General features: G+C 69.4%; 100 protein-coding genes, 5 tRNA genes and 5 pseudogenes (2 of these 110 cut by a window edge). 29 read left to right on the plus strand and 81 right to left on the minus strand.

The window, feature by feature from the left end; genetic code table 11:
• From ACWD0Y_RS00255 to rpsB, 7 genes are all read right to left on the minus strand, one after another.
• Positions 1-885, minus strand: the 5' portion of a protein-coding gene (locus ACWD0Y_RS00255) for a thiamine ABC transporter substrate-binding protein (RefSeq protein WP_450258246.1). It extends 219 nt beyond the left edge of the window; only the first 885 of its 1,104 coding nucleotides appear in the window; it begins with the start codon at positions 883-885; its stop codon lies off the left edge, out of view.
• 217 nt (positions 886-1,102) lie between these two features.
• A complete protein-coding gene (gene rlmN / locus ACWD0Y_RS00260; RefSeq protein ID WP_093803280.1) occupies positions 1,103-2,209 on the minus strand; it encodes a 23S rRNA (adenine(2503)-C(2))-methyltransferase RlmN in 1,107 nt (368 codons plus the stop codon).
• Between the two features lie 79 nt (positions 2,210-2,288).
• Positions 2,289-3,287 carry a phosphatidate cytidylyltransferase gene (locus ACWD0Y_RS00265; RefSeq protein ID WP_450258247.1) on the minus strand — a complete coding sequence of 333 codons (999 nt, stop codon included), beginning with the start codon at positions 3,285-3,287 and terminating at the stop codon, positions 2,289-2,291.
• Positions 3,287-3,844, minus strand: a complete 558-nt coding sequence (gene frr, locus ACWD0Y_RS00270; protein WP_093798792.1) for a ribosome recycling factor — start codon at positions 3,842-3,844, stop codon at positions 3,287-3,289. The genes ACWD0Y_RS00265 and frr overlap by 1 nt, the downstream gene beginning before the upstream one ends.
• Before the next feature lie 126 nt (positions 3,845-3,970).
• Positions 3,971-4,726: a UMP kinase gene (gene pyrH, locus ACWD0Y_RS00275; RefSeq protein ID WP_093798793.1), complete on the minus strand. Its 756-nt coding sequence runs from the start codon at positions 4,724-4,726 to the stop codon at positions 3,971-3,973.
• Between the two features lie 156 nt (positions 4,727-4,882).
• Positions 4,883-5,719 (minus strand): translation elongation factor Ts, encoded by an 837-nt coding sequence (gene tsf, locus ACWD0Y_RS00280; RefSeq protein WP_093798794.1) that lies wholly within the window; start codon positions 5,717-5,719, stop codon positions 4,883-4,885.
• Positions 5,720-5,820: 101 nt separating this feature from the next.
• Entirely contained in the window at positions 5,821-6,741 is a 921-nt protein-coding gene (gene rpsB, locus ACWD0Y_RS00285) for a 30S ribosomal protein S2 (RefSeq protein WP_450258248.1), read from the minus strand.
• Between the two features lie 287 nt (positions 6,742-7,028).
• Here rpsB and ACWD0Y_RS00290 point away from each other — a divergent pair.
• Positions 7,029-7,433, plus strand: a pseudogene (locus ACWD0Y_RS00290) (murein hydrolase activator EnvC family protein); the annotation flags it as partial.
• A gap of 235 nt (positions 7,434-7,668) precedes the next feature.
• On the opposite strand, the gene ACWD0Y_RS00295 reads toward ACWD0Y_RS00290, so the two are convergent.
• The 4 genes and pseudogenes from ACWD0Y_RS00295 to ACWD0Y_RS00310 form a co-directional block, all read right to left on the minus strand.
• Complete coding sequence (locus ACWD0Y_RS00295) at positions 7,669-8,229, minus strand: TetR/AcrR family transcriptional regulator (protein WP_450258336.1); 561 nt, start codon at positions 8,227-8,229, stop codon at positions 7,669-7,671.
• Between the two features lie 95 nt (positions 8,230-8,324).
• The gene (whiG, locus tag ACWD0Y_RS00300; protein ID WP_450258249.1) at positions 8,325-9,161 is read right to left on the minus strand and encodes an RNA polymerase sigma factor WhiG; all 837 of its coding nucleotides are present in this window, start codon (positions 9,159-9,161) and stop codon (positions 8,325-8,327) included.
• Positions 9,162-9,402: 241 nt separating this feature from the next.
• Positions 9,403-10,647, minus strand: a complete 1,245-nt coding sequence (gene dprA / locus ACWD0Y_RS00305) for a DNA-processing protein DprA (RefSeq protein ID WP_450258250.1) — start codon at positions 10,645-10,647, stop codon at positions 9,403-9,405.
• Positions 10,644-12,110, minus strand: a pseudogene (locus tag ACWD0Y_RS00310) (YifB family Mg chelatase-like AAA ATPase); the annotation flags it as partial. The gene dprA and the pseudogene ACWD0Y_RS00310, both read right to left, overlap by 4 nt.
• Positions 12,111-12,160: 50 nt before the next feature.
• Here ACWD0Y_RS00310 and ACWD0Y_RS00315 point away from each other — a divergent pair.
• The 4 genes from ACWD0Y_RS00315 to ACWD0Y_RS00330 all read left to right on the plus strand — a co-directional run bounded on the left by ACWD0Y_RS00315 (position 12,161) and on the right by ACWD0Y_RS00330 (position 17,983).
• Positions 12,161-13,690 carry an integrase gene (locus tag ACWD0Y_RS00315; RefSeq protein ID WP_450258337.1) on the plus strand — a complete coding sequence of 510 codons (1,530 nt, stop codon included), beginning with the start codon at positions 12,161-12,163 and terminating at the stop codon, positions 13,688-13,690.
• A gap of 77 nt (positions 13,691-13,767) precedes the next feature.
• Positions 13,768-15,429, plus strand: coding sequence for a hypothetical protein (locus ACWD0Y_RS00320; protein WP_450258251.1), 1,662 nt, complete (start codon positions 13,768-13,770; stop codon positions 15,427-15,429).
• Positions 15,430-15,467: 38 nt separating this feature from the next.
• Positions 15,468-17,573, plus strand: a complete 2,106-nt coding sequence (locus ACWD0Y_RS00325; protein WP_450258338.1) for an integrase — start codon at positions 15,468-15,470, stop codon at positions 17,571-17,573.
• A complete protein-coding gene (locus ACWD0Y_RS00330; RefSeq protein WP_450258252.1) occupies positions 17,570-17,983 on the plus strand; it encodes a hypothetical protein in 414 nt (137 codons plus the stop codon). The genes ACWD0Y_RS00325 and ACWD0Y_RS00330 overlap by 4 nt, the downstream gene beginning before the upstream one ends.
• 50 nt (positions 17,984-18,033) lie before the next feature.
• On the opposite strand, the gene ACWD0Y_RS00335 is transcribed toward ACWD0Y_RS00330, so the two are convergent.
• The 4 genes from ACWD0Y_RS00335 to ACWD0Y_RS00350 all read right to left on the minus strand — a co-directional run bounded on the left by ACWD0Y_RS00335 (position 18,034) and on the right by ACWD0Y_RS00350 (position 25,109).
• Positions 18,034-19,725, minus strand: coding sequence for a hypothetical protein (locus ACWD0Y_RS00335; RefSeq protein WP_450258253.1), 1,692 nt, complete (start codon positions 19,723-19,725; stop codon positions 18,034-18,036).
• 827 nt (positions 19,726-20,552) lie between these two features.
• Entirely contained in the window at positions 20,553-21,755 is a 1,203-nt protein-coding gene (locus ACWD0Y_RS00340) for a hypothetical protein (RefSeq protein WP_450258254.1), read from the minus strand.
• 218 nt (positions 21,756-21,973) lie between these two features.
• Positions 21,974-24,016, minus strand: a complete 2,043-nt coding sequence (locus tag ACWD0Y_RS00345; RefSeq protein ID WP_450258255.1) for an ATP-binding protein — start codon at positions 24,014-24,016, stop codon at positions 21,974-21,976.
• A 205-nt stretch (positions 24,017-24,221) separates the two neighbouring features.
• A complete protein-coding gene (locus ACWD0Y_RS00350) occupies positions 24,222-25,109 on the minus strand; it encodes a hypothetical protein (RefSeq protein WP_450258256.1) in 888 nt (295 codons plus the stop codon).
• 190 nt (positions 25,110-25,299) lie between these two features.
• Between ACWD0Y_RS00350 and ACWD0Y_RS00355 the strand changes: the two genes are divergently transcribed.
• Positions 25,300-26,157, plus strand: a complete 858-nt coding sequence (locus ACWD0Y_RS00355; RefSeq protein WP_450258257.1) for a hypothetical protein — start codon at positions 25,300-25,302, stop codon at positions 26,155-26,157.
• Positions 26,158-26,212: 55 nt separating this feature from the next.
• Here the strand turns inward: ACWD0Y_RS00355 and ACWD0Y_RS00360 are convergent.
• The 3 genes and pseudogenes from ACWD0Y_RS00360 to ACWD0Y_RS00370 all read right to left on the minus strand — a co-directional run.
• Positions 26,213-26,314, minus strand: a pseudogene (locus tag ACWD0Y_RS00360) (IS5/IS1182 family transposase); the annotation flags it as partial.
• Between the two features lie 23 nt (positions 26,315-26,337).
• Positions 26,338-26,586 carry a hypothetical protein gene (locus ACWD0Y_RS00365; protein WP_450258258.1) on the minus strand — a complete coding sequence of 83 codons (249 nt, stop codon included), beginning with the start codon at positions 26,584-26,586 and terminating at the stop codon, positions 26,338-26,340.
• Between the two features lie 233 nt (positions 26,587-26,819).
• Positions 26,820-27,053, minus strand: coding sequence for a helix-turn-helix domain-containing protein (locus tag ACWD0Y_RS00370; protein ID WP_450258259.1), 234 nt, complete (start codon positions 27,051-27,053; stop codon positions 26,820-26,822).
• Between the two features lie 180 nt (positions 27,054-27,233).
• Here ACWD0Y_RS00370 and ACWD0Y_RS00375 point away from each other — a divergent pair, with 180 nt between their 5' ends.
• Both ACWD0Y_RS00375 and ACWD0Y_RS00380 read left to right on the plus strand, forming a co-directional pair.
• The gene (locus ACWD0Y_RS00375) at positions 27,234-27,551 is read left to right on the plus strand and encodes a transposase (protein ID WP_450258260.1); all 318 of its coding nucleotides are present in this window, start codon (positions 27,234-27,236) and stop codon (positions 27,549-27,551) included.
• Positions 27,552-27,758: 207 nt separating this feature from the next.
• Positions 27,759-28,760 carry a DNA-processing protein DprA gene (locus ACWD0Y_RS00380; protein ID WP_450258261.1) on the plus strand — a complete coding sequence of 334 codons (1,002 nt, stop codon included), beginning with the start codon at positions 27,759-27,761 and terminating at the stop codon, positions 28,758-28,760.
• A gap of 113 nt (positions 28,761-28,873) precedes the next feature.
• Here ACWD0Y_RS00380 and ACWD0Y_RS00385 read toward each other — a convergent pair whose 3' ends face one another.
• Positions 28,874-30,547: a hypothetical protein gene (locus tag ACWD0Y_RS00385; RefSeq protein ID WP_450258262.1), complete on the minus strand. Its 1,674-nt coding sequence runs from the start codon at positions 30,545-30,547 to the stop codon at positions 28,874-28,876.
• Between the two features lie 404 nt (positions 30,548-30,951).
• Here ACWD0Y_RS00385 and ACWD0Y_RS00390 point away from each other — a divergent pair, with 404 nt between their 5' ends.
• Together ACWD0Y_RS00390 and ACWD0Y_RS00395 are read left to right on the plus strand one after the other, a co-directional pair.
• Complete coding sequence (locus ACWD0Y_RS00390; protein ID WP_450258263.1) at positions 30,952-32,061, plus strand: ImmA/IrrE family metallo-endopeptidase; 1,110 nt, start codon at positions 30,952-30,954, stop codon at positions 32,059-32,061.
• 9 nt (positions 32,062-32,070) lie between these two features.
• The gene (locus ACWD0Y_RS00395; protein ID WP_450258264.1) at positions 32,071-33,222 is read left to right on the plus strand and encodes a hypothetical protein; all 1,152 of its coding nucleotides are present in this window, start codon (positions 32,071-32,073) and stop codon (positions 33,220-33,222) included.
• Between the two features lie 55 nt (positions 33,223-33,277).
• On the opposite strand, the gene ACWD0Y_RS00400 is transcribed toward ACWD0Y_RS00395, so the two are convergent.
• The 15 genes and pseudogenes from ACWD0Y_RS00400 to ACWD0Y_RS00470 form a co-directional block, all read right to left on the minus strand.
• Positions 33,278-33,865: a hypothetical protein gene (locus ACWD0Y_RS00400; protein WP_450258265.1), complete on the minus strand. Its 588-nt coding sequence runs from the start codon at positions 33,863-33,865 to the stop codon at positions 33,278-33,280.
• Positions 33,866-34,384: 519 nt separating this feature from the next.
• Positions 34,385-34,546: pseudogene (locus ACWD0Y_RS00405) on the minus strand (magnesium chelatase domain-containing protein); the annotation flags it as partial.
• Positions 34,546-34,914 (minus strand): YraN family protein, encoded by a 369-nt coding sequence (locus tag ACWD0Y_RS00410; RefSeq protein WP_450258266.1) that lies wholly within the window; start codon positions 34,912-34,914, stop codon positions 34,546-34,548. The gene ACWD0Y_RS00410 and the pseudogene ACWD0Y_RS00405, both read right to left, overlap by 1 nt.
• 82 nt (positions 34,915-34,996) lie before the next feature.
• Positions 34,997-35,305 carry a DUF2469 domain-containing protein gene (locus ACWD0Y_RS00415; RefSeq protein WP_003993268.1) on the minus strand — a complete coding sequence of 103 codons (309 nt, stop codon included), beginning with the start codon at positions 35,303-35,305 and terminating at the stop codon, positions 34,997-34,999.
• 56 nt (positions 35,306-35,361) lie between these two features.
• Positions 35,362-35,937, minus strand: a complete 576-nt coding sequence (locus ACWD0Y_RS00420) for an NUDIX hydrolase (protein ID WP_450258267.1) — start codon at positions 35,935-35,937, stop codon at positions 35,362-35,364.
• Positions 35,927-36,658 (minus strand): signal peptidase I, encoded by a 732-nt coding sequence (lepB, locus tag ACWD0Y_RS00425; RefSeq protein ID WP_450258268.1) that lies wholly within the window; start codon positions 36,656-36,658, stop codon positions 35,927-35,929. The genes ACWD0Y_RS00420 and lepB (ACWD0Y_RS00425) overlap by 11 nt, the downstream gene beginning before the upstream one ends.
• Before the next feature lie 50 nt (positions 36,659-36,708).
• The gene (lepB, locus tag ACWD0Y_RS00430) at positions 36,709-37,617 is read right to left on the minus strand and encodes a signal peptidase I (protein ID WP_450258339.1); all 909 of its coding nucleotides are present in this window, start codon (positions 37,615-37,617) and stop codon (positions 36,709-36,711) included.
• Entirely contained in the window at positions 37,547-38,593 is a 1,047-nt protein-coding gene (lepB, locus tag ACWD0Y_RS00435; protein ID WP_450258269.1) for a signal peptidase I, read from the minus strand. The genes lepB (ACWD0Y_RS00430) and lepB (ACWD0Y_RS00435) overlap by 71 nt, the downstream gene beginning before the upstream one ends.
• A complete protein-coding gene (gene lepB / locus ACWD0Y_RS00440; RefSeq protein WP_450258270.1) occupies positions 38,586-39,347 on the minus strand; it encodes a signal peptidase I in 762 nt (253 codons plus the stop codon). Before lepB (ACWD0Y_RS00440) ends, lepB (ACWD0Y_RS00435) begins: the two co-directional genes overlap by 8 nt.
• 45 nt (positions 39,348-39,392) lie before the next feature.
• Entirely contained in the window at positions 39,393-39,743 is a 351-nt protein-coding gene (gene rplS, locus ACWD0Y_RS00445) for a 50S ribosomal protein L19 (RefSeq protein ID WP_344499839.1), read from the minus strand.
• Between the two features lie 131 nt (positions 39,744-39,874).
• Entirely contained in the window at positions 39,875-40,696 is an 822-nt protein-coding gene (gene trmD / locus ACWD0Y_RS00450) for a tRNA (guanosine(37)-N1)-methyltransferase TrmD (protein ID WP_450258271.1), read from the minus strand.
• Positions 40,693-41,274, minus strand: a complete 582-nt coding sequence (gene rimM, locus ACWD0Y_RS00455; RefSeq protein WP_450258272.1) for a ribosome maturation factor RimM — start codon at positions 41,272-41,274, stop codon at positions 40,693-40,695. Before rimM ends, trmD begins: the two co-directional genes overlap by 4 nt.
• A 91-nt stretch (positions 41,275-41,365) precedes the next feature.
• Positions 41,366-41,605 (minus strand): RNA-binding protein, encoded by a 240-nt coding sequence (locus tag ACWD0Y_RS00460; protein ID WP_003980229.1) that lies wholly within the window; start codon positions 41,603-41,605, stop codon positions 41,366-41,368.
• A gap of 2 nt (positions 41,606-41,607) precedes the next feature.
• Positions 41,608-42,054, minus strand: a complete 447-nt coding sequence (gene rpsP, locus ACWD0Y_RS00465; protein WP_093798808.1) for a 30S ribosomal protein S16 — start codon at positions 42,052-42,054, stop codon at positions 41,608-41,610.
• Between the two features lie 217 nt (positions 42,055-42,271).
• Complete coding sequence (locus ACWD0Y_RS00470) at positions 42,272-42,865, minus strand: hypothetical protein (RefSeq protein ID WP_344499847.1); 594 nt, start codon at positions 42,863-42,865, stop codon at positions 42,272-42,274.
• A gap of 578 nt (positions 42,866-43,443) precedes the next feature.
• Between ACWD0Y_RS00470 and ACWD0Y_RS00475 the strand changes: the two genes are divergently transcribed.
• Positions 43,444-44,316 (plus strand): SAM-dependent methyltransferase, encoded by an 873-nt coding sequence (locus tag ACWD0Y_RS00475; protein WP_450258273.1) that lies wholly within the window; start codon positions 43,444-43,446, stop codon positions 44,314-44,316.
• A gap of 67 nt (positions 44,317-44,383) precedes the next feature.
• On the opposite strand, the gene ffh is transcribed toward ACWD0Y_RS00475, so the two are convergent.
• From ffh to nsdA, 5 genes are all read right to left on the minus strand, one after another.
• On the minus strand, positions 44,384-45,934 hold the full coding sequence (gene ffh / locus ACWD0Y_RS00480) for a signal recognition particle protein (protein ID WP_093798811.1): 1,551 nt from the start codon (positions 45,932-45,934) through the stop codon (positions 44,384-44,386).
• A gap of 111 nt (positions 45,935-46,045) precedes the next feature.
• Positions 46,046-48,529, minus strand: a complete 2,484-nt coding sequence (locus ACWD0Y_RS00485) for a [protein-PII] uridylyltransferase (RefSeq protein WP_450258274.1) — start codon at positions 48,527-48,529, stop codon at positions 46,046-46,048.
• 58 nt (positions 48,530-48,587) lie between these two features.
• Positions 48,588-48,926 carry a P-II family nitrogen regulator gene (locus tag ACWD0Y_RS00490; RefSeq protein WP_064070309.1) on the minus strand — a complete coding sequence of 113 codons (339 nt, stop codon included), beginning with the start codon at positions 48,924-48,926 and terminating at the stop codon, positions 48,588-48,590.
• On the minus strand, positions 48,923-50,287 hold the full coding sequence (locus tag ACWD0Y_RS00495; protein ID WP_450258275.1) for an ammonium transporter: 1,365 nt from the start codon (positions 50,285-50,287) through the stop codon (positions 48,923-48,925). The genes ACWD0Y_RS00490 and ACWD0Y_RS00495 overlap by 4 nt, the downstream gene beginning before the upstream one ends.
• 358 nt (positions 50,288-50,645) lie before the next feature.
• Entirely contained in the window at positions 50,646-52,130 is a 1,485-nt protein-coding gene (gene nsdA / locus ACWD0Y_RS00500) for a transcriptional repressor NsdA (protein ID WP_450258276.1), read from the minus strand.
• 426 nt (positions 52,131-52,556) lie between these two features.
• Between nsdA and ACWD0Y_RS00505 the strand changes: the two genes are divergently transcribed.
• Positions 52,557-53,258: a bifunctional DNA primase/polymerase gene (locus tag ACWD0Y_RS00505; RefSeq protein WP_450258277.1), complete on the plus strand. Its 702-nt coding sequence runs from the start codon at positions 52,557-52,559 to the stop codon at positions 53,256-53,258.
• Positions 53,259-53,361: 103 nt separating this feature from the next.
• Here ACWD0Y_RS00505 and ftsY read toward each other — a convergent pair whose 3' ends face one another.
• On the minus strand, positions 53,362-54,585 hold the full coding sequence (ftsY, locus tag ACWD0Y_RS00510; RefSeq protein ID WP_450258278.1) for a signal recognition particle-docking protein FtsY: 1,224 nt from the start codon (positions 54,583-54,585) through the stop codon (positions 53,362-53,364).
• 153 nt (positions 54,586-54,738) lie between these two features.
• On the opposite strand from ftsY, the gene ACWD0Y_RS00515 reads away from it, so the two are divergent.
• Complete coding sequence (locus tag ACWD0Y_RS00515; RefSeq protein WP_450258279.1) at positions 54,739-56,214, plus strand: cytosine permease; 1,476 nt, start codon at positions 54,739-54,741, stop codon at positions 56,212-56,214.
• Between the two features lie 96 nt (positions 56,215-56,310).
• On the opposite strand, the gene ACWD0Y_RS00520 is transcribed toward ACWD0Y_RS00515, so the two are convergent.
• The 4 genes from ACWD0Y_RS00520 to ACWD0Y_RS00535 form a co-directional block, all read right to left on the minus strand.
• Positions 56,311-57,729: a sugar porter family MFS transporter gene (locus ACWD0Y_RS00520; RefSeq protein WP_450258280.1), complete on the minus strand. Its 1,419-nt coding sequence runs from the start codon at positions 57,727-57,729 to the stop codon at positions 56,311-56,313.
• Between the two features lie 207 nt (positions 57,730-57,936).
• Entirely contained in the window at positions 57,937-61,578 is a 3,642-nt protein-coding gene (smc, locus tag ACWD0Y_RS00525; RefSeq protein ID WP_450258281.1) for a chromosome segregation protein SMC, read from the minus strand.
• 202 nt (positions 61,579-61,780) lie between these two features.
• A complete protein-coding gene (locus tag ACWD0Y_RS00530) occupies positions 61,781-61,996 on the minus strand; it encodes a hypothetical protein (protein ID WP_093798817.1) in 216 nt (71 codons plus the stop codon).
• 370 nt (positions 61,997-62,366) lie between these two features.
• Entirely contained in the window at positions 62,367-62,648 is a 282-nt protein-coding gene (locus tag ACWD0Y_RS00535; RefSeq protein WP_450258282.1) for an acylphosphatase, read from the minus strand.
• Positions 62,649-62,793: 145 nt separating this feature from the next.
• Between ACWD0Y_RS00535 and ACWD0Y_RS00540 the strand changes: the two genes are divergently transcribed.
• Positions 62,794-63,759, plus strand: coding sequence for a CAP domain-containing protein (locus ACWD0Y_RS00540; RefSeq protein ID WP_450258283.1), 966 nt, complete (start codon positions 62,794-62,796; stop codon positions 63,757-63,759).
• 94 nt (positions 63,760-63,853) lie between these two features.
• Here the strand turns inward: ACWD0Y_RS00540 and ACWD0Y_RS00545 are convergent, their stop codons facing one another.
• On the minus strand, positions 63,854-64,489 hold the full coding sequence (locus tag ACWD0Y_RS00545) for a flavodoxin family protein (RefSeq protein ID WP_450258284.1): 636 nt from the start codon (positions 64,487-64,489) through the stop codon (positions 63,854-63,856).
• A gap of 80 nt (positions 64,490-64,569) precedes the next feature.
• Here ACWD0Y_RS00545 and ACWD0Y_RS00550 point away from each other — a divergent pair, with 80 nt between their 5' ends.
• The gene (locus ACWD0Y_RS00550) at positions 64,570-64,992 is read left to right on the plus strand and encodes a winged helix-turn-helix transcriptional regulator (protein WP_450258285.1); all 423 of its coding nucleotides are present in this window, start codon (positions 64,570-64,572) and stop codon (positions 64,990-64,992) included.
• Here ACWD0Y_RS00550 and mutM read toward each other — a convergent pair.
• The 9 genes from mutM to ACWD0Y_RS00595 all read right to left on the minus strand — a co-directional run bounded on the left by mutM (position 64,986) and on the right by ACWD0Y_RS00595 (position 74,016).
• Positions 64,986-65,852 carry a bifunctional DNA-formamidopyrimidine glycosylase/DNA-(apurinic or apyrimidinic site) lyase gene (gene mutM / locus ACWD0Y_RS00555; RefSeq protein ID WP_450258286.1) on the minus strand — a complete coding sequence of 289 codons (867 nt, stop codon included), beginning with the start codon at positions 65,850-65,852 and terminating at the stop codon, positions 64,986-64,988. The genes ACWD0Y_RS00550 and mutM overlap by 7 nt on opposite strands.
• A 69-nt stretch (positions 65,853-65,921) precedes the next feature.
• Entirely contained in the window at positions 65,922-66,749 is an 828-nt protein-coding gene (rnc, locus tag ACWD0Y_RS00560; RefSeq protein ID WP_450258287.1) for a ribonuclease III, read from the minus strand.
• A 19-nt stretch (positions 66,750-66,768) separates the two neighbouring features.
• Positions 66,769-66,942 (minus strand): 50S ribosomal protein L32, encoded by a 174-nt coding sequence (gene rpmF / locus ACWD0Y_RS00565; protein WP_003965982.1) that lies wholly within the window; start codon positions 66,940-66,942, stop codon positions 66,769-66,771.
• A 2-nt stretch (positions 66,943-66,944) separates the two neighbouring features.
• A complete protein-coding gene (locus ACWD0Y_RS00570; protein WP_450258288.1) occupies positions 66,945-67,625 on the minus strand; it encodes a YceD family protein in 681 nt (226 codons plus the stop codon).
• Positions 67,626-67,733: 108 nt separating this feature from the next.
• Positions 67,734-68,765: a cell division initiation protein gene (locus tag ACWD0Y_RS00575; RefSeq protein ID WP_450258289.1), complete on the minus strand. Its 1,032-nt coding sequence runs from the start codon at positions 68,763-68,765 to the stop codon at positions 67,734-67,736.
• A gap of 97 nt (positions 68,766-68,862) precedes the next feature.
• On the minus strand, positions 68,863-69,342 hold the full coding sequence (coaD, locus tag ACWD0Y_RS00580; RefSeq protein ID WP_208857930.1) for a pantetheine-phosphate adenylyltransferase: 480 nt from the start codon (positions 69,340-69,342) through the stop codon (positions 68,863-68,865).
• A gap of 26 nt (positions 69,343-69,368) precedes the next feature.
• Complete coding sequence (gene rsmD / locus ACWD0Y_RS00585; protein WP_450258290.1) at positions 69,369-69,953, minus strand: 16S rRNA (guanine(966)-N(2))-methyltransferase RsmD; 585 nt, start codon at positions 69,951-69,953, stop codon at positions 69,369-69,371.
• A gap of 69 nt (positions 69,954-70,022) precedes the next feature.
• Complete coding sequence (gene recG / locus ACWD0Y_RS00590) at positions 70,023-72,239, minus strand: ATP-dependent DNA helicase RecG (protein WP_450258291.1); 2,217 nt, start codon at positions 72,237-72,239, stop codon at positions 70,023-70,025.
• A 79-nt stretch (positions 72,240-72,318) separates the two neighbouring features.
• Positions 72,319-74,016: a DAK2 domain-containing protein gene (locus ACWD0Y_RS00595; RefSeq protein ID WP_450258340.1), complete on the minus strand. Its 1,698-nt coding sequence runs from the start codon at positions 74,014-74,016 to the stop codon at positions 72,319-72,321.
• A 205-nt stretch (positions 74,017-74,221) separates the two neighbouring features.
• Between ACWD0Y_RS00595 and rpmB the strand changes: the two genes are divergently transcribed.
• Positions 74,222-74,407 carry a 50S ribosomal protein L28 gene (gene rpmB / locus ACWD0Y_RS00600; RefSeq protein WP_093798831.1) on the plus strand — a complete coding sequence of 62 codons (186 nt, stop codon included), beginning with the start codon at positions 74,222-74,224 and terminating at the stop codon, positions 74,405-74,407.
• Between the two features lie 124 nt (positions 74,408-74,531).
• Here the strand turns inward: rpmB and thiD are convergent, their stop codons facing one another.
• Entirely contained in the window at positions 74,532-75,332 is an 801-nt protein-coding gene (gene thiD, locus ACWD0Y_RS00605; RefSeq protein ID WP_450258292.1) for a bifunctional hydroxymethylpyrimidine kinase/phosphomethylpyrimidine kinase, read from the minus strand.
• 24 nt (positions 75,333-75,356) lie between these two features.
• On the minus strand, positions 75,357-76,343 hold the full coding sequence (locus tag ACWD0Y_RS00610; RefSeq protein WP_093798832.1) for a thiamine-phosphate kinase: 987 nt from the start codon (positions 76,341-76,343) through the stop codon (positions 75,357-75,359).
• Between the two features lie 204 nt (positions 76,344-76,547).
• Between ACWD0Y_RS00610 and ACWD0Y_RS00615 the strand changes: the two genes are divergently transcribed.
• Complete coding sequence (locus ACWD0Y_RS00615) at positions 76,548-76,781, plus strand: Lrp/AsnC family transcriptional regulator (protein ID WP_093798833.1); 234 nt, start codon at positions 76,548-76,550, stop codon at positions 76,779-76,781.
• 20 nt (positions 76,782-76,801) lie between these two features.
• On the plus strand, positions 76,802-77,272 hold the full coding sequence (locus tag ACWD0Y_RS00620) for a DUF3515 domain-containing protein (RefSeq protein WP_450258293.1): 471 nt from the start codon (positions 76,802-76,804) through the stop codon (positions 77,270-77,272).
• 22 nt (positions 77,273-77,294) lie between these two features.
• On the opposite strand, the gene ACWD0Y_RS00625 is transcribed toward ACWD0Y_RS00620, so the two are convergent.
• The 3 genes from ACWD0Y_RS00625 to ACWD0Y_RS00635 form a co-directional block, all read right to left on the minus strand.
• The gene (locus tag ACWD0Y_RS00625) at positions 77,295-78,452 is read right to left on the minus strand and encodes a D-alanine--D-alanine ligase family protein (protein ID WP_450258294.1); all 1,158 of its coding nucleotides are present in this window, start codon (positions 78,450-78,452) and stop codon (positions 77,295-77,297) included.
• Between the two features lie 147 nt (positions 78,453-78,599).
• The gene (locus ACWD0Y_RS00630) at positions 78,600-79,613 is read right to left on the minus strand and encodes an NAD(P)H-dependent glycerol-3-phosphate dehydrogenase (protein ID WP_450258295.1); all 1,014 of its coding nucleotides are present in this window, start codon (positions 79,611-79,613) and stop codon (positions 78,600-78,602) included.
• Positions 79,610-80,362 carry a lysophospholipid acyltransferase family protein gene (locus ACWD0Y_RS00635; RefSeq protein ID WP_450258296.1) on the minus strand — a complete coding sequence of 251 codons (753 nt, stop codon included), beginning with the start codon at positions 80,360-80,362 and terminating at the stop codon, positions 79,610-79,612. The genes ACWD0Y_RS00630 and ACWD0Y_RS00635 overlap by 4 nt, the downstream gene beginning before the upstream one ends.
• A 147-nt stretch (positions 80,363-80,509) precedes the next feature.
• On the opposite strand from ACWD0Y_RS00635, the pseudogene cofC reads away from it, so the two are divergent.
• Positions 80,510-81,181, plus strand: a pseudogene (cofC, locus tag ACWD0Y_RS00640) (2-phospho-L-lactate guanylyltransferase); the annotation flags it as partial.
• Positions 81,182-81,525: 344 nt separating this feature from the next.
• Here the strand turns inward: cofC and ACWD0Y_RS00645 are convergent.
• The 4 genes from ACWD0Y_RS00645 to leuC all read right to left on the minus strand — a co-directional run bounded on the left by ACWD0Y_RS00645 (position 81,526) and on the right by leuC (position 84,805).
• Positions 81,526-82,212 (minus strand): HU family DNA-binding protein, encoded by a 687-nt coding sequence (locus ACWD0Y_RS00645; RefSeq protein WP_450258297.1) that lies wholly within the window; start codon positions 82,210-82,212, stop codon positions 81,526-81,528.
• 144 nt (positions 82,213-82,356) lie between these two features.
• Positions 82,357-82,584 (minus strand): SCO5555 family protein, encoded by a 228-nt coding sequence (locus ACWD0Y_RS00650; RefSeq protein WP_344499909.1) that lies wholly within the window; start codon positions 82,582-82,584, stop codon positions 82,357-82,359.
• A gap of 192 nt (positions 82,585-82,776) precedes the next feature.
• The gene (gene leuD / locus ACWD0Y_RS00655; RefSeq protein ID WP_093803283.1) at positions 82,777-83,370 is read right to left on the minus strand and encodes a 3-isopropylmalate dehydratase small subunit; all 594 of its coding nucleotides are present in this window, start codon (positions 83,368-83,370) and stop codon (positions 82,777-82,779) included.
• A gap of 10 nt (positions 83,371-83,380) precedes the next feature.
• Entirely contained in the window at positions 83,381-84,805 is a 1,425-nt protein-coding gene (gene leuC / locus ACWD0Y_RS00660) for a 3-isopropylmalate dehydratase large subunit (protein ID WP_450258298.1), read from the minus strand.
• Positions 84,806-84,979: 174 nt separating this feature from the next.
• Between leuC and ndgR the strand changes: the two genes are divergently transcribed.
• Entirely contained in the window at positions 84,980-85,699 is a 720-nt protein-coding gene (gene ndgR / locus ACWD0Y_RS00665) for an IclR family transcriptional regulator NdgR (RefSeq protein ID WP_028813744.1), read from the plus strand.
• Positions 85,700-85,804: 105 nt separating this feature from the next.
• Here ndgR and ACWD0Y_RS00670 read toward each other — a convergent pair whose 3' ends face one another.
• From ACWD0Y_RS00670 to ACWD0Y_RS00720, 11 genes are all read right to left on the minus strand, one after another.
• Complete coding sequence (locus ACWD0Y_RS00670) at positions 85,805-86,032, minus strand: hypothetical protein (protein ID WP_450258299.1); 228 nt, start codon at positions 86,030-86,032, stop codon at positions 85,805-85,807.
• A gap of 246 nt (positions 86,033-86,278) precedes the next feature.
• Positions 86,279-86,827 carry an STAS domain-containing protein gene (locus ACWD0Y_RS00675; RefSeq protein ID WP_450258300.1) on the minus strand — a complete coding sequence of 183 codons (549 nt, stop codon included), beginning with the start codon at positions 86,825-86,827 and terminating at the stop codon, positions 86,279-86,281.
• A 92-nt stretch (positions 86,828-86,919) separates the two neighbouring features.
• A tRNA-Glu gene (locus tag ACWD0Y_RS00680) sits at positions 86,920-86,992 on the minus strand.
• A 23-nt stretch (positions 86,993-87,015) separates the two neighbouring features.
• Positions 87,016-87,087: transfer RNA gene (locus ACWD0Y_RS00685), tRNA-Gln, on the minus strand.
• A gap of 30 nt (positions 87,088-87,117) precedes the next feature.
• Positions 87,118-87,190 (minus strand) — tRNA-Glu (locus ACWD0Y_RS00690).
• Positions 87,191-87,253: 63 nt separating this feature from the next.
• A tRNA-Glu gene (locus tag ACWD0Y_RS00695) sits at positions 87,254-87,326 on the minus strand.
• A 39-nt stretch (positions 87,327-87,365) separates the two neighbouring features.
• Positions 87,366-87,437, minus strand: a tRNA-Gln gene (locus tag ACWD0Y_RS00700).
• A gap of 87 nt (positions 87,438-87,524) precedes the next feature.
• Complete coding sequence (locus ACWD0Y_RS00705; RefSeq protein WP_450258301.1) at positions 87,525-88,244, minus strand: HAD family hydrolase; 720 nt, start codon at positions 88,242-88,244, stop codon at positions 87,525-87,527.
• Positions 88,245-88,416: 172 nt separating this feature from the next.
• Entirely contained in the window at positions 88,417-89,892 is a 1,476-nt protein-coding gene (gene gltX, locus ACWD0Y_RS00710) for a glutamate--tRNA ligase (RefSeq protein WP_450258302.1), read from the minus strand.
• Complete coding sequence (locus tag ACWD0Y_RS00715) at positions 89,885-90,691, minus strand: fumarylacetoacetate hydrolase family protein (RefSeq protein WP_093798845.1); 807 nt, start codon at positions 90,689-90,691, stop codon at positions 89,885-89,887. The genes gltX and ACWD0Y_RS00715 overlap by 8 nt, the downstream gene beginning before the upstream one ends.
• Positions 90,692-90,789: 98 nt before the next feature.
• Entirely contained in the window at positions 90,790-90,963 is a 174-nt protein-coding gene (locus ACWD0Y_RS00720) for a hypothetical protein (RefSeq protein ID WP_093798846.1), read from the minus strand.
• A 579-nt stretch (positions 90,964-91,542) separates the two neighbouring features.
• Between ACWD0Y_RS00720 and ACWD0Y_RS00725 the strand changes: the two genes are divergently transcribed.
• From ACWD0Y_RS00725 to ACWD0Y_RS00760, 8 genes are all read left to right on the plus strand, one after another.
• Positions 91,543-95,253, plus strand: a complete 3,711-nt coding sequence (locus ACWD0Y_RS00725; protein WP_450258303.1) for a nitrate- and nitrite sensing domain-containing protein — start codon at positions 91,543-91,545, stop codon at positions 95,251-95,253.
• Positions 95,254-95,262: 9 nt separating this feature from the next.
• Positions 95,263-95,676 (plus strand): roadblock/LC7 domain-containing protein, encoded by a 414-nt coding sequence (locus tag ACWD0Y_RS00730; protein ID WP_037649408.1) that lies wholly within the window; start codon positions 95,263-95,265, stop codon positions 95,674-95,676.
• A 117-nt stretch (positions 95,677-95,793) separates the two neighbouring features.
• Entirely contained in the window at positions 95,794-96,201 is a 408-nt protein-coding gene (locus ACWD0Y_RS00735; protein ID WP_344497308.1) for a DUF742 domain-containing protein, read from the plus strand.
• A complete protein-coding gene (locus ACWD0Y_RS00740) occupies positions 96,182-96,763 on the plus strand; it encodes a GTP-binding protein (protein WP_450258304.1) in 582 nt (193 codons plus the stop codon). Before ACWD0Y_RS00735 ends, ACWD0Y_RS00740 begins: the two co-directional genes overlap by 20 nt.
• A gap of 340 nt (positions 96,764-97,103) precedes the next feature.
• Entirely contained in the window at positions 97,104-100,253 is a 3,150-nt protein-coding gene (locus tag ACWD0Y_RS00745) for a nitrate- and nitrite sensing domain-containing protein (protein ID WP_450258305.1), read from the plus strand.
• A 10-nt stretch (positions 100,254-100,263) separates the two neighbouring features.
• Positions 100,264-100,677, plus strand: coding sequence for a roadblock/LC7 domain-containing protein (locus ACWD0Y_RS00750; RefSeq protein ID WP_037649449.1), 414 nt, complete (start codon positions 100,264-100,266; stop codon positions 100,675-100,677).
• Between the two features lie 91 nt (positions 100,678-100,768).
• On the plus strand, positions 100,769-101,311 hold the full coding sequence (locus ACWD0Y_RS00755) for a DUF742 domain-containing protein (RefSeq protein WP_450258306.1): 543 nt from the start codon (positions 100,769-100,771) through the stop codon (positions 101,309-101,311).
• On the plus strand, positions 101,292-101,873 hold the full coding sequence (locus ACWD0Y_RS00760) for a GTP-binding protein (RefSeq protein ID WP_028813754.1): 582 nt from the start codon (positions 101,292-101,294) through the stop codon (positions 101,871-101,873). The genes ACWD0Y_RS00755 and ACWD0Y_RS00760 overlap by 20 nt, the downstream gene beginning before the upstream one ends.
• 93 nt (positions 101,874-101,966) lie before the next feature.
• On the opposite strand, the gene ACWD0Y_RS00765 is transcribed toward ACWD0Y_RS00760, so the two are convergent.
• The 5 genes from ACWD0Y_RS00765 to ACWD0Y_RS00785 form a co-directional block, all read right to left on the minus strand.
• Positions 101,967-102,161: an acyl-CoA carboxylase subunit epsilon gene (locus tag ACWD0Y_RS00765; protein WP_450258307.1), complete on the minus strand. Its 195-nt coding sequence runs from the start codon at positions 102,159-102,161 to the stop codon at positions 101,967-101,969.
• A gap of 26 nt (positions 102,162-102,187) precedes the next feature.
• A complete protein-coding gene (locus tag ACWD0Y_RS00770) occupies positions 102,188-103,771 on the minus strand; it encodes an acyl-CoA carboxylase subunit beta (protein WP_450258308.1) in 1,584 nt (527 codons plus the stop codon).
• 164 nt (positions 103,772-103,935) lie between these two features.
• Positions 103,936-106,290 carry a polysaccharide lyase 8 family protein gene (locus tag ACWD0Y_RS00775; RefSeq protein WP_450258309.1) on the minus strand — a complete coding sequence of 785 codons (2,355 nt, stop codon included), beginning with the start codon at positions 106,288-106,290 and terminating at the stop codon, positions 103,936-103,938.
• A 261-nt stretch (positions 106,291-106,551) separates the two neighbouring features.
• On the minus strand, positions 106,552-110,433 hold the full coding sequence (locus tag ACWD0Y_RS00780) for an endo-alpha-N-acetylgalactosaminidase family protein (RefSeq protein ID WP_450258310.1): 3,882 nt from the start codon (positions 110,431-110,433) through the stop codon (positions 106,552-106,554).
• Between the two features lie 105 nt (positions 110,434-110,538).
• Positions 110,539-111,048: a hypothetical protein gene (locus ACWD0Y_RS00785; RefSeq protein ID WP_450258311.1), complete on the minus strand. Its 510-nt coding sequence runs from the start codon at positions 111,046-111,048 to the stop codon at positions 110,539-110,541.
• Positions 111,049-111,250: 202 nt separating this feature from the next.
• Here ACWD0Y_RS00785 and ACWD0Y_RS00790 point away from each other — a divergent pair, with 202 nt between their 5' ends.
• A complete protein-coding gene (locus ACWD0Y_RS00790; RefSeq protein WP_450258312.1) occupies positions 111,251-111,883 on the plus strand; it encodes a YceI family protein in 633 nt (210 codons plus the stop codon).
• Between the two features lie 569 nt (positions 111,884-112,452).
• Here ACWD0Y_RS00790 and ACWD0Y_RS00795 read toward each other — a convergent pair.
• Both ACWD0Y_RS00795 and cimA read right to left on the minus strand, forming a co-directional pair.
• On the minus strand, positions 112,453-113,778 hold the full coding sequence (locus ACWD0Y_RS00795; RefSeq protein WP_450258313.1) for a hypothetical protein: 1,326 nt from the start codon (positions 113,776-113,778) through the stop codon (positions 112,453-112,455).
• Between the two features lie 105 nt (positions 113,779-113,883).
• Positions 113,884-113,941 carry the final stretch of a citramalate synthase gene (gene cimA, locus ACWD0Y_RS00800; protein WP_450258314.1) on the minus strand. 1,544 nt of this gene lie beyond the right edge of the window, so only the last 58 of its 1,602 coding nucleotides appear in the window; its start codon lies beyond the right edge, outside the window; it ends in the stop codon at positions 113,884-113,886.

The following is a 113,941-nucleotide window of genomic DNA, read 5'->3' on the forward strand; positions in this document are numbered from 1 at the left end:
CTCCTCGTTCTCCGCACCGTTCAGCAGCCCCGCGAACTCGGTCTGCCGGAAGCAGGTGCCTGTCGCGACACCGGTCGGCGCCTCCTCGGGCTGCGGCTCCGCGTACAGCACCTCCACCGGCGGGCTGGAGGCGTACGAGACGACGAGCGGCCGGTCGGCCTTGGTCTTCCTGCCGCCCGCGGAGCCGGAGAACTCCTCGTTGTACGCCTGCTCCCAGCCGTCCACGACCTTGACGCCGTTGTCCTTCAGCTTCTTCCAGTAGTCCTGCCAGCCGTCGTCGCCGTACTGCCCGACCGTGCCCAGCAGGAAGCCGAGGCCGGGCGAGGAGGTCGCGGCGTTCTCGGTGACGAGGAGGTTCTTGTACTCCGGCTCGACCAGGTCGTCGAAGGTCTTCGGCGGCGCGAGCTTCTTGTCGGCGAAGTACTTCTTGTCGTAGTTGACGCAGATGTCGCCGGTGTCGACGGGCGTGACGCGGTGCTTGTCGCGGTCGAGCCGGAGTTCGGCCGGCACCTCGTCGAGCCCCTTGGCCTCGTACGGCGTGAAGATGCCGTTGTCCAGGGCCCGCGAGAGCAGCGTGTTGTCGACGCCGAAGAAGACGTCGCCGCGCGGGGAGCCCTTGGTCAGGATCTCCTGGTTGAGGGCGGCGCCCGCGTCCCCGCTCTTGAGAACCTTGACGGTGTAGCCGGTCTCCTCGGTGAACGCCTTCAGTACGGCGTCGGAGGCGTTGAACGAGTCGTGGCTGACCAGCGTCACGGTCTTGGATCCGCCGCCCTTGCCGCCCCCGCCGGAACCGGAGTCGTCCGATCCGCCCCCGCACGCGGCGAGCGTGGAGACACCGAGCGCGGCGGCCACGGCGGTGACCGCGAGCTTCTTGGTGGTGTGCACTGAATTCCTCCTGGGATGGGACATCCAGGAAGAGACGCGGCCCTGCCCGCGGAAAACGGGCAGGGCGCAACAGCTCGAGTAGTGACCGAACTTCCTACCCAGAATGACCTGGGCAAGGTTCAGAGGGTCTGCGGCGTGCCGCACTCTCAGCGCTGTGGCGCTCCCCTGTCGGAATATGAAGATGTGCGGCCCACGGTACACGGGCCCTCTGACAGCCCTATCGCTCGGTGGCCGCCAGCTGCCCGCACGCTCCGTCGATCTCCTGGCCACGGGTGTCCCGTACGGTCACGGGCACGCCGTGGGCCGCGATCGCCTCGACGAACGCCTTCTCGTCCTCGGGACGGGAGGCGGTCCACTTCGAGCCCGGGGTCGGGTTCAGCGGGATCAGGTTGACGTGCACCCGCTTGCCCTTGAGCAGGCGGCCCAGCAGGTCACCGCGCCACGCCTGGTCGTTGATGTCGCGGATCAGGGCGTACTCGATGGAGATGCGGCGGCCGGACTTCTCGGCGTACTCCCACGCCGCGTCCAGCACCTCCCGGACCTTCCAGCGCGTGTTGACCGGCACCAGGGTGTCGCGCAGCTCGTCGTCGGGCGCGTGCAGCGAGACGGCGAGGCGGCACTTGAAGCCCTCGTCGGCGAACCGCAGCATCGCCGGCACCAGGCCCACGGTCGACACGGTGATGCCGCGCTGCGACAGCCCGAGGCCGTCCGGCTCCGGGTCGGTCAGGCGGCGGATCGCGCCGACGACCCTCTTGTAGTTGGCGAGCGGCTCGCCCATGCCCATGAAGACGATGTTGGACAGCCGCGCGGGGCCGCCGGGGACCTCCCCGTCGCGCAGCGCGCGCATGCCGTCCACGATCTGGTGCACGATCTCGGCGGTCGACAGGTTGCGGTCGAGCCCGGCCTGTCCGGTCGCGCAGAACGGGCAGTTCATGCCGCATCCGGCCTGCGACGAGATGCACATGGTGACCCGGTCCGGGTAACGCATCAGGACGGACTCGACGAGCGTCCCGTCGTGCATCTTCCACAGGGTCTTGCGCGTGGTGTCGTCGTCGCAGCTGATGTGGCGCAGCACGGTCATCAGCTCGGGCAGCAGCTCCGCCCGGAGCTTCTCGCGCGAGCCGGCGGGGATGTCGGTCCACTCGGCCGGGTCGTGCGCGTACCGCGCGAAGTAGTGCTGCGACAGCTGCTTGGCGCGGAACGGCTTCTCGCCGATCGCGGCCACGGCCTCGCGGCGCTCGGCGGGCGTGAGGTCGGCGAGGTGGAGCGGGGGCTTCTTGGCTCCACGCGGCGCGACGAAAGTCAGTTCTCCAGGTACAGGCATGGTCATACCAGTGTCGCAGACATACGGAAAGGACCCGCCGCCTCTGTGGACGACGGGCCCCTCACGCAGAAAACGCAGGTCAGCCGGCGCCTACGAAGACCACCAGCAGCAGCCAGACCACCGGAGCCGTCGGCAGCAGCGAATCCAGCCGGTCCATGATGCCGCCGTGGCCCGGCAGCAGCGTCCCCATGTCCTTGATCCCGAGATCCCGCTTGATCATGGACTCGCCGAGGTCGCCGAGCGTCGCACTCGCGGCCACCGCGAGACCCAGCAGCAGCCCCTGCCACCACGTCCCGCCGTGCACCAGGAACTCCATGCACAGCGCGCCCGCCGCCATCGCGAAGACGATCGCGCCGCCCAGTCCTTCCCGGGTCTTCCCGGGACTGATGCGCGGTGCGAGCTTGCGCTTGCCGAAGCGCCAGCCCACGGCGTACGCCCCGGTGTCGCTGACCACGGTCAGCAGCAGGAAGGTGATCACCCGCTGCACACCGTCGTCGGCCGCCAGCATCATCGCCACGAACGTCGCCAGGAACGGCACGTAGAACGCCGCGAAGACACCCGCCGTGACGTCCTTGAGGTAACCGTCGGGCGGCTCCGTCATCCGCCAGACGAGCACCGCGAGCGTGGTGAGCGCCATGGCGACCCACGTGCCCTCCGCCCCCCTGACGTACCCCGCCACGATCATCGCCGTGCCGCCGACCGCGAGCGGCACCAGCGGGGCCTTGATCTCCTTGCGCTCTTCCAGCCGCGAGGTCAGCTCCCACAGCCCGACCACCACGGCAACCGCTATCACGCCGATGAAGGCGGCTTTCCAGACGAACAGCGACGCGACGATCACCGCGCCGAGTCCCGCGCCCACCCCTATGGCAGCACGCAGATCACGTCCCGCACGCTTCTTCTGCGGGGGCGTCGGCGGGGTGGGCATGGGCTCCTCGGGCGGAACGATGGGCATGGGGCGAGTCTGCTCGGCCTGATGCGCATCGTGGGCGGGACCCGCCGGGGCAGGCCCCTGGTCGGAGGGACCCCACGCGCCGACGTACTCGCCTCGCGCCGGGGCCCTCCAGGAAGAGTCGTTCATCAGACCTCGAGCAGCTCGGCTTCCTTGTGCTTGAGCAGCTCGTCCACCTGCGCGGTGTACTTCGCGGTGGTGTCGTCGAGCTCCTTCTCCGCACGGCGGACCTCGTCCTCGCCGGACTCCTTGTCCTTGACGAGCTTGTCGAGGGTCTCCTTGGCCTTGCGGCGGACGGCGCGGATCGAGATCTTGGAGTCCTCGGCCTTGGTCTTGGCGACCTTGATGTACTCCTTGCGACGGTCCTGCGTCAGCTCGGGGAACGTCACCCGGATGATGTTGCCGTCGTTGCTGGGGTTGACGCCCAGGTCGGAGTCGCGGATCGCCTGCTCGATGTTGCGCAGCGCGCTCTTGTCGAACGGCGTCACGATCGCCATCCGTGCCTCGGGCACCGAGAACGAGGCCAGCTGGTTGATCGGCGTCAGCGCGCCGTAGTAGTCGGCCACGATCTTGTTGAACATCGCCGGGTGCGCACGGCCCGTGCGGATCGCGGCGAAGTCCTCCTTGGCCACCACGACGGCCTTCTCCATTTTTTCCTCGGCCTCGAGGAGGATTTCTTCGATCACCACTTGCTCCTGCATGTCTTGAGTGGGCCCGGCACTCAGCACTCAGGCCCGGAGTAACCCGCGTCTTGCTCCTGCACGGTGTCCGACCGGCAGGGCTTTGTCCATCCCCTCACAGGGGCCACCCGGTCAGTTCCGGGTGCCCTGCGCACTCACGAGGGTGCCGATCTTCTCACCCTTGACGGCGCGCGCGATATTGCCTTCGGCGAGCAGTTCGAAGACAAGGATCGGAAGCGCGTTGTCGCGGCAGAGGGTGATGGCCGTGGCGTCGGCGACCTTGAGGTCGCGGGAGAGCACCTCGCCGTACTCGAGCGCGTCGAACTTCACCGCGTCGGGGTTCTTCTTGGGGTCGGAGTCGTAGACACCGTCCACGCCGTTCTTGCCCATGAGCAGGGCCTCGGCGTCGATCTCCAGGGCGCGCTGCGCGGCGGTGGTGTCCGTGGAGAAGTACGGCATGCCCATGCCTGCGCCGAAGATGACGACGCGGCCCTTCTCCAGGTGGCGTACGGCGCGCAGCGGGATGTACGGCTCCGCGACCTGGCCCATGGTGATGGCGGTCTGGACGCGGGAGTCGATGCCCTCCTTCTCCAGGAAGTCCTGGAGGGCGAGGCAGTTCATGACCGTACCGAGCATGCCCATGTAGTCGGAGCGGGCCCGGTCCATGCCGCGCTGCTGGAGCTCTGCGCCACGGAAGAAGTTGCCGCCGCCGATGACGACCGCGATCTCGGCACCGTCACGTACGACAGCGGCGATCTCCCGGGCGATGGCGTGCACCACGTCGGGGTCCACACCCAGGCCGCCGCCACCGGCGAACGCCTCGCCGGACAGCTTCAGCATGAAACGGCCGTTCGCTTTGCCGTCTTCGCTCTTCTGGGTACTTGTCATGGAGATCTCCTAGTGCACATACGAAGGAGGCCATTGCCGGTGGGGTACTGAGTCCCGTGCGCGGCAATGGCCTCCTCGTCAGATCTGCGGTCGCCCGTACGTACGCGGTCGACTGGTCAAACCCTAACCGGGTCGTCAGTCAATCGTCGTACGGACTCAGATGCCGACCTTGATGCGCGAGAAGCGCTTCAGGGTGACGCCGGCCTCGTCCAGAACCTTCTGGACGGACTTCTTGTTGTCCAGCGCGTACGGCTGGCCGAGGAGCGTGGCCTCCTTGAAGAAGCCGTTCACGCGACCCTCGACGATCTTCGGGAGGGCGGCCTCGGGCTTGCCCTCGGCGCGCGTGGTCTCCTCGGCGACGCGGCGCTCGGCCTCGACGACCTCGGCCGGGACCTCGTCGCGGTCGAGGTACTTCGGCGCGAAGGCGGCGATGTGCTGCGCGATGCCGCGGGCGAGCTCGGCGTCTTCCTTGTCCAGCTCGACCAGGACACCGATCTGCGGCGGCAGGTCGGGCATGGTGCGGTGCATGTACGAGGTCACGTAGGCGCCGTTGAACTGCGCGAAGCGGTCCAGGACGATCTTCTCGCCGAGGTTGGCGTTGGCCTCGTCGACGTACGCCTGGACGGTCTTGCCGGGCTCGATCTCGGACGCGAGCAGCGCCTGGAGGTCGGCCGGGGACGTCTTGGCGACGTGGGCGGCGAGCGCGTTGGCGACGGCCTGGAACTTGTCACCCTTGGCGACGAAGTCCGTCTCGCACTTCAGCTCGAGCAGGACGCCGGAGGTCTTGTCCTCGGAGATGAGGGAAACGACGGCACCGTTCTCGGCAGAACGGCCTTCGCGCTTGGCGACGCCCTTCTGACCCTTGATACGGAGGGCCTCCACGGCCTTGTCGACGTTGCCGTCGGCCTCGTCGAGCGCCTTCTTGCAGTCCATCATGCCGGCGCCGGTGAGCTCACGGAGCTTCTTGACGTCCGCGGCGGTGTAGTTCGCCATGATTTGTGAATCTCTCTCGAAGTCGGAGCGAAGATCTACGGGTGGCGGCGGGGGCGGGCGCTCGTCGCGCCCTCCCCCGCCGTCATCGACCGTGACGGGTGTCAGGCCTGCTCGGCCTCGGCGGCCGGAGCGGCAGCCTCGTCGGCCTTCTCGGCGTCGGCGGGCTTCTCCTCGGCCTCGGCGGCGGCCGGGGCCTCGGCGTCGGCGTCGGCGTCGGCGGCCGGAGCGGCCTCGTCAGCCTTCTTGTCGCCCTCGAGCAGGTCGCGCTCCCACTCGGCGAGCGGCTCGCCGGCGGCCTTCTCGCCCGGCTTGGAGTCGCCGGTGGCGGCGCCGGAACGGGCGATGAGGCCCTCGGCGACGGCGTCGGCGATCACGCGGGTGAGCAGGGTGACGGAGCGGATCGCGTCGTCGTTGCCCGGGATCTTGTAGTCGACCTCGTCGGGGTCACAGTTGGTGTCGAGGATCGCGACGACCGGGATGTGGAGCTTGCGCGCCTCACCGACGGCGATGTGCTCCTTCTTGGTGTCCACGATCCAGACGGCGCTGGGCACCTTGGACATCTCGCGGATACCACCGAGGGTCTTCTCCAGCTTGGCCTTCTCGCGGGAGAGGACCAGGAGCTCCTTCTTGGTGAGGCCGGACGCGGCCACATCCTCGAAGTCGATCTGCTCGAGCTCCTTCAGACGCTGAAGGCGCTTGTAGACGGTGGAGAAGTTGGTCAGCATGCCGCCGAGCCAGCGCTGGTTGACGTAGGGCATGCCGACGCGCGTCGCCTGCTCGGCGATGGCCTCCTGCGCCTGCTTCTTCGTACCCACGAACATGATGGAGCCGCCGTGGGCGACGGTCTGCTTGACGAACTCGTAGGCGCGGTCGATGTACGACAGCGACTGGAGCAGGTCGATGATGTAGATGCCGTTGCGCTCCGTGAAGATGAAGCGCTTCATCTTCGGGTTCCAACGACGGGTCTGGTGACCGAAGTGGACGCCGCTTTCCAGCAGCTCCCGCATCGTGACGACGGCCATGGCCGTACTCCTTGGGTTTCTCGGTTTGCCGCGACCGCAGGATTGCTGTCGCGCCTGACGCCCCGATGCGCCGTGCCACGAGGGACCGAGCGGCGCGGCCACCGACCGCGAAGTGGGTGGTGGCGGGGCGTGCGAAGTCGACCCGGTGACCCGGATCGCCACAAGAAGTGTACGGGACCTGCACGGTGCCGGGTGACGGCGATGTCCACAACCGGCCGGCGGTCCACAGATCCGGGCCATGATCCCCACGAACCGGTCCGGTGCGTGACGGTTTCCGCATGCGACGAATGACTGTGCAGGTGCAGGTGCCGGTGCTGGTGTTCCTGGCCGCGCTTTTCGGCGGCCCCGCCCAGGCCTCGGCCGCCGACGCCGGCGCGATCCCCGACGCGGCCTGGCCCGTGGACGGGCGTCCGCTGGTCGTACGGGGCTGGGAGCCGCCCCCGTCGCCGTACGCGGCGGGGCACCGCGGCGTGGATCTGGCCGCCGCGCCGGGTGCACCCGTACGGGCGGCGGCCTCGGGCCGGGTCTCCTTCGCGGGCCCGGTCGCCGGACGCGGAGTGCTGTCCATCGCCCTGGCGGGTACGGGCGGACCGCCGCTGCGGACGACGTACGAACCGGTGCGCGCGCTGGTCGGCAAGGGCGACGAGGTGAGGGCCGGGCAAGTGGTGGGCGTACTGCAGAGCGGTCCGTTCCACTGCCCGTCCGGCTGTCTGCACTGGGGCCTGCGCCGCGGCGAGGCCTACCTCGATCCGCTGACGCTGCTCCCGCGCCACCTGCTCCGCCGCGGCCCGCCGCGCCTGCTGCCGGTCTTCGGCGTGCCGGTGGGTCCGCCGGTGCCCGTACCCGCCGTGGCGGGCACACCCGACGGCTTCCATGCGGCGGTCCTGGCCGTGACGGCGCTGTGGGCGCACCGCGCCATGGAGCCGGTCAGCCGCCCTGGACGCCGTGCAGCGCCATCGCGACGGCCGAGTCCGCGATCACGTCCGGGTCCTCCGCCGCACCGAGCTCGATGCGCCGGACCGCGGCGTCGACGACGCCCTGGAGCATCATCGCCGCCAGCCGGGGCTGCTCGTGTCCCAGTTCGCCGATCGCCTCGACGATCATCGTCACCAGACCTCCGTGCGCGGCGCGGATCTTCTCGCGCGCACCGGCGTCGAGCTCGCTCGCGGAGATCGCGACGACGGCGCGGTGGCGCCGGTCGCCGACCAGGAGCAGCTGTGCGCGCACGTACGCCTCGACCTTGCCCGCCGGGGTGCCGGCCCGCTCCATGGCGCTCTCGACCTCGGCGGCCCAGACCGGGAAGTCGACGGCGCACAGCTCTTCGACGACGGAGGCGCGCGAACGGAAGTACTCGTACACGGACGACCGGGCGAGACCGGTGCGCTCGGCGAGGGCGGGGAAGGTCAGCGCTTCCGTGCCGCCTTCCGACAGCAGGGAGCGGGCGGCGTCCAGCAGGGCGCCGCGCTGCATCGTCCGGTGCTCGGCCACCGAGGCCGCTCGAATCCTTGGCACGGTCCCACTCTACGGATGAGCCGCCGCCATGACGACGCTGCCGGTGCGGCAGGCACGATTCAGCAACCGCGTCAACGCCCGGCGTCGGCCAGCTTCGCCCTCAGCTGGAGCACCGATTTGGTGTGGATCTGGCTGACCCGGCTCTCGGTGACCCCCAGCACGTTGCCGATCTCCGCGAGGGTGAGGCCTTCGTAGTAGTACAGCGTGACCACGGTCTTCTCGCGGTCGGGCAGCGTGTTGATGGCGCGGGCCAGCAGCCGGCGCAGTTCCCGGTCCTCGGCGACCTCGACCGGGTTGTCGGCGTGGGTGTCCTCCAGCGTGTCCATGAGACTCAGCCGGTCGCCGCCCTCGCCCCCCGCGTGCAGCAGCTCTTCCAGGGCGACGACGTTCGCCAGCGACAACTGGCTGAAGACGGCGTGGAGTTCTTCCAGGACGATGCCCATCTCCGAGGCGACTTCACTCTCGGAGGGGGTGCGGCGCAGCTGCGCCTCCAGCGTCGCGTACGCGCGTTCGACCGCCTTGGCCTTCTGCCGCACCGAACGCGGGATCCAGTCCAGGGCCCGCAGTTCGTCGATCATGGCGCCGCGGATCCGTGTGATCGCGTACGTCTCGAACTTGATGGACCGCTCGATGTCGAACTTCTCGATGGCGTCGATGAGCCCGAAGACTCCGGAGGAGACGAAGTCGGCCTGCTCGACATTGGGCGGCAGCCCGACGCTCACCCGCCCCGCGACGTACTTCACCAGCGGCGAGTAGTGCAGGATCAGCTGCTCCCGCAGCCGCTCGTCGCCCGTGGTCTTGTACGACCGCCACAACTCGTCGAGCGACGAGGGTGCGGTGGGCCGCACGCTGCCACGCGCCGCGGGTGGCACTGCCGCGCGGTCAGACCCGGAGGTGTGCTGGGGCATGCGTTGCCTTGAGCCGTTCTGCTGTGACGTCTGGGGGATCGTGCGTCTGGGTGGGGGCCCTCGTGAGCGTAGCGTGACTGAGGTGTCGCAGTCCGCGCAGGATATGAGATGCCGCCCTTCCAGATGAACGCTCCGGGACACGTCCCGCCCCGGGGCCGTCACCGTGTACGACGGCCCCGGAGGGGTTGCCAGGAGGGCTGGGAAGGTCATCGCCCTCACCCTTTCACCCGAATGCCGCTGGTCAAGTACCGCCTCGCCGCACATTCGCGCGGTGCGGGGATCCGGGCGTCAACTGCCAGCCGTCACCCTTGCGTTCAACGAACCCCAAGGAGTGCAGTTCGTACAGCTTGCCGAGTGCGTCGTCGGGGGTGGTGCCCGCGCCCCGGGCGACGCGGCGCGCGTCGACGGAGCCGCGGGCCGGCAACGACTCCAGCACCAGTGCCGCGACGGGGTCCAGCAGGTCCCTGGGCAGTACGGGTCCCCGGCGCGCCGGGGCGAGATCGCCGATGCCCCCGACCAGCTCCACCACTTCCGCGGCATCGGTGACCAGCACGCCCTCGCCCCTGAGAAGTTCGTGCACCCCCGCCGAGAGGCCGCTGGTGGCGGGGCCCGGCACGCCCATCGTGAAGCGTCCGAGCCGCTGCGCGCTGCGCGCCGTGACCAGCGAGCCGCTGCGGTACTCCGCCTCCACGACGACCGTGCCCCGGGTGAGGGCGGCGATCACCCGGTTCCTGAGGACGAACCGGCTCTGCGTGGGATGGCTGCCGGGCGGCAACTCGCCGATCACCAGTCCCTGTTCCGCGATGCGTCCGATCAACTCCGCGTGTCCGCGCGGGTAGACCACGTCGACCCCGCAGGCCAGCACCGCGACGGTGGCCCCGCCCGCGGCCAGCACCCCCCGGTGGGCAGCGCCGTCGACCCCGAACGCGGCCCCGGACACCACGACCCAGCCGCGCTCCGCGAGCCCGGTGCCGAGGGAGGCCGCCATGTGCGCCCCGTACGACGTGCAGGCCCGGGCTCCGACGACGGCGACGGACCGCAGCGCCCACATCCGCAGATGCGGCCGTCCCCGTACCCACAGCCCGACCGGCCTGCCGTCCCCCAGGTCGTCGAGCTGCCCGGGCCACTCCTCGTCACCGGGGCAGACGAAACGCCCTCCGACCGCGGCCACCGCCGCCAGATCCCGCGCGGGGTCGGTCTCCGCCGCCCGCATCCGGTAACCGCCGAGCCGCTTGCCCGTCACGCCGGTCAGCACCTCGGCCGCTTCGTCGAATTCCAGTGAGGTGAGCCTGCGCATCAGCTCCACCGCGCCGCACTCCCGCAGCCACCGCCCACCGGTCTCGTCCCCGGGCTCGATGACCCGGGTCAGCGCCGCCCTGGCCAGTCGTTCCCTCTCGCGCTCTCCCTCCCGCAGCCCCTCGCCCGAGCCGTCGACCACTCCGTCGACCGCCCCTCCGCCCGCTCCCCCGCTCACCGTTCCGCTCATCCCGCGCCTCCGATCAGCGCAGGAGCGCCCCGTGCGATGCCGGTCCGCAATTCCAGCGCCAGGTCGACGTGGCGGCCGTCGGGCCGGTCGCAGCCCGCCAGGTCGGCGACGGTCCAGGCGACACGCAGCACCCGGTCGAGGCCACGGGCCGTCAGCAGTCCGCGTTCCATGTCCCGTTCGGCCGCGTCGAGGGCTCCGGGCGCGGGCTGCCAGCGCGTACGCAGTTCATGCCCCGGCACATCGCTGTTGGTGTTCCACGGGGTGCCCTCCAGCCGCGCCGCCGCCCGCGCCCGTGCTTCTCGTACGCGCCCCGCGACCACCGCCGTCGGCTCACCGCGCCCACCCCGGCCCAGCAGGTCGGCGCGTTGCACCGGCGCCACCCCGACCCGCAGGTCGACCCGGTCGAGCAGCGGTCCCGACAGCCGCGCCTGGTACTTGCGGATCGCCGACGGCGGGCACTCGCACCCCGAACCGTTCAGGGTGTGCCGTCCGCACGGGCACGGGTTGGCCGCCAGGACCATCAGGAAGCGGGCGGGCAGCCGCACCACGCCCGCGCTGCGCGCCACCACCACATGCCCCGACTCCAGCGGCTGGCGCAACGAGTCCAGGGCCCGCCCGCTGAACTCGGGCGCCTCGTCCAGAAAGAGAATGCCGCGATGCGCGAGCGACACGGCCCCCGGCCTCGGCAGCCCGTTGCCCCCTCCGACGAGCGACTGCATCGTCGCGGAGTGGTGCGGGGCGCAGTACGGCGCCGTCCTGACCAGCGGCTCGCCCGGCGGCAGGATGCCCGCCACCGAGTGCACCGCTGTCACCTCCAGAGACTCCTGCCTGGTCAGCGGTGGCAGGACGGCCGGCATCCGCTCCGCCAGCATCGTCTTGCCGGCGCCCGGCGGCCCGTGGAGCAGGAGGTGATGGCCGCCGGCGGCAGCGACCTCCAGGGCCGTGCGCGCGGCGTACTGCCCCGCGACGTCCGCGAGGTCGGCGCCGTCGCCCCCGCCCTCACGGTCACCGACGGCCAGCCCGGTGCCCACCCCCGCGCCCGGCACCATCAGCCCGGCAAGCATGGCGTCGGGCCGCCCCTCCTCGGCCCGCTCCTCCTCGGGCACCTCGGCTCCGGTCAGCACGGCGATGAGCTGACGCAGGCTCCGTACGCCGAGGACCGAGACCCCCGGCACCAACGCGGCCTCCGCCGCCGTCTGTTCCGGCACGACGACCTGGCCGTACCCGGCTTCGGCAGCGGCGAGGACGGCCGGCAGGATGCCGCGCACCGGCCGGACCCTGCCGTCCAGCCCCAGCTCCCCGATCACCACCAGGTCGGCGATCTCCCTGGGGTCGATACGCTCCGCCGCCCCGAGCACGGCGACCGCGACGGCCAGGTCGAACCCTGAGCCGCTTTTGGGCACGGAGGCCGGGCTGAGCCCCACCGTGAGCTTCTTCTGCGGCCACTCGGCGCCGGAATTGACCGCTTCCCTGATGATTGGATGTGTTCAAGCGCAACGGGGAGGGACTCGAGTTGAGTGAGTGGCACGTGGAGTGGGTACCGGATCCAGGGCGGTGGGGAACGCCGCCAGCGGAAGGTGTCCTGGGGGTACAGGACCTGCCTGGGGCGGTGGCCCGTATCGGGCTGAGACCGGGGGATCCGGTTTACGTACGGCCGGACGGCACGGTAGACCGCCATTTCCTGGATTTCGTACGGTCCGAGGTCTTCCGCAGTCTGGAACGGGAAACGAAGCGCAATTACGGAACGGATTACCGGCTGCTGCTGAATTTTCTGTCTTCGCGTCGGCTGTCGTGGCAGGAAGCGACGCCACAGGATCTGGCGGACTACCGGCACTGGCGGTGCGACACCCCGGAGAATCCTGGCCGGATCAGCGGGACGAAGTGGGATCGTGAAGCCACCGCGTTCACGAAGCTGTTCAAGTGGGGCAAGGTCTCCCCGCTGCCGGTGGATGTCTCGCGACGGGAGGACCGTGCTGCGGACTCAGTTAGCACGCGGGTGTCGTGGATGACGCCGCGGACCTGGGTCTTGTGGATGGACATCGGGTTGCGTGGCCACACTCGGGCTGGCATAACGGCGCCGGGTTGGGAATCACGGACGGAGCTGCGCAACACCAGTTTCGTGCAGTTGCTGTTGAGCTCGGGTCTGCGGCGGCAGGAGGGCGGTTCGCTGCTGACGTTCGAGCTACCGACCCAGCGCCTGCGCTACGGCCGCTACTTGCACGGCCGCATCGCCGGCGCGGCAACGAGGTCCAAGAACTCGGGGACCTTCTACGCGTCGGTGGACGCGGTTGGCCAGGTTGAGGCCTACGTGGAATCCGAGCGGGCGTGGGCGGTGCAGCGTGCTCAGGCGGCGGGCCGTTACGAGCGTCTGCACGTGATGCGGCTGATCACGAAGGTGACGAGCGGCCTGAAGCCGAAGGTCGAGTGGGTGGACCGTGACGGCGTCGTCGGCGGGCACGAACTCAGCCGCCTGGACTGGCGTGAGCGCCAGTGGCTGTTCCTGGAGGGACCGGACGGGCCGGAGCCAGCGTGGTTGTGGCTAACCGAGCAGGGCCTGCCTATGGCTCCGGACCGGTGGAACGGCGTGTTCAGGATGGCGAACCTGCGCTGCGAGGAGGTCCTGCTCACCAACGAGGAGCGGAAGGTCGGGCGGGCGTTCCGGCTGGCGGACGTGCGCGGCAAGACCCCGTATGCCACCCCGCACTCATGCCGGCACTCGTTCGCGCTCTACATGTTGATCCTGCTGAACGAGCTGTTCGAGTCACGCTACGGGCTCACCAAAGACGACCGGCGGGACTTCGCCCATCTGTTCGGCGACCCATGGTGGCTGGTGATGACGTTGTTGCGGCATGCGGACGTGGAGACGACGAAACGGCACTACCTCGCACCCGTCTCCCACCTTCAACTGGAGTCGATCCTCGCTGCCGCAGAGACGAATGCCGAGGGGGAGGACGTCGAAGATTTGAACGGCGTGTTCGCCCGGCTGGCCCGAGAGACAGTGGGCATCCAGGACATCGACACCCTCCTCGAGGCTGCGTCGTGAGCCGGCGGGGGCGGAAGGCCGTCCTGCCGCCGGCCGATCACCGCACCGAGCCGCCCCTGCCCCCAGACGGGCTGGTGGTGACCGTGGTCAACAAGGCCGGCTACAAGAAGGAGTACGACTTCGCCGAACTGTCGGCCCCCGAACCGATGCAGAGGTCGCTGGCCACTGCCTTCGCGGTGCAGTCCCGCAATTGGACCAGTCACCGCACAGCGGGCAACAATTGGTACAGGTTGCTGATGTTCACCAGGTTCCTGTCCGGGCTGGAGCAGACACCATCAGATCTTGACGAGCTGTCCGCCGCTATGTTCAAGCGCTGGCGCGCGCAGCACGTCGGCTCCAACAACGGCAGGTCCACATTGTTTACGGTCCGTGCTCTGCTGCGGTGCGATCGTCGGCTGCACAGTGGCCCGGCAGCAGAGGAGCTGGCCCGCCGCATCCCCGGGCCCCAACGGAGTAAGCAGTCCTACAAGGAAACGGACCGGGAGCGGGTATCGCTGGCAGCGCAGCGGCAGTTCCGGGCGGCGTGGCTGCGCATCCGTGAGAACACTGAGTTGCTGGAGCGGTGGCAGTCCGGGGCGATGTCTGAGGGCACCGTCGAGTGGCGCATCGGCCAGGTCCTGGACCACCTCGCGCTCACTGGCGATGTTCCCCGCACTGTTCTGCCCAGCAGCCAGGTTGTGGTGACGAACCGTCGGCTGCTGGGTGGCTCCGGGCCGGAGCGCACATGGGGGCGACTCTTTCTGTCGCGGCAGGAATTGACCGCGCTGGCGGTGCTGCTGACCGATCGTTTTGGGTGGAACCTTTCGGTCTACGACCGCCTGCCGACTCCGACGAGAGCACCATCGGTCGGGGAGACGACCGCGCTGACCTATCAGGTCCAGATCGAGAAGCGTCGGACAGGCCGCGGGCGCTGGTTCTCCACGGAGAACATCACGGACTCTGGAGCTGACTCTCCTGGTCGGCTGATTTCCCAGGCGCTGGAGGCGACGGCGCATGGCCGGGCACTGGAGGCCCGCCTGGCGCCAGGACTCGGCTTGCTGATGGTTGCGCGTGCTTGGCGGCGTGGGCTCGTCGAACATCGGAACTTGGACCGCCCGCAACCCGTCGACCCGCTTGTCTTCGGTGTTTCCGACGATGACGTGAAGCACTGGGCAATCAGCCACCAGCTGGGAGGCTCTCCGTTCCAACGAACACGAAGGACGACGGTGACGCGTGAACGCCGTCCCCTGCAGCACTCCCGGAGCACTCATGAGAGCGTCTACGTCCTGCCCGACAAGCACGTCCAGCAAGCCGCGCAGGGGGTCATCGAGGACGGCGCCCAGGAAGCCCTAGATCAGGCCCGCGAAGCCGTGTTCTCCGGTCGTCTCAGCCAAACTCCTGATCCTCAGCATCAGGAGACGGCGGTGGCGGACTGCGAGGATGAGAGCACCAGTCCATGGCCAGCCTTGGCCGGAGGATGCGGAGCGGACTACCTGCTCTGCCTGGGCTGCCGCAACGCTCACGTTCATCCCGGCCATCACCCCAAGTTGGCCCACCTCCATCAGAGGCTACAGAGCCTGCGGTCCGTCCTGCCGGACTCCGTCTGGGACGAGCGTTGGCGTGATCACTTGCTGCGGCTGGAGGACCTGCGGCACGAGAAGAAGATCGGCACAGCCGCCTGGAGGGCCGCGCTGGACCGTGTTACCAACGCCGACCGCGCTCTTATTGGCCTTCTGCTGGACGGGAGTCTCGCACCGTGACTACTCCCGCTATCGAGGATGACCTGTTCGCGCTCCCGATGCCCGCTGCCGACAGTCCTGTTGTGCTGCCTCGTTGGATACGCCCTGGCAACTCGCATCCCAGCTCCCGCTATGAGCAGCTCATCTGGTCGCTTGGCCCGCTCATCGACAACCCCACTACAGCGGTCGGGCACATCTTCTGGAAGAACTGTCCCGAGGAGCTTCGCGGCCAGATCAAACTGGCCGCTTGGGTCATGGTCAATGGGCAATTGCGGGCCACCTACCTGCAGACCCGCAGCCAGAGTGCCCGCGGTCGGCGCTCACCTGGGGTTCTGCAGGAGACTTGCCGCGAGTGGATGCGGCTGGCCCGGTGGCTGCACAAGCAGGGAGTCAGGGATCTTGCTGACTGCACAGCCGACGTGTGGTCCCGTTACGCGGCCGAACGCTGGCGCGTCGGCAGGAGTCGCTCTCGCGCCGAGAGAGTACTCGGCCAGCTGTCCGCCCTTTGGGCCTTCGACCAGCTCGCCGCGCACCCTTCAGGACTCGCACGCCCCCCGTGGGACATACACGGCATCGATGATTATCTTCCTTCGTCCAATGCCACAGCTCACGGAGTGGAGAACACAACTGAGCCCCTTGATCCGCAGGTCATCGGGCCGCTGCTGGTGTGGGCCATACGGATGGTCGAATTCTTCGCCGACGACGTCCTAGCCGCGTGGGCTGAGAACAGGCGCCTGAACGCGCTCGCAGCTGCTACTGCTCCTTCCCCTGCTGGCCGGGCAGCGCTCAACGCGTTTCTCATGCCCCTCGTCACCAGCGCGGCCCCGCTTCCGACCCTGCAACATCAAGGCACGATCAAACCGGCCCGAACGTTCATCGCTGCCACCACCGGCGCCGGCCTGTCCCAAGTGGATAGGTTCACGCAAAAGCACGGACTTACCGCGCTGGCCAAAGAACGGCCGGGCCCATGCCCCATGCAGATATCGGTCACTGCACGCATGAACGGGAAGCCGTGGCGCGACCACATGGACTTCACGGAGGTGGCCTCACTGATGCGGCACCTGGGAACTGCCGCGATGATCATCTGCCTCTACCTGACGGGGATGCGCCCCCAAGAAGTACGGGCTCTACGGTCCGGCTGCTGCCCTGACCCCGAACCCGGAGCCGACGGCACACCCGGACGACACTTGATCCGCGGTCACCACTTCAAGAACGTCACTGACGACGACGGAAACCACGTTTCTGCGGGCGAGGAACGTGAAGTCCCCTGGGTGGCCATCACACCGGTTGTCCGTGCCATTCGCGTCCTGGAGCGCATGGTCCCACAGGGCGAGCTCCTCTTCAGTGCCGTCCACCACGACTTCACGCACCAGCGCGGCCATCACGGCACATTGAAGAGTTCTGGCTTGCGGCAGCGGATCGAGGGCTTCGTGAAGTGGGCGAACCACGAGGCACAGGCCCAGGGCCTGCCCGACCAGGTGATCCCCGAGGATCCACACGGTGCGATCGGAATGTCTCGGTTCAGGCGGAGCCTGGCCTGGCACATCGCCCGCCGTCCGGGCGGGCTGATCGCGCTCGCCATTCAATACGGGCACATGCGCACGGTCCTAGATGCCCGCACCTCCAGCGGCTACGCCTCGCGAAGCCGCCGCGGAATGCACAGCGTTCTCGATGTCGAGACCGCTCTGGCCGCCGCGGACACCGCCGCCCACCTTCGCGACCGTGTCGCTGCTGGGGAGAAGGTCTCGGGCCCGGCCGCCCGCCGGGCCCTGACCGCTGCGGCGACGACCCCGCGGTTCGAGGGCCGGATCGTCCCCACGACGTTCGCAAAGAAGGCCGCGGTCTTCCTCGCCCGGGACGGCGTCGTGCTCTATGACAACCCGGACGCGTTCCTGATCTGCGCATTCAAGCGGGACAACGCGCTCTGCGAGCCCGATCCGGGCGCAACGGCGCCGCGGCAGTACGCCTGCCAGCAAGGCTGCGGCAACACCGTCCGCACCGACACCCACGCACTTCAAATGAGGGATCAGGCCGACGAGATCGACCGCAAGGCCGTCGTCGTCCCGGAGAAGCTTGCCCAACGGCTGGGCCGCAATGCCGACAACCTCCGCAAGATGGCCGACGCCCATGACGCCACCGCCCAGACCGCCGAGGCACTGACATGAGCCAGCAGCACCAGGACGAACGCACTCACATCCGCGAAGCCATGGACCGGCTGCTGGCCGGGAAGGCCACCGCCTCCAACGGCAGCCTCACCGCCGCCGCCCTCGCCGCCGAGTCCGGCATCCACCGCATGGCCCTCTACAAGCGGCACGCGGACCTGAAGAACGAGTTTCATGAGCGTGTCCGCAAGGAGACAGCGCAGGTCCCGGAGACGGAGAAGCAACTGCGGGCAACCGTGGCCAAGCTCAAAGAAACCGTCGCGAACCAGCGGGCCGAGATCACAGAGCTCCGCCAACTGGTGACCAGTCTGACTCTCGCCAGCGCGGTTCTCACCACCCAGAGGCAGGACGCGCCGACAGGACCTGTCCCAGCACCGGACAATGTGATCCCGTTCCCTCCGCCCACCCGCTGAGCCCCTGCCCTGCGGGCATTTCTTGCCACATCTCACTAGGGCGCCTTGCCCTAAGAGTCAGCATTCTTGGGAACCTCGAAGGGGTTTTGACGCGAACCACCGTCCTCAAAAAAACTTCTGGCAACCTCAATGTCCATGCCCGTGGATTTCCACTCATTGAGCGGAAAAAGGATAGGGTCCGAGTCAGCCACGGCGTCATACGTTACCGAGAGGCCCTCCACCTCTACTCTCACCTTCGCTACTTTCGGATTGCGGGATTCGCGGATAGCCTGAAGCATTTTGCCAATATAGACGACATCGCCGTCGCTGGCTTGTAGTAGTTGCCCGAGGGTTCGATGGTCAATGATTGAGACCTTTGAGCTCTTTTCTTCGAAGAACATACCCGAGTTTTGCGAAGTCACAATGAGGCTCTTGAGAACAATGTGCCCATCGTCAAGTGGCTCTGGGTCCATGGAAAGGACGCGCTCGACGAGCAGTTCCGACCCGCCATCCGATGCGAGCGCCTTGACGACGCTATCTACCTGATCAAAGGCTTTTGAGAGACCGCCCTTATTCAGGGCCCGTAGATAATCTTTTGCCCAGTATGCGGGAAGCGTCGCCTTTGCCTCGATGGCGAAGACAAAGTACCCGAGGGTCTCCTCACGCGAAACAACCAGCAAGTCAATGTCTGGGGCCTTTGGATCGACCGAAGAGAGGGGAACGTTCTTCTGAACGAGGAACCCGATCGCCTCGAATAGAGATGCCAGCCGATCGACGAACTCGTCTCCAAGCGGGTTGCTGATGCGAGAAAGGAACCAGTTTGGATCTCGGCCCGCCTGGACTCTTAGTAGGTGTGCGGGAATGTCTTCACTGATGATACTTTCGGCGGTCATCAGAAATTCTGAAAGCCCAGGGTGGTCAACGATACTGAAGTACATCGGCTGATGTTTCGCGTCTGGCGAATATGTCAGATCACCAAGAACGGTCCGGATATCTGACTCAGCCAATTCAGTGCCGATCGCTAGCTCCCGCACAAGCCCCTCTTTCGGGAACTGAAAAACAGGCCACGTGGAATTCGCCCTAGCGAAATATCGGTGATAAAGAGCTTTGGCGAGAAGATACTCATATACCCGCCGGAAGCTCTCGTAGGTGTATCCCTTCAGGGAGATGTCAGCACCGGCTGCGTCCAGCAGGTCAAACTTCAGGCTGGCTCGCACTTTGGCTTCGGCGAGCGTTGACTCGAATGCCCTACTGAGGTGCTCACCGTCGCCAAATTCCTCCTTGCCTCGCAAGAGGTCTTCGATCTCGGGGTCTTCTACACCTTGCCGGTGCATCTCGATTAGATCCAGAAAGGCGGTATTCCATCCTTGAGAGAACTGCCGCGGGATGGAGGGGTCGGAGAACTCAATGGCTACATGATTTCCCTCAAAACTCCACGAGAAGGAGCCAGGCGAAATGTGACTGTAGTACAAGTACTCTCTGATGAGGTAGTAGTGCGACAGGAACGTCAAATCGTCGATCACTTTTCTGATGTCGACCTCATCACCTGATCCATCACCCTTGATCAGGATCGGGAGCGCAATGTCGAGACCTCTTCTGAGAGTGCCGGCCAAGGCGCTTTCCTCAGTCCCCTCAGAGTCGAGAACCGATATCATGCCAAAGGCGTTACGAAGGACCGACGTGGCTGACATCTTAAAGATGTCCCTGCTCTGCATTTCTCGATCGAGAGATCGTTCGAATGCCTTGATGTCTTCGATGCTCACTACGCCAGCCTTCCCAGCTTCGTCCGCTGTGGAGCGCACGGCCATCGGGCCGTGCAAGAGTTCACTTATCACGCAACAGTCGTGTCATGCGCCTAGTTTTCGAACTACGAAGTCGTACGTGCAGGTCACATCGGATCCAGGAGGATCCACTGGCATCTGCTTGCTCAGCCCCACCGGGACAGGCTCGCGTCCGCGATCTTGTGACGACCCTGACCTAGTGCCAGCGAGCATCATCGGTCCACTGCTTCCGGCGCTGCCTCCTGGCGTGAGCTACGTGTGACACTGGCTGTCACCCGCTCCACAACGGATGGGGGGCTGGAGACCGTTCAAATGCGAGCCTGTGGCATTTCGGGGGCTAACCTATTCTGATTCCTAAGCGACCGCGAACGAGAGGGACGGGCAGAGCCACTACATCTGCTCGTTCGCGGCTTTGCAGGCCACGAAACCGGTCGTTCTCGACTTCCAGTTGGTGACTGACTAGCGTCAGGCGTTGCCCTGTAAATGCTTGATCGTGCGCCTCTTGAAGGGCGTCCTCCGCTACTCCAGGTTGCAGAAGCGTGGTGAGTCGAGTTCCGCTATAACCGCCTCAGTCAGGGCTTTCCAGCCAGGTCCGCGTTCTCGCGCAACACGTTGTTCCCTTTTCGCTCTTCGTCTGCCTTGCGCTGGGCTTCTGGATTGGTTGCAGCCCTGTCATACAGCTCGCGCCTCTCGGGTGGTGGCCCGTAGGAACGCAGGGCCGCAGCGCGTCGGCGGTTCAGTGCGGCGGCTGTCGGCGCGGTGGGAGGTGCCTCGCTTCGCGGTCGTGAGGGCCGGGACTTCGGCCATGGCTACGCCTCGTCCTGGACCAGCCGTGCCCAGCGTTTGAGGGGGATGCGTGTCGCGTCCGGTTCGAGTACGAAGCGCGTCACTGTCCACTCTGGGGAAAGGCGTGGTGAAGAGCGTGCGGAGGTCGCCACGGTCTGAATCCCCCGCGTGGACGAGCTGAGGAGCTCGGTTGCATGGTCGAATTCGGCAGCCGTGCCCCGGTAGAGGGCGTCGATCAGGAGGAGGGTCGGCTGGGTGCGGGCATAGGTCTCCGCAAGAGCGACGAGGACTTCGAGGGCCACGATCGCATCCAGCCCGCGACGTGGCCCCCGGTCGACGACGACCTCGCTGCCCCTGACGTACTGGGCATGAATCTGCTCGCCTTCAACCCATGCCCGTTTGACCGCTCCGCCGACGATCTCCGGCATCTGCACAATCAGCTTCCGCACGGCCCAGTGATCAAGCCCGACCATGTTCCCGAGTTCGCGGACATCACGCGGAGCATCTCGCCAGCTATCAGGCGAGAGGTGCACTATCCGGTATGGCTGGGGGACGAAGGGCACGGCGGTTCCGTCGGCTGAGAAGTGCAGTTGCTCGCCTTCAGCCCTGAATTCGGCGCGGCGCGGCTGCGGGTCGTACCAGTTGATGGCCGCGTGCACCGTCGAGTCCGGGCGGCTCGCCCGCTCCATGATCCGTGAAGGCCAGGCCAGGCCGGACAGCAGGGACAGGAAGAGCGTCTTGCCCATACCATTGTCGCCGATGAATACGTTGCAGCGGGAGAAGCGCACCGTTGTCGGTTCCGCCAGCCAGACATCGTCGAGGATTTCGATGGAGTGAATCCATCCGAACGGGTGGGATACCCCGCCGTGCTCCATCCGTATGCGGGCCTCGTGGAGGTCGCGCCACCCCCGGAGCAGAGATACCGGATAGGCTCCACCGGCATTGGTGTCGACGAGGCGGGCACACCGGGCGCAGAGCCAGATGCCGTTGAGTGGGGCGCGGCGCTGGGCGTCGGTCAGGCCGCCGGTGCCGCGTGGGCCATTGGGAGCCGCTGCATAGATGTGTGCCGCCGTGCCGGTCATCTCGACGTCGGAGTTCCCTGCCCCGGGGCCGATGGTGAGTGCTTCACAGCTGGGGTTGGAACAGCGGAACGCCGCCCTCAACGCCAACGTGCGCTTTGTCGCGTCAGTGAAGTTGGCCCGCGAGTTCGACTGCCCTGAACCCATGGTGTTCTTCCGTTCCTGTTCCTCGGCGAAAGCATGCTGTCGCCCGAACCGCCGTTGTGCAATCGGATCCGTCCGCCGCTTCGTCAACCCCCGGTCACGTCGCAACGGCCGGTGGCTGCCGTGCTCGAATACCCCTGTGGGCCGTCCCGGCGCTCTGGGGGAATCCGGCCCGTCAGCGGCGGCCAGCCTGCTCGTCGTGGTCCCGGTCCAACGAGCGTCTACGGGGCCGGCCGGTGGAGGGTGTCGGGGATGAAGTGTGCGTAGCTGTCGCGCAGATGCTGTGTCACGCGCTCGTCGGTGGCGTCGTAGTCCAGCTGGCGCTGGAAGAAGAGGAGCTTCTTCTCCGCCGAGTCCAGGATCTCGCCCCAGCTCTTGACCCAGACCTCGTAGTCTTCCTGGTCGTCGCAGAGTCCTTCCGGCTTGTCCCTCTGCCTGATGTCCCGCAGGATCGTCGGCGCGTAGTCGTAGGTGATGAGGTAGAAGCGCCACTTGCAGTCCACGCCGCGGTACTGCGGGTTGTCGATAACAGCCCGGGCGTAGGACTTGATCTGGTCAAGTTCCTTCTTCCCGACCTGGACCGTCGGTCGTTTGAGCTCGACGATGATCCGCTCGGTGGAGCTGTCGTCACGCCGGCTACGGAACAGCAGGATGTCCACACGACCGCTGCGGCCGTCCTCGCGCTCGATGGCGTCGAGTTGGGTCTCCAAGGCCACATCGTCGCCCAGTTCGTCCAAGTGGGCCTGGAGGACGTTGGTGAGGCCCACCTCGGTGCGGGCGATGGTCCAGTCTTCGCCGAAGAGCCAGAGGTTCTGGGCGATCATGGGGTGGAGTTGGTCGACTTCGCGGAGGTCTCTGCGTAGTTGGTCGTCGGCGAGGAGCTTGCGCAGGCCGCCGATGAAGTTCAGGCGGTTGGTGACCGTGGTAGCCGCGCCGATGACGTGGCTCAGGTCGGTGCTGCCGAGGAGATTGGCCAGGTGGCGCCGGTCGTTATCGCTCAGGGACAGGACCTTTTCGAGGATCTTGTGCAGGTCGCCGGGACTGCTCTCCAGTGCGGTCTGGATGAGGTCGACGGACAGCTGCCGGGCCGCTCCTTTATCGGGAAGCGCGTGGCGGGCGACGGTCACCACCACGTCGAAGGCCTGGCTCTCGATCTGCTGGATCCGGCTGGCGGCACGCTCTGGGTAGGGGTAGATGCCCTCGTCCTTGAGCTGGCGGACGACTTCGGCGGAGATCTCGGCGCTTCGCTGGGCCAGGTGTTCCCGGATGGCTTTCTCGGCAGCGTCCAGGAGGCCCGCGTGCGTCATGGGCAGCATGTGCAGATCATCGACCGACGTGGTGTTGAACCGGTTGGACCGCAGGTAGGGGGTGAAGCTGACGATGCTGTCGGACCATTCCCGGCCGTGGTCGTACAAGGCGATGCCCTCGGCGTTGCAGATGAGCATCTTGCGGTCGCTCATCCGCTGGTTCCACTCCACGAACGTGACGACCGGGGCGGGATCGTCCTGCGCGTAGTCCTGCGGGAGATTGAGGCGGAGATCAATGGGGGCGCCGACGATGATGTCGCTCGGGTTGAGCCGCTCGCCGTCGAAGGTGACGACGACATCGGGGTAGGCGCGGAGGTAGAACGCGAGCTTCGCGGTGAGGTTGGCGGCGGCGTCGTCACTTTCAAGCCTGCGCAGCGTCTTGCCCTGCGGGACCTCGATGCGCACGGTCGTGCCCGTTCCCGCGCGGGCGGGCGGTGTCTCCTTGACCTGCCAGATGGTTGCGTGGTCGGCGCTGCCGGCGATCCGCACCCCGGTGAGGGATCCGTCGGCCTCGGCCACAGACTCCCACGTGAACCGGTCTCCCAGGGCGAAGGCGAACAGACGTCCCTCGCCGTTGCGGCCGTGCATGATCCGCGTGCCGCCCTCAGTGTGTGTCCGGCCGGCCTTCCAGGTCGTGCCAAAATCACGGAAGGAGCTGCGGGCCCGTTCCGCGGTGATGCCGTCCCCGTTGTCGGTCACCACGATGTCGGAGATGGCCTGCATGCTCGTGCGGCGCAGCTCGACGTCGACCCGGGTGGCGTTCGCATCGAGAGCGTTCCACACCAGCTCTGCCACGGCCCCGATCTGAGGCTTGCGGGCGAAGTGGAGAATCTTCCGCTCTCCGACTTCGAGCTGGAACTCGACCGCCTGCGGCCCTGCTTGCGCCGGCACCCCGACGCCTGTCAGGCCGACTCCTCTCAGCGGCGCCCCGTCTGTTTCGTTCTCCCCCATAGACATGCGCAGACCGTACCGGCTGAACCCGTTCCGTCCTATGTCGCCTTCCCGATGATGTGCGACCATGCGCCGCGCGCGACATACACGACAGGCCGTCCTCGCTGTCCCAGAGGCGTCGGTGCCGCTGCTCAGCCCGTCGAGAGGAAATCGTATGTCGTCGAACGCTGGGAGTATTGGCGTGGGATGGCCCTCTCTGAACATACTCACTTCATTGCCGTCGGTCGTGCGTAGTTGATAAGTCACTGGTAGTTGTGCCGCCTTCACCGCCCATCCGGTCGATCTTGAAGACTGCCGCACTTCCCAAGAATGCACCCCCGGCAAAGGGCTGGTTCTCCTTTGTTCCGGCGAAGAGTGTGAGCCCTTTGCCTTTCAGCTCTTCGAGGAGGGCTGTAATACTGCGTTGGGCATCACGCACTCCAGAGCGAGAGACCTCGACGTCGAGCGAGATCTCGCTCCAGTCCCGGAAGGACTGAACCGCCTCGTCTATGAGGTCCTGCTCATCATCGGTGCAGTCGTCCGGCTCGATGGTGTCGAGCCATCCATGGCAGTTGGAGAGGATCGGCCAGAGGTCACGGCCTGTCTTCATATAGCTGAGCCGTACGACCTCAAACTCAGGCTCGTCCTCCGAGACGACGTCGATGATCCTGTCCACCTGCTCTCGCTTGAGCTTGGTGATCTCGGCGGCAAGTGTCTTGAGACCCCACACCTCGATGGTGACGCCCCGATATCGAGGACGAAGCTCGTTGTCGATGAACTGGTCGACCTCACCCGGCAACGTGTCGTTGGTCAGGAAGCGCCACACCTTCACGTCACGGTGCTCCTGGAGGCAGCCCTCCAAGTCACCGCGGATCTTCGCCTTGGTCTTGTCGATCCGCTCGCCACGCGTCGCGTGCGCGGCGAAAAACACCCGAGCCTTCGGGCAGTAGCCATCGTTCTTGGTGTCGCCCTTCGGTCCTGCAGCCCGCACCGGTTGGTAGTCACCGGGGTACAGCTCCAGGCCGAACCGATCCATGCAGTCTTGGAAGGGGTTGCCCTCCATGCGGAGGAGCTGGCCTTCTACGAGCTTGCGCAGCGAGTTGAGATCCACGGTGGCCATTACTGCATAGCTCGTACGTCCTGCGCAGCTAGGTTGCGCAGATCAAGTGGGCGTGGCTGGTGCCCCGCTGGTCGAGGTGCACAAGGTGCGGCGCATAGTGTTACCGCCACTTTGTCGCAACTCAGTTGACCTGTATCCGCGTCCTCCCGATCCTGGAACGTTCGTCTCCACCAACAACGAGAGGACGATCATGAACGAGGCATGGGTCAACATCGGCTGGGCGAACAACGCGGTGCGACTCGATCTTAAGAGGGTGCAAGGCTGCAGCGGGCTTGGAGTGAAGCAGCTTCGATTCCACGTCGAAGCCTCTTGCCGCGATGAAGTGGCGGCTCAGAAGCCGCTGTGGTTCGAGGGCAGGCTGTTCGCGGAAGGACTCGGATCGACAAATGGCTACCTGAGACAGCTTGCGGTTGAGGACTCGCCGGTCACCCTGCACAGCTTGGCGGCCACCACGAACTTCGTGCTGGTGGCCGATGTCGACCACCAACAGCTCCAGGTCATCGAGGAGTACCGCACGGGCGGGATGAAGTTCCGCTTGCAGCTCACCGGCACGACCATGAACGACGGCAACCTCGAACGCATCGGGGTCGGCAGTATCGAGTGCGAGCTCACTCAAAGCGACTGGGCAGCGATCCTTGAGCAGATGCAGTACCGCCGCCTGCTGCTGATCGAGTTGGACGCACCGGACGCCCACCGGTCGGATGAGTTCAAGGTGGCTCTCGACTACTACCGCGATGCCGAGAAGCAGTACCTCAAGCAGGAGTGGCGGCTGACGGTGGAAGCGCTCCGCCAGTCGCTTGCGGCGCTCGTCGGAAAGACAGCTGACGAAGAGGACGAAGCGACCGATGTGGAGGCGGCGTTCAAGACGCTCCGCAGGGAAGCTAACAAGACCAAGGTCGGCTACTTGCCGCGTGCCGAACAGGTGCGGCGTGCGCTCAAGTTCATGTGCGACCTCGGGGCACACCCCGAGACGGCCGAGACGACCAAAGTTGACGCGTACTCCACTCTCCTAATGGCCGGCGGGCTGCTGCACGAGTGGCAGAACTGATTCGGAGACGAGTGTGCAGTTCCCGAGCTCCTAGATGGGCCCGATCAATCCCGCCGACTTGCACGTTCGCCGAGAACCGGTAGTCACGCGAGGACGCTTCGACCTTGCGGTCACGGACCGGGATGGGAGTGCCGCCGACGATCCACAGCCGTTCAACTACTTCCTGTCCCCCTGAGCCCATCAACCACACCACCCGATCTCGCGCACCTCGACGGCGCCCGCGTGCGGCATGTACTGCACCCAGCAGCGGGCGCCGAACGCTTCCCGGATCTCCTCGACCGACCCAGGATCGCGGACATCGGGGAACGCCCGCGGCGCCCGACGAACCTGCCCAATCAGCGCCAGCACCTCGCGCCGCGCCTCCGCCGTCGGCAGCTCCGCCATCACCTCGATGGCCATCTCCTCGAACACCATCCCGTGCTTGTGCATAACGCCCCCTTGCGGTCCACAATGCGGCCACAGTAAAGCGATGATCACGGGAACATGCGTGCCTGTGGATAATTGCGCCGCTCGAAGAGGGGCCTCAAACGCGGCCGAGAGCAAGCTTTGATCAACGTTGGGTGATGTGGTGCCATCCCGGTGGCAGCCAGCTCGAATGGCTCGCTAGAGGGCAGTGGCCCGTGTAGGCCTCGACTCCGTGTGAGTAGTCATGGTTCATCGCCTCAATCTTGCCCCGGGGTGCCAGCCTCCGGAGAAGTCCCTTGCTCGACGTCGAAGACCGCCAGCAGGCAGGAAGGTTGCACGTGCAGGCCGTGTGAAAGGTTGATCAAGGTTGTCAAGCTTGGATTGCGCTGGCCGTGCTCGATGTAGACCACTCCTCGGAAGCTCAAGCCGCTATGGGCCGCCAGCTCCTCCAAGGACATACCGCGATCCTCGCGCATGCGCCGAAGGTGCATTCCAAACGTATGGAGCACGGGATCGGGCGGAGGCGGAGACACGGCATCGACTTGATCACCCGCGCCTCCTTGACCACCATGAACAGTTGTGCATAATCCTTTCCGTGGCGTGCGGAGGCAGCCCGGTAAGTTGGTCCGAGACAGTTGGCCGACCGCGCCGAACGGCTTGGAGGTAGCGACGTGCCCGCTCAGCGCAGGTATCCGCCCGAGGTCATGGAACGTGCCGTGCGCATGGTGCTCGACATCCGCGCACAGGATCCGGACCGGATTGGCGTGGTCGGTACTGTCGGCGACCTCATGAAGATTCACCCCGAGGTCCTCCGGCATTGGGTTAAGAAGGCCGAGGCGATCCGTCGTGAGCCCCCGGTTGAGGCTCCAGGCGACGATCAGCTACGCGAGCTGGAGCGCGAAGTCCGGGACTTGCGTCATGCCAATGCCGTTCTTAAGGCCGCCACACTGATGTTTGCCTCAGAGCTTCAGGTCGCCCAGTCACGCTGACGCCGCCCCCTGCCCCCTTCTCTCGCTGCCCAGCTGAGATCGAGACCTCGCCTGGCCGACCGGCCACTGCGCAATGTGCGGCGATCGGCCGGGTCGATCGGTGCGCTGGCTGGAGCCCTGTGGGCGGGTACGCCATGATGGCAGCAGGCCCAGGTAGTACCGCACCGCCCTTCGAACAGCTTCGGGCCGCGAGTAGAAGGAACGATCATGGCATCCCCTCCTGTCTCCGCCCGACAGGGCGGACTGCCCGGCGAGCTCTCTGAGGCGCATCGGGGCTTGCTGGCGCTGTGCGCGCTTCGCGTCAACGACAAGTCCGTGGACTGGAGCCTGCTGGCCCGCACCTGCGAAAGCGCAGCAGGTATCGACGCAACGCTCGAGGGGAACATCCGGGAGCAGTCCGAGGCGGCCCGAGAGAGCCTGCCGATCCTGCGAACCGCCCTCGCCCATCTCGCGGAGGCCCGCGAGCGCGTGGCCATCGAGCTGGAAGCTGCGGAGCTGGCCGGCGCACGGATCGTCACCGTGCTGGACGACGCCTACCCTGCGAACCTCCGGCTCGTCCCCGACAGGCCCCCCTTCCTCTTCTACCTGGGCGATCTGTCGGACGCCGACCGCCGCTCCGTGGCCGTCGTCGGCACACGCGGTGCGACCGAGGACGGAATCAGCCGCGCGAAACGTATGTCGAAGGGCCTGGTCGCGGCGGATGTCGCCGTGTACTCCGGCTTGGCGCTAGGGATCGACTCCGCCGCGCACGTGGCGGCGCTGGACGCCGGGGGCCGGACGGTGGCGGTCCTGGGCCACGGCATCGCATCGAAGGTTTACCCCGCGGCGAACAAGGTGCTGGCCAAGCGGATCGTCCGTGAGGGCGGAGCGCTGTTCTCCCAGTTCTGGCCCTTGTCGAAACCGGCGAGGTGGACCTTTCCCAGGCGTAATGTGGTCACGTCCGGGAGCGCCCTGGGCAGCATCGTGATCGAGGCGTCCAAGACCTCCGGTGCCAAGATGCAGGCGAGGATCGCGTACGAACACGGCAAACGCGTCTTCCTTCTGCGGTCGCTGGTCGCGCAGGAATCTTGGGCCGCCAAGATGGTCTCCGCCGGCCGGGCGGTCGTGGTGGCGACGCTGGATGACGTCCTGGGGCAGCTGGACTCGGCGCCCGCCGCGCCGGCTCAGACAGAGGAGCCGTACCACCAGCTCACGATCGCCGACCTGTAGCAGAAGCTCCGTCCCACCGCTACAGGCTGCGGCTGCCTCCGGCTTCCGGGCTCCGTCCGCGCCCATCTCGTGGCGCCCTGTTGCGAACGGAACCCAGGCAGCGGAGAGCCAGTTCAGTCACCCGCCGCCCGGCGGCGCTCTTGAATACGCTTGAACGCCCGCCGGCGGTGCTCAATGCGCCGTACTGCCTCGAGCCGCTCGGTCTCACCGTAGTTCGGCTGCACGGGCTCCCAGATGATGCCTTCGTCATTGCACACCTGGCTGATCAACTCCTCGGCCTCCCGACTGCTGTACCACTGCTCGGGGCCGCCCCAGCGGGATATCCACCACAGCGCCATGCTGGAGTGCTTCCCCACGGGGTAGAGGTACTCCCCGTGCCAGGTGACGAGTTCGTCGGTGGCGAACTGGTTCAGGATGTCGCCGATGTGGCGCTGGCGCCCGTTCTTGTAGGTGCGCATCGGTTCGCGGCGGCCGGCGGGTACGGGACGGCCCCCGGCAATTGGCGCGTTCGCGGGCACCACCCTCGGAACTGCGATCCGCGGCTGGCTGGCGGGGCCGCGTCCGATGTCGGGCATGCCCGTGTCTCCGGCGATGAGCCTGCTCATGGTGTCGCGGAGCAGGTCGCCGGGCCCTGTGCCGAAGCCTGGGGAGAGGTACTCGGTGGTGAAGTCGGCCGGTGTGAGGGCGTTGGGGGCGAAGGCGTTGATCGTGACGCCGGGCCGCGGGGTGAACAGTGTGTAGGGCTTGCGGTACTTGCCGATGGTGACGCCGATGATCCGGCTGGCGCCGGCCTTGGCGAGCAGGTTCCTGGCCCAGTCCAGGCTCATGCCCTCGGTGGTGAAGTCGTCGAAGACGATGACCGTCTTTCCCCTGACGGTGTTCCGATACTTCGGGTTGAGGTGGACGGTGGTGGCCTGGGTGGCAATCGAGACGGTGCCGTGCCGCCCGTTGGCGCGGGCAAGGCTGGTGTCCGTCGCCTGGCTTGCCCGGACCAGCAGGTCTCCCCTGTAGTACGAGCCCACCATGACCTTGGCGACCTCAAGGAACTCGGCGAGCTGGTCGTTCACCCGGCCGGGGGTGCTGCTGGGGTAGACGCAGAACCAGGCGCGGTTGGGCAGCGAGCCGTCCAGATAGGCCGAGCAGAGCAGGTGCACCATCAGGATGTCGCGAGCGCTCCCGTCCCCGACGGTCACCTCCTTGTCATAGGTGAAGACGGTCTTCAGGTTGAAGGAGGAGGGGCTGGTGCCGGGAAAGGTCTCGTCGGGCTGGAACAGCGAGCGCACCCGGAGCCGACGCTCGGCGTCGTCCAGGGCGAAGATCCACTCCGGCTCGTGGAGGAGGTGCCGCTCGAGCCACCAGTAGAGGTGGGCCGGGTCGTCCGCGCCCAGGGCGTCGATCGTCCTGCCGAGAGCGCTCGCCCAGCGGGCGTGAAAGTAGAGCACCCCGGCGTTGATGCCGGTCATCCAGTCCCACTCCGTGGTACCGACGATCACCAACTGGTTCTTGCGGAGGCCGAGCCGTTCGGCTGCCTGGTCGAGCCACAGTCCGCTGCCCCGGTTCTTGCGGCCGGGGATGTCCTCCTGCGAGAGGTGGAGTGCAGGCTGTGACAACCCGGCCGCAGAGCAGAGCGCGGCGGCGTCGATCGACTGCGTCGTCATCAGGACCCAGTCCACCCCCTGCTGGTCGAGAACGCGGAGCAGCTGGGCTATGTCCGGGTGGGGGCTTGTCGTCCCCGCTTGGAACACGGCCTTGTAGTCGAAGACCACTGCCTGCACTTTGTTCGCCACTGCACCCGCCCACCCCACCCTGCCGTCGCAGGGCGATACATCCGCTTGGTGCTCACATGATCCCGCATCAATTGGACGTTGGGGGCGGGATTAGGGCGTCCCGACCCGGCGGAGCTCGCCCGGTCGCGCGGCGACCGGTTCGTGTTCGAAGCGCAGCCGCTGGTCCGTGCTTATGCCGATGCGCAGATACGACGGAAAGCGTTACGACCGCAGGACTGCTCCGGCCGGCTGCACAGCGCCCCTCGACCGATCGGCGACACGTCGCCCCGCACCGTCACGACGAGCGATCACCGCTCTGGTGCTGCGCCCAGACAGTGCATTGGCTTTGGAATATTTTGGAGCGCTAGAGTGAGGAATGATCGCGTGTATACTGGGCGGAGAGCCTGAGGATGGGAGGGTGGCCGATGGATGCTCACAAGGACCTGGTAGCCGTGCCCGCCATGCTTGCGCTGGCTCGGGAATCCCGAGGGATGACGCAAGCAGACCTCGCTATCGCGATGTCGCGTCTTGACGGCATCAACCGGGTCTCCCAGGGTTACGTGAGCCGAGCCGAAGCCGGCCGCCTTCAGGTGAAGGACGATCGCCTCGCCCTGTACGCGGAAGCTCTCGGATACACGCCTCAAATGCTATGCCGCACCACTGACACTCACGGCGTTGGTGTTGGTTTGGTCCACCACCGGAAGCGTGCCTCGATGGGAGCCACGAGCCTCCGTCGCATCCACGCGACACTGACGTTGACTCGCCTGCAGGTTGAGTCACTCACGGCGCCGCTGACCGACCTCGGCAACCACGGCTTCCGGCATATCGAGATTGACGACCTAGACACCCCAGAGGATGCGGCTGCCGCACTGCGTGAAGAGTGGGGCATCAGCCGCGGTCCCATCGACGACCTTGTGTCGGTGATAGAGGGTGCTGGCGCCTCGGTGGTCGTCCGGGACCTGGGAACGGCGGATCTGGACGCCGTCAGCCAGTGGCCGGATGGCAGCCCACCACTTTTCCTACTCAACTCGACCGCACCCGGTGACCGTTTCCGCTTCAGCCTGGCGCACGAGCTAGGGCATGTCGTGATGCACACCGAACCGGGAGATGGGCGCCTCCAGGAACAGCAGGCCGACCTCTTTGCGGCCGAGTTCCTCATGCCGCACGATGCGATCTTCCCCGAGCTCAAGCCGGGCGTTGACTTGCAGCGGCTCATGGAACTCAAGACCAGGTGGGGCGTCTCGATGGCCGCGCTCATCAGGCGGGCGCTCTCCCTCGGGGTCGTCAGCGAGTGGCAATACCGCAACCTCATGGTCGAAATGTCAGCACTCGGCTACCGAACAGTCGAACCCGTCACCGTTCAGCGCGAGACCCCGCGCCACATCGCTCGGGTCGTAACCCGGCTTGAGCAACAGCACCACCTCGACCTGACCCATGCGGCCCATCTGGCTGGCCTGGGTCACGAGGAGTTCCACGAGATCTACTTGTGTGCTTCCTCTTCGTCCGGGGCCGTTGCGACTCCGGCCCACCTGTGAGGTGACCTCTTGAGCAACCCCGCACCCTTCGGACAGCGCCCGCCTGCTCTGCGGGTACTCGATGCCAGCGTCCCCGCAACTCCGATCCTGGCGGGACGTGTGTTGTTGCACGAGCACTCGCGCTTCATCCCGCGTCAGCGCGAGGCGATCGACAGCTACCTCGGTGGCGTAGTGATGACTGGGGACAACGCCGAGACCCGCGCGTTTAAGCTTCGGACCGAGGCGGGCTTCACCGGCACCATGCTGATCGACAGCGCCCCGTACACAACCTACGCGGCGACCGAGGACGAGCCGTTCCTCCTGCCTCAAGACCTGATGTTCGCGACCCTCGATGACACGCTCGGCTTCCAGAAGGCCGCAGGGGCAAGCGCCGCCCTGACACCCACGGGCTACATCGCCCCCGGAGCATCCAAGCCCTTGAAAGCGGTAATCCGCGCAGCACAACGCATCGAGCGCGTTGACACGATCGTGACCCTGCCTGTCGACGTTACTTGGCTCGGCAACGAGCGCGTCGGCCAGCTCATCGCCGCCTGTAAGCGCATCAACCAGCCGAAGGCCCTTGTACTGGTCGGCCAGTTCGATCCGCTGCAGCATGCAAAGGTCATCCCTGCAAACCTCCGCCGCGTCATCTCCGAGGTCGAGGACATGATGATGCTGCGGACAGACCTGGCAGCCCTCGACGCGATGGCCCACGGCGCCCTCTGCGCCGGGATCGGCGTCTCAAGCTCTGTGCGACACAGCGTGGCACCCGGCGAGCGGGCTAAGGTCAGCAAGCCAAACGGTCCGGTATACCCGAACGTTTTGATGCCGGAGCTCATGTGCTTCAAGGGCGCCGAGTCGCTCGCGAACCGCTACGCAAACGCGGAGCCGGCGACGTGCCTCTGCGAGGTGTGCAACGGGCGTGGACTCGACCGCTTCTTCAAGACTGATGGCGAGACACGTGTCGAAGCCGAGGACCACAACATCCTCATCTGGAGCACGTGGGTTGGCGAGATGGCCGGCTACGAAGCCGGTCCAAAGCGGAAGACCTGGTGGCAGGAAAAGTGTGCAGCTGCCATCAACCGCTACCCGCTCGAGAACCAGCGAATCGGGCTCTCAGCGAAGAGAGGCTTCCAGCCGCCGCCGCCCTTGGCGGCATGGGCGACGCTGCCTGCTTCCTAGCATGGTCGCTCCGGCCACGTACGAGAGACGTGTCAGGTGGGGTCGCCGCGCGTCACTAAGCCAGCTGGGTGTACAGGTCTTCGAGGAATTTCCAGCCAGCGACGGTGTGGCGGCGCTTCACGAAAGGCCGTGGCGGAACCAGGACGTCCAGCTCATTGCCAACCAGAGCCAAGAGGCCGATGCCGTAAAAGTCCGCCTGCAGCATCGCGTTATCCCTGCGACGCAAGGGGCGCTCGACAAGTACCGCACGCGCACAGAACGGAGTGAAGAGCTCCGCCTTCTCCATTGCCGATTCCCAGCCCCTGCCAGGCACGATGGCAAGATCAACGCGCAGGGGCTGGACAGCCTGCCTCGTCACGGTTCGGTTGCTTTGGGCGACCGCACCCTTTGGCGTCGCCTTGAGCGCGCGCTGCTCAGACCCACTCAAAGTGCTGACGGGCACAGCCTCACCCTCAGGCAGCCCCATGAGGAGATCCAGCACGTCTGGCCGGGTCAACGGAGGCATCCCTACGGCAGTGCGCCTCTTGCACTCGACAGTGTCGCGTCGATAGGCGACGACGGCCTGCACGCCGAAGGCGTTCACGGCCTGCAACTTTGACTCTTGCGGGATCAGCGTGCCCGACGGAACCGACTTGGAGAGCACATCGACTGGTCCTCGCGCCGCAACCGCCATGACTCAATCCCGTCCTCACCCGAAACCCTGGCCCCGCGAGGGGCCCTGACTCACGCACCAGAAGCGTGTAACCGCCTTCAGGCGCGACTGAGCCCCGACCTTTCTAGCCGCTCCTCAGAAGCCCACCTAGGCCGTTCGGCAACATAGCCCTAACCGAGCCAGCCCGCGTAAGGACACGGAAATCAAGCAGCGCCCTCGCCATCAGGCTAGCGCGGAGGGCTCTCACCAGACCAAGATCGCCACGCCGACCCTAATCCGGCTAGGAGCCGCACCGCAATGCTCGGGCTTGACGGGTTGCCGACCCGACTGCGACTCGTCCGATCGTAAGGCATCCCATCGAGATTCACTCACATGTTCGATTGCGCTTGTGGATCCCACCACGGCGCCGGCCGGTCGCTCTCGCTCGAGCTACCCCTGAAGGCCCCGCGACACTCTGCCGCGGGAGCCCTCGGAAGCGGAAACGCTTGAACAGATGAACTTGACAGGGAAGACCACCGCCGCCCGCACCCGGTCCCGGCTCTCGACCAGGCTCTTGTCCGGCAGCCCCACCAGCGTGAAGGCTGCCACTCCCGGTTCCAGGTCGGCCTGGACCTCCACCACCACGCCCTCGACGCCGACCAGGGCCACCGAGCACGTACGCGCGAACCCCATCACGCCACCCCCCGCGCATGCTCGACGACGGGCGCTCCGCGCCGGGGCAGCACCACCCCGACGAGGTCGATACGCACTCCCCCCGGCGGCGGCCCGCCGTGCTCGTGCATCCAGCGCTCGGCGAGATGGCGCAGCCGCTCCGCCTTCGTGGTCCTGACGGCCTGCATCGGGTGCTCGAACGGTCCGGCCCTGCGGGTCTTGACCTCGCAGACGACCAGTGCGTCGCCGTCCCGGGCGACGATGTCGATCTCTCCCGCCCGGCAGCGCCAGTTGCGTTCCAGGACGGTCATACCGTCCTCGACGAGCTTGCGCGCGGCGAGATCCTCGCCGTACCGGCCGAGAGCTCCTGTGGCGTTCTTCGCGTTCATCCGGTCCACCTCCGGAACCGAATGTGCCGCGATCACCGCCAGCTAGTGGATCTTGGTGGACAACCCGCCGGTTGTGGACAACTCAGCCACTCGGAAGCTCGAGATCGCTCTTGTTGAGCTCCTCGATGTTCACGTCCTTGAACGTGAGTACCCTTACCTGCTTGACGAACCTCGCCGGCCTGTACATGTCCCAGACCCAGGCGTCCGCCATGGAGACTTCGAAGAAGACCTCACCCTGGACCGAGTGCACCTGCATCTCGTAGTCGTTGGTGAGGTAGAAACGCCGCTCGGTCTCGATCACGTATTTGAACAGACCGACGACGTCGCGGTACTCCCGGTAGAGCTTCAGCTCCATCTCGGTCTCGTACTTCTCGAGGTCCTCGGCGCTCATGGCATGTTCCCCTTCAGCCTTGCGTCCCCACTATTGTGCGCCAGCCCCGTGCGCCCCTATGCGACTTCCGGGGCCAAGACCATCGGCGTACCAGGGGGACCCTCGTCGAGCAGCGTACGCAGCAGCCCGGCGAGCTTGATGGGGTACACCGTCTCACGCGTCGCGGACAGTTCGGCGGAGGTCCACCACCTCAGGCCCGCGACGCTCCGCCGCTCCAGTACGGTCAGCCCGTCCAGGGCGGTCTCGGTCTGCGCCGTACGGGCGAGGTAGAACCATTCGTCCTGGTCCCAGCGGCGCCCGTCGAACCGGAACGAGCAGTGCCGCTGCCAGATCACCGGGCCGAGCTCGACCTCTGTGATCCCCGTCTCCTCCGCGAGTTCGCGCAGCGCGGCCTCGGCCCGTGTCTCGTCGCCCTCGAGCCCGCCGCCCGGGGTGAACCACCAGGTGTTCGCCGGGTCCTCCGGCTCGTACCCGTGCATCAGCAGGACGCGGTCGTCCGGGTCGAGCAGGATCACCCGCGCGACCTTCCGGAGCCGCGTCCGCGCCTCCGGCCCGGCCTCCGCCCGAGGCGCCGGTTCCGCCTGCGCTCCCGCCGCCGTCTTTTCCGCTTCCACCGTCACCTCACCGTCCACCGGTACCCGCCTTGCTCCGCCCGACCCGCTGCGCGACAGGCCCGTACGCCGCCCCGCCGAAGATCAGCACCACGCCCGCCACCACAGCGGCCAGCACGGGGGCGACCGGCCCCGGCGCCGAAACCCCGCCGGGCAGTGCCGCGAAGGTCGCCGGCCGGTCGATCATCCCGCCCGGCGGCCAGGCCACGGCGTCCACGCGCGAGTCCACACGGCTCACCGGAACCGTTCCCTTCGCAGCGTCCTGGATATGCCCCCGCGAGTCCACCGACGTACGCCGCTCGTCACCCAGCAGGAAGAGGTGCCCCTCGGGCACCTCGGAGGTGAAGGGGGTGGTCGACGCCGGCTCCCCGTCCCGCAGATACGGCTCGTCAAGGGGCTTGCCGTTCAGCGTGAGCCGTCCGTCCTCGCCGCAGCAGGCGATCCTGTCGCCGCCGACCCCGACCACACGCTTGACCATCGGCAGATCGCCCCACACCGGGTCCGTGAAGACGACCACGTCTCCGCGCCGCACCTCACCGCCGTCGATGCGCTGGGCGAGCACCCGGACCCCCGCCTTGATCGAGGGGGCCATCGAATCGGTCGGAACCGTGTACGGCTTGTACTGCACCGCTCCCCAGGCGAAGCCGCCGAGGAAGAGCACACAGCCGACGGCCGCGGCCAGCCCGGACAATGTGTTGCCGAGCCGGCCGCGGCCGCCTTCTGTACGTCCTGTTCCGCTCATCGCAGCGCTCCCCGCCTCGGAGATCGAAAATCGCTGATCCGAGCGGCACCCTACCCGGCGGTACGCCCGCCGGTCAGCCTCCGCCTGCGCCAGAGCACCAGCGGCACCGCTCCCGCGAGCCCCAGCGCACCGGGCGTCGCGGACATCGCGGCCGCGCTCAGCCCCGGCTGGTCGAAGGTGTCGGGAACCGACAGCGCGGACCAGCGGTCGATCGGCCACGCCACCACGACGGCGCGCCCAACGACCTCGTCGTTCGAGACCGTGCCGTGGCCCGGCAGTTCCTGGTGGTAACGCGAGTCCAGCGAGTTCTGCCGGTGGTCGCCCATCACCCAGATCCGGCCGTCGGGCACCTTGAGCGGTCCGAACGGCTCGTCGTTGCACGGGGTGTCGCCGGGGAAGACGAACGACTTCTCGTCGAGCGCCTTCCCGTTCACCTCGACCGGCCCGTTCTTCTTGCACTCGACCGTGTCCCCGCCGACCGCGATGACCCGCTTGATCAGGTCTTTCTCCTCCGCGGACGGCATCAGGCCGATGAAGCTGAGGAACTTCTGGGCGATGTTCGGCTCCGGCGCCGCGGTGTTCTCCAGCCAGCCGCCCGGGTCGTGGAACACCACGACCTCGCCGCGCTGCGGCTCCGAGCCGAACCACGGTGTCAGCTTGTCGACCAGCACCCGGTCGCCCCGCTGCAAGGTGTTCTGCATCGAGTCCGAAGGGATGGAGAACGCCTGCACCAGGAAGGTCTTGATCAGCAGGGCGAGCAGGAGCGCGATGCCGATCAGCAGCGGCAGCTCTTTCCAGAACGAACGCGGCTTCTTCGGGTCCGCGCTGCCGCTGCCGTGGCTGCTGGTGCCTGCGCTGTTGCTGTTCGTGTCTTCGCCTCGTGCGTCATCAGTCACGGCTGCGGGTGACTCCGGTCGTTCCTCGGGCTCGTCGCGTTCGGATCGTGCGCCGACCGCCAAATCCCCCACATCCACTCCTCACTCCGTTCCACCGCCCGCGCCATGTCAGGCGCAGGCCCACCACTCCCATAACGAGCGGGAGTTCCGCAGGGGTCGGGAGCAGGATCACCGCGTTCGGATCCTGGGACGACACCCTATTCGACGGTCCGGCCGCCGAGGCCGCCCCGGCGCGCGCGTCAGGGACCGTCGCGTACGTCCCGGGCTCCCCCAGCTTCCGCCAGTGCCCGAAGGGCCACGCGATGACGACGGCCCGCCCGACGACCTCCTCCTCCCCGACCGTGCCCTGGAACTCCTCGTCCAGGTGGAAGCGGGAATCGGCGGAGTTCGACCGGTGGTCCCCCATCACGAAGAGCCGCCCGGCGGGCACCACCACATCGAATTCCAGCTCGGAGGGGCGGTCGCCGGGATTCAGGTACGGCTCCGCGAGCGGTACGCCGTTGACGGTGACCTGCCCGTCCTTGTCGCAGCACTTGACGGTGTCCCCGCCGACCGCGACCACCCGCTTGATCAGGTCCTGCTCGTCCTCGGACGGAAGCAGTCCGATGAACGTCAGGGCTTCCTTGACCTGCTTGACGACCACCGGATCGTCCTTGACGCCGGTCTCCTCCTCCTGCAGCCAGCCGCCGGGGTCCTTGAAGACCACGACGTCACCGCGCTGCGGCTTCGACCCGAACCACGGTGTCAGCTTGTCGACCAGCACCCGGTCGCCGATCCGGATCGTCTGCTCCATCGAGCCGGACGGGATCACGAAGGCCTGCACCAGGAAGGTCTTGAGCACGAGCGCGATCAGCAGCGCCACCGTGATGAGGATCGGTATCTCTTTCACGGCCGACCGCTGCCGCCGCCGTTTCACCCGCCGTGCCAGCTTGCGCCGTTCCGCCCTGCCCGGCAGCGCGGGCCCGTCCGTCGGCCGCGTACCCGTCGGCAGCCGGGTGTCCGCACGGTGGCTCGCCCGTGACCGCCCGCGGTTACCCATGGGACCCGGCCGGACCGGGCGCGGTGACGCGCGTGAAGGCACGGGATCCGTCCAGCGAGGTCCAGCGGCCCACCGGCCAGCCGATCCAGTCCGCCCGCCCGACCAGCTTCTCGACGGGGACCATGCCGCCGCCCGGCTCGCCCAGGTGGTCGCGGGAGTCGCGGGAGTGCGACCTGTGGTCGCCCATGACCCACAGCGTGCCCCGCGGTACGACGATGTCGAACGGAACCTGCGACGGGGCGTCGCCCGGGTACAGGTACTCCTCGTCCACCGGCCGGCCGTTCACCTCGACCCTCCCCCGCTTGTCGCAGCACACGACCCGGTCGCCGCCCACACCCACCACGCGCTTGATGTAGTCGGTCTCGGCGGGCTGGGCCAGCCCCACGGCCGCGGCCGCCCACCGCACCAGCCCGGCGACCGGGTTCCCGGCCGGCTCCTCGCGCACGAAGGACCCGGTGCCGTCGAACACGACCACGTCACCGCGGAGCGGCACGGATCCGAAACGGTACGCCAACTTGTTGACGAGCACCCGGTCGCCGACGGCGAGGGTGGGCTGCATCGAGCCACTGGGGATCAGGAAGGGCTGCATCACGAAGGTGCTGAACAGCAGCAGGAAAGCCGTGCACGTGAGGCCCAGCAGGGCCGGCCTGCGCCACGGGGCGTCGAGAAAACGCACGGAGCGCGGCCCCTCCTCCTCCCCTGCTGCGGGGCCGGAGGAGCGGTCGCGCTCCGTGTCGTGTGGTTCGGTGTCCATCGGGACGTGAGCCTATCCGGCCGGTCCCAGGAGCCGAGTCCGCGATCAGCGGTCGCGCTTCTCCTTGATCTTCGCGGCCTTGCCGCGCAGCTCACGGAGGAAGTACAGCTTCGCGCGACGGACGTCACCGCGGGAGACGAGCTCGATCTTCTCGAAGATCGGGCTGTGCACCGGGAAGGTGCGCTCGACGCCGACGGAGAAGGAGACCTTGCGGACCGTGAAGGTCTCGCGGACGCCCGAACCCTGGCGGCGGATGACTACGCCCTTGAACTGCTGCACACGCGAGCGGTTGCCCTCGATGACGCGGACGTGGACGTTCACGGTGTCACCGGGACGGAACGCGGGAAGGTCGGTGCGCAGCGATGCGGAGTCGACGGAGTCGAGAAGGCTGGACATGTGAGTCTGCTTCCTCGCCGATGCCACAGGTCATCGACGGAATTCGATAAGAGAGTTTCGGGGTGCTGTCCGCGTCGGGCGGGCGTCGTTCCCCCTGTGGCAGGGGCGCACGCCGGACGTACAGCAGCGGCTCATTCTTCCACGGCCTCGGGGTTACGCCCAAATCGGCCGTCGGGTCCGGGCCGCCAGCCGAGGATGCTCAGCATCTCGCGGTCCTTCTTGTCGAAGGCCGCGGGATCGCAGCGCTCGACGAGGTCCGGCCTGTTGGCGGTCGTACGGCGCAGCGCCTCGTCCCGCCGCCACCGGGCGATCTTCCCGTGATGCCCGCTGAGCAGGACGTCCGGGATCTCACGGCCGCGCCACTCGGGCGGCTTGGTGTAGACGGGGCCCTCGAGGAGGCTGGCCATGGCTCCGGGCGCGAAGGAGTCGTCGCGGTGCGATTCGGCGTTGCCGAGGACACCGGGCAGCAGCCGGGCCACGGCCTCGGTGATCACCAGTACGGCGGCCTCGCCACCGGCCAGGACGTAGTCCCCGATGGAGACCTCGTACACCGGCATCCGGGTGGCGTACTCGTCGATGACGCGGCGGTCGATGCCCTCGTAGCGTGCGGGCGTGAAGACCAGCCACGGCCGCTCGGAGAGCTCCACGGCGAGTTCCTGGGTGAAGGGACGGCCGCTGGGGGTGGGCACGACCAGCACCGGGCCGTGCGCCCCGCCCTCGTAGCCGTCGGCCAGGGCGTCGTCGAGGGCGGCTCCCCAGGGGCCGGTCTTCATGACCATGCCGGGACCGCCGCCGTAAGGGGTGTCGTCGACCGTGTTGTGGCGGTCGTACGTCCACTCCCTGAGGTCGTGCACACGGACGTCGAGCTGCCCGCGCGCGCGGGCCTTGCCGACGAGCGAGACGTTCAGCGGTTCCAGGTACTCGGGGAAGATCGTGACGACGTCGAGCCTCATGCGCCGCCGTCCCCGCTCTTGTCGCTCCCGTCACCGGTCTCGTCCCTCGACGAGGCGACCTCGGCCTGACTGCCGTCGATCAGCCCCGGCGGCGGGGTGATGACCGCGCGCTGCTCCTCCAGGTCGATCTCGGCGACGATCTCCTCGACGAAGGGGATCATCACCTCGCTGCCGTCGGGCCGCTTCACGATGAACAGGTCCTGGGAGGGCAGGTGGGTGATCTCGGTGATCCGGCCGATCCCGGTGCCGTCGGCCAGGACGACGTCGAGGTCCATCAGCTGGTGGTCGTAGAACTCCTCGGGGTCCTCCGGGGTCTCCTGCGGATCGACCTCGGCGATGAGGAGGGTGTTGCGCAGTGCCTCGGCGGCCGTACGGTCCTTGACGCCCGCGAAGCGCAGCAGCAGCCTGCCGCTGTGCACCCGGCCGGTCTCGATCGTCAGCGGTCCGGCGGAGGCCGGGTCCGTGGCGAGCACGGCGCCCGGTCCGAGCCGAAGCTCCGGCTCGTCCGTACGTACCTCGACCGTGACTTCGCCCTTGATCCCGTGGGCGCGGCCGATCCGCGCGACTACGAGCTGCACTTCTTCTCCTGTCGTACGACTACGGGCCGGGGAGGGCTCTGGAGCCCTCCCCGGCCCGAGCCGGCGTATCTAGGTAAAGCGGTCAACTTTGTCAGCGGACCTGGTCCACGTCGACGAGGTCGACGCGGATGCCACGGCCGCCGATGGCGCCCACGACCGTACGCAGGGCGCGAGCGGTGCGGCCGTTGCGGCCGATCACCTTGCCGAGGTCGTCCGGGTGGACCCGGACTTCCAGCACGCGCCCGCGGCGCAGGGTGCGCGAGGCGACCTGCACATCGTCGGGGTTGTCGACAATGCCCTTCACGAGGTGCTCAAGAGCCTCCTCGAGCATGCTCAGGCCTCGGTCGACTCGGTGGACTCGGCCGCGGGAGCCTCGTCAGCCTTCTTGTCGGCCTTCTTCGCCTTCTGAGTGATCGCCTCGCCCTTGGACTCGTCGCCACCCTCGAGACCCTTGGCGAACGCGTCGAACGCGGCACGCTTGTCGGCCTTCGGCTCCGGCTGGAGCAGCGGCGCGGGGGCCGGAAGGCCCTTGTGCGCCTGCCAGTCGCCGGTGAGCTTCAGGATGGCCATGACCGGCTCGGTCGGCTGGGCGCCGACGGAGAGCCAGTACTGGGCACGCTCGGAGTTGACCTCGATGCGCGAGGGGTTCTGCACCGGGTGGTACAGACCGATCTCCTCGATGGCCCGGCCGTCACGGCGGGTACGGGAGTCGGCGACGACGATGCGGTAGTGAGGCGAACGGATCTTGCCCAGACGCTTCAGCTTGATCTTGACTGCCACTGGAGTGGTGTCTCCTGGTCTATGACGTGGTGGGGCACAACAAGATGCCACGTGGGGTTGCGGTACTCGGGGTGCCCGATGGACGCGTCAGCCGGAGGCGAGAGGGTTCCTGTGCGGCTGTCGAGTACAGCTAGCCATTGTGCCACACACCTGCGACACGGCATCACCCGGCCGGCACCGCCGCCCACCTGGCGGAAGCAGTGACAAAAGGGGACGGTCAGCTCGCCGCGGCCACCACTTCCGGGATGCGGAACGGCTTTCCGCAGCCACCGCACACGATCGGGGCCTGGGCCAGGACCGACGGAACGACGCGGACGTTGCGCCCGCAGTCGCAGACGGCCTTGACCCGCACCCCGCCGCCGGACGAGCCGTGCCGGGCGGCAGGCCCGCGGAAAGTGCGCTTGGTGTCCGCGGCGGTCGCGACCGTGTGCGCCTTGAGGGCGCGCTGGAGCCGCTCGATCGTCGGCCGGTAGCGCCGCCTCGCCTCGGGGTTGAGCGAGACCAGCGAGAAGCCGCTGCTGGGGTGTGGCTCCTCGGGGTGGTCGAGGCCCATCTCCTCGGCGATCGCGAGGAATCTGCGGTTGTGGTAGCGGCCGGCACGCGAGGTGTCACGGACACCGCGTGCGGCGGCGATGCCGTGGACTGCCTCGTGCAGCAGTCGTTCGAAGGAGAGTTCGGCTCCGCAGGCGGACGAGGACTCTCCGATCAGGGACTCGGGCGCGGCTAGATCTGGCAGCTCGGGGTGGTACCGCTGAATGTCGGCCCACGCCTGCGCCAGCTCTGCGGCGAGAACAGGTGGTGTCGTGCTCACGTCGTGACAACGAGCCGGGGTGCCCCGGTGTTCCTATTCCGGGCCATCCCAAATAATTTGCACGTACCCGTCAGTTGCCATTGATGCGTCCTGACGAGGGCGGGTGCGCTGATCTGCGGAGGACTCGCCCAGCACCCGTCAACACGGGGCGTACCCGCGCGTACGCCCCGGCGCGTAGACAAAGACCGCACGCCGGGGCATCAGTTGCTCCGGGCGGCGCGCGTGACGTTCCGGGCGCCGGCGGGCGTTCCCGCGGGCACGGGCCACGGCAGCGACAGTACCGGGGGCGCTCCCGGCCTCCGGCACCGCCCCGTCCCCTGGAAACAGACGCCGCACGGCCGCGGCCCCGCACGGTCGCGTTCCCTCCCGTGGCGCGATCGGCTCGTCGGCGGCACTCTGGAACCTGATATCCGCTCCGGCGCGGGGGCGCACGGCAGGGGCACGCAAGCATTGCCCTTCAACCCCTGGACTTGGTGCCGGATGCGGAGTTCCCTGGCATACGGGGAGTACGAGCGCACGCACACGGGGGACGTCCATCAGGACACGTAATGACCTCTCGGCGGATTGGGGCGCTTTCGATGACACCTACGCTCGTCCGGCACCACCCGAACGCGGCTTCGCCGCCGGCGACGGACGCGGGTGCGCGCGCCCGCGACTGGGCCGAGATCCAGGAACGGATGCTGGTCCCGCTGTACGAAGCGGCGTACGAGCGGCTCGAGGTAGGCCCCGCCACCCGGCTGCTCGGCCTCGGCTGCGGTTCGGGCCTCGCCCTGCTGATCGCCGCGTCGCGCGGTGCGCACGTGACAGGCGTCGAAGCCGACCGCGCCCGGGTCGCGCTGGCCCGTGAGCGCCTGCTGTCGGACGCGCCGCAGAGCGGCGGCGGCCGGGAGGGCGCACCTCACGGATCCACCCGGTTGTTCGAAGGCGGTTCGGCGGAGGTCTGCGGCACCGCTGCCCCCGCGTACAACCTCGTCACCGCGTTCGAGCCGCTGGGCTGCGCGGCCGGTGATTCCGACGGGCTCGCCGCGGCGCTCGAAAGCGCGATACCGCTCGCCGAACGGGGCAGTGAAGTGGTCCTGGCCGGCTGGGGACCGCCCGAGCGCTGTGCGACCTCCGCGGTGCTGCGGGTCGCCTCCCGGCTGGCCGAGAGCCCGCGCGCCGTCGGCCGCGGCTGGCGTCCCGCGCTCAGGGACGACCTGGAGGACGTGGCCTCGCGGGCCGGACTGAAACCGGACGGCTCGGGGCGGGTCGCGTGCCCCTTCGGTTACGCCGACATGGACAGCGCCGTACGCGGACTCCTGTCGACCGGACTGTTCGACGCGGCCGTGCGGGCCACGGACCCGGCGCAGGTGACGAAGGAGCTCACCGAGGCCCTCCACCCCCATGTGCGGCGGGACGGAACGGTCTGGATGTCCAACGTCTTCCGCTACCTGATCGCGCGTACGCCGTGAGCGGCGTGGGCGCCCGCTCCGGGGAAGGAGCGGGCGCCCACGGCGCTGTACGTACTACGGCCGGGCGTCAGCCCATGAACTTCTTGAACTCGTCGGGCAGTTCGAAGTTCTGGTCGCCCTGGCCGGCCGGCAGGCCCAGCGCGCCGCCCGACTGCGCGGCCTGCTCGCGGCGCTCGGCCGCGGCCTGCTCCTCCAGCTTCCGCTTCATCGGGTTGCCGCTCTTGCGCTTGCCCTTGGCCTGCTTCTGCTGCTTCTTCTGACGGCCGGGGCCACCACCCATGCCCGGGATGCCCGGCATGCCCGGCATCCCGCCGCCCTGGGCCATCTTCGACATCATCTTGCGCGCCTCGAAGAACCGCTCCACCAGGTTCTTCACGGCGCTGACGTCGACGCCCGAGCCCTTGGCGACACGGGCCCGGCGCGAGCCGTTGATGATCGTCGGGTCCTGGCGCTCGGCGGGGGTCATCGACTTGATGATCGCGGCGGTACGGTCCACGTCGCGCTCGTCGATGTTGGCGATCTGCTCCTTGATCTGCCCCATGCCGGGCATCATGCCGAGCAGCTTGGAGATGGAGCCCATCTTCCTGACCTGCTCCATCTGGGCCAGGAAGTCGTCGAGCGTGAACTCCTTCGGGCCCTTCGCCAGCTTGGCCGCCATCGCTTCGGCCTCTTGCTGGCTGAAGGTCTGCTCGGCCTTCTCGATGAGCGACAGCATGTCGCCCATGCCGAGGATGCGGGACGCCATGCGGTCCGGGTGGAACGCGTCGAAGTCGTCCAGCTTCTCGCCGTTGGAGGCGAACATGATCTGGCGGCCGGTCACCTTGGCGATCGACAGGGCGGCACCACCGCGGGCGTCACCGTCGAGCTTGGACAGCACCACGCCGTCGAAGCCGACGCCGTCGCGGAATGCCTCGGCGGTGTTGACCGCGTCCTGGCCGATCATCGCGTCGACGACGAAGAGGACCTCGTCGGGGCTGACGGCGTCGCGGATGTCCGCGGCCTGCTGCATCAGCTCCTGGTCGATACCGAGGCGGCCCGCGGTGTCGACGATGACGATGTCGTGCAGCTTGTTCTTGGCGTACTCGATGGAGTCCTTGGCGACCTGGACCGGGTCACCGACGCCGTTGCCGGGCTCCGGCGCGTACACCGCGACACCGGCGCGCTCGGCGACGACGCTCAGCTGGTTGACGGCGTTGGGGCGCTGGAGGTCGCAGGCGACCAGGATCGGCGAGTGGCCCTGGCCCTTGAGCCACAGGCCCAGCTTTCCGGCGAGGGTCGTCTTGCCGGCGCCCTGGAGACCCGCGAGCATGATCACGGTGGGCGGGTTCTTGGCGAACCGCAGACGGCGGGTCTCGCCGCCGAGGATGCCGACGAGCTCCTCGTTGACGATCTTGATGACCTGCTGCGCGGGATTCAGCGCCTGCGAGACCTCGGCCCCGGCGGCACGCTCCTTGACCTGCTTGATGAACGCCCGGACGACGGGCAGCGCGACATCCGCTTCCAGCAGCGCGATACGGATCTCACGTGCCGTGGCGTCGATGTCCGCCTCGGACAGGCGGCCCTTGCCCCGGAGGTTTTTGAATGTCGCTGCGAGGCGGTCGGAAAGAGTATCGAACACGGCGGTCGCGAATCCTCGGGTCGGGGGACGGGTGGACACAGATGCCCCCAGGGTATCTGTCCGTCCGCGGTGGGGTCTGCCCCCGGCTGCCCCCCGGCCCGCCCCCGCTCCTCAGCGGAGCGCGCCCTCCAGTGCCCCGGCCACCTCGGCCGCCTCGATCTCCGGGAGCGGGGCGCCCTCGGGCCCTGTGACGTAGAAGGCGTCGACCGCGTTCGCGCCCAGGGTCGAGACGTGCGCGCTGCGCACCCGCACCTTTGCCGACTCCAGGGCGTGGCCGATGCGGTGCAGCAGGCCCGGGGCGTCCTGTGCGCGCACCTCGATCACCGTCGCGAGCCGGGACCCGGCGGGGGCGACCGTCACGCGGGGCGGCGGGGCCTGTGCGCCCCGCCTGCGCGGGTTCTTCTCGTACGCGCGCTCCCGCTCCGCGAGGCGGGCCGGGATGTCGAGCGAGCCGTCCAGGGCGCGTACGAGATCGGCGCGCAGCCGGACGGCCTGGGGCAGCGATCCGTACTCCGCCGCCACCCGCCAGTCGAGCAGCAGTACGCCGGCCCGCGACGCCGGGGCGCCGGCCACCACCGAGGGGGGGAGTTCGGCGGCCCGCAGTTCCGCCGTGCGTACGGTCAGCCGGTGCATCGCCAGTACGCCGGCCACCGCGGGCAGGACACCGGGCTGGTCCGGTACGGCGATCAGCAGCTCGACGCCGAGCGGTTCCGGCTCCTCGGCCGCGTCCTCCCGGTGGCCCTCCGGCTGCGCGCGCAGCGAGAGGACGGGCCCGCCGGTACGGAACGCCTCGACGGCGAGGCGTTCCTGCTCTGCGCTGGGGGCGGCGGGTTCAGGTTCGGCCGGGGCTTCGCCCGCGAGGACGGCGGCGACGCGTTTCACCAGGTCGGCGACGAGCGAGGCGCGCCAGGTGGACCAGGCGGCGGGCCCGGTGGCCAGCGCGTCGGCCTCGGTGAGGGCGTGCAGGAGTTCGAGGGTGCCGGTCGCCTTGACCGCGTCGGCCACGGAGCGGACGGTGGCCGGGTCGTCCAGGTCGCGCCGGGTCGCGGTCTCGACGAGGAGGAGGTGGTGGCGTACGAGCGTGGCGATCACGCCGACATCCGCGCGGTCGAAGCCGATCCGGGTGGCGATGTCGCGGGCGATGATCTCGCCGGCCACCGAGTGGTCGCCGGGCCAGCCCTTGCCGAAGTCGTGCAGCAGGGCGGCGGTCAGCAGCAGGTCGGGGCGCCCGACCCGGCGGGTGAGCGCGGAGGCCCGTACGGCCGTCTCGACCAGGTGCCGGTCCACGGTCCAGGTGTGCACGGGGTTGCGCTGCGGGCGGCACCGCACCCGCTCCCAGTCGGGCAGCAGCCGGGTGATGAGCCCCTCGGCCTCCAGCGCCTCCCACACCCCGACGGTCGCCTCGCCCGCGCCGAGGAGGGTGACGAGTTCCTCGCGCGCCTCGGCCGGCCAGGGCACGGGCAGCGGCTTGGCGACGGCCGCGAGGCGGCGTACGGCGTGCAGGGAGACGGGCAGCCCCGACTGGGCCGCGGCGGCGGCGGCCCGCAGCGGGAGCACGGCGTCGCGCTCGGGGCGGGCGGTGCGGGCGAGCACCACCTCGCCGTCCTGCTCGACGACTCCTTCCGCGAGCGGGGTGCGGTCGGTGGCAGGGGTCCTGCTGCCGAGCATGGCGCGCAGCCGGGGACGCAGCGACCGGGCGCGCAGGACCCGGTTCACCTCGCGCCAGGTGACGTCGCCGGCGTAGGAGATGGTGCGCGCCGCTTCGTACACCTCGCGCAGCAGGGTGTCGGCGTCCAGCAGACCGAGCTCGGCGGCGACCTGGTCCTGCTCCTGGAGGGCGAGGCGGTCGGTGGCACGTCCGGTGGTCAGGTGCAGCGCGTCGCGTACGTCGAGGAGCCGGCGCCGCGCCGCGTCGAGGCCCTCGCGCGGGGCGTCGGCGAGCCAGGAGGCGGCGACGGCGCGCAGGGCGGTGGCGTCGCGCAGACCGCCGCGCGCCTCCTTGAGGTCGGGTTCGAGGAGGTACTGCAGTTCGCCCTGGCGTACGGCCCGTTCCTGGCAGAGCTCGTGGAGCTCTGGCAGCCGCTTGGGGGCGAGGTTGCGCCAGTCCGCGAGTACGGCGGTGCGCAGTCCCGCGGTGACGCCGAGGTCGCCGGCGACGTGCCGGGCGTCGAGGAGTCCGAGGTGCACTTTGAGGTCCTCACCGGCGGTGGCGCGGGCCTCGGCGGGCGTGCGTACGGAGTGGTCGAGGGCGATGCCCAGGTCCCACACCGGGTACCAGACGCGGTCGGCGAGGGCCGCGATCGCGGCCTTGTCGGCGCTTGTGTCGTGCAGGAGGAGGAGGTCGAGGTCGCTGCGCGGCGACAGCTCGCCCCGGCCGTATCCGCCGACGGCGACGAGGGCCGCGCCGCGGACCCCCGTTTCGAGGGCGGCCGTGGTGAACAGCGCGCCCAGCCAGTCGTCGGTCAGCCGGGCGAGGCCGGAGCGGCGCGGCGGCCCGGACCGCGACTTCTCCTGGAGAAGTCGCAGCCGGGCCGCCGCGTAGCCGCTGGGTCCCGAGTCGTCGGACGGTTCGGTGGTCACTTCAACGCTCGTCACCCAGCAGCTCCCGTTCTGTGCGTTCCGGTACCAGGACGTCCGGTCAGAGGGCGTCCGGTCAGAGGGCGTCCGGGCCGCGTTCGCCGGTCCGTACCCTGACCGCCGTCTCGACCGGCACGCTCCACACCTTGCCGTCACCGATCTTGCCGGTACGGGCGGCTTTCACCACCACGTCGATGAGCTGTTCGGCGTCACCGTCCTCGACCAGCACCTCGATCCGGATCTTCGGTACGAGGTCGACCGTGTACTCGGCGCCTCGGTAGACCTCGGTGTGACCGCGCTGGCGGCCGTACCCGCTGGCCTCGGTGACCGTGAGTCCCTGGACTCCGAAGGCCTGGAGGGCCTCCTTGATCTCGTCGAGCCGGTGCGGCTTCACGACCGCGGTGATGAGCTTCATGCGTCCACCTTCTTGTTCTGCGTCGCGGCGCCCGTCCTGTCGGCCCGGCCGGGCTCGGACACGGCCGTGCGGGAGGCCGAACCGCCGCCCGCTCCGCTGAAGTCGTATGCGGTCTCGGCGTGTTCGACCTGGTCGATGCCCAAGACCTCGTCGTCCTCGGGGACCCGCATGCCCATCACCTTGTCGATGACGAAGGCGAGGAGCGCGGAGACCACCAGAGAGTAGGCCAGTACGGCGAAGACGCCCACGGCCTGCTTGCCGAGCTGGTCGAGCCCGCCGCCGTAGAAGAGGCCCTTGGCGTCGGACTGGACGCCGCCGGTGGCGAAGAAGCCGACGAGGAGGGAGCCGGCGATGCCGCCGACGAGGTGGACGCCGATGACGTCCAGGGAGTCGTCGTAACCCAGCTTGTACTTGAGGCCGACGGCCATCGCGCACAGCAGACCGGCGATGACGCCGACGGCGATCGCGCCGAGCGGGCTGACGGAGCCGCCGGCCGGAGTGATCGCGACGAGGCCCGCGACGGCGCCGGAGGCTGCGCCCAGGGTGGTGAACGAGCCGTGCCGGATCTTCTCGTACGCCAGCCAGGCGAGCATGGCGGCGGCGGTGGCGACCTGGGTGTTGAGGAACATCACGGCGCCGACGCCGTCGTCGTTGCCCAGCCAGGAGCCGGCGTTGAAGCCGAACCAGCCGAACCACAGGAGCCCGGCGCCGAGCATTACCAGCGGCAGGCTGTGCGGGCGCATCGGGTCCTTCTTGAAGCCGACGCGCTTTCCGATGACGAGGATGACGCCGAGCGCCGCGGCGCCGGCGTTGATGTGGACGGCCGTGCCGCCCGCGAAGTCGATGACGCCCATCTCGAAGAGCCAGCCGCCGGTGCCCCACACCCAGTGCGCGACCGGGAAGTAGACGACGGTGACCCACAGGGCGACGAACAGCGCCCAGGCGGTGAACTTGACGCGGTCCGCCAGGGCGCCGCTGATCAGGGCGGGGGTGAGGATCGCGAACATCAGCTGGAAGGCGGCGAAGACGTAGACCGGGATGGTGTAGCCGTCCCAGAGCTCGGTGACTCCGATGCCGCTCAGTCCGACGTACTCCGAGGACCAGCCGACGACCGAGCCGATGTCGGTGCCGAAGGCGAGGCTGAAGCCGTACAGCACCCAGAGGATCGTGACGATCCCGAGGCTGATGAAGCTCATCATCAGCATGTTCAGGGTGGACTTGACGCGGACCATGCCTCCGTAGAAGAAGGCCAGGCCCGGCGTCATGAGCATCACCAGGGCGGAACAGATGAGCATGAAGCCGGTATTGGCGGCAGACAGTTCGATCTTGTCTGCGGCAAGCGTCGTGATGCCTGGAGGCATCGGCGTCTCCTCGTCGTCGGTGCGGCCCGTGCGGGGGCGGAGCCTGGTGGCCTGCCGGCCTGGTGGCCGGTTCGGCAGCAAAGGGGTGCGCCGCTTATGGGCCATGAGGTTGGCGCAGCGCGGTTTCGGCCGATGCCACCCGATGTTTCACACCAGTGACGAAGAGGTCGTGCGTGTTACGTACGGGTGAACCGCCGGACCGGGGCCGTCGGCCGTCGATACCCTCTGCCCACGACAGGCGCCGCACAGCGAAAACCGGTCGCGACCGCCACCCTGCTGGCCTGGCGCGGGGGAGCCGAGTCGGGCTTTACGGGGTGGCCGGTCGCGACCGGCGCATGGGGCGGCGCGGGCCGGGTCCTCAGACCGCTTCCGCGGCTTCGGGCAGCTGGGCTGCGAGCCTGTCGGTGAGATCGAGGACTTCGGCGACGTCCCCGAAGTCCCTGGCGGCGGTGTCGACGGTCTTGCGGAGCCGGTTGTTCACCCGCTCGGAACGGACGCGTCTGGCGACCGCGAGGGCCTTTTCGGCCAGTACGACGGACTGTTCGGGTTCGCGTTTCAGCAGATGCACGGTGGCCATGCCGATGAGGTTCAGTGCATACGAACGCTGGTGTTCGTCGTCCTTGCCGAAGAGCTCCACCGCGCGCTCCATGACGGGCTCGGAGAGCGAGGCGTAGGTGGGGCTGCGTCCGGCGACATAGGCCAGGTCGCGGTACGAATGGGCGTTCTCGCCGTTGAGTTCGGCCTCGGAGAAGAAGCGGATCCAGTCGGGCTCGGGCTCGCCGTCCAGGCCGGCGTCCGCGAAGGTGTCCTCGGCCATCCGGACGGCCCGCTTGCACTTGCTGGGCTGGCCGATGTTGGCGTAGGCGCGGGCCTCCATCGCATACAGCATCGCCTGGGTCCGGGGCGTGGCGCAGTCGCGGCTGCCGTACTGCGCGAGGTGGACGAGTTCCAGCGCGTCGTCGGGGCGGCCGAGGTGGATCATCTGGCGGCTCATGTTCGACAGGACGTAACTGCCGAACGGCTTGTCACCGGCTTCCTTGGCGGCGTGCAGGGCGAGCACGAAGTACTTCTGCGCCGTGGGGTGCAGGCCCACGTCGTAGCTCATCCAGCCGGCCAGCTCGGCCAGCTCGGCGGCGCATTTGAAGAGCCGCCTGGACGTGGCCCCGGGCTGCGGTTCCTGGAGCAGGTCCGTGACTTCGTGGAGCTGTCCGACGACGGCCTTGCGCCGCAGCCCGCCGCCGCACTGGGCGTCCCACTGGCGGAACATCATGGTCGTGGACTCCAACAGGTCCAGCTCCGGCCCCGAGAGCCGGGACGGCCGCCGCGAGGGCGCGGCCGCCTCCGGGCGGTCGGGGCCGCCGGGGGGGCCGGGGGGGCCGGGGACGAGCCAGCGCTGCATGGGCTCGATGAGGGCGGGTCCCGCGGCGAGCGCCAGCGAGGTCCCGAGGAAGCCGCGCCGCGCGAGCATCAGGTCGCTGCGTGAGAACTCGCTGAGCAGGGCGATCGTCTGGGGACCCGTCCAGGGCAGGTCGACTCCGGACACGGAGGGTGACTGGTGGGCGGAGCGCAGACCGATGTCCTCGACGGCGACGACGCTGCCGAACCGCTCGGAGAAGAGCTCGGAGAGGATGCGCGGGATCGGCTCGCGCGGCTGCTCGCCGTCCAGCCAGCGGCGCACGCGTGAGGTGTCCGTGCTGATGTGGTGCGCGCCCATCTGGCGCGCTCTGCGGTTCACCTGGCGTGCGAGCTCGCCCTTCGACCAGCCGCTGCGCACGAACCACGAGCCCAGCTGCTCGTTCGGGCGCTTTCCAGCGTTCGTACCGCCTGCGCCACTGCCGCCCACTGGAACGCCCCCATCCACTGAAACCTTTATGCGCGAACCCGTAACAGAATGCCGCGAGTCACGGCCTGCCGTCCGAGGAATGCCCCTCTCGAACACGAATCCGGCTTGCCTCCGGCATACCCGCACGTGTCGTGATCTCCGGGGGGTTCGTGCACCGAAAGTAATCCTACGATCACCCATCCGCCATGGCGTTTCCATAAACGCCACCATTCGCCACCCCTTCGAATGAACTCTTCCGGGGCCGGGCGCGCTTCACTTGACATACGACGATCGAGAGTCGGCGGAGCGATGCGCGTCAGGGCGTGCGACCTGGTCCGCACCACCTCTCACGACACTGTGCGCCGCCGGACCGGCCCGGGCACAGCGGAGTGTCACGATACGACTCCGGTTCGTAACCACCGGCGCACTCGAACCGTTGGAGGGGGCATGGGCTTCACGATCGGCCGGGAGACACTGTCCGGCTCACGGCGCCGCGACCGCACGGCGGACTGCACAACGGTGGCCGAGTACACCGGGCTGTGGGGCTGGGCGGTGGTGCCGGGCGCCAGAGCATCGGCAGCGGGTCCGGCCGGCTCCGCCCCGGCGAGGCCCGCTTCCGCCCGCGCCGGAGCACGGCACTGCTCGTGCGGCGACACGGCGTGCCGGGCGCCGGGCGCCCATCCGCCGGCCTTCGCACCCGAGGTCCCCGCGGGCGCCACCCTGGACGAGGTCACCAAGACCTGGACCGGGTTCCCCGGCGCGGCGGTACTGCTGCCCGTGGGCCGTACGTTCGACGTCATCGAGGTCGCCGAGGCCGCCGGGCGCCGGGCACTCGTACGGCTGGAACGGATGGGGCTCCCGCTGGGACCGGTGACAGCGACGCCGGACGGGCGGGCCCACTTCTTCGTCGCCCCGGGAGCAGCCGCCGAGCTCCCCCGCCTGCTCTACCGGATGGGCTGGGACGACGCGGACCTCGATCTGCGCGGGCTGGGTCCCGGCGACCACATCGTGGCGCCGCCGTCCGATCTCGGCGGCCTCGGCCCGGTCCGCTGGCTCCGCCCGCCGGCGCTGGACACCGCGCAGTCACCGCCGCAGGCCCGACTGCTGCTGGGAACGCTGGCGTACATCGCGCACCGTTCTCCGGCGTAACGGCGCGCCGGCAACGACAATCGCCGGACGGCTCGCATGGAGCTCGTCCGGCGATCGAGGACCGGTCGACAGCCGGGACCGGGGTCCGGGGCGGAGCCTCGGGCTAGTCGCCGATGAGCGCGTCGACGAACGCCTCCGGCTCGAACGGCGCGAGATCGTCCGCGCCCTCCCCCAGGCCGACCAGCTTCACCGGTACGCCGAGCTCGCGCTGAACCGCGATCACGATGCCGCCCCGGGCCGTGCCGTCCAGCTTCGTCAGCACGATGCCGGTGATGTCCACGACCTCGGCGAACACCCGCGCCTGCACCAGGCCGTTCTGTCCGGTCGTCGCGTCCAGCACCAGCAGCACCTCGTCGAGCGGGCCGTGCTTCTCCACGACGCGCTTGACCTTGCCGAGTTCGTCCATGAGCCCGGTCTTGGTGTGCAGCCGTCCCGCCGTGTCGATGAGTACGACGTCGGCGCCCTCGGCGATACCTTCCTTCACCGCGTCGAAGGCGATCGACGCCGGGTCGCCGCCCTCGGGGCCGCGGATCGTGCGCGCGCCGACCCTATCGCCCCAGGTCTGGAGCTGGTCGGCGGCGGCGGCGCGGAAAGTGTCCGCGGCGCCGAGCACCACGCTGCGGCCGTCGGCCACCAGGACGCGGGCGAGCTTGCCGGTGGTGGTGGTCTTGCCGGTGCCGTTGACGCCGACGACCATGACCACGCCCGGGGTGTCCAGGCCGCTCTCGGTCTTCACCGCCCGGTCCATGTCCGTACCGAGCAGGTTCAGCAGCTCCTCGCGGAGCAGGAGGCGCAGGTCGCCCGGCGTACGCGTGCCGAGCACCCGTACGCGCTCACGCAGCCGGTCGACCAGTTCCTGGGTCGGGGCGACGCCGACGTCCGCGGTGAGCAGCGTTTCCTCGATCTCCTCCCAGGTGTCCTCGTCGAGGTGTTCGCGGGAGAGCAGGGTCAGCAGACCCTTGCCGAGCGTGTTCTGCGAGCGGGCGAGCCGGGCGCGCAGCCGCACCAGGCGGCCGGCGGTGGGCTCGGGGATCTCGATCTCGGGCGCGACGGGTTCGGCGACGACCGGATCCTCGACGGCGACGGGCTCCTTGACGGCGGTCGACGCGTCCGGGAGGTCCACCTCCTCGATGGTCCGGCGCGCTTCGTCGCGCGGTGGCGCCGCGTCCTCGCCGACCTGCGGTTCGGCGGGCGGAGCGGTGAGGGTCGGCGTGCTCGGCGGCGCCTGGGGCGGCAGCTGCTTCTTCTTGCGGCTGCTGACCACGAGCCCGCTGATCGCGCCGATCGCGACCAGGGCGATGACTACAGCAAGGATGACGATTTCCATAACCCATCCAGTATCAGCCACACCTGCACCCGGGGAGGATCCTCGGAGGATCACACGAGGTACATGGTGTGGATTTGGACCTTTTGGGGGGAGCGTGCGCCGCTGTGCCCGTAAGATGCTGTTGATCCCCCCACCACTGCACGGAGTTCCCCCATGCCTGAAGCGTCCGCCCCCGAGTCCGAGGGCGCGATAGAGACCCGCGGTCTCGAGCCCGTTCCCGACCACGAGCGCTCGGGCCGCGTCCGCGAGCTCTTCCCCACCTGGGTCGCCGCCAACATCAGCGTGCTCCTGCTCACCATGGGCGCGGGCCTGGTCGTCTTCAACGGCCTGAATTTCTGGCAGGTGCTGGCCGTGGCCGTCGCCGGGCCCGTCGTCTCGTACGGGCTCGTCGGCCTGATCTCGATCGCGGGCAAGCGCGGCGGGTCCCCCGGCATGGCGCTCTCCAGGGCGGTGTTCGGCCAGCGCGGCAACCTCTTCCCCGGCTCGCTGATCTGGGTCGCGCGCTGGGGCTGGGAGACGATCAACGCGGTGACCGGGGCATACGCCGTGCTGACCGTGCTCGACCTGCTCTTCGGCATCAAGAGCAACACCACGCTGATCATCGTGACGCTGCTGCTCTTCGTCGGCTGCACCTTCCTGGTGTCGGGCCTGGGCATCAACGCCCTGCGCCGGTGCAGCACCTGGTCGACGTACCTCTTCGGCGCCTTCAGCGTGCTCGTGCTGGTCTATCTGATCGCCGGCACCGACTGGTCCGCCGTGTTCGCCAAGCCCGCCGGTTCCACCGCGATGATGATCGCGGGCATCGGCACCATCGCGGCCGGCGGCATCAGCTGGGTCCCCTCGGGCCCGGACTTCACGCGCTACCTGCCGCGTACGGCGTCGGGCAAGGCCCTGGTCTCCACGACCGTCGGCGGTGCGGGCGTCGTCGTGCTGCCGATGGTGGTGATGGGCGCGGTCATGGCCGTCAGTACGCCGGACCTGGCGTCGGCCGCCGACCCGGTGTCCTTCATCGGCGAGCTGCTGCCGACCTGGATCGCGGTTCCGTACCTGCTGATCGCCCTGATCGGCATGCTGCTGATCAACTCGATGTCGATGTACTCGGCCGGATTCACCGCGCAGACGCTGGGCATCAAGGTGCCGCGCGCCTGGGCCGTGAGCGTCAACGCGGTCATCAGCCTGATCTTCGGTTTCCTGCTGATGGTGGTGGCGACGAGCTTCTTCGGCTCGTTCATCTCCTTCCTGACACTGCTGGCCGTGGCGTTCTCCGCGTGGATCGGCGTCTTCGGTGTGGACATGCTCAGCCGTCGTACGTACGACGGCGAGGCCCTCATGGACACCACCCGCACCAGTGGCTACTGGTACCGGGCCGGTTTCGCCTGGCAGGCCATGGTGGCGTGGGGCGTCGCCCTGGTGGCGGGCCTGCTGTTCACCAAGGTCGACTGGTTCACCGGTCCGCTCGCCGGTTCCTGGATCGGGCGCAACGGCCTGGGCTGGGCGGCGACGGTCGTCGTGGCGGCGCTGCTGTACGCGGTGCTGCCGAGGACGAAGCCCGTGGCGCCGGCCGCGACGCCGGAGCCGCGGTCCGGGGACGGGCGCGAGGCCGAGCCCGTCGGAAGCCTGTCCGTCTGACGCGACCCGGCTGACGCAACCGCGACATGACAAGGCTGCCCCGGCTCAGAGGCTGAGCCGGGGCAGTTCCGTGGTCGAGGAGAGGGGCAGCGGGGATTAGCCCATCTCCTCCAACGCCTTGCCCTTGGTCTCCTTCACGAACTTGAGCACGAAGGGGATCGAGAGCACGGCGAAGACTGTGTAGATCACGTACGTCCCCGAGAGGTTCCACTCGGAGAGGCTCGGGAAGCTCGCGGTAATCGCCCAGTTGGCGATCCACTGCGCGGAGGCGGCGACGCCGAGCGCGGCGGCGCGGAGCCGGTTCGGGAACATCTCGCCCAGGAAGACCCAGACCACGACGCCCCACGAGAGGGCGAAGAAGAGCACGAAGACGTGGGCCGCGATCAGCGCGACGATGCCCTCGGTGTGCGGCAGCTTGCCGTCGACCAGGTTCGCGGAGAAGGCCCAGGCCTCGAAGGCCAGGGCGAGCGCCATGCCGGTCGAGCCGATGAGCGCGAGCGGCCTGCGGCCGATCCGGTCGACGAAGATCATGGCGATCACGGTGCCGACGATGTTGATGATCGACGTCGTGAACGAGTAGAAGAACGAGTCGCTCGGGTTGATGCCGACCGACTGCCACAGCGTCGCGGAGTAGTAGAACGCGACGTTGATGCCGACGAGCTGCTGGAAGACCGAGAGGCCGATACCGACCCAGACGATGGGCAGGAAGCCGAAGCGGCTGCCGAGGAGGTCCTTGAACGTGGACTTGTGCTCGCTGCGCATCGCGTGCTCGATCTCGGAGACGCGCAGGTCGAGGTCGACGTTCTTGCCCTCGACGTCGGCCAGGATCTCCTTGGCCTTGTCGACCTTGCCCACGGAGATCAGGAAGCGCGGCGACTCGGGGATGGCGAAGGAGAGCAGGCCGTAGAGCACGGCCGGGACCACCATGACGCCGAGCATGACCTGCCAGGCTTCGATGCCGAGCAGCTTGCCGCGCTGGTCGCCGTCGGCGAGGTTGAGGATGCCCCAGTTGACGAGCTGGGAGACGGCGATGCCGATGACGATGGCGGCCTGCTGGAAGGCGCCGAGGCGGCCCCGGTACGCCGGCGGGGCGACCTCTGCGATGTAGGCGGGGCCGATGACCGAGGCCATGCCGATGGCGATGCCGCCGAGGACCCGCCAGAAGGCGAGGTCCCACAGGGCGAAGGGAAGCGCGGAGCCGACGGCGCTGATCGTGAACAGCGCGGCCGCGATCTGCATGACGCGGATACGGCCGATGCGGTCGGCGATGCGGCCCGCGGTGGCGGCGCCGATGGCGCAGCCGATCAGGGCGATGGCGATGACCTGCGCCAGGGTCGCGGACCCCACGTCGTACTTGCCTCGGATGCCTTCGACCGCGCCGTTGATGACGGAGCTGTCGTAGCCGAAGAGGAAACCGCCCATCGCGGCCGCGGCCGTGATGAAAATGACGTGGCCGAGGTGATCCGGGTGGGCTTCGCGGGCTCCGGACGCCGGTGGTTGCGCAGTGCTGGTCACATTAACTCCTGGTGCCTGGCCGCGTTGCCTGGCGTGGGGGGCAAGCACTCCAAGTGGGGCACAACATCGAGTGGCCCACCACTTGAAGGTAAAAACGACGTTGCCGAGACTATGCCTTCAAGTTTCGAAGTCAAGAGGAAGAGCTAGTGAATTTTGCGACCACAGCGTGGTGACTTGTGTTCAAGTTTTGAAGACTAATGGGGGCTGTCAGCGAAGACGCTGGCTGATGACCTTGGAGACGCCGTCCCCCTGCATGGAGACGCCGTACAGCGCGTCGGCCACCTCCATCGTCCGCTTCTGATGAGTGATCACGATCAGCTGGGAACTCTCCTGGAGCTCTTCCATGATCCCGATCAGCCGCTGGAGATTGGTGTCGTCGAGCGCGGCCTCCACCTCGTCCATCACATAGAACGGACTCGGCCTGGCCTTGAAGATCGACACCAGGATGGCCACCGCGGTCAGCGACCGCTCTCCGCCGGAGAGCAGCGAGAGCCGCTTCACCTTCTTGCCCGGCGGCCTGGCCTCGACCTCGACCCCCGTGGTGAGCATGTTGTCGGGATCCGTCAGAATCAGCCGGCCCTCGCCGCCCGGGAAGAGCCGCGCGAAGACCCCCTCGAACTCCCTCGCGGTGTCCCGGAACGCCTCGCTGAAGACCTGCTCGACGCGCTCGTCGACCTCTTTGATCACCCGCATCAGGTCGGTGCGCGTCTTCTTCAGGTCTTCAAGCTGTTCGGAGAGGAACTTGTGACGCTCCTCCAGCGCCGCGAACTCCTCCAGGGCGAGCGGATTCACCTTTCCGAGCTGCTGGTACGCCCGTTCGGCCACCTTGAGGCGCTTCTCCTGCTCCGCGCGCACGAACGGCCGCGGCTGGTTGCGGCGGTCCTCCGGGTCCTCCGGCACCTCCTCGCCCTCGGCCGGCGGTGACGGCGGAACGGGCCGGTCGGGCCCGTACTCCGCCACGAGTACCACCGGTTCCACGCCCAGTTCCTCCAGCGCCCTGGCCTCCAGCTGCTCGATGCGCAGCCGCTTCTCCGCGCCGAGTACCTCACCGCGGTGAACCGAATCAGTCAGTTTGTCGAGCTCGCCCTTCAGGTCCCGGCCTCGGTCACGCTCCGCCACGAGTTCGCGCTCGCGCTCCGCCTTGGCCGCTTCGGCCGCGCCGCGCTCCTCATCGGCCCGTACGAGCGAGACCTCGACGTGGGCCAGCAGCTGACGCGCTCCCGACGCGACGGCCCCCGCCACCTGTGCCTCGTGCCGCAGCCGCGCGCGCCGCTGTTCGGCGCGCACCCGCTCCTCGCGCTCGGCGCGCGCCCCCCGGTCGAGTGCGTCCGCCCGTCCGGCGAGGCCCTTCACCCGCTCCTCGTGCGTACGGACCTGGAGCCTGGCCTCCATCTCCGTCCGGCGGGCCTCGGCCCCGTCGGCGGCCAGCCGGTCCCGCACGGAAGTGTCCGGCTCGTCCTCTCCCTTGTCGCCGAAGGGAGAGGACTCCTCGGCCACCAGCAGCCGTTCCGCCAGCTCCTGTGCCTCCTCGGTGGCGCGCTCCAGCGCGTCGCGGGCCCCGGCGGCGGCAGCGGCCGACCGCTCGGCCTCGTCCGCCGCGCCGCGCGCCTGCCCGGCGAGCCGCCCGAGCCGCTGCGCGACCCCGGACTTCTCCCGGTCGGCGGCCCGGCGCCGCTCCGTCAGCTCCTCCACGAGCGCGGCAGCCGCGTCCCGCCGCTCCCCGGCGCGGTGCTGCGCCCCGGCCAGCTCCTCGCACCGTACGGCCAGCTCCGCCAGCTCGGCGGCGGCCTCATCGACGGATGCCTGCACCTCCAGCAGACTCGGCGCCCCGGCCGAACCGCCCTGGGCGAAGTACGCCCCGAGGACATCGCCCTCGGCGGTCACAGCGGTCAGTCCGGGGTGTTCGGCGACCAGATCCTCGGCGTCCTCCAGCGTCCCGACGACGACCATGTCCCGTACGAGCCGCCGCACGGCGGGCATCAGCTCCGCGGGCCCCCGCACGAGGTCGGCGACGGCCCGCGCCCGCGCGGACGCGTCTTCCTGCCCGGGGACATCCCCGGGGGCGTCGGGACAGCCGTCCGTCTCGGCCCGGGCGGGGACACTTCCGCCCGGCTGCGGTGGGGTGCTGCCCGGCAGGAGGACCGCCCGGCCCGCGTCCTGCTTGCGCAGGAGCCGGATCGCGTCGGCGGCCGTGGCCGGGTCGGTCACCGCGATCGCGTCCGCCGCGGCGCCGAGCGCCGCCGCGACGGGGACCTCGAAGCCCGGGTCCACCGTGAGGAGCTCCGCCGCCGGGCCCAGCAGTCCGGCCGGCCGGGGCCGCGCTCCGAGCAGCGCGCCCGTGCCGTCCTTGCGCCGCAGTCCCAGGGCCAGCGCGTCGTGCCGGGCGGATGTCGCGGCCCGCCGGCGCTCGGTGGAGGTGGCCGCCTCCCGGGCTGCCGTGAGCGCGGCCTCCGCCCCGGCGAGCTCCCGCCGGGCCGCTTCGTACTGCTCCGCCAGGTCGGCGTCGCCCGCGTCCAGCTGCTCCACCTCGGCCCTGAGCTGCTCGTACTCCTCCTGCGCGGCGGCGGCCCGCTGCTGGGCGCCCTCGTGCGCGCCGGCCAGGCGGTCGATCTCGGCCTGGGCCGAACCGGCCCGGCTGCGGGCCGCGTCGACCTGGCCGCTCAGCCGGGCGAGGCCCTCGCGCCGGTCGGCGATGGCGCGGGCGGCGTCCTTGAGCCTGCGCTCCTCGGCGGCCAACTCCCGTTCGAGTCCGGCCCGGTGCTCGACCGTGTCGTCCAGCGCCCGCTGCGCCGCCTCCAGCGCGGCTTCCAGCTCCGCCTCCTGCTCGCGGATCCTGGCGGCCTCGCGCTCCATGCTTTCGGGGTCCCTGAATCCCCGGCCGCGCCGTTCCTCCTCCGGGGCGGCCGTCGCGCTCTTCACCCGGGCTTCGGCGAGCGAGACCGTGCCGCGCACCCGCTCGGCCAGCTGCGACAGTTCGTACCAGGTCTGCTGCGCCCGCTGCAGTCGCGGCGCGAGGCGGCGCACCTCCTCCTCCAGCTCGGCCTCGCGCGCCAGCGCGGCCTCCAGCTGTGCCCGGGCCGCGTCCTTGCGCTCCTTGAGCGCCGCCTCGTCGGCGAGCTCCGTGCGCAGTGCGTCGCGCAGCTTCACCAGGTCGTCGGCGAGCAGCCGCAGCCGGGAGTCGCGCAGGTCCGCCTGGATGACGGCGGCCCGCCGCGCCACCGCGGCCTGCCGCCCCAGCGGCTTGAGCTGCCGCCGCAGTTCATCGGTCAGATCCTGTATGCGCGAGAGATTCGCCTGCATCGCGTCCAGCTTGCGCAGCGCCTTCTCTTTCCGCTTGCGGTGCTTGAGAACACCCGCGGCCTCCTCGATGAAAGCCCTGCGCCCCATCGGATCGGCATGCAGTACGGAGTCAAGCCGGCCCTGCCCGACGATCACATGCATCTCCCGCCCGATACCGGAGTCGGAGAGCAGCTCCTGGATATCGAGCAGTCGGCACGTATCGCCATTGATCTGATATTCGCTGCCGCCGTTGCGGAACATGATCCGCGTAATGGTCACTTCGGCGTAGTCGATGGGCAGCGCGCCGTCGGAGTTGTCGATGGTCAGCGAGACCTCGGCACGGCCGAGCGGCGGCCGCCCGGTCGTCCCGGCGAAGATGACGTCCTCCATCTTGCCGCCGCGCAGCGACTTCGCTCCCTGCTCCCCCATCACCCAGGACAACGCGTCCACCACGTTGGACTTGCCCGAACCATTGGGTCCCACGACGCAGGTGATGCCTGGTTCGAACCGAAGTGTTGTGGCCGATGCGAAGGATTTGAAACCGCGGAGAGTCATGGCCTTGAGGTGCACCGCCGCACTCTACCTTTCACCGGCGGTTTCACTCATGAACGCGCAGGGCACATCAGACGGTAAGGGAGAGGCCCGGCGCCGGACGGCGGAAAGAAAGAAGGGACGCCGAAGCGTCCCTTGCAATGTCTTGCTGGATAGATCTTGAGCAGATCTCAAGCGGCTGATACGGACAGCCTGACGGGTTCTTCTTCCATGAACCCGATCAGGTGAGCGCAGGCTCCGCCTGGGGTACGTCGATGTCGATGCTGTCGAGCAGCGAATCTCCGCGGTGGTGAGCGGCGGCGCTCAGCTCGTCGTTCTCGGACTGAATCCGGTTGAGCTCGGACTCAAGATCCTGAACGCGCTGCTGAAGCCGTCGCATCTCGGCGAGGAGTCGCGGGTCGGAGCCGCCGACGTAACCGAGAAGCGCCTTTGCCATGATGGATGGGCCTCCACACTGAGTGACCGACCGAAGCGGTGGTGGGTCGTGAGGGAATCGCACCCGCGGTGCTTGTCATCTCCGTTGTTCTCAATGCCAAACAGCTAAGGTGCGCGGGGCTTCCAGAGTCTCACCAAAAAGTTTGACGGTCAACACGATCACGCCCCGTATCGACGGGCGACCCGGGGGCGCGCGGCCGCGAATGCGCGGCGTCGCCTCTGCTGCGGGGCCCTGGGGGCGTGGAGATCATCCTTACCTCGGCAGCTTTCCACGGCAAGCGTTTCTTGGCAACCACCAGGCCGTTTCTGCTCCAGGCCCCTGACGTGGGCATCTCCGGAATGTGCCGACAGGCCCGTACGCCGGGATCCGGTCAGCGGACCGCGAAGCCCGTATAGCCGCCGCGCGGTGTGCCCCAGATCTCAGTCACTCCGTCAACGCGCCCGGGAGTGTCGGCGGACCGCATCCACTCCAGCAGACGGTGGCAATTCTCACGCGGCCCCTCGGCGACCACCTGCACCCGGCCGTCGTCCAGATTGAGGGCGAAGCCGGTGAGCCTTCCGATTTCCAGAGCATTTTCCCTGGTGAACCAGCGGAAGCCCACTCCCTGTACTCGACCGCGCACCCAAGCGGTGAGCCGTACCTCTTCGTTCATGACTGCACGCTAACCGGCCAATAGCTCAGGAGGCACTTCACCCCCACCCGTCATGGCGTACAGTCCCGACGAAATAAGCCTCACTCTTTCGGGTGAATCGCATTGACGTGGACCACGTCGAGCAAGCATGAGGAAGGCACAGCAGATGGGACGCCATCGTCGCTCCGCCGCCGGACCCGTCGCAGCAGAGCACGCGGACGACCCGGCAGGCCGGCACCAGGGGGACGCACGCCGCCGGAAGAAGCGGGCCGCGCCCGTACGCACCGGGCTGCTCGGTGTCTCCGCCGCCGTGGCCCTGGGCGCTGTGGCGGTCACCTCCGGGGTACTGCCCGGCGGAGACAGCTACTCGATCAGCGGTGACAGCGCGGGCGACCGGGTACGCACCGAAGGTCCGGCCGGGCTCGAGTCGCAGGGCGGCAGCACGGGGGAACCCACGGACACGGTGACGACGCCCGCTCCCGGCGGCGACGCGCGTGCGCACGCGCCGTCGAAGTCCCCCTCTCCGAAGCCCACCCAGCCCACGAAAACCGCGAAGCCCTCCACCAAGCCGTCGGCCAAGCCGTCCGCGAAGCCTTCCGAACGGCAGACGGCCACGGAAAGCCGCACCGGCGCCGGCAAGCCCGCCGGGTCGGGGAAGAGCCCGAAGCCCGAGCGCAGCGCTCCCGCCCCCGCGCCCAAGGCCCCGGAGAAGGGGAAGGGCAACGGAAACGGCAGCACCACCGGTTCCGGATCCGAAGCCACCGCCGAGGCCACCGTCCTGGCCCTGGTGAACCAGGAACGGGCGAAGGCCGGCTGCTCCCCGGTCCGGGCCGACGCCTCGCTGGCCCTGCTCGCCGAGAACTTCAGCCAGGACATGGCCGCCCGCGGCTTCTTCGACCACACCGACCCGGACGGGGCGACCCCCTGGGACCGCGCCGAGAAGGCGGGCATCGACGGCCTGGGCGGCGAGAACATCGCGCGTGGCCAGACCGACGCCGAGTCGGTGATGGACTCCTGGATGAACAGCGAAGGCCACCGGGCGAACATACTCAACTGCAACTTCAAGACGCTGGGCGTCGGTGTTCACAGGGGTTCCGGCGGCCCCTGGTGGACTCAGAACTTCGGCTTCTGACCCCGCTTCCGCACCCCGTACGCACACAGCACGAAGGCCCCCGTCCACGGCGACGGGGGCCTTCGCTTTCGCGTATCGGTGCAGACGTGGGAGGTCAGACAGCGAGGGCTTCCCGGCCCGACGTGAAGACCTTGGCGGTTTGCGCGACACGGCGCCCGAGGTGCTCGGCGGTGGCGATGTCCGCCTTGTGCACGCCCTCCGGGCCCTCGTCGGAATTGGTCTGGGCGCCGGCGCCGGAGAAGAAGCCGAGGCGGTTGAGGTCGTTCTCGGAACCCTCGGCGGAGTTCCAGCCGGGCTTGAGGCCGAGATTCACCCAGTGCATGGCGTGCTGGGCGGCGAGCGTCTGGAAGAACTGGAGCGTGTGCAGCTTGTCGCCGCTCTTCGAGCCGGAATTGGTGAAGCCCGCGGCGAGCTTGTCCTGCCAGGCCCCGGTGAACCAGCGCTTGGAGGTCTCCTCGGCGAACCGGTGGAAGGCGCCGGACGCGGTCCCCATGTAGGTGGGCGAGCCGAAGACGATCGCGTCGGAGGCGTCGAGCAGCTCCCACTGGTCGTCGGTGATCCCGTCGACGTTGATCAGGTGGACGACGGCGCCGGCGTCGGCGGCACCGCCCCGGACGGCCTCGGCGATGACGGCCGTGTGACCGAAGCCGGAGTGGTAGGCAATCGAGACGACGGGCGGAACAGCGGGGGTGGTCACGGTGACGGTCTCCTCGTCGGGGCTTCTGCTCAACAGCTGACACCAGAAGGAAAGCACTAACCTCTAGATAGCGCAATCTAAAAGTTAGCGCTGTCTCGGAGTACGCTGGCGCCATGGACAGCACAGCGCAGCAGACCTGCGGCGACTTCGCGTTCGACGTGTTCTCCCGGCTCTGCCCGTCGCGCGGCACGCTGGAGGACGTGACGGGACGCTGGGGCAGCCTGACCATCGGTGCCCTGCGGGAAGGCGGCACTCTGCGCTTCAGCGAGCTGCGCCGCCGGGTCGACGGGGTGAGCGAGAAGATGCTGTCCCAGACGCTGCACGCGCTGGAGCGCGACGGCCTCGTCAGCAGGCAGGCGCAGCCGGTCAACCCGCCGCGCGTGGACTATGAGCTGACGCCGCTGGGGCAGGAGATCGGAGAACGGCTGCTCGCCCTCATCGAGCTGGTGGAGGGGCGCATGCCGGAGGTACTGACGGCGCGGTCGCGTTACGACGAGACGCGCGGCGACCGAGGGGCGCGCGTAGCGCTCTACTGAGGGCGGCGGGAGACGGGCGGGCGCTGACAGCGCGGGCAGAAGTAGCTGGAGCGGTTCATCCAGGGACGCCGGCGCATCGCCGTACCGCAGCGACGGCAGGGCTCGTCCTCACGCCCGTACGCGTCCAGGGACCGCTCGAAGTAGCCCGACTCGCCGTTCACATTGACGTAGAGGCTGTCGAAGCTGGTGCCGCCGACGGCGAGCGCGGCGTTCATGACGTCCCGGGCGTGACCGAGGAGCTCGGTCGCGCGGGGGCGCGTGAGGGTCGCGGTGGGGCGCTCGTAGTGCAGCCGCGCGCGCCACAGCGCCTCGTCCGCGTAGATGTTGCCGACGCCGCTGATCAGCGACTGGTCGAGCAGGGCGCGCTTGACGGTCGTACGGCGCAGGCGCAGCGCCGCGTAGAACGCGTCGTCGTCGAAGAGCGGGTCCAGGGGGTCACGCGCGATGTGCGCGATGACGTCGGGAAGCCCGTCCGGGGAGTTGTCGTGCAGCGAGAGCCCGCCGAAGGTGCGCTGGTCGACGAAGCGCAGCTCCGTACCGAGCACATCGTCGAAGCGGACGCGGATGCGCAGGTGCTTCTCGTCGGGGGCGGACTCGGGCTGCACGAGCAGCTGGCCGCTCATCCCGAGGTGGCCGAGGACGGAGGCGTCGGTGTCTTCGAGCGGCAGCCACAGGTACTTGCCGCGGCGGCGGGCGGCCCCGATGCGGTGCCCCTTGAGGCGTACGGCGAAATCCTCACCACCCGCGAGGTGGCGGCGTACGGACCGGGGGTGCAGCACCTGCACTTCGGAGACGGTACGGCCGGTGACCCAGCGCTCCAGCCCACGCCGGACGACTTCGACTTCGGGCAGCTCAGGCACGGATGCAGCATACCGCTGTGCCCCCTGCCGGAATCCGGCAGGGGGCACAGCGGGCAGTGCTTGCGTGACTCAGGCAGTGGCCGGAGCCGACGGCGCGGTCGCTTCGTCGGCCGTGGCCGTCACGGGCGTCGGCTCGGCGGATGCCGCGGCCCCCGCCTCGCGCTCGTCCGCAGCCGCGCGTATGGCGCGCCACGCGGACTCCGCCGCCTGCTGTTCCGCTTCCTTCTTGCTGCGGCCGGTGCCGGTGCCGTACGAGACACCACCGACGCGGGCAGCAGCAGTGAAGGTCTTCTCGTGGTCGGGTCCGGTCTCCGAGACGAGGTACTCGGGTACGCCGAGGCCCTCGCTCGCGGTGAGTTCCTGGAGACTGGTCTTCCAGTCCAGGCCCGCACCGAGGCTCGAAGACTTCTCGATCAGCGGATCGAAGAGCCGGTGCACCAGTTCCGATGCGGCTTCGAGACCCTGGTCGAGGTAGACCGCACCGATCACCGCTTCGAGGGTGTCGGCCAGGATGGATGCCTTGTCCCTGCCGCCCGTGCCCTCTTCGCCCCGGCCGAGCCGGATGAAGGAGCCGAGTTCGAGGCCGCGGCCCACCTCCGCGAGTGCACGAGAATTGACCACCGCGGCCCGCAGTTTGGCCAGCTGGCCTTCCGGCAGATCGGGGTGGGTCCGGTACAGCGTGTCCGTGACCACCAGGCCGAGCACGGAGTCCCCGAGGAACTCCAGGCGCTCGTTGGTGGGCAGACCGCCGTTCTCGTACGCGTACGAACGATGGGTCAGCGCACGCACCAGAAGGGCGGACTCGAGCTGATACCCGAGCCGCCCTTCCAGAAGCGTGTGGGACGAGGCCGTGTTCTCCGCCGGCTTCTTGGCGTTGTCCGCCTTGGCGTCAGACATCGTGCCTCTCACCAGCCGCTCAGACCTCGAGGACCTGGCGCTTGTTGTACGTGCCGCAGCTCGGGCACGCGATGTGCTGGAGCTTCGGCTCCTGGCAACGCTCACACGAAACCAGGGTGGGGACCGCAGCCTTCCACTGCGACCGGCGGTGGCGCGTGTTGCTGCGCGACATCTTCCGCTTCGGAACAGCCACGGCTACTTCTCCTGCTTCTCGTCGACGCCCGACTCGGCGGCGTCGCCAGTGTTGTCCTTCTCGCCGTCCTGGATGGTCCCGGCGAGTCCTTGCAGTGCCGCCCAACGGATGTCGACGGCGTCATGGTTGTGATCGGGGTCCTCTTCCAGCCTGATCCCGCACTGCGGGCACAGGCCGGGGCAGTCCTCCCGGCACACCGGCTGCATCGGCAGTGCAAGCACCACCGCATCACGCAGCACGGACTCGAGGTCGAACAGGCCGTCCTCGAGGTAGAGCGTGTCCTCGTCGTCCTCGTCGTCGTCGGCCGGTTCCGCTTTTGCGCGGCCCCGGTCATCGGCGGCAGGGTACGAGAACATCTCCTGGAAGTCCGCTGCAACGTCGAGCTCCAGCGGCTCCAGACACCTTACGCACTCCCCCTTGGCCGTCGCACGGGCGGTGCCTGTGACAAGCACCCCTTCCATGACGGATTCGAGGCGGAGCTTGAGATCCACCGGTGCGCCCTCGGGCACTCCGATGACCCCGTCGAGACCGAGGTCCTTGGGGGCGCCCACCGAGCGGGTCAGCCGCTGGAGCGCACCGGGACGCCGGCCCAGCTCGTGTGTGTCGAACACGAGGGGGTTGCGGTGGTCGAGGTGGGCGTTCAGGGGTCTTCCTGCTTTCGGTTCGCTGTGGGGGGCCACCATGTCGCTGTCGCGGAAGCGAAGCGGGCAGCAGTGATCGCGGGCATACGCGCGACCGAAGAGCCAGGATACTTGACGCTTCGCTCAGGGCCCAATCCGGACCCCGGCGCCCTACCGCCCCTGTTCGTACTCCCGCAGCTGATCGAGGTCGATCATGCTGGTGTCGAAGAGGCTGGTCTCGTCGAGCGCGGCCTGTTGCTGCTGGGGCTGCCCGGTCATCTCCGGCTGCCCGCCGTAGCCCTGGTCGTAGCCCTGCTGCTGGTAGGCGTAGGGGTCCTGCTGCTGGTACGCGTACGGATCGTGCTGCTGCTCGGCGTACGGGTCCTGCGGCTGCTGGTACGTGTAGGGGTCCTGCTGCTGCTGGTACGCGTACGGGTCGTACGGCTGCTGCGCGGGGATCTGCGGCGCGTGCACGGCCTGCTGCGGCTCGGCCAGGTCGGCGAGGAAGTCCGCGTCGCTGCTGTGCTGCTGCCCCGCCTCGTCCTGGGCCACCATGTGGGCGCCGAGCTCGTCCGAAGCCACCCGTCCGTGCAGTTTCTGCCGGCCGCGGCCGACCGCGTCGAGGGTCTTGGAGAGCACGGCCTCGAAGGCACCGAGCTTGGTGTCGACGTACTCGTCCGCGCGCCGCCTCAGCGTCTCCGGGTCGTGGCTGCGCTCCGGGGCCTCCTCGTCGACGTAACCGTGGTCGTCCAGACCGGGGCCCCTGCCGAGCAGCTTCTCGCGGCCGCGGTCGACGGAGCCGAGGGTCTTGGTGAGGACGACTTCGAAGTTGGCGAGCTTGGAGTCGACGTACTCGTCGGCCTCGGCGCGGATCTCCTCCGCCTCACGGCGGGCCTCGCCGAGGATGCGGTCGGCCTCCTCCTGGGAACGCCGGGCGATCTCGGTGTCGGAGATCAGCGAACCGCGCTGGGCGTGCGCCGACTCGATGATTCGCTCGGCCTCCTGACGGGCCTGCTCGGCCAGCTGCTCGCGGTCGCCGATCAGCTCCTGGGCCTGCGCGAGGGAGCCGGGGAGGGCTTGGCGCACCTCTTCGAGCATCGACAGGAGATCGGCGCGGTTGACCACGCACGAGGCCGACATGGGCATGGACCGGGCGCTGCCGACCGCCTCGACGATCTCGTCGAGCTTCTTCTGCACGTCCACCGTGTGCTCGCCACCTGTTCTTCCGGCTGGAGACGGACGGGACGACTGTACGGGCAGTCGGCCCCCGTCCGACACCTGGTGACGTTCCGTCAGATCGTCACTTCTTCGCGAGACGCTCGGTGAGCGCGCCGAGGACCCTCGGGGGGACCAGGTGGGAGACGTCGCCGCCCCAGGCCGCGACCTCCTTGACCAGGCTGGAGGAGAGGAAGCTGTAGGTGGGGTTGGTGGGGACGAACAGGGTCTCGACGCCCGAGAGGCCGTTGTTCATCTGGGCCATCTGCAGCTCGTAGTCGAAGTCGCTGACCGCGCGCAGGCCCTTCACGATGGCCGGGATGTCGCGCTCCTTGCAGAAGTCGACGAGGAGGCCGTGGAAGGACTCGACCTCGACGTTGCCGAACTCGGCGGTGATCTCACGGATCAGGTCGATCCGTTCCTCGATCGTGAACAGTCCCTGCTTCGACTGGTTGATCATCACCGCGACGTGTACGACGTCGTACAGCTTGGAGGCGCGGGCAATGATGTCGAGATGTCCATTGGTGATCGGGTCGAATGACCCGGGACAGACTGCGCGGCGCATCTGAAGTCCCTCGCTCTCCGGTCCGGTCATCGTGCGTCTTCGCACGTAGCGGCGGCGCGACCGTACCAAAGCGTCCCCTCGCCGTAGCGACGGGCCCGCAGTGGCTCGAATCCCTTGGGCCACTTGAATTCGCCGCCTCTTGTGCTGCGCTCCACGGTGGCGACGGCATCGTCCGTGAGCCAGCCCTGGGTGCGGAGTGTGAGGAGGATCTCGCGAAGATCGTCGTCGGTGACGGCGTACGGCGGGTCGAGGAACACCACGTCGTACGGCGTTTCGGGGGCCGGGCCCGTGACGATCTGCTCCGCCTTGCCCGCCCTGACCTCGGCGCCGGGCAGGCCGAGCGTACGGACGTTGTCCCGGACGGTACGGGCGGCCCTGCTGTCGGCCTCGACGAGCAGGGCGTGCACGGCGCCGCGGGACAGCGCCTCCAGGCCCACGGCGCCCGAGCCCGCGTACAGGTCGGCGATCCTGGTGCCTTCGAGCGTGCCGAGCAGCGACTCCCAGGTGGAGAAGAGGCCCTCGCGCGCGCGGTCGGATGTGGGGCGGGTGCCGTTGCCCGGCGGGACGGCCAGGCGGCGTCCGCCGGCCGTGCCGGCGATCACGCGGGTCATGGGTGTCGGGTCCTAGGGTCGTGTGCGGTGGACGGGTCATGAGCGGAGGGGATACCGCTCCACTCATTGTCAGCCCTTGTCGAGATACTGCTCCCTCTCCTTGTCGAGAAGAGCGTCGAGGGCGGTGCGCAGCTCGGGGAGCCGTTCGAGCTCGGGGTCGTCGGCGACGACCGCGACGGCCTCCTCGCGGGCCGCCACGATGACCTCCTCGTCCTCGATGACGGCGAGCATCCGCAGGGACGATCTGACACCGGACTGGGCCTGGCCGAGTACGTCGCCCTCACGGCGCTGTTCGAGATCGATGCGGGACAGCTCGAAGCCGTCGAGGGTGGCGGCCACCGCGGAGAGGCGGGCGCGGGCCGGGCTCGCCTCGTGCGCCTCGCTGACCAGCAGACACAGCCCGGGGGCCGCGCCGCGCCCCACCCGGCCGCGCAGCTGGTGCAGCTGCGACACGCCGAACCGGTCGGCGTCCATGATCACCATCGCGGTGGCGTTGGGGACGTTCACGCCGACCTCGATGACGGTGGTGGCGACCAGGACGTCCGTCTCGCCCGCGGAGAAGCGGCGCATCACGGCGTCCTTGTCGTCGGGCTGCATCCGTCCGTGCAGGACTTCGACGCGCAGGCCCTTGAGCGGCCCGGCGGCGATCTGCTCGGCGATCTCCAGGACCGCGAGCGGCGGCCGCTTCTCGGGGTCCTCCTCGGCCTGCTTCTTCTTGGCGGCCCCGGCGGCCTTCGGGTCGTCGTCGCCGTCGCCGATGCGGGGGCAGACGACGTACGCCTGGTGTCCGTTCTCCACTTCCTCGCGCACGCGCTCCCACGCGCGGGCGAGGAAGTGCGGCTTGTCCTTGGCGGGGACGACGTGGGTGGCGATGGGCGAGCGGCCGGCCGGAAGCTGGTCGAGGACCGAGGTCTCCAGATCCCCGAAGACGGTCATCGCGACCGTGCGCGGGATCGGGGTCGCCGTCATCACCAGCAGGTGCGGGGGCTGCTTGCCCTTGGAGCGCAGGGCGTCGCGCTGCTCGACGCCGAAGCGGTGCTGCTCGTCGACGACGACCAGGCCGAGGTCGTGGAACTGCACCTTGTCCTCGATCAGCGCGTGCGTACCGATGACGACGCCCGCCTCGCCCGTCACCAGGTCGAGGAGGGCCTGGCGGCGGGCGGGCACGCCCATGGAGCCGGTGAGCAGTACGACCTTGGTGCCCTGCTCCGCGCCGCCGAGCATGCCGCCCTCGGCCAGCTCGCCCATCATCTCGGTGATCGACCGGTGGTGCTGCTGGGCGAGCACCTCGGTGGGCGCGAGCATCGCGGCCTGGCCGCCCGCGTCGACGACGGCGAGCATGGCGCGCAGCGCGACCATGGTCTTGCCGCTGCCGACCTCGCCCTGGAGGAGGCGGTGCATGGGGTGGTCGGTGGCCAGGTCGTCGAAGATCTCCTTGGAGACCTTCTGCTGGCCGTCGGTGAGGGTGAAGGGCAGCTTGGCGTCGAACGCGTCGAGCAGGCCGCCGGGGGCGGGCCTGCGGGCGACGGCCGGGAGCTGGGTGTCGGCGAACCGGCGCCGGGCGAGCGCCACCTGGAGGACGAACGCCTCGTCCCACTTGAGACGGTCCCGCGCCTCGGCGATGTCCGCCTTCGTGCGCGGGCGGTGGACCTTGCGGAACGCGTCGGGCAGGTCGGTGAGCCCGCGGTCCCGGCGCAGGGCGGGCGGCAGGGGGTCGGCGATCCCCTGCCAGTCGGTGGCCTCCATCGAGGCCAGGACCACGTCGACCGTCTTGGCGATCTTCCAGCTCTCCATCTGGGAGCAGGCCGGGTAGAGCGGGATCAGCTGGTTCGCCCAGGCTTCGACGGCATCGGCGCCGCTGTCCTTGCCGAGCATTTCGTACGCCGGGTGGGAGAGCTGGCGGATGTTGCGGAACATGCCGACCTTGCCGGAGAACATGCCGCGGCGGCCCGGCAGCAGTTCCTTCTGGTGGTGGTAGATCGACTTGCCGAAGAAGACCAGCTGGAGCCGTCCGCTGCCGTCGGTGAGGGTCACCTCCAGGCGCTGGCCCTTGCCGTTGTTGAACCGCAGGACCCGGGCGTCGGCGACCTGGGCGACCACGGTGGCGTGCTCGTCGAGCGGGATGTCGGCGAGCTGGGTCAGCTCACCGCGCTCGGCGTACCGCCGGGGGTAGTGGTGCAGCAGGTCACCGACCGTGTGCAGGTCGAGGTGCTCGGCCATCACCTTCGCGGTGGTGCCGCCGAGCGTCTTCTTGAGTGGTTCGTCGAGCGCGGGCACGGGACCCATTGCACACCACGCCACTGACAACAAGCCACGCTCCCCCGCGGGAGGCGCCGCTCCCGGGGCCGGACGGGCGGGAAAAGCGCTACTCGACGCCGATCAGGAGGGGGGACGACTGGCGGCCGCCGTCGTACGCCACCGTGTCCACCGCCAGGTGGGACTCCCGGACGTGCGCCTCCAGGTACTCCGCCAGGCCCTCCGGCGCCGCCTCCCCCAGGACCAGGGTGACCATTTCGCCGCCCGCCGCCAGCATCCGGTCCAGGACCGTGCGGGCCGCCGCCGTCAGGTCGGAGCCGATCACGACCACGTCGCCGTCGATCAGGCCGAGCACGTCGCCGGCCTGGCAGATGCCGGCCATCGTCCAGGACTGGCGTTCGGCGACGGTCAGTTCGCCGTAGCGGGTGGCGCCGGCCGCCGACGTCATCGCGACGACGTCCTCGTCGAAGCGGCGCTCCGGTTCGTGGACGGCGAGGGCCGCGATGCCCTGGACCGCCGCGCGGGTCGGGATGAGGGCGACCCGTACCCCTTCGGCACGGACCTGTTCCGCCGCCGCGGCCGCGGTGTGCCGCAGGTCGGCGTCGTTGGGCAGCAGGACGACCTCGCGCGCGTGGGCGCGCCGGATCGCCTCCGCCAGTTCCCCGCTCGCGGGCGGCTCCCCCGGGCGCGCGAGCACCGTGGTCGCGCCGGCCTCCGCGCACAGTCCCGCGAGGCCTTCGCCGGGGACGACCGCGACGACCGCGCGCTGGGCGCGTTCCCGGGGCGGCGCGATCCGGTCGGCGGCGAAGTGCGTGATGCGGATCCGGTACGGCCGACCGGCCTCGACGCCCGCCTCCACCGCGGCGCCCGCGTCGTCGACGTGCACGTGCACGTTCCACAGGCCGTCGCCGCCGACGACGACGAGCGAGTCCCCGAGTCCGTCGAGCCGGGTCCGCAGCCGGGCCACCGCCGCGTCGTCCGCCTCCAGGAGGTAGATCACCTCGAAGGCGGGGCCGCCCTCCGGCACCGCGTCCGCCCGCTCCACGTCCGCCGGGCAGCCGTCGGCGGCGGGCAGCGGCGCGGGCGCTTCCCGTTTGCGTACGGCGACGGCCTCGCCCGAGACCGCTTCGACCAGGGCGCCGAGCACGGCCACCAGACCCCGCCCGCCCGCGTCGACGACGCCCGCGCGGCCGAGCACGGCCAGCTGGTGGGGGGTCGCGTCGAGTGCGGTGCGCGCCCCTTCGTACGCCGCGCGCGCCACCTCGGCGGGGGTGGTGCCCGTGCTCCCGGCGGCCGTGGCGGCGGCGGTGGCGACGGTGAGGACCGTGCCTTCGACGGGGTGCGCGACCGCCTGGTACGCCGATTCGGCGGCCCTGCGCAGCGCGCGGCGCAGACCGTCGGCGTCGGCGGCGCCGACGGACAGCACCTGCGCCATGCCGCGCAGCAGCTGCGCCAGGATGGTTCCCGAATTGCCCCGGGCGCCGATGAGGGCGCCGTGCGCCATCGCCCGTACCGCGTCCGCGAGAGCGGGCCCCGGGGCCTGCGCGGCTGCGGCGCCGGTGACGGTCTCGTGCGCGGTGAAGACCGCTTCGACGGCCTGGGCGGCGGATTCCACGGTCAGGTAGAGGTTGGTGCCGGTGTCCCCGTCCGCGACCGGGTAGACGTTGATCGCGTCGATTTCCTCGCGGGCCCTGCCCAGCGCCTCCAGGGCCAGCGAGCACCAGGTGCGTACCGCGACGGCGTCGAGGGTCTGCGGCACCTGGCGTCCTCCTTGAGAGCGGGTTGCACCGCAGGGTAGTCGCGCGATGCGCCGCGCAGGAGGCGGGGGCGGAGCCGGGGGACCGGACGGGGGGCCCGGGAGCCGTGGTAGTTTCGTTGTACGGGAGCAGCCGATGTATGCTGCTCCGGTTGCCCGATGAAAATCGGGACTTTCCCCCGGCTACGCCACTCGATTCTTCGATCCCGGCATGCCGGGATCCCTGTAAGTGCATCTGAAGTCTTTGGAGTGACCCGTGGCTGCCAACTGCGACGTCTGCGGCAAGGGGCCGGGCTTCGGCAACAACATTTCGCACTCGCACCGCCGTACGTCCCGTCGCTGGAACCCCAACATCCAGCGCGTGCGTGCAGTGGTCGGTCGGACGCCGAAGCGGCTCAACGCCTGTACCTCGTGCATCAAGGCCGGCAAGGTCTCGCGCTGACGTAACGCCAAGCGCGGCCACCTGCTGGTTGCTTAAGAACCGGCTCACCCTCGCGGTGGGCCGGTTCTTTTTTGTATCCGGACAAGCCCCGGTGCCTCGCTGACCTGCCGGGGGCGCCGAAGGGCTACTCCTGGCTGTTCCTGAGCCGCCAGCCGTGGTCGACCGGCCCGATCCCCGCACCGAGCGCGAACCCGGCGGCGATGGCCTCGGTCACGTACTCCTTGGCGGCGGCCACGGCCTGCGGCACGTCGAGCCCCTTCGCCAGACCCGAGGCGATCGCGGAGGCCAGCGTGCAGCCCGTCCCGTGGGTGTGCCGGTTGTCGTGCCGGGGAGCTCGGAGCCAGTGCTCCTCGGTGCCGTCCGTCAGGAGGTCCACCGCGTCGCCCGGCAGGTGCCCGCCCTTGACCAGCACCCAGCGGGGCCCGAATTCGAGCAGCGCTCCGGCCGCCCGCCGCAGACCAGCCTCGGACTCGACGCGTACGCCGGTGAGCTGGGCCACCTCGTCGAGGTTCGGGGTGGCGACGGTCGCCGTGGGCAGGAGCTTCGTCCGTACGGATTCGAGGGCCGAGGCGGCGAGCAGCGGGTCGCCGTGCTTGGAGACGCCCACCGGGTCGACGACCACCGGGGCCTCGGTCCCGGCCAGCAGTTCGGCGACCGTCCCGACGAGTTCGGCCGAGGACAGCATTCCGGTCTTCACGGCCTGTACGCCGATGTCGTCGACGACGCTGCGGTACTGGGCCCGTACGGCCTCCACCGGCAGGTCCCAGACGCCTTGCACGCCCAGGGAGTTCTGCGCCGTCACCGCGGTGAGCACGCTCATGCCGTGCACACCGAGGGCCAGCATCGTCTTGAGGTCGGCCTGGATGCCCGCACCGCCGCCGGAGTCGGATCCGGCGACGGTGAGGACGCAAGGAAGTATTCGCATACCTGTGAATCTAGTACGCCCCGGCTACGGGGCGGTCTCGATGTCGCCGAAGTGATCGTCCCCGAAGTGGTCCCAGCCGCCCTTGCTCGTCCAGGGCGCCCCGTCGACCGTCACCTGCGGCAGCGCCGACGGATTGAGGACCTCGCCGATCACCTTCCAGCGGGCGGGCAGCTTCGTGTCCGGCGGGAACGTCGCCACGATGGCGTGGTCCTCTCCCCCGGTCAGCACCCACTGGAGCGGGTCCACGCCCACCGCCTGCCCGATGTCCGACATCTGGCTCGGGATGTCGATGAGCCCGGACCGCAGGTCGATGCGGACCTTGCTGGCCTGCGCGATGTGCCCGAGGTCGGCGACGAGCCCGTCACTGACGTCGGTCATGGCGGTGGCGCCGAGCCCGGCCGCCGCGGGGCCGGCGTGGTACGGCGGCTCGGGGCGCCGGTGCGCCTCGACGAAGGCGCGCGGCGAGCGGAAGCCGCGCGAGAGGACCGCGAGTCCGGCCGCCGACCAGCCCAACCAGCCGGTGACGGCGACGACATCGCCGGGCTGGGCGCCGGACCGGGTCACCGGTTCGTGGTTGCGCAGATCGCCGAGCGCGGTGATCGCCACGGTGATGGTCTCGCCGCGTACGACGTCACCGCCGACGACGGCCGCGCCCGCGACCTGGCATTCGTCCCTGATGCCGTCCATGAGTTCGGTCGGCCAGCTGACCGGGAGTTCGGCGGGGACGACCAGGCCGAGGAGCAGCGCGGTCGGAACCGCGCCCATGGCGGCGATGTCGGCGAGGTTCTGGGCCGCGGCCTTGCGGCCCACGTCGTACGCCGTCGACCAGTCGCGCCGGAAGTGGCGTCCCTCGAGCAGGATGTCCGTACTCGCCACGACCCGCCGGTCGGGTGCGGCCACGACGGCGGCGTCGTCGCCGGGCCCCAGCCGTACCGCCGGGGTGGTGGTGAGCCGGGAGGTGAGCTTGTCGATGAGCCCGAACTCCCCCAGTTCACCCACAGTGCCCTTCATGGATGTGCCCCTTCTGCCCCAGTGCGCTTGCGGTCGCGAGCCATCACTGCTGTAGGTACCGTCAACACATACGTCAACTTCTGATCTCCGTACGCCACGCGCCGGACGACGACGGCCGCGCAGGTCTCCCCGCTGCCCGCGACGACGCGATACGGTGGCGTCTCTTTCCCCCCACATGATCCTCGTGGCCGCCCTGGAGGTTCCGTGGTACAGGCGTACATCCTCATTCAGACCGAGGTGGGCAAGGCGTCGACCGTCGCCGACCTCATCGGCAAGATTCCGGGAGTGATCCAGGCCGAGGACGTGACCGGACCCTACGACGTGATCGTGCGCGCGCAGGCCGACACCGTGGACGAACTCGGCCGCATGGTGGTCGCCAAGATCCAGCAAGTGGACGGCATCACCCGCACGCTGACCTGCCCGGTCGTGCACCTCTAGCCCCCGTCTACCCTTGGCCGGTGACCACTTCCCGCCGGCTGCTGTCGCTGTCGTCCGCCGCCCTGCTGCTTGCCGCATCCGGCTGCTCCTTCACGGACGGTGCCGTGGCGGTCCCGGTTCCCGCCCCGTCCTCGCGAGAGGCCGAGGTGTGCCGGGCGCTGCACCGTGAGCTGCCCGAGACCGTCGACGGGCAGGAGCGGCGCACCGCCGACCCGGAGTCGGACCTCACCGCCGTATGGGGGGATCCGGCGATCGTACTGCGCTGCGGCGTCCCCCGGCCGGAGAAGATGAGCGATCCGCAGGCGCAGGGGGTGGAGGCGGACGGCGTCAACTGGATGCTGGAACGGCAGGAGGACGGCGGCCCGCGGTTCACCACCACGTACCGCGAGGCGTACGTCGAAGTCACGTTCCCCGCGAAGTACGCCCACGACGTCACGCCGTTGGCGGCCTTCGCGGGGCCGGTGGAGAAGACGGTGCCGGACAGCCTCTAGCGCTGCCGCCCGGCCCCCGTCGTCAGCGCAGTCCCGTCGGGCGGCGCAGGGCGGCCTGGATCAGCCGGTCGACGAGCTCCGGGTAGGACACCCCGGTCTCCTGCCACATCCGCGGGTACATGGAGATCGGCGTGAAGCCCGGCATCGTGTTGATCTCGTTGATGACGAACTCGCCGCTGTCGAGCAGGAAGAAGTCGGCCCGTACGAGACCTTCGCAGGACGCGGCGTCGAACGCCTCGACCGCGAGCCGCCGCACCTCGGCGGTCTGCTCCTCGGTCAGCGGCGCGGGCACCAGACCGGCCGCCGAGTCGATGTACTTCGCCTCGAAGTCGTAGAAGTCGTGGGCCGTGACGGGCGGGATCTCGGCGGGCACGCTCGCGCGCGGCCCGTCCTCGAACTCCAGCACACCGCACTCGATCTCGCGGCCGCGCAGCAGCGACTCGACGAGGATCTTGGGGTCGTGGCGCTGCGCCTCCTCGATCGCCGCGTCGAGGCCGGACAGGTCGTCCACCTTGGTGATGCCCATCGAGGAGCCGCCGCGGGCGGGCTTCACGAAGAGCGGCCAGCCGTGCTCGCCGGCGAAGTCGACGATCTTCTTGCGGGCGGCGGAAGGATCGTTTTCCCACTCCCGGGGACGGATGACCTCGTACGGGCCGACCGGCAGCCCGAAGGAGAGGAACACCCGCTTCATGTACTCCTTGTCCTGGCCGACGGCCGAGGCGAGCACACCGGAGCCGACGTACGGGACACCGGAGAGCTCCAGGAGGCCCTGGAGGGTGCCGTCCTCGCCGTACGGGCCGTGCAGCATGGGGAAGACCACGTCGACCTCGCCCAGCGCCTTGGGCACCGAGCCCGGCTCGCTGTAGACGACTTCGCGGCTGCTCGGGTCGACCGAGAGCACCACGCCGCCCTCGGTCGACTCGGCGAGGTTCTCGACGCTCGGCAGCGTCCGGTCGGCGATGGCCATCCGGTCGGGCTCGTCGGCGGTCAGCGCCCAGCGGCCGTCCGTCGTGATGCCGATCGGCAGTACGTCGTACTTCTCCCGGTCGATGGACCGCAGTACGGCGCCGGCCGTGACGACCGAGATGGCGTGCTCGGAGCTGCGACCGCCGAAGACGACGGCCACCCGCGGCTTGCGGGACTCCTGCGCAGGGCTCTGGGGGAGGTTCTCGCTGCTCATATCGGGTTGAGACTACCGTGCACATCCGGTGCCGGGGAGTGCGGGCGCGACGCGGCGTGCTGCCCGGCCCCCCCGGGACCGGTGGCCGCAGGCCGCCGCGGCGCCTCGAAGCCCGCGAAGCGGCGCGAGAGGTGCCGGGAGAAGGGGTCAGCGGCGCTCGGGCTTGGCGCTGCGTGACATCAGCTCCTTCAGTGCCACGATCGGCGGCTTCCCGTGGTGGACGATGTCGACGACCGTGTCCGTGATCGGCATGTCGACGCCGTGGCGGCGGGCCAGATCGGCCACCGACTCGCACGATTTGACGCCCTCCGCGGTCTGCTTGGTGACCGCGATGGTCTCTCCGAGCGTCATTCCGCGGCCGAGGTTGGTGCCGAAGGTGTGGTTGCGCGAGAGCGGCGACGAGCAGGTGGCGACCAGGTCCCCGAGGCCGGCGAGACCGGCGAAGGTCAGCGGGTCGGCTCCCATCGCCAGGCCCAGGCGGGTCGTTTCGGCGAGGCCGCGGGTGATGAGCGAGCCCTTGGCGTTGTCGCCCAGGCCCATGCCGTCCGCGATGCCGACGGCGAGGCCGATGACGTTCTTGACCGCGCCGCCGAGTTCGCAGCCGACGACGTCGGTGTTGGTGTACGGGCGGAAGTACGGGGTGTGGCAGACGGACTGGAGCCGGGTGGCCACCGATTCGTCGCGGCAGGCGACGACCGCGGCGGCGGGCATCCTGGCCACGATCTCCTTGGCGAGGTTGGGTCCTGTGACCACCGCGACCCTCTCGGCCGGCGCCTTGGCGACCTCCTCGATCACCTCGCTCATCCGCTTGGCGGTGCCGAGTTCGACGCCCTTCATGAGGGAGACGAGGACGGTGTCGGCGGGCAGCAGCGGCGCCCACGCGGCGAGGTTGGCGCGCAGCGTCTGCGAGGGGACGGCGAGCACCGTGAAGTCGGCGCCCTCGGCGGCCTCGGCCGGGTCGGTGGTGGCGCGCATCGCGCCGGGCAGCTCGACGCCCGGGAAATAGTCGGGGTTCGTGCGGCCGTTGTTGATGGCGTCGGCGACTTCGGAGCGGCGGCCCCAGAGGGTCACCTCACAGCCCGCGTCGGCCAGCACCATGCCGAAGGCCGTGCCCCAGGAGCCTGTTCCGAATACGGCCGCCCTGACCGGCTGGCGTGTCACTTTGCGCTCTCTCCCTCGGCCTTTCGGCGCTGCTGCGCGCGGGCCCTGCGATGGTCGTACGGCTCGGCGGGCACGGGCTCGCCGCGCAGCTCGGCGAGCTGCTGGGTGATGGCGGACATGATGGTCTCGGTCGCCTCGCGCAGCAGCTCGGGCGTCGGTTCCTTGTCGTAGAACCGGTCCAGGTCGACCGGCGGACCCGCCTGCACCTGAAGCGTCTTGCGCGGGAAGAGCTGGAACCTGTTCTCCTTGGCGTACGGCGGCATCGCCAAGTTGGCGCCCCACTGGGCGACCGGGATGACGGGGGCCTTCGTCATGAGGGCCACGCGCGCCGCTCCGGTCTTTCCCGCCATCGGCCACATGTCGGGGTCGCGGGTGAGCGTGCCTTCGGGATAGAAGGCGACGCATTCGCCGCGCTCGATGGCGGCGACCGCCGCGCGGAAGGCGTCGAGTGCGTTGGTGGTCTCGCGGTAGACGGGGATCTGGCCCGTACCGCGCAGCATCATGCCGACGAAGGGGGTCTTGAAGAGGGCCGCCTTGGCCAGCAGCCGCGGAACGCGTCCGGTGTTGTACTGGAAGTGCCCGTAGGAGAGCGGGTCCAGGTACGAGTTGTGATTGACCGCGGTGATGAATCCGCCCTCGGCCGGAATGTTCTCCATTCCTCGCCAGTCCCGCTTGAACAGCACCACCAGCGGCGGTTTGGCGATGACCGCCGCCAAGCGGTACCAGAAGCCGATTCTGCGGCGGGACACTCGGACACCTTCCTCTAAGACCGGGCTGCTTGTACGTATGCGCCTGGTCAGCCGCACAAGTGTCGCTCCAGGTCCCCTGTCTGTCGAGAACACCGTACGCCCCGGACAGGGCCCCGGAGCCCCTGCCCGCCGTACGCGCAGGCCACAATGGGGGCCGACGCGCACTGGACGGAGGGCAGGCCACTGAACACGCTCCCGACCGCCTTCTGGTCCCTGGTCGTCCCCCTGAAACCCCTGTCGCTGGCCAAGAGCAGGCTCTCTCCCACGGCGGGCGACACGTTGCGCCGGCGGCTCGCCCTGGCCTTCGCCGAGGACACCGTGGCCGCCGCGCTGGCCTGCTCCGCCGTACGGGATGTGGTGGTCGTCACGGACGACGCCCCCGCGGGCGCCGCCCTGGCCGCCCTCGGTGCGCGCATCGCGCCGGACACCCCGGCGGCGGGCCTCAACGCGGCGCTGGCGCACGGGGCGCGCGCGGTACGGGCGCTGCGGCCCCGCGCCGCCGTCGCGGCACTGAATGCCGATCTGCCGGCCCTGCGGCCCGCCGAATTGCAGCAGGTGCTCGAATATGCCGCCGCATTTCCGCGCGCATTTCTGTCGGACGCGGCCGGAATCGGCACAACACTGCTTTCCGCCGCGCCGGGGGTGGAATTGTCGCCGTTCTTCGGCGGCCCTTCGCGCGCCCGCCATTCGGCATCCGGGGCCCGGGAAATACCTCTCGCCGGAGTCGATTCCGTACGCCGGGACGTGGACACGGGCGACGATCTGCGGGCGGCCGTGACACTCGGCGTGGGCCCGCGCACGGCCCGGCTGAGCGCGGCGGTCACCGGCCGATACGCTGCGGTCATGCAGGCGACCGCGTACACGTACGACTCCGAGACCCGCAGCGGCAGTGTGCTGCTCGACGACGGCACCCCGGTGGACTTCGACGCCAAGGCCTTCGACGCGGGGGGCCTGCGGCTGCTGCGTCCCGGGCAGCGGGTGCGTATCGAGGGGGACGGCGAGGGAGCGGCGCTGCGCATCACCCTGGTGACCCTGCAGACGTTCTGACGGCCCCCGGACCGCCGGGGCCCCCGAGCCCGGCCCGGCGCGCCCCCGGGACACACCGCGGGCCGGGCTCCCCGTAGGGAGCCCGGCCCGGCGCGTGAGTCCTTGCTCTGCTGCTCCTACTTCCCGGCAGCGGTCTTCTTGGCGGTGGTCTTGCGCGCCGTGGCCTTCTTGGCGGGCGCCTTCTTCGCGGTGGCCTTCTTGGCCGGCGCGGTCTTCTTGGCGGCCGCGGGCGTGGCCTTCTTGGCGGTGCCCGTGGCCTTCTTGGCCGGGGTGGCCTTCTTCGCCGTCGCGGTGGTCTTCTTCGCGGCGCCCGTGGCCTTCTTGGCCGGGGTGGCCTTCTTCGCCGTCGCGGTGGTCTTCTTCGCGGCGCCCGTGGCCTTCTTCGCGGGGGCGGTCTTCTTCGCCGCGGCGGACGCCCTCTTGGTGGCGGCCTTCTTGGTCGCGGACTTGGCGATGGTGGGGGGAGGACCCGAAAGGCTGCCCTTGGGGGCCTTCTTGACGGCGACCTCGCCGCCCTTGGGGAGCTTCTTCGAACCGCTGACCAGGTCCTTGAAGCCCTGACCGGCGCGGAAGCGCGGAACCGAGGTCTTCTTGACCCGCACCCGCTCGCCCGTCTGCGGGTTGCGGGCGTAACGGGCCGGACGGTCGACCTTCTCGAACGATCCGAAGCCGGTGACCGAAACACGGTCGCCGGCGACCACTGCGCGGACGATCGCGTCGAGTACCGCGTCGACCGCGTCCGCGGCCTGCTGACGGCCGCCGACCTTGTCTGCAATCGCTTCTACGAGCTGCGCCTTGTTCACGTCTTCCCCTTCGGAGACATTGCCAGAACGAATGTGTTCAAGCTTTTTCGCACGTTAGGCAGATATATACCGCAAATCAAACACGAAACGGGCTAATCACCCTAGTGCCGCAACGAAGTAGACCTTGCGGGAGTTCCACAGGTCTCAGTCACCTTCAGGGAATCGACCCTCGTCGAGGTCCTTCATCAACCTGTCCAGGCGTCTTGCCGCACCGGCGAGATCGTGTTTCGCCGCGGCCGTTATGACCAGCAGCTTCCGGGTCAGCGCCATCCGTACGCCCTCCGGGACTTGCAGTGTGCGCACCGCTGTGTGTGCTTCTTTCAACCGGTCCGCGACCGCCTCGTAGAGCTCGAGTTGGCTGTCGCGTTCCATGCACCGATTGTGCCATCTGGGGCGAGTTGTCGCCTCCGGCGGGGGCAACTAGTGGAATTAGAGCCTCCAGAAGGCCCCGCAGCCATGATCCGCACCCACCCCATGTCCGGCTTCTACCACGGGAGTTGGGGCCGAAACGTGCTGTTGCCCCCCGCCGTGGACGGCGGGGGGCAACAGAGTGACGGGAAGGTGTCAGACCTGCACCGTGCTCGGCTTGAACGACGGCCTGCGGGCCTCGTAAGCCGCGATGTCGGGCTCGTTCTGGAGGGTGATGCTGATGTCGTCCAGACCGTTCAGCAACCTCCAGCGGGCGTTCTCGTCAAGCTCAAAATCAGCCGTAATGCCTTCGGCCCGCACCTGGCGGTCCTGGAGGTCCACGGTGATCTCGGCCGCGGGGTCCGCTTCGACGAGGTCCCAGAGCGCGTCGACGACCTTCTGGTCCAGTACGACGGTCAGCAGGCCGTTCTTGAGCGAGTTGCCGCGGAAGATGTCCGCGAACCGCGACGAGATCACGGCCTTGAAGCCGTAGTTCTGCAGGGCCCACACGGCGTGCTCGCGGGAGGATCCGGTGCCGAAGTCGGGGCCCGCCACCAGAACCGTGGCACCTTCCCGCTCGGGACGGTTGAGGACGAACTCCGGGTCCTTGCGCCAGGCCTCGAAGAGCCCGTCCTCGAAGCCGTCGCGGGTGACCTTCTTCAGCCAGTGGGCCGGGATGATCTGGTCGGTGTCGACGTTGCTGCGGCGCAGCGGAACGGCCCGGCCGGTGTGTGCGGTGAAAGCTTCCATGGCCATGTGATCAGGCCTCCACGAGCGTCGGAACGTCGGACAGGTCGACGGGCGCGGCCAGGTGGCCCAGCACCGCCGTCGCGGCGGCCACCTGCGGCGACACCAGGTGGGTGCGGCCGCCCTTGCCCTGCCTGCCCTCGAAGTTGCGGTTGGAGGTGGACGCGGAGCGCTCACCGGGGGCCAGCTGGTCGGGGTTCATGCCCAGGCACATCGAGCAGCCCGCGTGCCGCCATTCGGCCCCGGCGGCGGTGAACACCTTGTCCAGACCCTCCTCGATGGCCTGGAGCGCGACCCGCACGGAGCCCGGGACGATCAGCATCCGTACGCCGTCGGCGACTTTGCGGCCGTCCATCAGCGCGGCCGCGGCCCGCAGGTCCTCGATGCGGCCGTTGGTGCACGAACCTACGAAGACGGTGTCGACCTTGATGTCGCGCAGCGGCTGCCCCGCGGTCAACCCCATGTACTCCAGGGCCTTTTCGGCGGCGAAGCGCTCCGAAGGGTCCTCGTACGAAGCAGGGTCGGGGACGTTCGCCGACAGCGGCGCGCCCTGGCCCGGGTTGGTGCCCCAGGTGACGAACGGCGCCAGTGCGGCGGCGTCGATGACGACCTCCGCGTCGAAGACGGCGTCGTCGTCGGTGCGCAGCGTCTGCCAGTAGGCGACGGCGGCGTCCCAGTCCTTGCCCTGCGGGGCGTGCGCACGGCCCTGGAGGTAGTCGAAGGTGGTCTTGTCGGGGGCGATCATGCCCGCGCGCGCGCCGGCCTCGATCGACATGTTGCAGATGGTCATCCGGGCCTCCATCGAGAGCTTCTCGATGGCGGAGCCGCGGTATTCGAGCACGTAACCCTGACCGCCGCCGGTGCCGATCTTCGCGATGATCGCCAGGATCAGGTCCTTGGCGGTTACGTCGGCGGGCAGTTCGCCCTCGACCGTGATCGCCATGGTCTTCGGGGGCGCCATCGGCAGCGTCTGGGTGGCCAGGACGTGCTCCACCTGCGACGTACCGATGCCGAAGGCCAGCGCGCCGAACGCGCCGTGCGTGGAGGTGTGGCTGTCGCCGCAGACCACGGTGGTGCCGGGCTGGGTCAGGCCCAGCTGCGGTCCCACCACGTGGACGACGCCCTGCTCGACGTCGCCGAGCGGGTGCAGCCGTACGCCGAACTCCGCGCAGTTCTTGCGCAGCGTCTCCAGCTGTACCCGGGAGACCGGGTCCGCGATCGGCTTGTCGATGTCGAGGGTCGGGGTGTTGTGGTCCTCGGTGGCGATGGTGAGGTCGAGCCGCCGCACCTGGCGGCCGCTCTTGCGGAGGCCGTCGAAGGCCTGCGGGCTGGTCACCTCGTGCAGCAGGTGCAGATCGATGAAGAGGAGGTCCGGCTCGCCCTCGGCGCGCCTGACGACATGGTCGTCCCAGACCTTCTCCGCAAGTGTCCTACCCATCGCTTTCCCTTCGGCCGGCGTCTTCGCCGGCCCATCTAGAGATTCGGATCGCCCTCGCCTCGACCCCCGTACGGGGCGGTGACTGCGGGCCGTTGTGCGGCCTCCCCCCCAGATTCGCAAGTTCCCGGAAAAATTGAACTTGCGTTTCACAGAGTGAGACGCGAGTATCGACGCATGGACAACTCTAGCGGCGTCGGCGTTCTCGACAAGGCAGCTCTGGTACTGAGCGCTCTGGAGTCCGGTCCGGCCACCCTCGCCGGGCTGGTCGCGGCGACCGGGCTCGCACGACCCACGGCACACCGGCTCGCCGTGGCACTGGAACACCACCGGATGGTGGCGAGGGACATGCAGGGCCGGTTCATCCTGGGCCCGCGGCTGTCGGAACTGTCCGCCGCGGCGGGCGAGGACCGGCTGCTGGCCACGGCGGGCCCCGTGCTCACGCACCTGCGCGACGTGACCGGCGAGAGCGCCCAGCTCTACCGCCGCCAGGGCGACATGCGGATCTGTGTCGCCGCGGCGGAGCGGCTGTCCGGACTGCGGGACACCGTCCCGGTGGGCTCCACGCTCACCATGAAGGCGGGCTCGTCCGCCCAGATCCTGATGGCCTGGGAGGAGCCGGAGCGCCTGCACCGCGGCCTCCAGGGCGCCCGCTTCACGGCGACCGCCCTGTCCGGTGTACGCCGCCGGGGCTGGGCCCAGTCGATCGGCGAGCGCGAGCCGGGCGTGGCGTCGGTGTCGGCGCCGGTGCGCGGCCCGTCCAACCGCGTGGTCGCGGCCGTCTCGGTCTCCGGACCGATCGAGCGGCTGACCCGCCACCCGGGCCGGATGCACGCCCAGGCGGTCATCGACTCGGCAGCGCGCCTCTCGGAGGCACTGCGCCGCTCGGGCGGCTGAGGGCCGCAGGGGCCTGGTCGGGGGAGACCGGGGGCGGCCGAGGGCCCGGCCGGGGGGAGACCGGGGCGGCCGAGGACCTGTGAGCGGGCCGGTGCGCCGCCCCGCTCAGACGCGCTCGGCGTCGTTCTTCCCGCAGTACCGCAGCCGCAGCCTGGCGTCCACCGTGCGGATCTCCACCGATTCACAGAGGCTGCGCATCAGCCACAGCCCGTCGAACGGCCCGGCCCGCACACCGGGCGGCGCGAGCCCCGCCCGGGCCGCCGGGGCCGGGACCGCCGGTCCGGTGACGAACAGGTCCCAGGCGACGATGCCGGGCTCCTCCCAGGCGCACACCTCCGCACCTGCCGCCCGTGGTCGAACAGGCAGGCCAGCGCTTCGCCGGCGACGATCTCGGCCATCGCCAGGCGCGCCCCGCGAGGCCGGCCGCCGCGGCGCTGCCGCGTACGCGTCCGGATCGACGTACGCCGCACAGGGCAGGATCTCCGCCCCGGCCACGTGCCCCGGGCGAGTGGCCCGGGCGGGTGGCCCGGGCGGCCGTGGCGACGTCCTCGGGGACCGTCCTGGTGTCGTACGGACAGATCATCCAAGGTCGGCGTCCGCGAGCAGCACGTTCAGCCCGGACTCCATGCGCTTCCACTCCGCGATCCGGCGGGCGGACGTGCCCGCCCACAGGGGCTCGGCGATGATCCGGGTCCGCCGGCCCGGCACCTCGCGGCGGTTCACGTGGCGCAGGACCGAGGAGACGCGCTCCACGGGTCTGCGGCCGAAGCAGGGGGTCTCGTCCCAGCCGGCCAGCGAGATCACTTCACGCAGATGCGAAGCGGGACCCACCAGCTCCACCTGGCTTCCCGCAGCACGTGACCGGGCGAACGCCATCAGCAGCCGCAGCCCGCCGAGATCGAGGAACTCCAGCCGCGACAGGCCGAGTTGGATGTCCCCGTCGACCTGCTCGACCACTTCCAGGGCGGTGCGGAGGTGCCGGTGGCCCTGGGCGTCCACGGCACCTTCGATGCGGAGCCCGTCCGGCCGGCGGGTCCGGACGACGCATAACTCCGCGGTGCCTACCAGGGGTTCCAGGGCCGGCGCTCCTCGGGTGGGCGGGTGCGAAGGCTGCGCGGTGCGCGGCACAGCGCAGTGCTCCGCACGGACCCGGTCCGCCCGTCCGGACAACCGGCATGCGAGAAGGCCCCCCGCGCAGTGCGGAAGGCCTTCTTCGTACGTACCCCCGACCGGATTCGAACCGGCGCTACCGCCTTGAGAGGGCGGCGTGCTAGGCCGCTACACAACGGGGGCCTTGCAGAAACGAGCTCTGCGAGCTGGGCTACCAGGACTCGAACCTAGACTAAGGGAACCAGAAACCCTCGTGCTGCCAATTACACCATAGCCCATGGTGGTTTAGACCAATGCGGTTTAAACAGTACCCCCGACCGGATTCGAACCGGCGCTACCGCCTTGAGAGGGCGGCGTGCTAGGCCGCTACACAACGGGGGCCCTAGCGATCCTCGCGTCATCGCATCCGGGAGCGACCCGAAGGCGATGGAAAGAAAGGATCTGTACCCCCGACCGGATTCGAACCGGCGCTACCGCCTTGAGAGGGCGGCGTGCTAGGCCGCTACACAACGGGGGCCTTGCAGACTGCTGCATGTACTTCAACAGCTCCTGCGAGCTGGGCTACCAGGACTCGAACCTAGACTAACGGAACCAGAAACCGTCGTGCTGCCAATTACACCATAGCCCACCAAAACTCAACCCCCTGGTGGGGGTTTGTTTGGTTTGCGCTTCCCGGCCGGACCTTTCGGCCCTCTCGGGCGGCGCAGAAAGAACATTACCCGAAGGTGGACGGCGCTCCAAAACGGGTATCGCCCCGCAACAGGCCAGGTAGCTGCTCAAGGCCGGTGATCCGGACGAGCTCCGGGCGGCCGCCGACTCCGCCGCGGTCGAGCCAGATGCCCGCCAGGCCGGCGGCGTCGGCGCCCCGGGCGTCGATGTCGGGCTGGTCGCCGACGTACGCCACTTCGTGCGGGGGCAGGCCGAGCGCGTCGCAGGCCGCGTGGAACGCCTCGGCCGCGGGCTTGGAAAAGCCCAGCTCAGCGGCGCACAGCAGCTCCTCGAAGCGGTCGCGCACACCGAGGATCCGCAGCTTGCGGTCCTGGTTGTGGATGCTGGAATTGGACAGCACGGCGTGGCGGTAGTCGTCCGCCAGGACGTCCAGCGCCGGGACGGTGTCGGGGAACAGCTTCCAGGCGGCCTCGTAGTGGGCGACGTACCGCAGGAACCACTCGTCCGCCGCGTCGTCGCTCAGCGGCGTGCCGAGGAAGGACCGGACGCGGTCGCGCCGCTGCTCCTCGAAACCGGCCTCACCGGCGGCGAACCGCGCCCAGTGGAGCTCGGTGAGCGCGCGCCAGCGGTCGAGGGCCTGGTCGACGGAGTCGCACCCGTCCAGCAGGCCCTCGGCCGCGAGGTGATCACGCATGCCTGCGGTGTCGGCGCTCGCGTAGTCGAAGATCGTGTCGTCGATGTCCCAGACCACGGCGCGAATCGGCATGCTCCGACGGTACCCGCGGCGCCCGTCCCCGGCCGGGGGTTCGGCGGGCCCCCTGGCGAAGAACACCGCGCCGATGCCCCGGACCACGGCGCGAACCGGCACGCCCCGACGGCATGCGAAGGGCCCGGAAGCCGGTGCGGCTTCCGGGCCCCTTCGCGCGTACGGGCCGTGCTTACGCGGTGAGCTTCGCCAGGGCCGCGTCGATACGGGCCAGGGTCTTCTCCTTGCCCAGGATCTCCAGGGACTCGAAGAGCGGCAGGCCGACCGTGCGGCCGGTGACCGCGACGCGGACCGGGGCCTGGGCCTTGCCGAGCTTCAGGCCGTGGGCCTCGCCGGCGGCCAGGACGGCCTCCTTGAGGGACTCGGGGCTGGTCCAGTCGGCCGCTTCGAGGTTGGCGCGGGCGGTGGTGAGGAGCGGAACCGGCTCGCCCTTCATCGCCTTCGCCCACGACGCCTCGTCCTCGACCGGCTCGTCGAGGAAGAGGAAGTCGACGTTGGCGGTGATGTCGGAGAGGACCGTCACGCGGGTCTGGGCATGCGGGGCGATCGCCTCGAAGGCCGCCCGGTCGAAGGACTCGGGCTTCCAGTTGGCGTACGGCGCCTTCAGCCACGGCTCGCAGGCCGCGATGAACTCCTCCACCGACAGCTTGCGCAGGTGTTCCGCGTTGATGTGCTCGCACTTCTTCAGGTCGAAGCGCGCCGGATTGGCGTTGACGTCCTTGACGTCGAAGGCGGCGACCATCTCCTCGATCGTGAAGATGTCGCGGTCCTCGGCGATGGACCAGCCGAGGAGGGAGAGGTAGTTCAGCAGGCCCGCGGGGAGGAAGCCGCGCTCGCGGTAGAGGTTGAGGGACGCCTCGGGGTCGCGCTTGGAGAGCTTCTTGTTGCCCTCGCCCATGACGTACGGGAGGTGCCCGAACTGCGGGATCTCCTTGGCGACGCCCAGCTCGATCAGCGCCTTGTAGAGCGCGATCTGGCGCGGGGTGGAGGACAGCAGGTCCTCGCCGCGCAGGACGTGGGTGATCTCCATCAGCGCGTCGTCGACCGGGTTGACGAGCGTGTAGAGGGGGGCGCCGTTGGCGCGGACGATGCCGTAGTCCGGGACGTTGTCCGGGTTGAAGGTCAGCTCGCCGCGGACCAGGTCCGTGAAGGTGATCGGCTCGTCGGGCATCCGGAAGCGCACGATGGCCTCGCGGCCCTCGGCCTTGTACCGCTCGATGCGCTCGGCGCTGAGGTTGCGGCAGGTGCCGTCGTAGCCGGACGGCTTGCCGGCCGCGCGGGCGGCGTCGCGGCGGACCTCCAGCTCCAGGGCGGTGCAGAAGCACTCGTACGCGTAACCGCCCGCCATGAGCTTCTGGGCGACGTCCTTGTAGATGTCCATCCGCTGCGACTGGCGGTACGGGGCGTGCGGGCCGCCGGCCTCGGGGCCCTCGTCCCAGTCGAGGCCCAGCCAGCGCAGCGAGTCGAGCAGCTGGTGGTACGACTCCTCGGAGTCGCGGGCGGCGTCGGTGTCCTCGATGCGGAAGACCATCGTGCCGCCGTTGTGCCGGGCGAACGCCCAGTTGAACAGGGCGGTGCGGACCAGGCCCACGTGGGGGTTGCCGGTCGGCGAGGGACAGAAACGTACACGTACGGGTGCGCTAGCCACGCTTGATCACCTTGTTGGTGAGAGTGCCGATGCCTTCGATGGTGACGGCGACTTCGTCGCCGACGTTCAGGGGTCCGACTCCGGCCGGGGTCCCCGTGAGGATGACGTCGCCCGGGAGCAGCGTCATGGCCTCGGAGATGTGCACGACCAGGTCCTCGACGGAGCGGATCATGTCGCTCGTGCGTCCGAGCTGGCGCTGCCGGCCGTTGACCGTGCACTGGATGGCGAGATCGCCGGGGTCGAGATCGGTCTCCACCCAGGGGCCGAGCGGGCACGAGGTGTCGAAGCCCTTGGCCCTGGCCCACTGCTTCTCGCGCTGCTGGACGTCGCGTGCGGTGACGTCGTTGGCGCAGGTGTAGCCGAGGACGACGTCCTTGACGCGCTCACGCGGGACCTCACGGCACATGCGGCCGATGACCACGGCCAGTTCGGCCTCGTGGTGCAGCTCGCTGGAGAAGGAGGGGTACGCGATGTCGTCACCCGGGCCGGTCACCGAGGTGGACGGCTTGAAGAAGGTGAGGGGCGCGTCCGGACGGCCTTGATCGTCGAAGACGGCGTTGCCCAGCTCCGCCGCGTGCTCCGCGTAGTTGCGGCCGACGGCCACGACCTTGCTGGGGAGCACGGGCGGCAGGAGCCGGACCTTGCTCAGCGGGACCTTGACGCCGGAGAGCTCGAAGTCGGCGTACGGGATGCCCTTGATGATGTCGAGGACGAGGTCTGCCTCTGCGCCTGGGGCGCTGGGACCCTCAACCGCGCCGAAGGCGACATTGCCGTCGATGGAGAACCTGGCGATGCGCACGGGATGCTGCCGCCCCTTACTTGCTGGCTGGCCGGAGACTGACGCTCCAGGCTAACGCGGCCGAGGGGTCCCGCCTCCCGTGTCGCCGCCGCGTCCGGCTAGGCGGCGGGGGCTTCCATGAGGATGGTCCGGCGCGGGTTGGCGGTCTCGGAGGGGAGCTCGACGGGGTGCTCCGGCCGCTCGGCCGTCTGCAGGTCCGTGGCGTCCTCGAGGTGCGCCAGCGTGGTGCGGCGCGGGTTGGCGGTGCTGCGGAACATCGTCGTGGTGTTCATCTGCTGTTCAAGCCTTGTCGGTAGGGGCGCCCGTCGGCCGGGCGCGGTGATTGTCGGATTCGCCATCCCTGCAAAGCGTCAGGCTAAACACCCGCTTCCCCGTCAAAGATGTGAAGCAGACGAGAACAGCGTGTGAGTTTCCTCACGAGATGCCAGGCATATCGATCATTTCGGGCGGGATTTCCGGACCGAGGAAACGGACATTGCGCCACTGAAGGCATCATTCCGCTCCTGATCATCAGGACTGGGACACCCCCCACCCCTAAGCGACTCACTCCCTTTCGTCCCTTTTAGACCCGAACTGTTTCTACACCTTGTCACGCATCCCTCACGCCGTGTCACGCCGGCCGCGGCCCGACACGCGGGCCTTGTTGGAGATCCGGCACTGTGCTGGAATTCCCCGGACCGCCGCGAGATTCCAGCCGGCGCGCAGGGCGCACAACGCAGCGCCGAGTGGCGGCGGGAAGGGGAGAAGCGCCGGTCACTCACGACCACCCATGGGGCCGTTCGGTGCCCCACGACTCGACACCGTTCCGCCGTTCACGCGGAGGAACGCCTGGTCCAGAGGTTGCGACGCTAGTGCAGGGACGTTTCAAGAGGGATGGCAGCGCTGCGGCGGAGCAGGAGCCGCGCGGGACCGACCGCGGATCCTCGCCCCAGCACGCCCAGAAGCACGCGTCGGCCGCGGCCGGCGACGGTGGCCGCGAGCGCGGCGCGCGCACCGCGGCCAAGGGCGGCGGTGAGCAGGCGGCTCAGGCGGCTCCCGTGAGAGCCAAGGAGCCCACTTCCACGGGCTCGCGAATAGCCCTGCGCAACTGGCGCATCAGCACCCGTCTGGTCTCCCTGCTGGCCCTGCCGGTGGTCGCGGCGACCACGCTCGGCGGTCTGCGCATCAACGAGTCCATGAACGACATGGAGCAGCTGGAGCACATGCAGCTGCTGACCGACATGACCAAGCAGGCGACCGAGCTCGCCGCCGCGCTCCAGGAGGAGCGCGACAAGTCGGCCGGTCCGCTCGCCAACGGCACCAGCCCCGCCGACTTCAAGGTGAAGGGCCCCCGGGACAAGACCGACCGGGCCAGGGACGCGTTCATCGCCGGTACGAACAACATCGAGACGGAAGGCGACGAGAGCCTCCGGAGCATCCGCGTCAGCCTCCGGGACATCGCCGGCCGGCTGAACTCCATCCGCCAGATCCGCGAGGACGCGTACCAGAAGACGTCCAACTCGCAGACGGTCAACAACTACAGCCAGCTGATCACCTCGCTGCTGAGCCTCTCCCAGGACATGGCGCAGGCCACCTCCAACCCGGAGATGATCAAGCGGACGCGCGCCCTGGCGGCCTTCTCCTCCGCCAAGGAGTACGCCTCCATCCAGCGCGCGATCATCGCCGCGGCGCTGCCGGCCAACAACCGGGAGACGGGCAAGCTCAACGAGGGCGACCGTCTCTTCGCCAAGTCCGCGATGGAGAGCGAGGACGCGGCGCGCAATTCGTTCGCCTCCGTCTACGTGGGCGACGCCGAGGAACTGACCGCGCCGCTGGACACCGGCAAGCCCGACATCGAGGCCGCCGACAAGTACGCGCACCGGATTCTGCAGACGTCGGGCGGGCTCAGGCGTGAGCTCCCGCGTTCGTACATGGACTGGACGGACGCGGACTCCAACAAGATCCAGGCCATGAAGCAGATCGAGACCACGCTCCTCAACGAGATGGAGCAGAAGGCTCGTGAGCTGCGCGACGAGTCGCAGCAGGACGCCATCCTCAACGGTGCGCTGATCCTGCTCGTCCTCGGTGTCTCGCTCGTCGGCGCGTTCGTCGTGGCCCGCTCCATGATCCGCTCGCTGCGCCGGCTCCAGGACACCGCCACCCGGGTCGCCCAGGACCGTCTCCCCGAGCTCGTCAAGCAGCTCTCCGAGGCCGACCCGCAGGACGTCGACACGTCCGTGGAGTCCGTCGGCGTGCACTCGCGCGACGAGATCGGCAAGGTGGCCGCGGCCTTCGACGACGTGCACCGCGAGGCCGTCCGCCTCGCCGCCGAGCAGGCACTGCTGCGAGGCAACGTCAACGCGATGTTCACCAACCTGTCGCGGCGTTCGCAGGGCCTCATCCAGCGTCAGCTCTCGCTCATCTCCGAGCTGGAGTCGCGCGAGGCCGACCCGGACCAGCTTTCCTCGCTCTTCAAGCTCGACCACCTCGCGACCCGCATGCGCCGCAACGGCGAGAACCTGCTCGTTCTCGCCGGTGAAGAGCCCGGCCGCCGCTGGACCCGGCCCGTGCCGCTCGTCGACGTCCTGCGTGCCGCCGCGTCCGAGGTGGAGCAGTACGAGCGCATCGAGCTGTCCTCGGTGCCGGGCACCGAGGTCGCGGGACGCGTCGTCAACGACCTCGTGCACCTCCTCGCCGAGCTGCTGGAGAACGCCACGTCGTTCTCCTCTCCGCAGACCAAGGTCCGCGTCACCGGTCACGCGCTGCCCGACGGGCGGGTGCTCGTCGAGATCCACGACACCGGTATCGGCCTGTCGCCGGAGGACCTCGCCGCGATCAACGAGCGGCTCGCCTCGCCGCCCACCGTGGACGTCTCGGTCTCGCGCCGCATGGGTCTGTTCGTGGTCGGCCGCCTGTCCCTGCGGCACGGCATCCGCATCCAGCTGCGTCCCTCCGACTCCGGTGGCACGACCGCGCTGGTCATGCTGCCCGTCGATGTCGCCCAGGGCGGCAAGCAGGCTCCGACCAAGACCGGCGCGGCGGCCCAGCCGCAGGTGCCCTCCGGCCCCGGTGGCCGTGGGCCGGCCGGCGGCGCCCGTCCCGGTCTCGCCGGTGGCTCCGCCCCGGCGGGACGGCTGCCCGCCGGTTCCGGTGGCGCGCGCGGCCAGGCCGCGGGCTCCGGTCCGCGTGCGGCGCTGCCCGCGCGCGACGGGGGCCAGGGCCAGCAGCCCGGCTCCGCTCCGGGCCGGTCCGGTCAGGGCGGCGGTCTTTCCGGTGCCTTCGGCGGCAGCCGGCAGGCCGGCAACCGCGAGCGTCCCGGCGTACGTCAGAACGCCTTCCAGAAGAGCGACCCCGCCCAGGGCGGCCAGGGGGGCGGTGCGCAGCAGCAGCCGCAGCCGCCGTCCCGTGGCGGCCAGGGCCAGCGTGCCGAACTGCCCGGCTCCGCCGCCCCGCAGCGTCCGGCGCGTCCGCAGACCACCAGCTGGGGCACCGACCAGCCGCGTGGTCACGAGGAGGCCGCGGACCGGCAGGGTCCCGGCTCGACCGCCGAGTTCCAGCGGCCGGACTTCGACGGACCGCCGCCCGCCTCCACGGGCCTGTTCGAGCGTTCCGACGTACGCGGTCCCGTGAACCAGCAGGCGACGGGGCAGTACGAGCGTCCCGGTGCCCGCGGTGCGCAGGACCCCGCGTCCACAAGCCAGTTCGCCGGGCCCGGGGCGAACGCCCCGCAGGGCAGCGGCCCGGCCGGCCAGTACCAGCGGCCCGAGCTCCAGGCTCCGCAGGACCCCGCGTCCACCGCGCAGTTCGCCGCACCGGACTTCGGCGCCCCGCAGCAGACCGGCCCGGCGGGCTACGGCGGCCAGATCCAGCCGCACGGCCAGGGTCAGCACCCGGGCCAGGGCGGGCCCCAGGGCCTCGGCCCGGTGGCGCCGCGCCGGCACGGCCGCGAGAACGCGGGGAACCCCGCGAACCCCGGCGCAGCGCCGCGTCCGCCCGTCGCGAGCCTGCCTCCGCAGCAGCCGCAGCACGAGCTGCCGCCCGCCCCCGGACCCAGCGACGAACGTACGCCGCTCTTCGACACGCTCGAGTCGAACTGGTTCCAGCAGGGCGAGCAGCAGCAGGCGCCCGCCGTGCCCCAGCAGCCCCAGCAGCAGTCCGGGCGGCCGGCGCAGCAGTCCTCTGCCGCGCACGCCGCCACCCCTCCGATGCCGCAGCGCGCCCAGGCGCGCGACACGGGTGCCGCGAGCAGCACCACCAACGGTACGAACGCCACCAACGGCGCCGCCTGGCGCACCTCGCCGAACGACGAACTCGTAAAGCAGGCCGAGCGGGTCAAGAAGCCCGCAGCCGGCGGTGTCACGACCTCGGGTCTGCCGCGTCGCGTCCCGCGTGCCAATCTGGTGCCGGGCACCGCGCAGCAGCAGAACCACCAGACCGGTCCGCAGGTCTCGCGTGCGCCTGACGACGTACGCGGCCGGCTGACCAATCTTCGTCGGGGTATCCAGCAGGGTCGCCAGGCCGGCAGCAACGGCTCGACGACCGGCAGCTTCACCATTGACCCCACTCACCAGCAGGAGCGTTAGTTGAGTCCGATGAGCCAGGCGGCCCAGAACCTGAACTGGTTGATCACCAACTTCGTGGACAACACCCCAGGGGTGTCCCACACCGTGGTGGTCTCCGCCGACGGACTCCTTCTGGCGATGTCCGAAGGCTTCCCGCGCGACCGTGCCGACCAGCTGGCGGCCGTGGCCTCCGGCCTGACCTCGCTGACCGCGGGGGCGTCCCGGATCTTCGAGGGCGGGGCTGTGACCCAGACCGTCGTCGAGATGGAGCGCGGCTTCCTCTTCCTGATGTCCGTGTCCGACGGCTCCTCGCTGGCCGTACTCGCCCACCCCGACTGCGACATCGGCCTCGTCGGCTACGAGATGGCGCTGCTGGTCGACCGGGCCGGCAGCGTTCTCACCCCGGACCTCCGTGCGGAGCTTCAGGGCAGTCTCCTCCACTAGACACCGCGCACCGCAGGTATTGCCGAGAACAGACCGTAAAGGCCGCGCACAGCCCCCCACCCCGGCCCCGTCAGACCGCAGGCCCATCCCCTGTTGTCATGCCCGGAGGATCGATCCATGACCCCGCCCCCCGCCTCTCGTGATCCGTACGGGACGCGTTACGACGCGTCGTACGACCACGAAGGCGACCAGCCGCTGGTACGTCCGTACGCGATGACCGGCGGCCGGACCCGGCCGCGCTACCAGCTCGCCATCGAGGCACTGGTCAGCACCACCGCCGATCCCGCACACCTGTCCACGCTGCTCCCCGAGCACCAGCGGATCTGCCACCTGTGCCGTGAGGTCAAGTCGGTGGCGGAGGTGTCGGCACTGCTGTCGATGCCGCTCGGCGTCGCACGGATCCTCGTCGCCGACCTGGCGGAGGCCGGCATGGTGGCGATCCACCAGCCGGGCAATGGAGAGGCCGGCGGCACGCCGGACGTCACGCTGCTGGAAAGGGTGCTCAGTGGACTTCGCCAGCTCTAGCGGCGGGACGGCCCGCGCCACGACTTCCGCGAAGATCGTGGTGGCGGGCGGCTTCGGCGTGGGCAAGACCACGTTCGTCGGAGCCGTCTCGGAGATCGACCCGCTGCGCACCGAGGCCGTGATGACCAGCGCGAGCGCCGGCATCGACGACCTCACGCACACCGGTGGCAAGACCACCACCACGGTGGCCATGGACTTCGGCCGCATCACCCTGGACCAGGACCTGATCCTGTACCTCTTCGGTACGCCCGGTCAGGACCGCTTCTGGTTCATGTGGGACGACCTGGTGCGCGGCGCGATCGGCGCCGTGGTGCTGGTGGACACCCGCCGTCTCGCCGACTGCTTCCCGGCCGTCGACTACTTCGAGAACAGCGGGCTGCCGTTCGTCATCGCCCTCAACGGCTTCGAGGGGCACCAGCCGTACACTCCCGACGAGGTGCGCGAGGCCCTGCAGATCGGACCGGGCACCCCGATCATCACCACCGACGCCCGCCACCGCGCGGACGCCAAGAGTGCGCTGATCACGCTCGTCGAGCACGCCCTGATGGCGCGACTCAAGTAGTCCGTGCTATACGGCAGTTGTCGTAGCGGCGCCCGGGGCGGACTGTGTCCTTCGACACTCTCCGCCCCGGTGTTCATAACGTTTCGAAAGAGAATTGTCCCGCCACGGCCACCCCGCGCGTTCGTGCGGTGCCGCTGCGCTCACATCGGCCCCGTCATTTGACGCCGCTCGCTCTTTTTGACCGTTTTATCTGAGGCTTACACCACTCGGAATGGCCGGTTCTCGCTGTTTGGAAGGCAGCCGCTTGCCGTGCTGGAATTCGTCGAACTCCCGAGTAGTACGGCCCTGAACGAGAAAAACGGCACAGCGTAGGTGCCGGCGCCGAGAGGTTGTTGGTCGAGTGAGGCGTAGCAAGACGAGCTCCGCACAGCAGCAGGCGCGGGGCAACTTCACCCCGCCGCCGCGAACAGCGACGTCGCCCGCGGCCTCGCCCACTGCCCCTGCCGCCCCCGCGAGCGGCGACAGCGGCGGCAGCGGCCGGTTTTCGCCGCGCAACTGGCGCGTGCCCACCAAGCTGAACGCGATCCTGCTCATACCCGTGCTGGTCGGCCTCGTCATGGGCGGCTTCCAGGTCAAGGGGTCGATCGACACCTGGCAGGAAGCCCAGGACGCCGAGAAGACCGCGCTCCTGGTGCGCGCCGCCTCCGAGTACGGCCAGGCGCTGCTCAACGAGCGTGACCTGACCGCCGCCCCGCTCCTCCAGGGCAAGCGCACCAGCTCCGAGGTCACCGAGGTCCGCGCCACGACCGACGCCGCCGCGAAGAAGTTCCACGCGGCCACCAAGGACCTCCCCGAGGGCCAGGGTCTCGAACGCCGCCTCGACCTCTTCGCGAAGGAGGAGCCCAAGCTCCCCGCGCTGCGCAAGGCCGCGTACACCCAGGCCTTCGATCCGGTGAAGACCGAAGAGGGCTACACCGCCGTTCAGCACTCCCTCATGGAGCTGTCGAACGAGCTCGGCCTGGGCACCGGCAACATCACCGCCTACGGCCGTACGGTCTACGCCATCCAGCTCGCCAAGGCCGCCGGGTCGCTCCAGCGCTCCATCGGCACACACCTCCTGGTCCGCCCGAGCGGCGACCCGGAGAAGTTCGCGCAGCAGACGGTCGCCTTCAACTCGTACAGCTACCTGGAGCAGATCGCCCTCGGCGAGTACGTCTCCGGTGGTACGCAGGAGGACACCGACAAGCTCGAGCGGGTCATGAAGGAGAAAGCGGAGGACGGCGCCAAGAAGCTCGCCGCCGCCAAGCACCAGGCCGACCAGGCCGGCGTCCCCTTCAAGGCTCCGCCGAGCAAGGACGGCTCGGTCTTCGACGGCATGGCCGAGCAGATCGGCAAGGGCAAGCCGGCCGGTCTGAAGGAGAAGGGCGTCACGCCCGAGTTCTGGATGGCCGCCGCCACCGGCAAGTTCGAGGGCTACAGCGAGATCGAGACCGAGCTCGTCGACAAGGCCGTGAACGAGGCCGCCACGATCTCGTCCGACGCCAGGACCGACGCCATCGTCAACGGTCTCGTCGTGATCATCGCGCTGCTCGCCTCGGTCCTCCTGGCCGGCATGATGGCCCGTCAGATGAGCAGTGCGATGAGCCGGCTGCGGACCGCCGCCTTCGGCATCGCCGAGCAGCGCCTGCCGATGCTGGTCGACCAGCTCTCCCGTACGGAGCCGGGCCGCGTCGACACCCGCGTGGAGCCGATCCCGATCACCACGCACGACGAGATCGGCGAGGTCGCCCGCGCCTTCGACCAGGTGCACCGCGAGGCCGTCCGGCTCGCCGCCGAGCAGGCCATGCTGCGGGGCAACGTCAACGCGATCTTCACCAACCTCTCGCAGCGCAACCAGTCCCTGATCGAGGGCCAGCTGACCCTGATCACGCACCTGGAGAACAACGAGGCCGACCCGGACCAGCTGGAGAACCTCTTCAAGCTGGACCACCTCGCGACCCGTATGCGCCGCAACGGCGAGAACCTCCTCATCCTCGCGGGCGAGGAGCCCGGCCGCCGCTGGAACCAGCCGGTCCCGCTGGTCGACGTGCTCCGCGCGGCCTCTTCCGAGGTGGAGTCGTACGAGCGCATCGAGCTCAGCGGCGTACCGGACTCGGAGATCCACGGCCAGGCCGTGACCGACCTCGTGCACCTGCTGGCGGAGCTGCTGGAGAACGCCACCACGTTCTCGTCGCCGCAGACGAAGGTGCGCGTCACCGCGACCCGGCTGCCCGACGGCCGCGTCATGATCGAGATCCACGACAAGGGCATCGGTCTGACCGCCGAGGACTTCGCGGACATCAACCACAAGCTGGCGAACCCGCCGACCGTGGACGCCACCGTCTCGCAGCGCATGGGCCTGTTCGTGGTCGGCCGCCTCGCGGACCGGCACAGCATCCGCGTCCAGCTGCGCCCCTCGGGCGAGCAGGCCGGCACCACGTCGCTGGTCATGCTGCCGGACGCCATCACCCACGGTGGCGGTGGCGACGCGCTGCCGCAGGACGACTTCACGGTCTCCTCGATCATTCCCGAGCAGCAGCAGCAGGCGTTCGAGAGCGCCCCGATGCGCACCGCGGCCGAACTCGGCTTCGACGACTCGCGCTACGGCTCCGAGGAGCCGGACGAGACGCAGCTGGACCCGGTGGGCCGCTCGCTGATGCGCGAGGAGCGGCGTGCCCAGCTGGGGGCTCAGGTCACCGGCGACCGTCCGCTGTTCCGTGACGAGGTACCGCAGCAGGCGTCGTACGAGGACCCGCAGCAGCAGTACGAGCAGCAGCCCCAGCAGCCGGCGTACGACCAGCAGGGGTATGACGACTACCCGGCCTACCAGGCGTATCCGGAAGCCGAGTACCAGGAGCCCGCAGCACCGCAGGCGGCGTACGAAGATGCGTACGATTCCGCTTCCCACCAGGGGAACTGGCAGGATCAGGGCTCCTACAACGGTACGTACGAACAGGGATTCGGATCGGAACCGGAATCTGCTCAGGACGCTCCCGCGAACGGCCGGGAACGCGTAGGCTTCGACCGTCCGGGTACCGCCCCGGCCCCCGCCCACGAGTTGACCGACGCGGGCCTTCCGCGGCGCGGCGGCCAGCAGCACTGGCAGCCCACCGGGGAGCCGGCCGGGCAGTCCGCCGGGCAGGAAGCCGCGCAACAGCCGGCCGTGGCCCAGCAGCAGGGCGCGGACGGGAAGGGCGGCACCGACGAGTGGCGTTCGTCGAACGACGAGCGCTGGCAGCGGGCGGAGAAGCTCCGTGAGCCCAAGGCGGGCGGAGTCACCTCCTCCGGTCTCCCCCGGCGGGTGCCCAAGGCCAACCTGGTCGAGGGAACCGCGGAGCAGACCCCGCAGGGCGGCCCCCAGGTCTCCCGCGCTCCCGAGGACGTACGGGGCAGGTTGAGCAACCTGCGCCGCGGCGTCCAGCAGGGACGGAACGCGGGAACGGACACGAACACAGCGGCCACTTACGATCAGCACGGTGGCCATGGCAACACCTACAACCAGGAGCGTTAGTGTGAGCCCGATGAGCCAGGCGGCGCAGAATCTGAACTGGTTGATCACCAACTTCGTGGACAACACCCCCGGGGTGTCCCACACGGTGGTGGTCTCCGCCGACGGACTCCTGCTGGCAATGTCCGAGGGCTTCCCCCGGGACCGCGCCGACCAGCTGGCGGCCGTGGCCTCCGGCCTGACGTCGCTGACGGCGGGTGCCTCCCGGATCTTCGAGGGCGGCGCGGTCAACCAGACCGTGGTGGAGATGGAGCGCGGCTTCCTCTTCCTGATGTCGATCTCGGACGGCTCCTCGCTGGCCGTGCTGGCCCACCCGGAGGCCGACATCGGCCTCGTGGGTTACGAGATGGCCCTCCTGGTGGACAGGGCCGGCAGTGTCCTCACCCCGGACCTGCGTGCCGAGCTGCAAGGAAGTCTTCTCAACTAACAGACAGACAGTGCGCTGTGGCGGCCCCGGGCTTTAGGGTGCGGGGATGTGGCTCCACAGCAACGGGTGCCCGGCAGTCGGAGGAGGAAACGTGGCAACACCCCCGGAGGGTTCTTCGGCCAACTGGCCTTACGGCCAGGGCCAGAATCAGGGTGACACCTCGCAGAACAGGTTCAACTTCCCCTCCGCACCGAGCCGGGCCCAGCCGTACGAGCCGCCGCAGCAGCGGCAGCCGCGCCCCCAGCCGGCGCAGTCGAGGCGGGCCCCCGCGCCCGCCGCCACCCAGGCGAACCACAATCCACTGGTTCGTCCGTACGCCATGACCGGCGGCCGCACCAGGCCGCGCTACCAGCTCGCCATCGAGGCACTGGTCAGCACCACGGCGGACCCGTCACGTCTGCAAGGGCAGCTGCCCGAGCACCAGCGGATCTGCCACCTGTGCCGGGAGATCAAGTCGGTTGCCGAGATCTCGGCACTTCTCACCATCCCCCTCGGGGTGGCCCGGATCCTCGTCGCCGACCTGGCAGAGGCCGGACTTGTAGCCATTCACCAGCCCGGCGGCGACGAGTCCGCCGGCGGTCAGCCAGACGTGACACTGCTCGAAAGGGTGCTCAGTGGACTTCGCAAGCTCTAGCAGCGGAGCAGCCCGCTCCACAACCTCCGCGAAGATCGTGGTGGCGGGCGGCTTCGGCGTGGGCAAGACCACGTTCGTCGGAGCCGTCTCGGAGATCAACCCGCTGCGCACCGAGGCCGTCATGACGTCCGCATCGGCGGGCATCGACGACCTCACGCACACCGGAGACAAGACCACCACCACGGTGGCCATGGACTTCGGCCGCATCACCCTGGACCAGGACCTGATCCTGTACCTCTTCGGTACGCCCGGTCAGGACCGCTTCTGGTTCATGTGGGACGACCTGGTGCGCGGCGCGATCGGCGCCGTGGTGCTGGTGGACACCCGCCGTCTCGCCGACTGCTTCCCCGCCGTCGACTACTTCGAGAACAGCGGGCTGCCGTTCGTCATCGCCCTCAACGGCTTCGACGGCCACCAGCCGTACAACCCCGACGAGGTGCGCGAGGCCCTGCAGATCGGCCCCGACACCCCGATCCTCACCACCGACGCCCGCCACCGCGCGGACGCCAAGAGCGCGCTGATCACGCTCGTCGAGCACGCCCTGATGGCGCGGCTCCGGTAGGACCGGCGTACCGGCGTACGTACGAGAAAGGCCCCCGCCACTTCGAGGAGTGGACGGGGGCCTTCGTCGTACGCGCCGGGAAAGCGGTGGGGCTCAGCCCTGCCAGCTGTGCGGGGCGCGGAAGCCCGGGGTGCGCTCCAGGCGGCGCCAGCCGGCCGTGGAGCGGCCGTAATGGACCGGGGCCGCTTCGGAGCGGCCCGCGGCGCGGGCCATCAGGATCGCGGTGATCGCGGCCAGCTCCTCGGGCTCGGCGTGGCCCTTCTCGACGCGCAGCAAGGATTCGTTCATGGAGACTCTCCGTCTTCTCCGCAGGGTTACTGCGGGGGGTTGCCGTGCTTGCGCGACGGCAGGTCGGCGTGCTTGTTGCGGAGCATCGCGAGGGAGGCGATCAGCACCTCGCGGGTCTCGGCCGGGTCGATGACGTCGTCGACCAGACCGCGCTCGGCGGCGTAGTACGGGTGCATCAGCTCCGCCTTGTACTCCTTGACCATGCGGGCGCGCATGGCCTCGGGGTCCTCTGCCTCGGCGATCTGCTTGCGGAAGATGACGTTGGCGGCGCCCTCCGCGCCCATCACCGCGATCTCGTTGGTGGGCCAGGCGTAGGTGAGGTCGGCACCGATGGACTGGGAGTCCATGACGATGTACGCACCTCCGTAGGCCTTGCGCAGGATCAGGGAGATCCGGGGCACCGTGGCGTTGCAGTACGCGTAGAGCAGCTTCGCGCCGTGGCGGATGATCCCACCGTGCTCCTGGTCGACGCCCGGTAGGAAGCCGGGTACGTCCAACAGGGTGACGATCGGGATGTTGAACGCGTCGCACATCTGCACGAAGCGGGCGGCCTTCTCGCTGGCCTCGATGTCGAGGACACCGGCCAGGGACTGCGGCTGGTTGGCGACGATGCCGACCACCTGGCCGTCGAGGCGGGCCAGCGCGCAGAGGATGTTGGTGGCCCAGCGCTCGTGGATCTCCAGGAAGTCGCCGTCGTCGACGAGCTCCTCGATGACCTTGCGCATGTCGTACGGGCGGTTGCCGTCGGCCGGGACCAGGTCCAGGAGCACGTCGGAGCGGCGGTCCGCCGGGTCCTGGGACTCGGCCGTCGGCGGGTTCTCGCGGTTGTTGGAGGGCAGCATCGAGATCAGGTAGCGGACCTCGGCGATGCAGGTCTCCTCGTCGTCGTACGCGAAGTGCGCGACGCCCGAGGTCTCGGCGTGCACGTCGGCGCCGCCGAGGCCGTTCTGGGTGATCTCCTCGCCGGTCACCGCGCGGACGACGTCCGGGCCGGTGATGAACATCTGCGAGGTCTCGCGGACCATGAAGACGAAGTCGGTGAGGGCGGGGCTGTACGCCGCGCCGCCCGCGCACGGGCCGAGCATCACCGAGATCTGCGGGATGACACCGGAGGCGCGGGTGTTGCGCTGGAAGATGCCGCCGTAGCCGGCGAGGGCGGAGACGCCCTCCTGGATGCGGGCGCCGGCGCCGTCGTTGAGGGAGACCAGGGGGGCACCGGCCGAGATGGCCATGTCCATGATCTTGTGGATCTTGGTGGCGTGGGCCTCGCCCAGCGCGCCGCCGAAGATGCGGAAGTCGTGGGCGTAGACGAAGACCGTGCGGCCCTCGACCGTGCCCCAGCCGGTGATGACACCGTCGGTGTACGGCTTCTTGGCCTCCAGGCCGAACCCGGTCGCCCGGTGCCGGCGCAACTGCTCGACCTCCTTGAACGTGCCGGGGTCGAGCAGCAGCTCGATGCGCTCACGGGCGGTCAGCTTGCCCTTGGCGTGCTGGGCTTCGGTCGCCCGCTCACTGGGGCCGCGGCGGGCCTGCTCGCGCAGCGCGAGCAGCTCGGCCACCCGGCCACGGGCGTCGGTGGGCTCGCGCGGCGTCTCGTCCAAAACGGTCATGTACTGACCCTACGAAGACGCACAAGGAAAACAGGCCGTCGACTCTTCACAGTCTCCGGCCCGTTCTCCTGTCACCACCGGACAGAACCATCCGCCCATGCAGCCTAAGTACCAGCCGAGAGCCGTCGCGGATTGTGGAGGTCCGACAAGGGACTCACCCGCCGTCAGCTGAGAGACACCTCACAGCGGTGGGTCGCTCCGGCCGTGCCGGGTGTGATGCGGAGCCTCAGCGTACGGCCGGTGGACAGCACTTCGACGCCGGGGTCCTTCGTGACGACGCGGACGCCGCGCTGCTCCCAGGCGACTTCCAGCGGCCGGCCGGTGCGCGCCGGTTCGCTGACCACGAGCGTGGCGGTGCGCCGCCCGCGGCGTACGAGCACGCTCGCCGGGGCGGTCGCCGTCAGCCGCTCCACCGTGCCCGGCTGCCAGAAGTTGGCGGCCGTGACGCCCAGGGAGGAGACGGCCACCGCCTGGACGGCGCGGGTGTTGGCGAGCACCCTCAGCCAGTCGCGGTCGGCCGAGCGGGCGGCGACGGTGCGGCGGGAGGCTCCCGGCATCAGGAGGTAGGTGTACGACGCGTCCACCGGGTCGGTGCCGTGGTCGAGCCAGAGGGTCTGGTAGCGGCGGGTCCGCCGCTCGGTGGTGCTGGTGGTGTTGATGTCGTTCCAGGAGCCGGTGCGGTCCTCGCGCAGGGTCTTCAGGTCCGCGCCGCCGGGGAAGACCCAGCCGCCGTGTCCTTCGAGGTGGGCCCAGCGGGGAGTGGCGTGGCCGGTGTCGACGGTGAACGGGTTCGTACCGCCTTCACCGAGCATGCGGTTGTCGACGACCGTCTCGGCGGGTACGCCGTCGGTGCAGGTGATGCCGGCGCCGAGGCACACGACCGTATCGGCCAGGCAGAACCACGACGTGCGGGCTTCGAGGGTGGAACCGAGGCCCTTGAGGTGCTGGCCGACGGCGGCGAACTCGCCGTCGGTGGTGCCGCCGACCCATGAGACCGCGGGCTTCGGGGCGCCCCATTCGCCGCCCGCCCGGTCGGCGAGCCGCTTGGTGGACACGGTGGTTCCGGGGAGGCGGTAGAAGTCGACGGTGGGCCAGAACCAGTCGGTGTACTGGTCGTTGGCCCTCTCCCCCGGCCACCAGTAGAGCATTCCGGCGCCGGTGTGCCAGCCGCGCGGGTTCTCGCCGTTGCCGCACTCGTAGTACGAGATCCGCTCCGAGGCCATCGAGATGCCGGCCGCCCAGCCGGGGCGCCGGTGCACGGCCCGGTCCATGGAGGCGAAGAGCTTGTGCGCGACGGGCTCGGGAGCGGCTGCCACGGGAGAGGCGGCGACGGCGTGCAGCCGGGAGAGGTCGGCGACGCCGAACTGGGGTGCGGTGAGCAGGGGCGTCGTACGGTCGCGCTCGATCCAGCCCTTGACCATGGCGGTCCAGCGGCGCCGCTGCGCCTCGGACGCGCCGCCGGCGAGCAGCGGGACGGCGGCGATGAGTCCCTGGCCGTGGAAGTGGTCGCTGCGCATGACCTTGCGGTCGTCGCTCTTGAGGTAACCCCGGCTGATGGCACGGCCGTTGACGCTGTCCATCATCAGGCCGTTGTAGATGAGGGGCGCGTAGGCGTTCTCGACGGAGTCGAGGATGATCTGGCGGTTCGGGTCGGTGACGGCCCAGGTGGAGCCGGCGAGGAGGGTGAAGAGGCGGCCGAGGCCGTCGAGCATGACCTGTCCGTACGTCCCCGAGTAGGCGACCCAGGTGTGCTGGACGAAGGAGCCGTCGGCGTACAGGCCGTCGCCCTTGGTCACGTACGGGAAGACGGGCGAGAGGGCGTCGCGGGCGAGGGCGATCTTCGCCGGGCTGCGGCCGATGACGCCGCGCAGGGCCACGGAGCGGCAGAGGTCGACGCGGTTGGCGCCGGTGCTCGTGCCGGAGTAGTTCTTCAGCACGGCGTCGGGGACGAAGTGGTCGACGGCGGCGCAGGCGGCCTGGCGCTGGGGGTCGGTGAGCTCGTCGTGGAGGGCGGCGACGATGTCCATGAGGAGGCGGGCGCTGCCGATCTGCCATTCCCACCAGTTGCCGTAGCGGGTGGTGGAGGGGTTGTAGATCCTGGCGGAGAGGTGGTCGAGGCCCTTCACGATGTCGGCGAGGAGGGCGGCGTCGGCGGTGAGGCCGGTGCCGGGCTGGAGGTAGGCCTGGGTCATGGTCCACAGGCGGCTGTAGCTCTGGGTGATGCCGGCGGGCGGGTCGAAGGTGTGACCGGGCCACAGGGAGTCTCCGGCCGGGGCCATGGTGGCGCGGAAGCCTGCGGCGAGACGGCCGGTCTCCGCGAGGCGCGAGGCGTACGGCTCGGCGGCCGGGTCGAATCCGGTGCCGAGCGAGAGCTCGACCCAGCGCAGGCGGAGCGTCTCGTACTCGTCGGCGCCGTCCGCCGCTCGCGCGGGGCCGGGACCGGCGAGGGCCAGGCCGAGTGCGGTGGCGGAGGTGGTGGCGAGGAAGGCACGGCGGGACCAGGCGGGCGGGAGCGGCACGGGGGCCTCCGGAGCTGGAGTGGTTTAGACCTGTGCCCGCTGGTGTAGCACGGCACTCCGGGAGCAATCAATGGTCGTGCGAACACCGGGAGAAAGCGCTTGCCCGGAGACGGGCGGGACACCGGGGCCGTGGGTGCGGCTCGGGGCGCCTGCGGCGCTTTCCGCTGTGACGCTGTGCGGCTCCGCTCCTCGATCGCCGGAAGGGCTCGACGTGAGTCCTTCCGGCGATCGAGGTCCCGCCCGTTCCAGGGGCCGGCCGGATCAGCCCGCGCAGTGGAAGCGCGCGTTCCCCCAGTCCGCGTGGTCGTTGCCCGGGCCGTCGCCGCCGTCCCCGGTCAGCAGGTCGACGTACTTCGCCCCCGTCACGTCGGCCGTCAGCGGCCACGCGCGGTCCGCCGCCCGCAGCACCGGCGACTTCACCTTCTCCGTACCGTCGGCGGCGACGCCGAACTGCACGCTGCCGCGCGTCCCCTGGGAGTCGTCCTGGCCCACCTGCGCGGTGAAGGACGTGCACTTCCCGCCCAGGTAGTAGCGGATCCTCCCGGGCGACGCGGTGCCGAGGCCCTTGGCGAACACCGTGCCGTCGACCGTCAGCGGCTTGCCGTCCCCGGCCCCCGTCTCCCCGTTGGACATGTCGCGCTCGGCCGGCCCCCAGCCGTTCTCCATCGACACCCAGTCCAGGTCACTGGCGTACGCGCCGGCCGTCGGCGGGGGCGGCAGCGTGCGCACGGAAGCCGTCGCCCCGAGCTTCCGCGTTTCGCCGCCCACGGTGTACACCGCCTCCGCGCCGAGGCTGTACGCCCGGTACTCGGCGTCCACCGGCGGCGTCACCCGCCAGGTCGCCGTGGCCTTCGCGCCCGGTGCGACCGAGGCGAACCCGACCGCGCCCGCGGGCTCGGCCCGCCAGCCCTCCGGCAGGGCCAGGCCCACCTCGACGCCGGTGGCCGGCGCCGGCTCGAAGTTGGTGAAGACCGCCGTGATCTCGTTCTCCTGCCCGGGTTCGAGGGCCTCCTGGGCGGGCGCCAGCGAGAGCGTTCCGCAGGCGGCCTTCCGCGTCGCGGGCCCGAGGTCGGTCACCGTGAAGCCGTCGAGGACGAAGTCCGCCCCGTCCGGCGCGCCGGCCTTCTTGCGCAGCCCGGTCCAGGTGTCGCCGCAGCCCGCCGTGACGGTCTCGGAGAGGTGGGCCGTCGTGGTCTCGGCCCCGACGGGCGTACGCCGTGTCTCCACCGAGGCCGGTACGCCGTCGGCGCCGATCCGGTCGTACCCGGTCACCCACTCGTACGCGTCCGCGTGGCTCGACTGGTAGTCGAACTCGACGCGGTAGCTGCGCCCCTCCTGCAGCGGGACGGTGCCGGGGCCGGTCCGGTAGACGAGGCCGGTGTTCTCGTCGTGGGACTTGAGCGACTCCGAACCGCTCACCACGTCGTCGATGCGCTTCTTGTTCCATCCGGCCTGGGTGTACGGGGCGTGCTTCTGCGCGACATGGGTGCGGGGGTCGGTGTCACCGCCCGCGTCGCCCTTGAAGAAGGGGCCCCAGCCCTGGTCGACGGCCTCGAAGTCGTCGTGCACGAGCGTGCCCGGCTTCGTCGCGGGCGCGTTCGCGACGAGTCTCACGTCGTCGATGCGGACCCTCGCCGCACCGCCCCTCGCCGCACCGCTGTTCGCCGCCTCGACCCGGAAGGCCGTGGCGCCGTCCGCGGGCGCGGTGAAGTTGACCTTGGCGCGCTGGAAGTACGTACCGTGCCAGTCGTTGGCGGCGGTCCGCTCCTTGGCGGTGGACCGCTCGATCACGGTCTGCTCACCGCCCGCGGAGAGGGTCGTACGCCGCTCCTTGCCCGGCTCGACCTCCAGCCAGGCGGACGCGGTGTAGCGCGCGCCGGGCCTGAGACCGACGACGCGCTGTTCCACGGCGGCCGTGCCCGTACCGCTCAGCTCCGCGCTGTTGCGCCCCTGGCTGTCGGTGTCGCGTTCGACGGTGCCCGTCTTCTTCCAGCCGTCGAGCCCGGCGTCGTTGAAGCCGGGGTCGTCGATCCCGGTGCCTTCGCCCCAGGCGGCGTCACGCACCCGGGGCGTGCGGCCCTGCGGGTAGAGGACGTACGCCTGCCCCGCGGCGGCGTCGAGCGTCACCCTGCCGTCGGCCACGCGGACCGTCCCGGCCCCGGTCCGGCCGTTGTCGGTGAGCCGGTGGACGGTGAAGGCGCCGGTCTTCCGGTACTTCTCCGGCAGCTCCCAGGTGCTGGTGCCGCCCTGCTTGTTGTAGTGGTAGAGCTTCTTGCCCTGCCACGGCAGCAGGTACCTGTCCCCGTCGAGGACCTTCGCGCCGCCGACCGTGAACGTCCGCCTGCCGTTCTCGACGGTGCCGCGCACGCCGCCGCTGAAGTCGACGGTGTTCCCGGCCTTGTCCCAGCGCCGGATGTCGTGGTGCTGGAGGAACTTGGCGGGCAGGTTCTTCTGCCAGATGTTGGCGGAGAAGGTGTTCCAGTCGGTCTCGCCGGTCCAGCCCTCGAAGTCCTCCAGGGCGCTCTGGCCGAGGACGGGGTCGTTGTTCCAGACGTCCTTCTCGCCGTTGCGGATGAAGCGGATGATCTGTGAGTTGAGGCCCTTGTTGGTGGCTCCGCCGTAGCTCAGGTCGTTGGCCCAGTGCGACCAGAGCGACGTCCGCTCGAACTTGTCGGCCCACTCGGTGGCGACGTTCCAGCCCTGCGCCCGGACCTGTTCCATCGTCTTGTCGGCGATCCAGCCGTGGGTGTAGTAGACGTCGATGTAGAGCAGGCTGAGGTTGGGGTCGGTCTCGTCGCGCAGCTGCTGGAACCTGCGTGCCATGTCACCGCTGTTGATGTCGCGGCGCTGATCGATGTAGTAGCTCTGGTTGAGCCAGTTCCAGCCGGGCGCGTTCTTGTCGACCAGGGTCTCGCTGAAGGCCCTGGCCTCCGGGTACGCCTCGGTCTGGTTGACGTGGACGCCGAAGGTGGCGCCCCACTTCTTGCCGGCCTTGAGCAGCTTGTTGAGGTCGGTGAGGCCGCCGGCGCGCTTGTTGTAGTTGCCGCCGTAGTCGGGGTGCGCCGAGTCGTGCCCCTCCGACCCGTACCCCTTGAGCAGGGCCAGCTGTCCGAGGCCGTCCGTCGCCAGCGACACCCGCTTGACGTCGTCGAGGGTACGGAGGAAGGGGTGCGTGGCCTGGCTGGCGAAGTTGAAGGGGATGTGCGTGACGACGCGGTCCGGCGTGTGCTCACTGCCCGGTGCCTTGACCCCGATGCCGCGGAAGGCGACGGCGCCGTCCTGCCAGTCGACCTTCTCGTCGCCGTTCGCGTCGGGCGTCACGACGACCTTGGCCCACGGCAGTTCCTTGTCGGGGGCGGGTGCGCCGGCGCCCCGGTAGGTCCACTGCCCGGACCACACGCCGACGCGCACGCTGCCGTCGGCGGCCTTCCGCGCCCGGTGCCAGAAGCGGGCGTCGTCGCCGTTGGCCGGGCCGCTCGGCCTGTCGTACGAGGAGTTCGACTCGACGGCCGCGGCGAGCGCGTCCGTGTTGACGATGGCGTACGAGGCCCCGACGGGCGCGGCGTCGGCCGTCGTCCTGTCCGTCACCTCGGCGAAGACGTCGGCGGTCTTCGTCGAGTCGGGGTCGAGCCGGGTGAAGGCGGTCTCGGCGCCGGTGTCCGTGGAACCGACCGACACGAGGTCGTGCCCGGGGATGTCGAGGGTCCCGACGCGGAACGCCTCGGTGTCCCGCACCGCCGTCACCTCGAACGTCGTGGCCCGCCCGGCGACGGACAGCTCCGCGTCGATCTCGACGCCCGCCAGTGCGGGGAAGACGAGGGTGTACGCGGCGCTGTCGGCGTCGGCGGCCGGCTCACCGCCCTTGACCTCGACGGCGTACGCCTTGCCGTTGAGCGTGACGCCGGTGACCGGCTGCGTACTGCCGAGGAGCCGGGCGCCGCCCGCCCGGTCCGTGTAGGAGAGGACCCGCGGGAAGTCCCTGGCCACGGCGACCGAGAGCTGCGCGGAGCCGATGACGACGCCGGCGGCCGGGGCGGCGTCGGCGGGGACTTCGGCCGACGCCGTGAGGGCGGGCCCGGCCAGGGCGAGTACGGCGGAGGAGGTGGCTGCGAGAGCGCACGCCGCTCTGAGTCTTCGTGGCATGAGGGACATGAGGACTGAGTAGCCCCGCGGCCTCGGCAGCGTCAACGAAGTGGAACGCTCCGGGCAGCGGCAGTCCAAGAACCGCTGCCCGGAAGTCCAAGTGGCTCAGCAGCCGCCGCAGTTGTAGTACGTCACGTCCCAGTGGTTGCCCTCGTCGGCGTAGATGTTCCCGGACCCGGACTTCCACTGCGGGGCCCCGTCACCGCGGACACCGATGTAGGTGAAGGTGTTCTTGATGTAGTTCCCGACGCACGTGTACTTGGCGTAGTCGAGCTTGTAGCCGTTCCAGTGGGAGTACGTGCCGCCGGCGTGCCCGGTCTCGGTGCCGCCGGTGATGTTGAGCGCGCAGCCGCTGGCGCTCTTGAGGGTCTGCGCGCCCTTCGCGGACGCGAGGTTGAGCTGCTCGAACGACGTACAGGTCGGGTTGTTGCGGTCCGAGCAGCCGCCGGACGACGACCAGGTGATCCCGGACGAGCGGAACATCGAGGTCGCGGTGGAGTGGCTGATCTTGGTGACGGCGTGTGCGTCGGTCGCGCCGCTGACGACGCCGAAGCCGGGCGCGAAGAGCGCGCCGAGCACGAGGGCGAATGTGCTGAGGACGGAGCGGATTCTCACGGGTTTTCCTCCTGCTGGTGACCGTGGTGGACCTGGGGCCGTACGGGACAGCTGTGCAGGTGGAGCAAGGAGATGGTGCCCGAGTTCTACGCGCGTTCGCCAGAGGGCCTCACCCAAGATGTTGAAAGTTGAACGACATGGGGCTACAGTCAATCTCGTTGAAGGTTAAACAACCGGATCGCACATCACCCGAGGAGGAGCCATGGCTCTGTTCAACCGCAGGAACACCACCCCCGCCCCGGCCGCGTCCGCGGCCACCGCCACCCTCGCGGTGGACCCGGCCCTGGCCGCCCTGACCGGCGAGTACACCATCGACCCGGCGCACAGCAGCATCGGCTTCACGGTCCGCCACGCCATGGTGACCAACGTCCGCGGCAGCTTCGCCGACCACGAGGGCACGCTGAGCCTGAACGGCTCCGACCCGTCCCGGTCCACCGCGTCGATCGACGTCAGGATCGCCGGCATCGACACCGGCATCGGCGACCGGGACGGCCACCTGCGCAGCGCCGACTTCTTCGACGCGGAGCGGTTCCCCCTCATGACCTTCCGCTCCACGTCGGCGCAGCAGCTCGGCGGTGACGCCTACCGGATCGTCGGCGACCTGACCATCAAGGACGTCACCAGGCCGCTCGCCATCGACCTGGAGTTCAACGGCTCCGCGACGGACGTGTACGGCAACGAGCGCGTCGGCTTCGAGGGCAGCGCGGAGATCCTGCGCTCCGACTGGAACCTGACCTGGAACGCGGCGCTGGAGACGGGCGGCGTGATGGTCAGCGACAAGGTCAAGCTGACCTTCGACATCTCCGCGATCAAGAACGCGGCCCCGCGGTCCTGACCCGGCCGTCAGGAAATACGGACAACCTCTTGACTCGTGCGAAAACAGGAGGAAAATTCTTAATACACCAGAAAACCGGAGCGAGCCGCACGGTCGACGGAGACGTTCGTCGACTAGCGTGACGACCCACTCGCAGGCTCTGGCCAGGCCCCCGGCAGATCCTCCCGGGTGTCGGAGTTCTCAGCGACGGCTGAAGCTCACGGCAACGGGACGGACTACCGGGGACTGCATGTGTTCAGGCCCTTTTCCTCCGCGCCCACGGCCCTTGCCCACGACCCTTTGCGCTCACGGGAGCCCACGGGGACTCCACCGGCGGCCGACCGCGCACCGGCCGGACATGACGAGGGCGAAGCCCCACTGTCCGGCCGCATTCCCAGCCCGCCCCGCTCGCGGCGGTTCCCCGTACCCGGGGCGCTGCCGCAGTGGTACGCGGCAACCGTCACCGGGTGGGACCGGGCCTCTCCTCCGGCGTCCGCTTCTCCGGCGTCCGCTTCCGGGCGCGGTCACGATGCGTCAGCGGTCACTGAGCACCGTCAGAAACCGCTGAGCACCGTCAAGAGCCGCCGCCGTCAGAAACCGCCGCCGCCGAAGTCGCCACCACCGCCGAAGCCACCGCCGCCGAAGTCGCCTCCACCGCCGAAGTCACCGGCGTTGAAGTCGCCGCCCGAGAAGTCGCCCCCCTCGTAACCGCCGAAGCCCGGGTCGGCGTAGGCGGGGGTGGAGAGCATCGAGCCGAGCATCGTGCCCATCAGCAGGCCGGGCAGGAGGCCACCGCCGTAGTAGCCGCCTATCCACGGGGTGTACGCCGGTCCCGCCTCCCAGTACGGGCGGCGGCCGTCCGCCGTGTCGACCATGCGCGACATCGGGTCCTGGCCCTCGGCCAGCCGGGCCGCGTCCGCCGCGCAGACCGGCACCCTGCGCGCGACGCCGCCGGCCGGGGCCCAGTCGGCGTCGGCCGTGGAGGGGCCGTGGCGCGGGTCGAAGAAGCAGGGCGGGCGGCGTTCGGGAAGCGGCCTGCCCTCGCGGCGCGCGGCGAGCACGGCGAGCGCGAAGCGGCCGTCCTCCAGCGCCTCGGTGACGCCGCGGACGTCGTCGGCCCTCGTCGCCTTCGCCATGACCGACTTGGCCTTCTCGTACGCGTCCAGGGCGCGTTCGTAGTCGGCGCGCATCGCGTCGTCGGCGCCCGGTTCGGCGGGGTGGAAGTCGAGGCGGTCGAGCTCCTCGCCGAACGCGGTGATGTCCTCGTCGACCACCACACGCACCTTCTCCAGCGCGGCCCGCTCCTGCGCCGCACGCCGCTGGCGATTGCGCCGCGACAGCAGCAGCACACCGGCGCAGCCGGCGACGAGCACCAGGCCGAACGTCACCAGCCCGACGACGGACGACGGCCCCTGGGCGCCTTCCCAGGTGTCGGGGGCGCCGCCCCTGGCCTGTTCGATGGCGTCGTCGACGAAGGTGTTCAGCTGGGTGACGGCGTCGATGCCGCCCGCCGGCTCGACGGAGGCCGTGAGGTTGGCGACCGCCTGGCGCGACATCACGGCGCGGTCGGCGCCCGCGTCGAAGGCGTCGCCGAGCCTGACGGCGTAGACCCCGGTGATTCCGGTCTGGGTCCGCAGGTCGGCCAGCAGACCGTCCTCGGGGAACTCCGCGCTCTGCGGAAGTACGGCGACGAAGACCGGCTTTCCGGCGTCGAGGATCTTCTCCTCCAGCGCCTCGGCCTCACGGGGCGGCAGCTGGTCACGGGCGCGCTGATCGACGTATACGGGCGACGCGCGCAGCGAATCCGCCACGGTGTCCAGCCCCGTGGCGGCCTGCGCGCCCGGCGCCACGGCGAGTACGGCGGCCGCCAGCAAGAGCAGCAGCCCGGACAAGGTGGAGAACAGTCGTGTCCTCATGCTTAAAATCTACCCGAATGGGTGGATTTTAAGATAGGTGTGTTCTGACTGCGGGTGGCTTCCCGGGAAGCCACCCGCAGCTTCGTCCCTCCGCCCGCCCCGGTTCTACTCCGCGGGCTCGACGCCCGCCTTCAGGAGGCCGTACGTGTACGCGTCCTCCAGG

This window comes from Streptomyces altiplanensis (assembly GCF_053591575.1).

Excerpts from the sequence above, each read along its gene's own strand:
- rlmN (WP_093803280.1), bottom strand. The coding sequence starts at position 2,209 with ATGCCTGTACCTGGAGAACTGACTTTCGTCGCGCCGCGTGGAGCCAAG.
- ACWD0Y_RS00265 (WP_450258247.1), bottom strand. The coding sequence starts at position 3,287 with ATGAACGACTCTTCCTGGAGGGCCCCGGCGCGAGGCGAGTACGTCGGC.
- pyrH (WP_093798793.1), bottom strand. The coding sequence starts at position 4,726 with ATGACAAGTACCCAGAAGAGCGAAGACGGCAAAGCGAACGGCCGTTTC.
- tsf (WP_093798794.1), bottom strand. The coding sequence starts at position 5,719 with ATGGCGAACTACACCGCCGCGGACGTCAAGAAGCTCCGTGAGCTCACC.
- rpsB (WP_450258248.1), bottom strand. The coding sequence starts at position 6,741 with ATGGCCGTCGTCACGATGCGGGAGCTGCTGGAAAGCGGCGTCCACTTC.
- whiG (WP_450258249.1), bottom strand. The coding sequence starts at position 9,161 with ATGCCCCAGCACACCTCCGGGTCTGACCGCGCGGCAGTGCCACCCGCG.
- dprA (WP_450258250.1), bottom strand. The coding sequence starts at position 10,647 with ATGAGCGGAACGGTGAGCGGGGGAGCGGGCGGAGGGGCGGTCGACGGA.
- ACWD0Y_RS00325 (WP_450258338.1), top strand. The coding sequence starts at position 15,468 with ATGCCCGCTGCCGACAGTCCTGTTGTGCTGCCTCGTTGGATACGCCCT.
- ACWD0Y_RS00330 (WP_450258252.1), top strand. The coding sequence starts at position 17,570 with ATGAGCCAGCAGCACCAGGACGAACGCACTCACATCCGCGAAGCCATG.
- ACWD0Y_RS00340 (WP_450258254.1), bottom strand. The coding sequence starts at position 21,755 with ATGGGTTCAGGGCAGTCGAACTCGCGGGCCAACTTCACTGACGCGACA.
- ACWD0Y_RS00345 (WP_450258255.1), bottom strand. The coding sequence starts at position 24,016 with ATGTCTATGGGGGAGAACGAAACAGACGGGGCGCCGCTGAGAGGAGTC.
- ACWD0Y_RS00350 (WP_450258256.1), bottom strand. The coding sequence starts at position 25,109 with ATGGCCACCGTGGATCTCAACTCGCTGCGCAAGCTCGTAGAAGGCCAG.
- ACWD0Y_RS00355 (WP_450258257.1), top strand. The coding sequence starts at position 25,300 with ATGAACGAGGCATGGGTCAACATCGGCTGGGCGAACAACGCGGTGCGA.
- ACWD0Y_RS00365 (WP_450258258.1), bottom strand. The coding sequence starts at position 26,586 with ATGCACAAGCACGGGATGGTGTTCGAGGAGATGGCCATCGAGGTGATG.
- ACWD0Y_RS00370 (WP_450258259.1), bottom strand. The coding sequence starts at position 27,053 with ATGCACCTTCGGCGCATGCGCGAGGATCGCGGTATGTCCTTGGAGGAG.
- ACWD0Y_RS00380 (WP_450258261.1), top strand. The coding sequence starts at position 27,759 with ATGGCATCCCCTCCTGTCTCCGCCCGACAGGGCGGACTGCCCGGCGAG.
- ACWD0Y_RS00390 (WP_450258263.1), top strand. The coding sequence starts at position 30,952 with ATGGATGCTCACAAGGACCTGGTAGCCGTGCCCGCCATGCTTGCGCTG.
- ACWD0Y_RS00410 (WP_450258266.1), bottom strand. The coding sequence starts at position 34,914 with ATGAACGCGAAGAACGCCACAGGAGCTCTCGGCCGGTACGGCGAGGAT.
- ACWD0Y_RS00415 (WP_003993268.1), bottom strand. The coding sequence starts at position 35,305 with ATGAGCGCCGAGGACCTCGAGAAGTACGAGACCGAGATGGAGCTGAAG.
- lepB (WP_450258268.1), bottom strand. The coding sequence starts at position 36,658 with ATGAGCGGAACAGGACGTACAGAAGGCGGCCGCGGCCGGCTCGGCAAC.
- lepB (WP_450258269.1), bottom strand. The coding sequence starts at position 38,593 with ATGGGTAACCGCGGGCGGTCACGGGCGAGCCACCGTGCGGACACCCGG.
- lepB (WP_450258270.1), bottom strand. The coding sequence starts at position 39,347 with ATGGACACCGAACCACACGACACGGAGCGCGACCGCTCCTCCGGCCCC.
- rplS (WP_344499839.1), bottom strand. The coding sequence starts at position 39,743 with ATGTCCAGCCTTCTCGACTCCGTCGACTCCGCATCGCTGCGCACCGAC.
- trmD (WP_450258271.1), bottom strand. The coding sequence starts at position 40,696 with ATGAGGCTCGACGTCGTCACGATCTTCCCCGAGTACCTGGAACCGCTG.
- ACWD0Y_RS00460 (WP_003980229.1), bottom strand. The coding sequence starts at position 41,605 with ATGCTCGAGGAGGCTCTTGAGCACCTCGTGAAGGGCATTGTCGACAAC.
- ACWD0Y_RS00475 (WP_450258273.1), top strand. The coding sequence starts at position 43,444 with ATGACACCTACGCTCGTCCGGCACCACCCGAACGCGGCTTCGCCGCCG.
- ACWD0Y_RS00490 (WP_064070309.1), bottom strand. The coding sequence starts at position 48,926 with ATGAAGCTCATCACCGCGGTCGTGAAGCCGCACCGGCTCGACGAGATC.
- ACWD0Y_RS00495 (WP_450258275.1), bottom strand. The coding sequence starts at position 50,287 with ATGCCTCCAGGCATCACGACGCTTGCCGCAGACAAGATCGAACTGTCT.
- ACWD0Y_RS00505 (WP_450258277.1), top strand. The coding sequence starts at position 52,557 with ATGGGCTTCACGATCGGCCGGGAGACACTGTCCGGCTCACGGCGCCGC.
- ftsY (WP_450258278.1), bottom strand. The coding sequence starts at position 54,585 with ATGGAAATCGTCATCCTTGCTGTAGTCATCGCCCTGGTCGCGATCGGC.
- ACWD0Y_RS00515 (WP_450258279.1), top strand. The coding sequence starts at position 54,739 with ATGCCTGAAGCGTCCGCCCCCGAGTCCGAGGGCGCGATAGAGACCCGC.
- ACWD0Y_RS00530 (WP_093798817.1), bottom strand. The coding sequence starts at position 61,996 with ATGGCAAAGGCGCTTCTCGGTTACGTCGGCGGCTCCGACCCGCGACTC.
- ACWD0Y_RS00535 (WP_450258282.1), bottom strand. The coding sequence starts at position 62,648 with ATGAACGAAGAGGTACGGCTCACCGCTTGGGTGCGCGGTCGAGTACAG.
- ACWD0Y_RS00540 (WP_450258283.1), top strand. The coding sequence starts at position 62,794 with ATGGGACGCCATCGTCGCTCCGCCGCCGGACCCGTCGCAGCAGAGCAC.
- ACWD0Y_RS00550 (WP_450258285.1), top strand. The coding sequence starts at position 64,570 with ATGGACAGCACAGCGCAGCAGACCTGCGGCGACTTCGCGTTCGACGTG.
- rnc (WP_450258287.1), bottom strand. The coding sequence starts at position 66,749 with ATGTCTGACGCCAAGGCGGACAACGCCAAGAAGCCGGCGGAGAACACG.
- ACWD0Y_RS00570 (WP_450258288.1), bottom strand. The coding sequence starts at position 67,625 with ATGGTGGCCCCCCACAGCGAACCGAAAGCAGGAAGACCCCTGAACGCC.
- coaD (WP_208857930.1), bottom strand. The coding sequence starts at position 69,342 with ATGCGCCGCGCAGTCTGTCCCGGGTCATTCGACCCGATCACCAATGGA.
- rsmD (WP_450258290.1), bottom strand. The coding sequence starts at position 69,953 with ATGACCCGCGTGATCGCCGGCACGGCCGGCGGACGCCGCCTGGCCGTC.
- recG (WP_450258291.1), bottom strand. The coding sequence starts at position 72,239 with ATGGGTCCCGTGCCCGCGCTCGACGAACCACTCAAGAAGACGCTCGGC.
- thiD (WP_450258292.1), bottom strand. The coding sequence starts at position 75,332 with ATGCGAATACTTCCTTGCGTCCTCACCGTCGCCGGATCCGACTCCGGC.
- ACWD0Y_RS00610 (WP_093798832.1), bottom strand. The coding sequence starts at position 76,343 with ATGAAGGGCACTGTGGGTGAACTGGGGGAGTTCGGGCTCATCGACAAG.
- ACWD0Y_RS00625 (WP_450258294.1), bottom strand. The coding sequence starts at position 78,452 with ATGAGCAGCGAGAACCTCCCCCAGAGCCCTGCGCAGGAGTCCCGCAAG.
- ACWD0Y_RS00650 (WP_344499909.1), bottom strand. The coding sequence starts at position 82,584 with ATGGAACGCGACAGCCAACTCGAGCTCTACGAGGCGGTCGCGGACCGG.
- leuD (WP_093803283.1), bottom strand. The coding sequence starts at position 83,370 with ATGGAAGCTTTCACCGCACACACCGGCCGGGCCGTTCCGCTGCGCCGC.
- leuC (WP_450258298.1), bottom strand. The coding sequence starts at position 84,805 with ATGGGTAGGACACTTGCGGAGAAGGTCTGGGACGACCATGTCGTCAGG.
- ndgR (WP_028813744.1), top strand. The coding sequence starts at position 84,980 with ATGGACAACTCTAGCGGCGTCGGCGTTCTCGACAAGGCAGCTCTGGTA.
- ACWD0Y_RS00705 (WP_450258301.1), bottom strand. The coding sequence starts at position 88,244 with ATGCCGATTCGCGCCGTGGTCTGGGACATCGACGACACGATCTTCGAC.
- ACWD0Y_RS00720 (WP_093798846.1), bottom strand. The coding sequence starts at position 90,963 with ATGAACACCACGACGATGTTCCGCAGCACCGCCAACCCGCGCCGCACC.
- ACWD0Y_RS00730 (WP_037649408.1), top strand. The coding sequence starts at position 95,263 with ATGAGCCAGGCGGCCCAGAACCTGAACTGGTTGATCACCAACTTCGTG.
- ACWD0Y_RS00735 (WP_344497308.1), top strand. The coding sequence starts at position 95,794 with ATGACCCCGCCCCCCGCCTCTCGTGATCCGTACGGGACGCGTTACGAC.
- ACWD0Y_RS00750 (WP_037649449.1), top strand. The coding sequence starts at position 100,264 with ATGAGCCAGGCGGCGCAGAATCTGAACTGGTTGATCACCAACTTCGTG.
- ACWD0Y_RS00765 (WP_450258307.1), bottom strand. The coding sequence starts at position 102,161 with ATGAACGAATCCTTGCTGCGCGTCGAGAAGGGCCACGCCGAGCCCGAG.
- ACWD0Y_RS00770 (WP_450258308.1), bottom strand. The coding sequence starts at position 103,771 with ATGACCGTTTTGGACGAGACGCCGCGCGAGCCCACCGACGCCCGTGGC.
- ACWD0Y_RS00780 (WP_450258310.1), bottom strand. The coding sequence starts at position 110,433 with ATGCCACGAAGACTCAGAGCGGCGTGCGCTCTCGCAGCCACCTCCTCC.
- ACWD0Y_RS00790 (WP_450258312.1), top strand. The coding sequence starts at position 111,251 with ATGGCTCTGTTCAACCGCAGGAACACCACCCCCGCCCCGGCCGCGTCC.
- ACWD0Y_RS00795 (WP_450258313.1), bottom strand. The coding sequence starts at position 113,778 with ATGAGGACACGACTGTTCTCCACCTTGTCCGGGCTGCTGCTCTTGCTG.